General features: G+C 68.0%; 104 protein-coding genes, 2 tRNA genes and 1 other RNA gene (2 of these 107 running past the window's edge). 67 read left to right on the top strand and 40 right to left on the bottom strand.

The window, feature by feature from the left end; translation table 11 throughout:
* From WFH00_RS01285 to WFH00_RS01275, 3 genes are all read right to left on the bottom strand, one after another.
* Positions 1–149, bottom strand: partial view of a dihydrodipicolinate synthase family protein gene (locus WFH00_RS01285; protein ID WP_336658748.1) — the 5' end (the start) only. It extends 757 nt beyond the left edge of the window; only the first 149 of its 906 coding nucleotides appear in the window; it begins with the start codon at positions 147–149; the stop codon falls past the left edge of the window.
* Between the two features lie 177 nt (positions 150–326).
* Positions 327–1,382 carry a proline racemase family protein gene (locus tag WFH00_RS01280; protein WP_336658747.1) on the bottom strand — a complete coding sequence of 352 codons (1,056 nt, stop codon included), beginning with the start codon at positions 1,380–1,382 and terminating at the stop codon, positions 327–329.
* Complete coding sequence (locus WFH00_RS01275; RefSeq protein WP_336658746.1) at positions 1,382–4,990, bottom strand: proline dehydrogenase family protein; 3,609 nt, start codon at positions 4,988–4,990, stop codon at positions 1,382–1,384. The genes WFH00_RS01280 and WFH00_RS01275 overlap by 1 nt, the downstream gene beginning before the upstream one ends.
* 168 nt (positions 4,991–5,158) lie before the next feature.
* Here WFH00_RS01275 and WFH00_RS01270 point away from each other — a divergent pair, with 168 nt between their 5' ends.
* Both WFH00_RS01270 and WFH00_RS01265 read left to right on the top strand, forming a co-directional pair.
* Complete coding sequence (locus WFH00_RS01270; RefSeq protein WP_336658745.1) at positions 5,159–6,085, top strand: LysR family transcriptional regulator; 927 nt, start codon at positions 5,159–5,161, stop codon at positions 6,083–6,085.
* A 66-nt stretch (positions 6,086–6,151) separates the two neighbouring features.
* Positions 6,152–6,889 (top strand): haloacid dehalogenase type II, encoded by a 738-nt coding sequence (locus WFH00_RS01265; RefSeq protein WP_336658744.1) that lies wholly within the window; start codon positions 6,152–6,154, stop codon positions 6,887–6,889.
* A 46-nt stretch (positions 6,890–6,935) separates the two neighbouring features.
* On the opposite strand, the gene WFH00_RS01260 is transcribed toward WFH00_RS01265, so the two are convergent.
* Positions 6,936–7,961: an agmatine deiminase family protein gene (locus WFH00_RS01260; protein WP_336658743.1), complete on the bottom strand. Its 1,026-nt coding sequence runs from the start codon at positions 7,959–7,961 to the stop codon at positions 6,936–6,938.
* 77 nt (positions 7,962–8,038) lie between these two features.
* Complete coding sequence (locus tag WFH00_RS01255; RefSeq protein WP_336658742.1) at positions 8,039–8,737, bottom strand: GntR family transcriptional regulator; 699 nt, start codon at positions 8,735–8,737, stop codon at positions 8,039–8,041.
* A gap of 149 nt (positions 8,738–8,886) precedes the next feature.
* Between WFH00_RS01255 and WFH00_RS01250 the strand changes: the two genes are divergently transcribed.
* The 3 genes from WFH00_RS01250 (at position 8,887) to WFH00_RS01240 (ending at position 11,813) form a co-directional block, all read left to right on the top strand.
* Complete coding sequence (locus WFH00_RS01250; RefSeq protein ID WP_336658741.1) at positions 8,887–9,240, top strand: hypothetical protein; 354 nt, start codon at positions 8,887–8,889, stop codon at positions 9,238–9,240.
* Between the two features lie 221 nt (positions 9,241–9,461).
* Entirely contained in the window at positions 9,462–10,961 is a 1,500-nt protein-coding gene (locus WFH00_RS01245) for an APC family permease (protein ID WP_336658739.1), read from the top strand.
* A gap of 69 nt (positions 10,962–11,030) precedes the next feature.
* Positions 11,031–11,813, top strand: coding sequence for a gamma-glutamyl-gamma-aminobutyrate hydrolase family protein (locus WFH00_RS01240; protein WP_336658737.1), 783 nt, complete (start codon positions 11,031–11,033; stop codon positions 11,811–11,813).
* Positions 11,814–11,968: 155 nt separating this feature from the next.
* Here the strand turns inward: WFH00_RS01240 and WFH00_RS01235 are convergent, their stop codons facing one another.
* Both WFH00_RS01235 and WFH00_RS01230 read right to left on the bottom strand, forming a co-directional pair.
* Positions 11,969–12,430: a flavodoxin domain-containing protein gene (locus tag WFH00_RS01235; protein ID WP_336658736.1), complete on the bottom strand. Its 462-nt coding sequence runs from the start codon at positions 12,428–12,430 to the stop codon at positions 11,969–11,971.
* Positions 12,427–13,749 (bottom strand): FAD-dependent oxidoreductase, encoded by a 1,323-nt coding sequence (locus WFH00_RS01230; RefSeq protein WP_336658735.1) that lies wholly within the window; start codon positions 13,747–13,749, stop codon positions 12,427–12,429. The genes WFH00_RS01235 and WFH00_RS01230 overlap by 4 nt, the downstream gene beginning before the upstream one ends.
* Before the next feature lie 224 nt (positions 13,750–13,973).
* On the opposite strand from WFH00_RS01230, the gene WFH00_RS01225 reads away from it, so the two are divergent.
* Genes WFH00_RS01225 through WFH00_RS01205 form a run of 5 tightly spaced genes read left to right on the top strand, consistent with a single transcriptional unit; the run spans position 13,974 to position 18,819 of the window.
* Positions 13,974–15,194, top strand: a complete 1,221-nt coding sequence (locus WFH00_RS01225) for a cytochrome P450 (protein WP_336658734.1) — start codon at positions 13,974–13,976, stop codon at positions 15,192–15,194.
* A 41-nt stretch (positions 15,195–15,235) separates the two neighbouring features.
* The gene (locus WFH00_RS01220; protein WP_336658733.1) at positions 15,236–16,657 is read left to right on the top strand and encodes a glutamine synthetase family protein; all 1,422 of its coding nucleotides are present in this window, start codon (positions 15,236–15,238) and stop codon (positions 16,655–16,657) included.
* The gene (locus WFH00_RS01215; protein ID WP_336658732.1) at positions 16,654–17,379 is read left to right on the top strand and encodes a substrate-binding periplasmic protein; all 726 of its coding nucleotides are present in this window, start codon (positions 16,654–16,656) and stop codon (positions 17,377–17,379) included. The genes WFH00_RS01220 and WFH00_RS01215 overlap by 4 nt, the downstream gene beginning before the upstream one ends.
* A gap of 1 nt (position 17,380) precedes the next feature.
* Positions 17,381–18,094, top strand: coding sequence for a gamma-glutamyl-gamma-aminobutyrate hydrolase family protein (locus WFH00_RS01210; RefSeq protein WP_336658731.1), 714 nt, complete (start codon positions 17,381–17,383; stop codon positions 18,092–18,094).
* Entirely contained in the window at positions 18,091–18,819 is a 729-nt protein-coding gene (locus tag WFH00_RS01205; RefSeq protein ID WP_336658730.1) for a type 1 glutamine amidotransferase, read from the top strand. Before WFH00_RS01210 ends, WFH00_RS01205 begins: the two co-directional genes overlap by 4 nt.
* Positions 18,820–18,835: 16 nt before the next feature.
* Here the strand turns inward: WFH00_RS01205 and WFH00_RS01200 are convergent, their stop codons facing one another.
* Genes WFH00_RS01200 through WFH00_RS01190 form a run of 3 tightly spaced genes read right to left on the bottom strand, consistent with a single transcriptional unit; the run spans position 18,836 to position 24,030 of the window.
* Entirely contained in the window at positions 18,836–19,558 is a 723-nt protein-coding gene (locus WFH00_RS01200) for a cache domain-containing protein (protein WP_336658728.1), read from the bottom strand.
* Entirely contained in the window at positions 19,555–20,328 is a 774-nt protein-coding gene (locus tag WFH00_RS01195) for a FadR/GntR family transcriptional regulator (protein WP_336658726.1), read from the bottom strand. The genes WFH00_RS01200 and WFH00_RS01195 overlap by 4 nt, the downstream gene beginning before the upstream one ends.
* 9 nt (positions 20,329–20,337) lie before the next feature.
* Positions 20,338–24,030, bottom strand: a complete 3,693-nt coding sequence (locus tag WFH00_RS01190) for a multifunctional oxoglutarate decarboxylase/oxoglutarate dehydrogenase thiamine pyrophosphate-binding subunit/dihydrolipoyllysine-residue succinyltransferase subunit (protein ID WP_336658724.1) — start codon at positions 24,028–24,030, stop codon at positions 20,338–20,340.
* A gap of 339 nt (positions 24,031–24,369) precedes the next feature.
* On the opposite strand from WFH00_RS01190, the gene WFH00_RS01185 reads away from it, so the two are divergent.
* Positions 24,370–25,728: a hemolysin family protein gene (locus tag WFH00_RS01185; RefSeq protein WP_336658723.1), complete on the top strand. Its 1,359-nt coding sequence runs from the start codon at positions 24,370–24,372 to the stop codon at positions 25,726–25,728.
* The gene (locus WFH00_RS01180) at positions 25,725–26,771 is read left to right on the top strand and encodes a hemolysin family protein (RefSeq protein ID WP_336658722.1); all 1,047 of its coding nucleotides are present in this window, start codon (positions 25,725–25,727) and stop codon (positions 26,769–26,771) included. Before WFH00_RS01185 ends, WFH00_RS01180 begins: the two co-directional genes overlap by 4 nt.
* A 3-nt stretch (positions 26,772–26,774) precedes the next feature.
* Here WFH00_RS01180 and WFH00_RS01175 read toward each other — a convergent pair whose 3' ends face one another.
* The 3 genes from WFH00_RS01175 to WFH00_RS01165 form a co-directional block, all read right to left on the bottom strand.
* A complete protein-coding gene (locus tag WFH00_RS01175; protein WP_336658721.1) occupies positions 26,775–27,362 on the bottom strand; it encodes a hypothetical protein in 588 nt (195 codons plus the stop codon).
* Between the two features lie 150 nt (positions 27,363–27,512).
* A complete protein-coding gene (gene metX / locus WFH00_RS01170; RefSeq protein WP_336658720.1) occupies positions 27,513–28,718 on the bottom strand; it encodes a homoserine O-acetyltransferase MetX in 1,206 nt (401 codons plus the stop codon).
* 17 nt (positions 28,719–28,735) lie between these two features.
* The gene (locus WFH00_RS01165; protein ID WP_336658718.1) at positions 28,736–30,061 is read right to left on the bottom strand and encodes a bifunctional o-acetylhomoserine/o-acetylserine sulfhydrylase; all 1,326 of its coding nucleotides are present in this window, start codon (positions 30,059–30,061) and stop codon (positions 28,736–28,738) included.
* A 229-nt stretch (positions 30,062–30,290) separates the two neighbouring features.
* Here WFH00_RS01165 and WFH00_RS01160 point away from each other — a divergent pair, with 229 nt between their 5' ends.
* Complete coding sequence (locus tag WFH00_RS01160; RefSeq protein WP_336658716.1) at positions 30,291–31,064, top strand: SDR family oxidoreductase; 774 nt, start codon at positions 30,291–30,293, stop codon at positions 31,062–31,064.
* Between the two features lie 23 nt (positions 31,065–31,087).
* Positions 31,088–31,753, top strand: a complete 666-nt coding sequence (locus WFH00_RS01155) for a uracil-DNA glycosylase (protein ID WP_336659167.1) — start codon at positions 31,088–31,090, stop codon at positions 31,751–31,753.
* 79 nt (positions 31,754–31,832) lie between these two features.
* On the opposite strand, the gene WFH00_RS01150 is transcribed toward WFH00_RS01155, so the two are convergent.
* On the bottom strand, positions 31,833–32,774 hold the full coding sequence (locus tag WFH00_RS01150) for an arginase family protein (protein WP_336658715.1): 942 nt from the start codon (positions 32,772–32,774) through the stop codon (positions 31,833–31,835).
* A gap of 161 nt (positions 32,775–32,935) precedes the next feature.
* Here WFH00_RS01150 and hutH point away from each other — a divergent pair, with 161 nt between their 5' ends.
* From hutH to WFH00_RS01095, 11 genes are all read left to right on the top strand, one after another.
* Positions 32,936–34,534, top strand: coding sequence for a histidine ammonia-lyase (gene hutH / locus WFH00_RS01145; RefSeq protein ID WP_336658714.1), 1,599 nt, complete (start codon positions 32,936–32,938; stop codon positions 34,532–34,534).
* An 81-nt stretch (positions 34,535–34,615) separates the two neighbouring features.
* Complete coding sequence (locus WFH00_RS01140) at positions 34,616–35,410, top strand: IclR family transcriptional regulator (RefSeq protein WP_336658713.1); 795 nt, start codon at positions 34,616–34,618, stop codon at positions 35,408–35,410.
* Between the two features lie 261 nt (positions 35,411–35,671).
* Positions 35,672–36,253: a 50S ribosomal protein L25/general stress protein Ctc gene (locus WFH00_RS01135; protein WP_336658711.1), complete on the top strand. Its 582-nt coding sequence runs from the start codon at positions 35,672–35,674 to the stop codon at positions 36,251–36,253.
* 234 nt (positions 36,254–36,487) lie between these two features.
* A complete protein-coding gene (gene pth / locus WFH00_RS01130; protein WP_336658710.1) occupies positions 36,488–37,114 on the top strand; it encodes an aminoacyl-tRNA hydrolase in 627 nt (208 codons plus the stop codon).
* Positions 37,111–40,722, top strand: coding sequence for a transcription-repair coupling factor (mfd, locus tag WFH00_RS01125; RefSeq protein ID WP_336658709.1), 3,612 nt, complete (start codon positions 37,111–37,113; stop codon positions 40,720–40,722). The genes pth and mfd overlap by 4 nt, the downstream gene beginning before the upstream one ends.
* Positions 40,723–40,922: 200 nt before the next feature.
* Positions 40,923–41,633, top strand: a complete 711-nt coding sequence (locus WFH00_RS01120; protein ID WP_336658707.1) for a MazG nucleotide pyrophosphohydrolase domain-containing protein — start codon at positions 40,923–40,925, stop codon at positions 41,631–41,633.
* Positions 41,634–41,820: 187 nt separating this feature from the next.
* Complete coding sequence (gene hisS / locus WFH00_RS01115) at positions 41,821–43,131, top strand: histidine--tRNA ligase (RefSeq protein ID WP_336658706.1); 1,311 nt, start codon at positions 41,821–41,823, stop codon at positions 43,129–43,131.
* Positions 43,132–43,352: 221 nt separating this feature from the next.
* A complete protein-coding gene (gene eno, locus WFH00_RS01110; RefSeq protein ID WP_336658705.1) occupies positions 43,353–44,630 on the top strand; it encodes a phosphopyruvate hydratase in 1,278 nt (425 codons plus the stop codon).
* A gap of 34 nt (positions 44,631–44,664) precedes the next feature.
* The gene (locus WFH00_RS01105; RefSeq protein ID WP_336658703.1) at positions 44,665–45,186 is read left to right on the top strand and encodes an FtsB family cell division protein; all 522 of its coding nucleotides are present in this window, start codon (positions 44,665–44,667) and stop codon (positions 45,184–45,186) included.
* Positions 45,183–45,665, top strand: coding sequence for a DUF501 domain-containing protein (locus WFH00_RS01100; protein ID WP_336658701.1), 483 nt, complete (start codon positions 45,183–45,185; stop codon positions 45,663–45,665). Before WFH00_RS01105 ends, WFH00_RS01100 begins: the two co-directional genes overlap by 4 nt.
* A 141-nt stretch (positions 45,666–45,806) precedes the next feature.
* Positions 45,807–47,138, top strand: coding sequence for an NAD(P)/FAD-dependent oxidoreductase (locus WFH00_RS01095; protein ID WP_336658700.1), 1,332 nt, complete (start codon positions 45,807–45,809; stop codon positions 47,136–47,138).
* A 224-nt stretch (positions 47,139–47,362) separates the two neighbouring features.
* Here WFH00_RS01095 and WFH00_RS01090 read toward each other — a convergent pair whose 3' ends face one another.
* Positions 47,363–48,841 carry a helix-turn-helix domain-containing protein gene (locus WFH00_RS01090; RefSeq protein WP_442918762.1) on the bottom strand — a complete coding sequence of 493 codons (1,479 nt, stop codon included), beginning with the start codon at positions 48,839–48,841 and terminating at the stop codon, positions 47,363–47,365.
* Between the two features lie 125 nt (positions 48,842–48,966).
* Here WFH00_RS01090 and WFH00_RS01085 point away from each other — a divergent pair, with 125 nt between their 5' ends.
* From WFH00_RS01085 to WFH00_RS01060, 6 genes are all read left to right on the top strand, one after another.
* Entirely contained in the window at positions 48,967–50,817 is a 1,851-nt protein-coding gene (locus WFH00_RS01085; RefSeq protein ID WP_336658699.1) for a phosphoenolpyruvate carboxykinase (GTP), read from the top strand.
* Between the two features lie 159 nt (positions 50,818–50,976).
* Positions 50,977–51,053, top strand: a tRNA-Leu gene (locus WFH00_RS01080).
* 99 nt (positions 51,054–51,152) lie between these two features.
* Positions 51,153–51,326, top strand: coding sequence for a hypothetical protein (locus tag WFH00_RS01075; RefSeq protein WP_336658698.1), 174 nt, complete (start codon positions 51,153–51,155; stop codon positions 51,324–51,326).
* Between the two features lie 10 nt (positions 51,327–51,336).
* Complete coding sequence (locus WFH00_RS01070; protein ID WP_336658696.1) at positions 51,337–51,906, top strand: LemA family protein; 570 nt, start codon at positions 51,337–51,339, stop codon at positions 51,904–51,906.
* Positions 51,907–51,918: 12 nt separating this feature from the next.
* Positions 51,919–52,791, top strand: coding sequence for a M48 family metalloprotease (locus WFH00_RS01065; RefSeq protein ID WP_336658694.1), 873 nt, complete (start codon positions 51,919–51,921; stop codon positions 52,789–52,791).
* Positions 52,792–52,887: 96 nt separating this feature from the next.
* Positions 52,888–54,369 carry an MFS transporter gene (locus tag WFH00_RS01060; RefSeq protein ID WP_336659165.1) on the top strand — a complete coding sequence of 494 codons (1,482 nt, stop codon included), beginning with the start codon at positions 52,888–52,890 and terminating at the stop codon, positions 54,367–54,369.
* On the opposite strand, the gene WFH00_RS01055 is transcribed toward WFH00_RS01060, so the two are convergent.
* Positions 54,326–55,528: a glycerate kinase gene (locus tag WFH00_RS01055; RefSeq protein WP_336658693.1), complete on the bottom strand. Its 1,203-nt coding sequence runs from the start codon at positions 55,526–55,528 to the stop codon at positions 54,326–54,328. The genes WFH00_RS01060 and WFH00_RS01055 overlap by 44 nt on opposite strands.
* Positions 55,529–55,719: 191 nt before the next feature.
* Here WFH00_RS01055 and WFH00_RS01050 point away from each other — a divergent pair, with 191 nt between their 5' ends.
* On the top strand, positions 55,720–57,225 hold the full coding sequence (locus WFH00_RS01050; RefSeq protein WP_336658692.1) for an aspartate ammonia-lyase: 1,506 nt from the start codon (positions 55,720–55,722) through the stop codon (positions 57,223–57,225).
* 189 nt (positions 57,226–57,414) lie between these two features.
* Here the strand turns inward: WFH00_RS01050 and WFH00_RS01045 are convergent, their stop codons facing one another.
* A complete protein-coding gene (locus WFH00_RS01045; protein ID WP_336658691.1) occupies positions 57,415–58,281 on the bottom strand; it encodes a fumarylacetoacetate hydrolase family protein in 867 nt (288 codons plus the stop codon).
* 132 nt (positions 58,282–58,413) lie between these two features.
* On the opposite strand from WFH00_RS01045, the gene WFH00_RS01040 reads away from it, so the two are divergent.
* Positions 58,414–58,785, top strand: a complete 372-nt coding sequence (locus WFH00_RS01040) for an FKBP-type peptidyl-prolyl cis-trans isomerase (protein WP_336658690.1) — start codon at positions 58,414–58,416, stop codon at positions 58,783–58,785.
* 169 nt (positions 58,786–58,954) lie between these two features.
* Positions 58,955–60,406 carry an NCS2 family permease gene (locus tag WFH00_RS01035; RefSeq protein WP_336658689.1) on the top strand — a complete coding sequence of 484 codons (1,452 nt, stop codon included), beginning with the start codon at positions 58,955–58,957 and terminating at the stop codon, positions 60,404–60,406.
* 131 nt (positions 60,407–60,537) lie between these two features.
* Here WFH00_RS01035 and WFH00_RS01030 read toward each other — a convergent pair whose 3' ends face one another.
* From WFH00_RS01030 to WFH00_RS01015, 4 genes are read right to left on the bottom strand one after another with little or no spacing between them, the layout of a single operon-like run.
* Entirely contained in the window at positions 60,538–61,062 is a 525-nt protein-coding gene (locus tag WFH00_RS01030; protein ID WP_336658688.1) for a MogA/MoaB family molybdenum cofactor biosynthesis protein, read from the bottom strand.
* The gene (gene moaC / locus WFH00_RS01025; RefSeq protein WP_336658687.1) at positions 61,059–61,574 is read right to left on the bottom strand and encodes a cyclic pyranopterin monophosphate synthase MoaC; all 516 of its coding nucleotides are present in this window, start codon (positions 61,572–61,574) and stop codon (positions 61,059–61,061) included. The genes WFH00_RS01030 and moaC overlap by 4 nt, the downstream gene beginning before the upstream one ends.
* Entirely contained in the window at positions 61,567–62,826 is a 1,260-nt protein-coding gene (locus WFH00_RS01020; protein ID WP_336658686.1) for a molybdopterin molybdotransferase MoeA, read from the bottom strand. The genes moaC and WFH00_RS01020 overlap by 8 nt, the downstream gene beginning before the upstream one ends.
* Before the next feature lie 2 nt (positions 62,827–62,828).
* Positions 62,829–63,074, bottom strand: a complete 246-nt coding sequence (locus WFH00_RS01015; RefSeq protein WP_336658685.1) for a MoaD/ThiS family protein — start codon at positions 63,072–63,074, stop codon at positions 62,829–62,831.
* Positions 63,075–63,150: 76 nt separating this feature from the next.
* On the opposite strand from WFH00_RS01015, the gene WFH00_RS01010 reads away from it, so the two are divergent.
* Together WFH00_RS01010 and WFH00_RS01005 are read left to right on the top strand one after the other, a co-directional pair.
* Complete coding sequence (locus tag WFH00_RS01010) at positions 63,151–64,356, top strand: ThiF family adenylyltransferase (protein ID WP_336658684.1); 1,206 nt, start codon at positions 63,151–63,153, stop codon at positions 64,354–64,356.
* Complete coding sequence (locus WFH00_RS01005) at positions 64,353–64,766, top strand: molybdenum cofactor biosynthesis protein MoaE (RefSeq protein ID WP_336658682.1); 414 nt, start codon at positions 64,353–64,355, stop codon at positions 64,764–64,766. Before WFH00_RS01010 ends, WFH00_RS01005 begins: the two co-directional genes overlap by 4 nt.
* 4 nt (positions 64,767–64,770) lie before the next feature.
* Here WFH00_RS01005 and moaA read toward each other — a convergent pair whose 3' ends face one another.
* Genes moaA through modA form a run of 3 tightly spaced genes read right to left on the bottom strand, consistent with a single transcriptional unit; the run spans position 64,771 to position 67,620 of the window.
* Positions 64,771–65,883 (bottom strand): GTP 3',8-cyclase MoaA, encoded by a 1,113-nt coding sequence (gene moaA / locus WFH00_RS01000; RefSeq protein WP_336658680.1) that lies wholly within the window; start codon positions 65,881–65,883, stop codon positions 64,771–64,773.
* A 28-nt stretch (positions 65,884–65,911) separates the two neighbouring features.
* Entirely contained in the window at positions 65,912–66,727 is an 816-nt protein-coding gene (locus WFH00_RS00995; protein ID WP_336658679.1) for an ABC transporter permease, read from the bottom strand.
* Positions 66,724–67,620 carry a molybdate ABC transporter substrate-binding protein gene (modA, locus tag WFH00_RS00990; RefSeq protein WP_336658677.1) on the bottom strand — a complete coding sequence of 299 codons (897 nt, stop codon included), beginning with the start codon at positions 67,618–67,620 and terminating at the stop codon, positions 66,724–66,726. Before modA ends, WFH00_RS00995 begins: the two co-directional genes overlap by 4 nt.
* A gap of 178 nt (positions 67,621–67,798) precedes the next feature.
* Here modA and WFH00_RS00985 point away from each other — a divergent pair, with 178 nt between their 5' ends.
* The 3 genes from WFH00_RS00985 (at position 67,799) to fmdA (ending at position 70,063) form a co-directional block, all read left to right on the top strand.
* Entirely contained in the window at positions 67,799–68,467 is a 669-nt protein-coding gene (locus WFH00_RS00985; RefSeq protein ID WP_336658675.1) for an AmiS/UreI family transporter, read from the top strand.
* A 40-nt stretch (positions 68,468–68,507) separates the two neighbouring features.
* Positions 68,508–68,747, top strand: a complete 240-nt coding sequence (locus WFH00_RS00980; RefSeq protein ID WP_336658674.1) for a zinc ribbon domain-containing protein — start codon at positions 68,508–68,510, stop codon at positions 68,745–68,747.
* Positions 68,748–68,809: 62 nt separating this feature from the next.
* Complete coding sequence (fmdA, locus tag WFH00_RS00975; protein WP_336658673.1) at positions 68,810–70,063, top strand: formamidase; 1,254 nt, start codon at positions 68,810–68,812, stop codon at positions 70,061–70,063.
* A 152-nt stretch (positions 70,064–70,215) separates the two neighbouring features.
* Here the strand turns inward: fmdA and WFH00_RS00970 are convergent, their stop codons facing one another.
* Both WFH00_RS00970 and fdhD read right to left on the bottom strand, forming a co-directional pair.
* The gene (locus WFH00_RS00970) at positions 70,216–72,540 is read right to left on the bottom strand and encodes an FdhF/YdeP family oxidoreductase (protein WP_336658672.1); all 2,325 of its coding nucleotides are present in this window, start codon (positions 72,538–72,540) and stop codon (positions 70,216–70,218) included.
* A gap of 2 nt (positions 72,541–72,542) precedes the next feature.
* Positions 72,543–73,535 (bottom strand): formate dehydrogenase accessory sulfurtransferase FdhD, encoded by a 993-nt coding sequence (fdhD, locus tag WFH00_RS00965; protein WP_442918761.1) that lies wholly within the window; start codon positions 73,533–73,535, stop codon positions 72,543–72,545.
* A gap of 78 nt (positions 73,536–73,613) precedes the next feature.
* On the opposite strand from fdhD, the gene WFH00_RS00960 reads away from it, so the two are divergent.
* The 4 genes from WFH00_RS00960 (at position 73,614) to WFH00_RS00945 (ending at position 78,572) form a co-directional block, all read left to right on the top strand.
* Positions 73,614–74,897, top strand: a complete 1,284-nt coding sequence (locus WFH00_RS00960) for a molybdopterin molybdotransferase MoeA (protein WP_336658671.1) — start codon at positions 73,614–73,616, stop codon at positions 74,895–74,897.
* Between the two features lie 5 nt (positions 74,898–74,902).
* Positions 74,903–75,907 carry a DUF6457 domain-containing protein gene (locus tag WFH00_RS00955; protein ID WP_336659164.1) on the top strand — a complete coding sequence of 335 codons (1,005 nt, stop codon included), beginning with the start codon at positions 74,903–74,905 and terminating at the stop codon, positions 75,905–75,907.
* Between the two features lie 77 nt (positions 75,908–75,984).
* Positions 75,985–76,983, top strand: a complete 999-nt coding sequence (locus WFH00_RS00950) for an ABC transporter ATP-binding protein (RefSeq protein WP_336659163.1) — start codon at positions 75,985–75,987, stop codon at positions 76,981–76,983.
* On the top strand, positions 76,980–78,572 hold the full coding sequence (locus tag WFH00_RS00945) for an ABC transporter permease (protein ID WP_336658670.1): 1,593 nt from the start codon (positions 76,980–76,982) through the stop codon (positions 78,570–78,572). The genes WFH00_RS00950 and WFH00_RS00945 overlap by 4 nt, the downstream gene beginning before the upstream one ends.
* A gap of 93 nt (positions 78,573–78,665) precedes the next feature.
* Here the strand turns inward: WFH00_RS00945 and WFH00_RS00940 are convergent, their stop codons facing one another.
* From WFH00_RS00940 to WFH00_RS00930, 3 genes are all read right to left on the bottom strand, one after another.
* Positions 78,666–79,862, bottom strand: coding sequence for an ABC transporter substrate-binding protein (locus WFH00_RS00940; RefSeq protein ID WP_336658669.1), 1,197 nt, complete (start codon positions 79,860–79,862; stop codon positions 78,666–78,668).
* Between the two features lie 153 nt (positions 79,863–80,015).
* Complete coding sequence (locus tag WFH00_RS00935) at positions 80,016–80,852, bottom strand: inositol monophosphatase family protein (RefSeq protein WP_336658668.1); 837 nt, start codon at positions 80,850–80,852, stop codon at positions 80,016–80,018.
* 91 nt (positions 80,853–80,943) lie between these two features.
* A complete protein-coding gene (locus WFH00_RS00930) occupies positions 80,944–82,170 on the bottom strand; it encodes an ammonium transporter (RefSeq protein ID WP_336658667.1) in 1,227 nt (408 codons plus the stop codon).
* Between the two features lie 292 nt (positions 82,171–82,462).
* Between WFH00_RS00930 and rpsO the strand changes: the two genes are divergently transcribed.
* Together rpsO and WFH00_RS00920 are read left to right on the top strand one after the other, a co-directional pair.
* The gene (gene rpsO / locus WFH00_RS00925; protein ID WP_336658665.1) at positions 82,463–82,732 is read left to right on the top strand and encodes a 30S ribosomal protein S15; all 270 of its coding nucleotides are present in this window, start codon (positions 82,463–82,465) and stop codon (positions 82,730–82,732) included.
* Positions 82,733–82,975: 243 nt separating this feature from the next.
* Complete coding sequence (locus tag WFH00_RS00920) at positions 82,976–83,209, top strand: hypothetical protein (RefSeq protein WP_336658664.1); 234 nt, start codon at positions 82,976–82,978, stop codon at positions 83,207–83,209.
* 71 nt (positions 83,210–83,280) lie between these two features.
* On the opposite strand, the gene WFH00_RS00915 is transcribed toward WFH00_RS00920, so the two are convergent.
* Both WFH00_RS00915 and WFH00_RS00910 read right to left on the bottom strand, forming a co-directional pair.
* Positions 83,281–84,675: an aspartate aminotransferase family protein gene (locus WFH00_RS00915; protein WP_336658663.1), complete on the bottom strand. Its 1,395-nt coding sequence runs from the start codon at positions 84,673–84,675 to the stop codon at positions 83,281–83,283.
* A gap of 2 nt (positions 84,676–84,677) precedes the next feature.
* Positions 84,678–85,145, bottom strand: a complete 468-nt coding sequence (locus WFH00_RS00910) for an Lrp/AsnC family transcriptional regulator (protein WP_336658662.1) — start codon at positions 85,143–85,145, stop codon at positions 84,678–84,680.
* A 303-nt stretch (positions 85,146–85,448) separates the two neighbouring features.
* On the opposite strand from WFH00_RS00910, the gene WFH00_RS00905 reads away from it, so the two are divergent.
* From WFH00_RS00905 to WFH00_RS00840, 14 genes are all read left to right on the top strand, one after another.
* A complete protein-coding gene (locus tag WFH00_RS00905; RefSeq protein WP_336658661.1) occupies positions 85,449–86,648 on the top strand; it encodes an ABC transporter substrate-binding protein in 1,200 nt (399 codons plus the stop codon).
* A complete protein-coding gene (locus WFH00_RS00900; RefSeq protein ID WP_442918772.1) occupies positions 86,645–87,832 on the top strand; it encodes an ABC transporter ATP-binding protein in 1,188 nt (395 codons plus the stop codon). The genes WFH00_RS00905 and WFH00_RS00900 overlap by 4 nt, the downstream gene beginning before the upstream one ends.
* Positions 87,833–87,842: 10 nt before the next feature.
* Positions 87,843–88,703: an ABC transporter permease gene (locus WFH00_RS00895; RefSeq protein ID WP_336658658.1), complete on the top strand. Its 861-nt coding sequence runs from the start codon at positions 87,843–87,845 to the stop codon at positions 88,701–88,703.
* Entirely contained in the window at positions 88,700–89,500 is an 801-nt protein-coding gene (locus WFH00_RS00890) for an ABC transporter permease (protein WP_336658656.1), read from the top strand. The genes WFH00_RS00895 and WFH00_RS00890 overlap by 4 nt, the downstream gene beginning before the upstream one ends.
* A 169-nt stretch (positions 89,501–89,669) precedes the next feature.
* Positions 89,670–91,085, top strand: a complete 1,416-nt coding sequence (locus tag WFH00_RS00885) for an APC family permease (protein ID WP_442918760.1) — start codon at positions 89,670–89,672, stop codon at positions 91,083–91,085.
* Between the two features lie 48 nt (positions 91,086–91,133).
* Positions 91,134–92,243, top strand: a complete 1,110-nt coding sequence (gene prfB, locus WFH00_RS00880) for a peptide chain release factor 2 (RefSeq protein ID WP_336658655.1) — start codon at positions 91,134–91,136, stop codon at positions 92,241–92,243.
* Between the two features lie 112 nt (positions 92,244–92,355).
* Complete coding sequence (gene ftsE, locus WFH00_RS00875) at positions 92,356–93,693, top strand: cell division ATP-binding protein FtsE (RefSeq protein WP_336658654.1); 1,338 nt, start codon at positions 92,356–92,358, stop codon at positions 93,691–93,693.
* Positions 93,690–94,604 carry a permease-like cell division protein FtsX gene (gene ftsX, locus WFH00_RS00870; RefSeq protein ID WP_336658653.1) on the top strand — a complete coding sequence of 305 codons (915 nt, stop codon included), beginning with the start codon at positions 93,690–93,692 and terminating at the stop codon, positions 94,602–94,604. Before ftsE ends, ftsX begins: the two co-directional genes overlap by 4 nt.
* A 58-nt stretch (positions 94,605–94,662) precedes the next feature.
* The gene (gene smpB / locus WFH00_RS00865; RefSeq protein ID WP_336658652.1) at positions 94,663–95,139 is read left to right on the top strand and encodes an SsrA-binding protein SmpB; all 477 of its coding nucleotides are present in this window, start codon (positions 94,663–94,665) and stop codon (positions 95,137–95,139) included.
* Between the two features lie 148 nt (positions 95,140–95,287).
* Positions 95,288–95,962, top strand: coding sequence for a TetR family transcriptional regulator (locus tag WFH00_RS00860; protein ID WP_336658651.1), 675 nt, complete (start codon positions 95,288–95,290; stop codon positions 95,960–95,962).
* 126 nt (positions 95,963–96,088) lie between these two features.
* Positions 96,089–96,461, top strand: a transfer-messenger RNA (tmRNA) gene (gene ssrA / locus WFH00_RS00855).
* A 427-nt stretch (positions 96,462–96,888) separates the two neighbouring features.
* Positions 96,889–97,491 carry a hypothetical protein gene (locus WFH00_RS00850; protein ID WP_336658650.1) on the top strand — a complete coding sequence of 201 codons (603 nt, stop codon included), beginning with the start codon at positions 96,889–96,891 and terminating at the stop codon, positions 97,489–97,491.
* A 64-nt stretch (positions 97,492–97,555) separates the two neighbouring features.
* Entirely contained in the window at positions 97,556–98,308 is a 753-nt protein-coding gene (locus tag WFH00_RS00845) for a YcnI family copper-binding membrane protein (RefSeq protein WP_336658649.1), read from the top strand.
* Entirely contained in the window at positions 98,305–98,922 is a 618-nt protein-coding gene (locus WFH00_RS00840) for a copper resistance CopC family protein (RefSeq protein WP_336658648.1), read from the top strand. Before WFH00_RS00845 ends, WFH00_RS00840 begins: the two co-directional genes overlap by 4 nt.
* 18 nt (positions 98,923–98,940) lie before the next feature.
* Here the strand turns inward: WFH00_RS00840 and WFH00_RS00835 are convergent, their stop codons facing one another.
* The 4 genes from WFH00_RS00835 to WFH00_RS00820 are packed head-to-tail and all read right to left on the bottom strand — an operon-like array spanning position 98,941 to position 102,657.
* Positions 98,941–100,416 (bottom strand): hypothetical protein, encoded by a 1,476-nt coding sequence (locus WFH00_RS00835; protein ID WP_336658647.1) that lies wholly within the window; start codon positions 100,414–100,416, stop codon positions 98,941–98,943.
* Positions 100,406–101,179: a TIGR03943 family putative permease subunit gene (locus WFH00_RS00830; protein WP_336658646.1), complete on the bottom strand. Its 774-nt coding sequence runs from the start codon at positions 101,177–101,179 to the stop codon at positions 100,406–100,408. The genes WFH00_RS00835 and WFH00_RS00830 overlap by 11 nt, the downstream gene beginning before the upstream one ends.
* 31 nt (positions 101,180–101,210) lie before the next feature.
* Positions 101,211–102,209 (bottom strand): permease, encoded by a 999-nt coding sequence (locus WFH00_RS00825; protein ID WP_336658645.1) that lies wholly within the window; start codon positions 102,207–102,209, stop codon positions 101,211–101,213.
* A gap of 19 nt (positions 102,210–102,228) precedes the next feature.
* Entirely contained in the window at positions 102,229–102,657 is a 429-nt protein-coding gene (locus tag WFH00_RS00820; RefSeq protein WP_336658644.1) for a Fur family transcriptional regulator, read from the bottom strand.
* Between the two features lie 87 nt (positions 102,658–102,744).
* Here WFH00_RS00820 and WFH00_RS00815 point away from each other — a divergent pair, with 87 nt between their 5' ends.
* On the top strand, positions 102,745–103,686 hold the full coding sequence (locus WFH00_RS00815) for a GlxA family transcriptional regulator (RefSeq protein ID WP_336658643.1): 942 nt from the start codon (positions 102,745–102,747) through the stop codon (positions 103,684–103,686).
* Positions 103,687–103,873: 187 nt separating this feature from the next.
* Entirely contained in the window at positions 103,874–104,872 is a 999-nt protein-coding gene (gene gap / locus WFH00_RS00810; RefSeq protein ID WP_336658642.1) for a type I glyceraldehyde-3-phosphate dehydrogenase, read from the top strand.
* 135 nt (positions 104,873–105,007) lie between these two features.
* Here the strand turns inward: gap and WFH00_RS00805 are convergent, their stop codons facing one another.
* From WFH00_RS00805 to WFH00_RS00790, 4 genes are all read right to left on the bottom strand, one after another.
* Positions 105,008–105,469 (bottom strand): DUF3054 domain-containing protein, encoded by a 462-nt coding sequence (locus tag WFH00_RS00805; protein WP_336658641.1) that lies wholly within the window; start codon positions 105,467–105,469, stop codon positions 105,008–105,010.
* Positions 105,466–106,299, bottom strand: a complete 834-nt coding sequence (locus WFH00_RS00800) for an inositol monophosphatase family protein (RefSeq protein ID WP_336658640.1) — start codon at positions 106,297–106,299, stop codon at positions 105,466–105,468. Before WFH00_RS00800 ends, WFH00_RS00805 begins: the two co-directional genes overlap by 4 nt.
* 67 nt (positions 106,300–106,366) lie before the next feature.
* Positions 106,367–106,442: transfer RNA gene (locus WFH00_RS00795), tRNA-Lys, on the bottom strand.
* A gap of 104 nt (positions 106,443–106,546) precedes the next feature.
* Positions 106,547–106,786 (bottom strand): hypothetical protein, encoded by a 240-nt coding sequence (locus WFH00_RS00790; protein WP_336658639.1) that lies wholly within the window; start codon positions 106,784–106,786, stop codon positions 106,547–106,549.
* A gap of 160 nt (positions 106,787–106,946) precedes the next feature.
* On the opposite strand from WFH00_RS00790, the gene WFH00_RS00785 reads away from it, so the two are divergent.
* From WFH00_RS00785 to ilvC, 5 genes are all read left to right on the top strand, one after another.
* Complete coding sequence (locus WFH00_RS00785; protein WP_336658638.1) at positions 106,947–107,186, top strand: hypothetical protein; 240 nt, start codon at positions 106,947–106,949, stop codon at positions 107,184–107,186.
* Positions 107,187–107,313: 127 nt separating this feature from the next.
* Complete coding sequence (gene ilvD / locus WFH00_RS00780) at positions 107,314–109,008, top strand: dihydroxy-acid dehydratase (RefSeq protein ID WP_336658637.1); 1,695 nt, start codon at positions 107,314–107,316, stop codon at positions 109,006–109,008.
* A gap of 81 nt (positions 109,009–109,089) precedes the next feature.
* The gene (locus WFH00_RS00775; protein ID WP_336658635.1) at positions 109,090–110,886 is read left to right on the top strand and encodes an acetolactate synthase large subunit; all 1,797 of its coding nucleotides are present in this window, start codon (positions 109,090–109,092) and stop codon (positions 110,884–110,886) included.
* Positions 110,887–110,888: 2 nt separating this feature from the next.
* A complete protein-coding gene (gene ilvN, locus WFH00_RS00770) occupies positions 110,889–111,398 on the top strand; it encodes an acetolactate synthase small subunit (protein ID WP_336658633.1) in 510 nt (169 codons plus the stop codon).
* Positions 111,394–112,455, top strand: a complete 1,062-nt coding sequence (ilvC, locus tag WFH00_RS00765) for a ketol-acid reductoisomerase (protein WP_336659161.1) — start codon at positions 111,394–111,396, stop codon at positions 112,453–112,455. Before ilvN ends, ilvC begins: the two co-directional genes overlap by 5 nt.
* A gap of 82 nt (positions 112,456–112,537) precedes the next feature.
* Here the strand turns inward: ilvC and hrpB are convergent, their stop codons facing one another.
* The gene (gene hrpB / locus WFH00_RS00760; protein ID WP_336658631.1) at positions 112,538–115,204 is read right to left on the bottom strand and encodes an ATP-dependent helicase HrpB; all 2,667 of its coding nucleotides are present in this window, start codon (positions 115,202–115,204) and stop codon (positions 112,538–112,540) included.
* A gap of 103 nt (positions 115,205–115,307) precedes the next feature.
* Here hrpB and WFH00_RS00755 point away from each other — a divergent pair, with 103 nt between their 5' ends.
* A protein-coding gene (locus WFH00_RS00755) for a hypothetical protein (protein ID WP_336658630.1) crosses the window boundary here: on the top strand, positions 115,308–115,343 show its beginning. 216 nt of this gene lie beyond the right edge of the window; 36 of the gene's 252 nt are visible here — the first part of the coding sequence; its start codon is at positions 115,308–115,310; the stop codon falls past the right edge of the window.

Here is a 115,343-nt window from a genome sequence, read left to right as displayed (position 1 = left end):
AGTGATCCGTTCGGGGCGACGCCGTCGCACCCGTTCTCCGCGAGCCAGGCGACGTGCTCGGCGTACGCATCGAAGTCGACGCTCAGGTCTTCGTTGAAGGGGAGCGCGGTGGCGACAATCACACCGTGCCAGGGCTTCTTCTCGGTCATGCGGGTCCTTTCGCTCGGCGCGGCATCGCGAGCGCGCCTCTGAGTGTGCCACTGCAGTGTGACATTGCACAGATTAACACGAGGGTGCGTGTCGGACCAGGCTGGAACCTTTCGGCTCGCAGCGGGCCGCTGTAGTCACCGCAGGACGAAGCCGTCGCCGAGAGTCGACCGCTGCGCTCACCGCAGAACGAAGCCGCTACCGAGGGGGTCCGCGGGGTCGAGCACGAAACGATGCTCGCCGGTGCGGTACGCGGCTCCGATGACGGAGGGGATCACGGAGCGCCCGTCGGGGGCCGGGCGCCAGCTCGCGTGAAACACGGTGTCGACGATCGAGCGGTGTTCGAGCGTCTCGCCCTCCGCGAGCTCTCCAGCCTCCGCGAGCAGCGCGACCCGTGCGCCCGTGCCCGAACCGCAGGGGGAGCGGTCCACTTCTCCGTCCGCGAAGACCGTCACATTGCGCTGCATCGGGCCGTCGGTGCCGCGGCCGAGGTCGTCCCAGAGAATCGTTCCGTATACGCCCGACAGTCGGGGGTCCGCCGCGTGCTGCGCTTCCGGTGCATCGTTCAGCGCCCATTTCACCTCTCGGCCCAGCGCGATGAGCTCGGTGTAGTGCTCGGGGGAGACTGCGAGCCCGAGGTCGGAGGCGCGCACCGAGGCATAGACCGCGCCGCTGAAGCTCAGATCCGCACGCACCCCGCCGAGCGACGTCGAGACCTCCAAGCCGCGCGCGATGACGTGCGACGGCACGTTCTCGAAGGTGGCGCGCACGAATCGCCCTGCCGATCGCTCGACGTACGCGGTGACGCGGCCGGAGGGAACGTCGATGCGCACCTCGGTGACCCCGTCGGGGTCGCTCGCGACGAGACCCGTGTCCGTCGCCCAGACGCCGAGCGCGATCGTGCCGTGGCCGCACGCGGTCGAGAAGCCGTCCTTGTGCCAGAACAGCACGCCGAAGTGCGCGGGCGTCTCGCCCGGCCGCACGGGATCGGGCGGCATGATGAAGCCGCCGTACATGTCGGCGTGTCCGCGCGGCTCCTGGCAGAGCAGCGCACGCACGAGATCCGCACCCGCCTCGCCGGCGATGGCGGCGACGCGCCGCTCCGCGACCGTTATGCCGGGCGGCACCGGAGGACCCTGATGCACGATGCGGAACGGCTCTCCCGCCGTGTGGTAATCCGTGGTCGAGATCTCGAGCGCTTTCGCCCCGGACTCGCTCAGCGCCGCGCCGAGCATCAGATGACCTCGTCGCTGAAGTGGTTCGGCGTGCCGAAGCGATGCGCCGTGATCGACACGGCCTGCTCCCTCAGGTGCGGAAGCATCTCGACACGGCCGGCGCCGACCACGGGGCCGGAGTACACGGCGATGTCGGGCTTGCCCTGCGACGCTTCCGCGATCCGCCGCGCCTCGCTCGTTCGCGATGGTCCCGCGACGAGCCGGATGCGTGCTCCGGCGCGCGGGCCCTTCCGAGCCGCGAGCGCGGCCACCCGCTGCTCCCAGGCGGCGTCGTCTTCGTACGCGACGCGGACTCCCGCCGCCTCGAACGCCGCCACGAAGGGCGCGGGGAGCGCCACCGGTGTGCTGACCGCGGGCTTCGCGCCGGCCGCGAGCCCCGCCCCGACCGCGCGCAGCGTGTGCTCTAGGCGCGCGTCGGCCGCCGCTCGCACGACGACGGGCACCGGCAGGTAGCGGAGCACGTTGCGCTCGACGTCGACGCCCGACACATCGCGTCGCGCGCCGAACTCGGTCTCCCACGCCTCGGCGTCCGATCCGAGCGCCGCGCGCACCCAGTCGAGGGCCTCGCCCGCGATCCCCGCTCGCTGAGCGGCCGCGAGGAGCGGCGCGCAGCCGGGGCGCGGGGCGCGCTCGATCGCGACGGGCGCGTCGGCCCATTCGCCGAGCCCGAAGAGGTAACTGGGGCCGCCGGCCTTCGTGCCCGCCCCGATCGCCGACTTCTTCCAGCCGCCGAAGGGCTGGCGTCGCACGATCGCCCCCGTGATGCCTCGATTCACGTAGAGGTTGCCCGCCTCGATCCGCTCGAGCCAGCGCGCGAGCTCTGACGACGACAGCGAGTGCAGCCCGCTCGTCAGGCCGTACTCGATGTCGTTCACGATGTCGATCGCCTCGTCGAGCGTCTCGGCGGTCATGATGCCGAGAATCGGGCCGAAGTACTCCGTGAGGTGATACTCGCTGCCGCGCTGCACGCCGTCGCGCACCCCGGGCGTCCAGAGCTTCGACTGGCCGTCGCGGTCGCGCGCGAGCGGGTGGTCGGACTCGACGGCGCGCGGTTCGAGCAACCAGCGCTGACCGGGTTCGAGCTGCGTGAGCCCGCGCAGCAGCTTGCCCGAGGGCGCGGCGATGAGCGGGCCCATTTGGCTCGTGAGGGCGTCGGGAGTGCCGGCTTCGAGGGAGCGGATCGCGTCGAGCAACTGCCCGCGGAAGCGCTTCGAGCTGGCGACCGATCCGACGAGCACGACGAGGGACGCTGCCGAGCACTTCTGCCCCGCGTGCCCGAATGCGGACTGCGCCACGTCGCGCGCAGCGAGGTCGAGATCCGCGCTCGGCGTGACGATGATCGCGTTCTTGCCGCTGGTCTCCGCGAGGATCGGAAGGTCGCCGCGCAGGCCCCTGAACGTCTCCGCGGTTTCGTACGCGCCGGTGAGGATCAGCCGATCGATCCGGGGGTCGGCGACCATGCGCGAGCCGAGCTCTCGATCCGCGAACTGCACGAGCTGCAGCACGTCGCGGGGCACGCCGGCCTCCCACAGGGCCTCGACCATCACCGCGCCCGACCGGGCAGCCTGCGTGGCGGGCTTGATGATGACGCTCGAGCCCGAGGCGAGGGCTGCGAGCGTGCCTCCGACGGGAATGGCGACCGGGAAGTTCCACGGCGGCACGACCGCGATGAGCTGCTGCGGCTGATAACGGGCGCCGTCGGCGCGCTCGAGTTCCTGACCGAGCGCCGCGTAGAAGTGCGCGAAGTCGATGGCCTCTGACACCTCGGGGTCGCCCTGGTCGAGCGTCTTCCCGCACTCCGAGCCCATGACCTCGAGCAGATCCGCCCGGCGCGCCTCGAGCGCTTCACCGGCACGGTGCAGGATCCGCGCGCGCGCATCCGCCCCGAGCGCCTGCCACCCGGCCGCCGCCTCTCGCCCCCGCACGATCGCGGCGTCGAGCGCCGCAGCGTCGGCGATGCGTGCCCGGTCGACTGCCGCCGCCCCGAGCTCGGAGCGCGGCATGCGCTCCGCGATCCGCCGCCCCCACACGCGATTCCCGGGAAGATCGGGATCGGTGTCGGGGGTATTGCGGAAGCCGGTGATGCCCGCGGCGACGCGCGCCTCGACGCGAGCGGAAACGGCCGGGTCGCTCGCGAGCGCGTCGGCAGTCGGGGCTGCGGGGGACTGCGCACCGCGATCCTGCGTGCGCCTCGGAGCGGGGAGGTGGAAGTGTGCAGGGTCTCCGTCGGCCGTGATTGCTTCGAGCTCGGCCAGCGATGCGAGAAAGCGCTCGCGTTCGCGGTCGAAGAGCGCCTCGTGATCGTGCAGCTCGAAGACGGCCGACATGAAGTTCTCCTGGCTCGCGCCCTCCTCGAGGCGCCGGATCAAGTATGCGATCGCGACGTCGAACTCCTCGGGGTGCACGACGGGCACGTAGAGCAGGAGTCGCCCGACCTCGCGGCGCACGGCCTCGGCCTGGCCCGTCGCCATGCCGAGCAGCATCTCGAACTCGACGCCGGCCTCGGCGCCGCGGCGCTTCGCGAGCAGCCACGCGAGGGCGACGTCGAAGAGGTTGTGCCCGGCGACGCCGATGCGCACATTGCGCACGCGGTCGGGGTGCAGGGCGTAGTCGAGCACGGCCTTGTAGCCCGTGTCCGAAGCCTGCTTCGACGGCCACGTCGCGGAGGGCCAGCCGTGGATCGCCGCGTCGACGAGTTCCATCGGGAGGTTCGCACCCTTCACGACGCGCACCTTGATGGGGGCGCCGCCGCGAGCGACTCGGGCTGCCGACCACTTTTGCAGCTGCATCATCGCCCCCAGCGCGTCCGGAAGGTACGCCTGCAGCACGATGCCCGCCTCGAGGTTCAGGAACTCCGGGCGGTCGAGGAGGCGCATGAAGACGGCGAGGGTGAGATCGAGATCCTTGTACTCCTCCATGTCGAGGTTGATGAACTTCTGGGGCGACGCGTTCGCCGCGCGCTCGAAGAGCGGGAGAAGCTGCTGCTCGATGTGCTGCACCGCCTCGTCGAAGGCCCAGTGATTGTGGGGCGCGACGGTCGCCGAGACCTTGATCGACACGTAGTCGACGTCGTCCCGCGCAAGCAGGCGGTGCGTCCCGGCGAGGCGGCGCTCCGCCTCCCCGCGCCCCAGGATCGCCTCGCCGAGGAGGTTGATGTTCAGGCGCACCCCGTCGCGCGCGATCTTCGCGATCGCGGGGCCGAGCTTGTCGTCGCTCGCGTCGATGATGAGGTGGCTCACGAGCTCGCGCAGCACGCGGCGCGCAATGGGCACGACGACCCGGGGGAGCGGCCGCGCGAGGGCTCCACCCAGCTGGATCGCGCCGCGCATGGCAGCCGGCAGGAAGCGAGGGGTGAGGGGGACGAGGTCGTGAAGGCGCTGCGCCGCGACGGAGAGATCTTCCGGGCGGACCACGCCGTCGACGAAGCCGACGGTGAAGTCGAGCCCGTGCGGATCCTTCAGAACCCCGGCGAGCCGCTCGGCTGCGGCGTCGGCGGGAACCTGCGCGGCCTCGCCCAGCCAGCGCCGCACGAGCGCGATGGCCTCGTCCGCGAGGTCCTGCGGACGCGTCGCGAGGTCGTGCACCGGGTCTGCGGATGTCGTGCTCATTGGGGGACCTTTCACGAGGGCGAACTCGGGGCGTCGGCGCGCGCCTGCTCGGCGTCGCGGTCGGAATACCCCCAGTGTCCTGCGGCGGGAGCGTGAAGAACAGCAATGCTTTCTGTGGAATAGTGTGAAGGAAAAATGATGGATTAAGCTTCGGGAGGGAGGACGCCGGTGCTCGACATCAAGCGGTTGCGACTGCTGTGGGAACTCGACGCCAGAGGAACGGTGGCGGCGGTCGCGGAAGCCCTGCGCTACAGCCCCTCCGCGATCTCGCAGCAGCTCGCGCAGCTCGAGCGCGAGGCCGGCGTACCGCTGCTGCTGCGCGTGGGGCGCAAGCTGGAGCTCACGCCGGCGGGGCACGTGCTCGTCGCCGAGACGCATGAGCTGCTCGCCGGGCTCGAGCGCGCGGAGGCCGCCCTGCACGGAGCGCGCGCGGAGGTCGCCGGTACGGTGCGGCTCGCGGTGTTCCAGACCGCCATGCTCGCGCTCATGCCGCAGGTGCTCGGGCGGCTTCGAGACGCGCACCCGGCGCTCCGCGTCGAGATGGTGCAGCACGAACCGGCCGCCGGGCTCCAGGAGACCTGGGCGCGGGGCTTCGATCTCGTGGTTGCCGAGCAATACCCGGGGCACGCGGCGCCGCACTTCGCGGGGCTCGACCGCCAGCCGCTCATCGCGGACCGCATCAGCATCGGCCTGCCGCCGGTCGGCCTGCACGAGACCTTCGACGTCGTGCGCTCGCTCCGCGACGCGGAGCACCTGCCATGGGTGCTCGAGCCGGAGGGAGCCGCCTCGCGGCACTGGGCGCTCCAGGCGTGCCGCAGCGCGGGCTTCGAGCCCGACGTCCGCTACGAGACGGCCGATCTGCAGGCGCACCTCCGCCTCATCGAAACGGGGAACGCGGTCGCACTCCTCCCGGGCCTCGTGCACGTCGGGGCGGCGCGGCGCATCCGCCTAGTTGGCCTCCCGGGGAACCCCGAGCGCGCGGTCTTCACTGCGGCGCGGGCTTCGGCCTCCGGGCATCCGGCGCTCGGCGCGGTGCGCGAAGCGCTGCGGGTCGAGGCTGAGCTGATCGGCGAGCACCGCGATCCCTCGCTCTGAAATCGGCTGCTAAGGTGCCGGCGGAGGCCGATGGCGTTTCCGCTCTCAACACGATCGAGGGGGATCATGGACGATCTGACGAACTATCGCGCGCTGAGTTTCGATGTCTACGGCACGCTCATCGATTGGGAGGCGGGCATCGCGGCCGTGCTCTCGGAGTGGGCGGCCCGGAACGGTGCGGCGCTCGACGATGAAGCGCTGCTCCTCGCCTACGCCGACCATGAGGCGGCGGTCGAGCGCGAGTTCCCCGGCCTCGCGTATGCGGAGGTGCTGCAGTCCGCATTCCGGCGCACGGCCGACACCCTGGGGCTCGCCGCGACCGACGATGACGTGCAGCGGCTCGGGCGGTCGGTGCCCGATTGGCCGGCCTTCGCTGACACGCAGGAGGCGCTCGCGCGACTCGGACGCCGGTACCGCCTGATCATCCTGTCGAACGTGCATCGCGAGGGCGTGGCGGGGAGCATCGCGCGCATGGGAGTGGAGTTCGACCGCGTGCTGACGGCGCAGGACATCGGTTCGTACAAGCCCGCGCAGCGCAACTTCGCCGCGCTCCGAGACAGCCTGCCCGAGCTCGACATCGAACCGCAGCAGCTGCTCCACGTCGCGCAGTCGCTGTTCCACGATCATGTGCCGGGCAAGGCCGCGGGCCTCGACACCGTCTGGATCAATCGCCGCCACGATCGCCCGGGCTGGGGAGCCACACCCGACCCCGGGGTCGCGGTCACGCCGGACCTCGAGTTCCCCTCGCTCGCGGCGTTCGCGGACGCGGTCGACGAGGCGTTCGCGGCTTCAGCGTCGCGCTGAGGCGGCGGATCGCGGAGGGGCCGTGGCGGCCCCTCCGCCCCGGACGCTACTTGACCTTCGGCTGCTGCTGCGTGATGCAGTGAATGCCGCCGCCGCGCGCGAAGAGCGGGCGCGCGTCGAGGCCGATTACCTCGCGACCCGGGTACGCCTCGCGCAGAATGGCGAGCGCGCGGTCGTCGGCGGGGTCGTCGAACGCGCAGGCGAGCACGGCGCCGTTGATCACGACGTGGTTGATGTAGCTGTAATCGACGAAGCCCTCCTCGTCGCGCAGCGTCTCGGGGGCCGGAAGGTCGACGATCTCGAAGCCGGCCGCCGTGTCGTCGCGGTAGCGCTCCGCGACGACACGGTTGGTGCGGGCGATGATGTGGTCCGGGTGCGACTCGGCGTCCTGGCGGTGCATGAGCAGCATGTCGGGGCTCGTGAACGCGGCCAGAATGTCGGAGTGCCCGCGCGTGCCGAAGGTGTCGTGGTCACGCGTGAGGCCGCGCGGGAGCCACAGCGCGCTCGTCGCGCCGATGGTGCGCTCGAGCTCGGCCTCGACCTGCGCCTCGGTCCATCCAGGGTTCCGACCCGGATCGAGCTGCACGGTCTTGGTCAGCACGACTCGGCCGGTGCCGTCCACCTGGATGCCGCCGCCCTCGTTCGTCATCTCAGAGTTGATGAGCTCCGCGCCCGCGGCCTCCGCGACGATGCGGCCGATGTGCTGGTCGTGATCCCACAGGGCCCAGTCCTGGCCGCCCCAGCCGTTGAAGATGAAATTGACCGCGCCGAGTCGTCCATCGTCGCCGATGACGAAGCTCGGGCCGATGTCGCGCATCCACGCGTCGTTGAGCGGCGCGGTGATCCGGTCGATCTGAGCCGAGAGATACTTCGCCGCAACGTCCTCGTCGCCCGGGTTCACGACGACAGTGACCGCCTCGTGCTCGCTCGCCGCGTTCGCGACCGCCGCCCAAGTGGAGCGCGCCTCCTCGGCTTCGGCCTCGGTGTCGCCGAGCGTGTACCCGCTCGTCGGCCAGGCCAGCCACAGCCGCTCCTGCTCGTGTCCTTCGATCGGCATGCGCCACGTCGTCATCGGTGCTCCCTTGTATGCGAATTCGAACCGCGTCGACTCAGTCTACTGGGTGCGTGACCAATAGCGCGGATCGACGCTCACTCGCCGTCGGGGTCGCCGGTCGCCCAGAGCGATCGCGCATGCGAAATATGGTGTCGGAGCAGGGCCTCAGCCCGATCGCCGTCGCCGGCGACGAGCAGGTCGATGAGTTCGTGGTGCTCGCGAGCGGAGTCGGCAAGACGCCCCTCCCGGGAGAGCGTGCCGATGCCGTAGAGGCGCGTGCGGCGGCGCAACGACGTCGCGAGCTCGACCAGCTGTGCGTTGCGCGTGAAGGAGAGCACGAGCGCGTGGAACTCGCGGTCATTGCGCAGATACGCCTCGAGGTCGCCCTGCTCAGCGGCCTTGAGACACGCGTCGGCGAGCCGCTGCAGGCCGGGGAGCGCGTTTTCCGGAATGTTTCCGGCGACGAGACCCATCGCGGGCGGCTCGAGGAGCAGCCGGATCTGCGTCAGGTCGTCGAGGTCACCCTCGCTCATCGTTGTGACGCGGAAGCCCTTGTTCTTCAGCGTTTCGACGAGGCCCTCACGGGCGAGATCCATCATCGCCTCGCGCACGGGAGTGGCAGAGACGCCGAGCGAGGCCCCGAGCGCCGGTGCGGATACGATCTCGCCCTCGGAGATGCGCCCGGTGATGATCGCCGTGCGGAGCTGCTCGAGCACCGTTTCACGCAGGCTCAACGGCCGGGTGAGGGGAGCGAGCGCGGGATCGCCGTGCGGTTCTTGATCGAAAGCGGACATGCGGGCTCCTTGGAGTCCAGAGCGGCGCACGAACGTTCCGCACCGCACACGAGTAACGTTCCCCTATCTTCCCACGGGCCGAGCCCAGCGGCTGAGGAAACGTGGAGGACGGAACGGCCCGGGCGCGCGGGCGATGAGAGGATACGGGAATGGACATTCTTCTGGGCGTGCTCATTGTCGTGCACATCGTCGCTTTCGGAGCCGTGTTCGGCGCCACCCTCTCGCAGTTTCCTGCCGCTCGAGTTGGTGCCGCCCGCGTCACTCCGGGCATCCTCCATGGGACATCTCTCCTGTTTGCATCGGGTCTGTTCCTCGTGGCTGCGGCTTCGCTCGCCGGGCGGCACCTGAACGTTGGGATCCTCGCGGCGAAGACCCTGGTGCTGATCGTGATGGTGGTGCTGATTCTCGTCAACCGCCGCAAGCCGCGGGTTGCTCCGTCAGTACTCGGCGCGATCGCCGCGCTTTCGCTCGTGAACGTCGCACTCGCCATTTTTGGAGGGTGACGTCGAAGGGTTCGCCTTCGGACTCACCGGTACCGAGCGTCGAGCTGTGACGCGGGCGAATTCATGTGTGAGTGCATGAATTTTCGACGATCAGATACGCATCATCGCGTATAGTCCCCCGTATCTGTTGAAAAATAAATCATGCAGATATAGGTTATATGTCGTCTCTCCCGAGAGAGATCGACGCTTTTTCGTCGACGTACAAAGGAGTACCCACGACCATGGATATAGCGAACCCGCCTGTTGAACACGACGAGGATGCTGCGCACCTCGCGTCCCTCGGCTACACCTACGACACCACGTACAAACGCGAGATGAGTTTCTGGGGGAACGTCTCGCTGGGCTTTACCTACTTATCTCCGATTGCCGGCGTCTACTCGATGTTCGCGATCTCGCTTGGAACCGCTGGCCCACCGATGGCCTGGGCCGTCATTATCGCGCTCGTCGGTCAGTTCCTTGTGGCGCTCGTGTTCGGTGAAGTCGTTTCGAACTACCCGGTCTCCGGCGGCGTCTATCCGTGGTCGCGACGCCTCTGGGGTCGGAAGTGGGCATGGATGAACGGATGGATCTACGTGGTCGCGCTCGTCGGCACGATCGCGGCGGTCGCATTCGGCGCCGCGCCGTTCGTCGGCGCGGTCTTCGGCGCTTCGCTGAGCCCCGTCGCCACCGTCGTAATCGCTATCGCCGCGCTCGCCGTGGCAACCGTTCTGAACTTTTCGGGCACGAAGGTGCTCAGCTGGGCGGCGACCGTGGGCTTGGTCGCGGAGATGATCGGCGCCCTCGTGATCGGCGGTTACCTGCTGCTGTTCGGTCGGCAGTGGGACTTCTCGATCTTCTTCGACAACATGGGAATCGGCCTGGACGCGCCCGGCGGATACCTCGGCGCGTTCGCCGCGGCGGCCCTCATCGGTATGTACGCGTACTACGGCTTCGAGGCGAACGGCGATGTGGCCGAGGAGATCAAGGATCCGAGCCGAGTGGTACCTCGCGCAATGCGCATGACGCTGTACATCGGCGGGTTCGCAACGACACTCCTGACGTTCTCCCTCACACTTGCGGTCCCGAACTTCCTCGCGGTCGCCGACGGATCCGTTGCCGATCCCATCGCCGATGCGCTCCAGAACGCATTCGGACCGGTCTACCCCGTAGCGATGTTCGTCATCGTCGTCGCATTCGTGTCCTGCATCACCAGCCTGCAGGCTGCGGCGTCGCGCCTCGTCTACTCCATGAGCCGGGACCACTTCCTCCCGGCGTCGAACTTCCTCTCGAAGTTCAACGAGCGCCGCCACGTGCCGAGCAATGCTTTGCTCACGGCCGCGTTCTTCCCCGCACTCATCCTCGTGCTCTCGCTCATGCTCGAGGACGCGCTCACCGCTATGGTGAGTTTCGGTACGGTCGGTATCTACATGGGATTCGGCATGGTGGTGCTCGCAGCTCTCCGCGCTCGTATTCTCGGGTGGAAGCCGGCCGGTAAGTTCACGATGGGCCGCTGGGCTTACCCGGTGAATATCCTCGCGCTCATCTGGGGTGTGCTGGCGGTTGCGAACATCCTGTGGCCGCGGCCGACCGGCGGCGGCTGGGCTGAGGACTACCTGCTGATCATGACGACTGTCGGCGTGATCGCCGTCGGCTGGATCTACATGCTCGTATCGAAGGCGTACGCGCGCGGTGACGCTCCCGCGGCAGATGCGAGCGGCCCGCTCGCAACTGTAGTTCGCTAATACTCCTGCAGTGCGCGCGGTCTCGATTCCGGGACCGCGCGCACTGCTGTCACGAAAGGAAACTTGTTGGTGTCCGATTACTCCGTTGACCCCGCGCAGTTCATTGACATGGACGGAGGGCCATCTTCCGGTCCCACCATCCCTATGGTGGTGTCGCTCACGTTCCCGGGAATGGACGCGGGCGCGCATGCGCTGCAGGAGGGCTTCACGCGGATCGCGTTCGAGGCAGTGCGGAGTGCGGGCGGCCGTCCTCGGCTCGTGGATTCAGCCGCGCTCGAGCTGGAGGAGGGAGCGAAGGTCTTCGAGGACGCCAACGGCATCGTGTTTCTCGGTGGGGGAGACGTGGACGGGTCCTGCTACGGGTACACGGGCGCACCGCCCCACAATGAGTACGGCGTGGATCTTCGCGCAGACGAATACTGCATCGGGTTGATCCGCGAGGCCGTCGAGCGTGATCTCCCCATCCTGGCGATCTGCCGAGGCTCGCAGTTGCTGAACGTCGCCTTCGGTGGAACGCTGATCCCCGATATCAAGGACTTCGGGCTCCACCGGGGAGGGCCCGGCGAACCGCTGTTCAAAGATGAGGAAGTCTTGATCGAGCCCGACTCGGAGATCGCTCGACTGCTCGGGGAGACCCGCCTCACGGTGCGGAATGGGCACCATCAGGCAGTGGATCGTGTAGCCCCGGCTCTGCGCGCGACGGCTCGCGCGCACGACGGAGTCGTCGAGGGCACGCAGCACCGCACCGCCTCCTGGGTCGTCGGCGTGCAGTGGCACCCCGAGGAGCCGGTGGCGAGCACGGAGCACCGCGCGACGCTTTTCGGTGAGCTGGTGCGACGCGCGGCTGATTGATCTCTCGCGGCGCGAGCGCCAACTGGGCGCTGGCGAGAGGGTGAGGATCGGCGCGAGCGCCGACGTGCTCGTCGCCCAGGCGCAGAAACGCTGATGGCGACGAACCCCTCGGGGTCCGTCGCCATCAGCGTCTGTGCCTTCCGATGCGGTCGGGGTCACGCCACCTTTGCGGCGGCTTCCTCGAGCACGCCGGGTAGCCACTCGAGCGCAACGTCGCTGCCGAGGTCCCAGGACGAGGCGTCATGGCGACCGTACTCGCCCACCCGGGTCGCGCCCTGAGCGGCGAAGCGGCGGTCGATGTGCTCGCTGCCCTGGCTGTACGTCTCCTCGTAGAACGTGTCACCGAGGCCGAACATCGCGTAGCGGAGACCAGTCAGGTCCGGAGGAGCTGCGTCGAATGCCGCGGCGAAGGGAATAGCGGTGTTCGGCAGGTCTCCTTCGCCGTGCGTCGAGCACACGACGATCGTGAAGCGGTCGGCCGTGAGCTCTGCGGGGTCGAAATTCTGTAGGTCGTACACTTCGGCGTCGTGGCCCGCATCGCGGAGCGCAGCGCCCACATCTTCAGCGATGAGTTCGGAGTTTCCGGACTCTGTGCCGTAGAGAACGGTGACGTTCATGAATGGTGTCCTTTCTGAGAGGTGGTGGCGCCGGAGGCGCCTCCGTCCTGGGCTATGGAGCGCATGAGCGCGAGGTCGGCCACCTTGCGGCGAACGCGGCCCTCCGGGGCTGCCATCTGCTCGTGCAGATCGAGATGCAACCAGCTGTCGAAGGAGACGGCTCGATCGCGAACGGACGCATTGAGTGCGTCGAAGCCGCGGGCCGCGGAACCGCTGCGCTCGGGGGCTGCGGCGAGGTCCGCGGCGACCTCTTCGGCGACTGACTTCGCGCAGGCGCGGTTCTCGGGTATCGCGCCGCGCGAACCGCGTTTCGCCCATCCGGTTCGGTAGAGACCAGGAGAGAGGCGACCCGTCTCCCCCGGGGAGCTGAGCAAGTGCGCGAGCGGACCGGAGGCGGAGAAACCGACCGCAGTGACGACCGAGGTGGCGGGAACCGAGACGACTCCGTCCGGTGAATCGAACTCGACCGCCGTCACCCGTGCCGCGTCACCGTCGCCTTCTCCAACGATGCGACGAGGAACAAGCCCGAAGCCGAGCGTCACGTCCGGCCCCGGGAACGAACCCCGATCATCGGCGACGAGCAGCTGAAGGGCTGCGATCCGCGCCTCGGACGTGCGATCGGAGCTCTCACCGGCGTCGAGCGGAGCTCCGATCAACGAGTAGTTCGCGCGCGGAAGAAGCGCGAGCTCGCGAAGCATCTGCGGGTCGCCCTTCGCGGCAGCGGCAACGGATCGGCTGGCGACCGTGACGCGAGCGGCGGGGGAGCGAAGATACGCTTCGAGCGCGTCGTCGGCGACATCGCTCCCCAGATAGTCCGATTCCGCCTTCACGAGGAAGCGGAGGATGTCGAGTGCGACGTTGCCGGCTCCGATGACGACGACGTTATCGCCGAGCGGCGGCAAGGCCGACGCGGCGTCGGGGTGGGCATTGAGCGACTGGATGAGCGCGCCGGCACCGTACACGCCGGGGAGCTCTGAGCCCGGGATGCTCAGGGCCCGGTCCTCGGCGATGCCCGTCGCGAGCACAACCGCATCGAACGCGTCGAGGAGCTCCGGCAGTTCGATGTCGATGCCGACCTCAATGCCTCCCGCGAAACGCACGCCCGGGGAAGCGAATAACCGTTCGAACTGTCGAGTGATCGCTTTGGTGTGCTGGTGGTCCGCCGCGACACCGTATCGAATCAGGCCGAACGGTGACACGAGCCGGTCGAAGATGGTGATCTCGGCTTGGGGGAGGGAGCGCAGCAGCGCCTGTGCGGCGTAGCAGCCGGAAGGGCCACTGCCGACAATGGCGATCTGGGGTGAGGGCGAACTCGTCATCGAGGCTCCTGAGAGTGCGTGTTTCGGCCAATCGTGCCACGGTCTTGAGACCGCGTCCCCCAATTGTACCGAATAAATTCTGCATGTGAATGATTTGCGGGATTCAAGCACTCAAATCACGAATCGTCGTCAAGCCATGACTTGCGATATAAATCATTCACGGATAAATTCTTTCTCACTGCCTCGTGTGATCCACGAGGAGGAGGTTCGACAAAGGAGTACGAATGACCACGGAGACAATCGAGCACGACGTCCCGTATCTCGACATCGCGTCACCCGACTTCGCGATGAACTCGGAAGCCGTCCGTGACGCACGCGCCCGCAACTGGTACGCCCGCACGAACTACGGCATCGGGGTGCTGCGCTACGCGGAGGTCACCGAGCTGCTGAAGCATCCGAGCCTCAACCAGGGAAGCGCGAAGTGGCCGGAACATCACGGCGTGCACTCGGGGGTGTTCTACGAGTGGTGGTCGAAGAACCTCCTGGTGCTCGAGGGAGATGAGCACCACCGCATCCGTCGCTTGCTGAACCCGGCGTTCTCACCCACCGTCGCTCGGAAGCTCGAACCCGAGTTCGGCGCGATTGCCGATGAGCTCATTGCGGAGATGAAGGCGAAGCACGCCCGCGGTGAAGAGATCGAGTTCGTCGCGGACTTCTCAGAGCCGTTCGCGACCCGCGCGCTCTGCGCCATGATGGGTCTCGACCACTCGCACTGGCCGTTCATCGCGTCCCGGGCGAACACGGTGGGCTACGCGCTGAGCGTCTCGATCAAGGAAGACATCGAGCGCATCGACACCGCCGTTCAGGAGCTCTACGACTTCGTGGAGCAGATCATCGAGGAACGCAGAGCGAACCCGGGCGAAGACGTCGTATCGCGCCTCGTGCAGTTCTCCCAAGCCGGCGACAAGCTCAGCGACGCCGAACTGCGAAACGCACTCGTGCTCATGCTCTTCGGTGGCATGGACACGACCCGCAACCAGATCGGCCTCATCCTGCAGACGTTCATGCGCAACCCCGATCAGTGGGAGCTGCTCGCCGAGCGCCCGGCAGAGCTTGCCAAAGCAGCCCTCGAGGAGGGCCTCCGCGTGAACCCCACAACGCGCTGGGTGACCCGTGAGGCCAATGAGGACTTCGAGTTCCACGGACTCCACATTGCGAAGGGCACGACGGTGCACCTGTTCACGATGTCGAGCGGCACCGACCCCGAGGCGTTCCCCGATCCCGAGATCGATCTGCTCGCCGATGGAAGAAAGCAGCATCACACCTTCGGCGGCGGCGTGCACCACTGCCTCGGTCACTACATCGCCCGCGCTGACATGAGCGTGGCACTCCCACGCCTCGCCGAGAGCTTCACGGACATTCGTTGCCCGGGCGGCGACCAGTGGCTCCCGGACTCCGGCAACCACGGACCCATCAAGCTGCCCATTACGTTCTCCGTGCGCTGACGCCCGGCGATCCGCACCCTTCACCGATGAAAGGAAACTCGATGACCGAGCACTCAGCAGGAGGAAGCTTCGGCTTCGCGCTACGCGAGCTCCTGGCCGACGACACCGCCTTCGAGCGCCACCAGCACGCGAACCTCCGCCCCGAGGTGGTGGCTGAGCTGGGCGCGCGGATCCGCGACAGCGGAGTGAAGTACATCTACTACATGCTGCCGACTCTCGGAAGCCGCACCGTGGCGAAGGTGGTGCCGGCGGAACTCTACGAGCGCATGCTCAAGAAGGGCATCGCGTTCCACCGCACGGCGCTCACCGACCTCCAGACGAGTCGTGAGGGCGAACTGATCGGCGGCGGCGTCGCGGCGCACGAGTTCTGGGGTCTCCCCGAGCCTGAAACGTTCCAGGTACTGCCGTGGGATCGCGAGGTCGGGCGGATCTTCTGCACGGCGTACGATCCGCCGCACCTGGGCGCGGCCGGTGGGCGCCTGGTCCCGCTCGACACCCGCGCGCTGTTCACGCTCGCGCATCGCAGCTTCACCGAGCGCACAGGTCTCGAGCTGCGCAGTGGCCTCGAGCCGGAGATGACGTGGACGGGCCCCGGAATCGAGGTCGTGGCGAAGGACGACCAGAGTCCCGCGTACCAGGTCGAGAATCTCGAGAAGATGCGCCCCGTGTACAAGAAGGTCATCTCGTACGGGCAGGCACTCGACTTCACGATGATTCAGGGAGACTACGAGGACGACGGGCAGATCGAACTCAACTGGGATTACGATCGGGCCGAGCTCACGGCCTCCCGGATGACGACGTACCGTCAGATCTGCAAGCAGGTCGCCCGCGAACTGGGGCTCGAGGCCAGCTTCATGGCGAAGCCGTACAACGGGAAGATGGGGAACGGTTGCCACCACAACCTGAGCCTGTGGCGGGGTGAAGAAAACGTCGTCGAGGACGGCCGTGTTGAGCTCCACGCGACGGAAACCGCGCGCCACGCCATCGGCGGAATGCTGAAGCACACTCCCGGCTCCATGCTCATCATGGGTTCGACGGTCAACTCGTACAAGCGGTACTGGGACGCGGGGCAGTTCGCGCCCTCGGGAGCCGACTGGGGCCTCGATACACGCGGCGTCGCGATCCGCATCTCCGCGAACGGACGCATGGAGTACCGGTTGCCGGATGCGAGCGTCAACCCGTACCTCTCGCACCTGTACCTGCTTGCTGCGATCGAGCACGGCCTCGAAGCGAAGATCGACCCGGGCGAGCCCGGCCAGCCGAGTGCCGCTATCTCTGATGCGGTAGTGCCCAATACTCTGGGATCGGCGATTGAGGCATTCGAAGCTGACGACTACCTCATGGGTGCAATGCCCGAGGAGCTCACTCGAATCTTCTTGCAGCTGAAGAGAGACGAGTGGGCGCGCTACTGCGGCCAGATCACACAGTGGGAATTCGATCAGTACTGGGAGGCCATTCCATGACCAACACCGCGACCGCAGGCCAAACGCTCCGCCTGGCCTGCATTGATTCCGAGGCGCTCCCGCTCTTCGCGAAGAGCCCCGACGGCCGCGCCCGCGACGGCTACGAGCCGGAGGCCGCGCGCCTCGTGGCCGAGCGACTCGGCGCCGATATCGAGTGGGTGATGGTGCCGTGGGAGGACATGATTCCCGCGGTGCGCCGAGGTGACGCTGATGCGGTGTGGTGCGGCCAGGGCATGACCGAGGAGCGTGCAGCGCTCGTCGACTTCACGCGCCCGTACGCGGTGTTCAACGAGACACTCATCGTGCGCGCCGGCGACACGGCTCGCTCCGCGGACGAACTGAGCGGATACCGGATCGGCGCGATCGCGAACTCCACGAACATGAAGCTGGCCGAGTCGTTCCCGGGAGTCGATCTCGTGAGTTTCGGCGCGAGCGATGACGTTTTCGGGGACATGATCGAAGCGACGCGGTCCGGCAAGATCGATGGGTTCGTCGACGACGACGTCGTAATGATTCCGCTCGCGGCGGAGGACCCTGATTTTGTTGAGGCCTTCACTGTGGCGACCGGCAATCGATGGGGAATCGGCGTGGCGCCGGGTAACGACGCGTTGAGAGCCGAACTCGACGCCGCCCTCGAGGCGGTCGTCGCCGACGGGTCGCTCGAGCGAGTGTGGAAGAAGTGGATGCCGCTTCTCCCGTTCCCGCTGGTGAAGGGAGAGTAACGTGCCCACGCCGCGCATCGCTGTAACGGGGATGTGGTCCAATCAGATTCACGGACTGCGGTTCGACGGGAGCGCCGTCTCGACGGCGGTGCTCCGATCGATCATCCGAGCCGGTGGCGAGCCGCTCACACTGTTTGCTGAGGGTGCGCGGCCGGCAATCGAGCGCCTTGAGGGCTTCGACGCTCTCGTGGTACCCGGCGGGTCCGACGTGGATCCGCGACGCTACGGAGCTGAGCCGCACGACGCGACCTCACCCGCGGATTTCACGGCGCAGGACGACTTTGAGGCGGAGATGATGGCGGCGGCGTGTGCGCTCGGGATTCCGGCCCTCGCGATCTGCCGCGGCTTCCAACTCCTGAACGTCGAGCACGGCGGGTCGCTCGTGCAGGACCTCCCGCATGACAGCGTCCATCGCAACGGCGTCCATCGGGTATCGATCGAGCCGGATTCCGCGCTCGCTGCCGCCCTCGGCGCTGACGAGCTGCCCGTCTCGTCCTATCACCACCAATCGATTGATCGTGTAGGGAAGGGGTTGCGAGTCGTCGGTCGTGCTCCCGACGGAGTGGTGGAGGCGATCGAGCAACCGGGTGCCGAGCTACTCGCGATCCAGTGGCACCCCGAGGACACCGCAGCGAACGATCCTGCGCAGCACGCAATCTTTCAGTGGGTCGTCGATCGTGCACTCGCGCGTCAAGAGCAGGAGGTGGCGGCGTGAGCGCTCCTCGAGTACTCGTTGTCGAGCACCAGCGCGACGCCAGCCTCGGTCATTTCGCGGCTGAGCTCGCGGAAGCGGGAGTCGAACCGGTTGTAGTGGGCCCGGACACCGGTTCACCAGTCCCGGAGTCCCTCGACGGTTTTGACGCGCTCCTCGTGCTGGGGGGCTCCATGGGGCCTCTCGATGACGAGGAAGCAGCCTGGCTTCCTGCCACGCGGTCGCTGCTTCAGGCCTCGGTAGCGCGGGAGCTCCCGACGCTCGGCATCTGCCTGGGTGCTCAGTTGCTCGCGACGGCCACCGGCGGTCATGTGCGTACGATGCCGGACGGACCGGAAGTCGGATTGCTGCGACTCCAGTTCTCAGCTTCCGCCGCTGACGACCCCGTCTTCGCGGACCTCGCCGATAGGTGCGTGCGGGCCGTGCAGTGGCACTGGCTCGAGGTCGAGAAGCTTCCCGAGGGTGCTCAAGTGATCGCCTCGAGCGAGGCCTGCGCGCATCAGGTATTTCGAATCGGGAATGCGGCTTGGGGCGTGCAGTTCCACCCCGAGGCACTCGGGCGGACGGCGCAGGACTGGGCTGACGAGGATCCAAAGAGCCTCGAGGTCCTCGGCATCGAGCCTCGAGCGCTTGTGGAAGAGATCCGTGCGACGGAGCCCGTGCTGCGGGAAACTTGGTCGCAGATCGCGCGGCGCTTCGGAGCCCTCGCCATGGAGCGCAGCTCGTAATGGGCTGAGCGCCGAATCAGCCCCGCTGACGGCGGAACACGAGGAGTTCCATTTCGCCCGCGGTCGGTTCGAGCGCGAGTCGGTCAAAGTCGGTAGCGTCATTCGACACTCGCTCGCCGGGCAGGAACCGTGCGCTGTTGCCCAGCAGCACCGTCCCATGTCTATTCACCAGGACGGCTTCGGTGGGACAACGGAGCAGCATCGGCAGCAGTTCTCGCTCCATGTCCTCAACTTGAATGTCGTTTCCCACCGCTCCTACACGCTTTCCCGCAACCACCGCCGGAAGGGTCAACGTCATAACATAGACCTCGATGCCGAGATAATCGATGTAGGGTCCGACGAGCGCCGCGGTGCCATCGTGGAACGCGCGAATGAACCATTCATGCTGCTCGTAATCGTAGTAGCGATCCGCTCCAGGCACCACCCCGAAGGAGTACCTGGCGAAGCGAGATTCCTCTTCGCGAACCCACCACTCCAGGTGGCCGTTCGCGGTGCCCAGCGCAGAGTGGGCGAAGATCAGGCCGCAGCCGTCCACGACCGCATTGTCTGCGAGAAACTTGATTGCGCTCGCTTTCAGGCGGCGCTTCGTTGACTCTGTGAGATCGATCGCGCCGTTCGCGTCGAAACTCAGCTGCGCGATGAGTTCGTCGCTCAGTTTGCGAAGGTGATCAAACCGGGCAGTGAACCACGTTCTGAGATCCGAAAGTACCTCTTCAATTGTTGCGCTATCGGTATTCATGCGGAAAGTCCGATGTCGTGGTGCCCACCCGCGATCAGACGCAGCTTGCCCTCGATGATGAGGCTGATGTTCGAACGAACGTGGGCGACGGCAAGTCGTTGAGCGTCGTCAGCCCGCTGCTGTTCGATCGCCATGATCAGCGCGAGGTGCTCCGTGAACGCGAGCTGCGCAGAAGCCCGCGCAATGTCTTCGCACCACAAAAATGGCCCTAGCTCGGCTTGCAGGCGCTGTTCGGCCGTGAGGAGTCGCTGTGAATGGCTGAGAACGGCGATCTCAACGTGGAAGCGGCCGTCCGACATCGAGAGCTCATGCGCTGTCCGCGCTTCCCTCGCTCGGAAAGCGAGCTCCGCGAGGCGAGTCCGCGAATTCGGCTCTGTCCGCTCCGCGGCGAGTCGCGCGCTCATTCCTGAGATCGCCGAATGTTCATCCGCGATGTCACGAAGGGTCACGATGCTGATCCGCTCGAGCGACGACAGCAGCAGGCTCGATGAGGGAAAAGGGGCCCGAACGACGAACGTGCCGCCATTTCGCCCGCGACGCGTCTCGACGACGCCTTGAGCGCGCAGCGTCGCGAGCGCCTTTCTGAGCGTCGCAACGGCAATACCGAACTGACTCGCGAGTTCCGCCTCAGGGGGGAGACGTTCCCCGACGGTGAGCATCCCTCCCGAGATCGCCCCAGCGATTCGTTGAGCGATCCCCCCTGCCTGCTGTCCGGCGACGACGTCGCTGTCACCGGACGGAACAGGGGCAGCGAGGAGCGGCTGATGCATGTATCGATGTTACGCGGCGTCGAAGCTGAGCGCCCGGGAGACCAGAGCCTCCTGCTCGGTCGCGTGCACCTTCGCCGAGCCGGTCGACGGTGCCGCCGACGCGGCGCGCGAGACGACGCGGATGCGATCGTTCGCCAGGACCTTCGACAGCTCGAGCGAGATGAACGGCCACGCGCCCTGGTTCTCGGGCTCGTCCTGCACCCACACCAGGTCGACACCCTGGTACTGCGCGAGCACGCGTCCGAGCTGCATCCCGGGGATCGGGTAGTACTGCTCGACGCGCACGATCGCGACGCGCGGATCCGGATTCTTCTCGAGCGCGTTCCGCAGGTCGTAGTAGATCTTGCCCGAGACGAGCAGCACCCGCTCGACCTTGGAGCGATCAGCGACCGCGGGGTCGTCGATGATCGGCTGGAACGAACCCTCGGTGAAGTCCTCGACCGGCGACGTCGCGCCGCGCAGTCGCAGCATCGACTTCGGCGTGAAGACGATGAGCGGCTTCCGCGGCCGGGCATATGCCTGGCGCCGCAGCAGGTGGAAGTAGTTCGCCGGGGTCGACGGCCGCGCCACGATCATGTTGTCCTCGGCGCAGAGCTGCAGGTAGCGCTCGATGCGCGCGGACGAGTGGTCGGGGCCCTGGCCCTCGTAGCCGTGGGGGAGGAGCATGACGACCGAGGACTGCTGGCCCCACTTCTGCTCCGCGGCGGCGATGTACTCGTCGATCACGGCCTGCGCCGTGTTCGCGAAGTCGCCGAACTGCGCCTCCCATAGCACGAGCGCGTCTTCGCGCTGCAGCGAGTACCCGTACTCGTAGGCGAGGGCAGCGTACTCGGAGAGTAGCGAGTCGTAGATCCAGAAACGCGCCTGCTCCTCGGAGAGGTTGAGCAGCGGGATCCACTCCTGACCGTTCGCGCGGTCATGGAACACCGCGTGGCGCTGCGCGAAGGTGCCGCGGCGCGCGTCCTGGCCGGCCATGCGCACGGCGGTGCCCTCCATGAGGAGAGAACCGAGTGCGAGCAGCTCGCCGAAGCCCCAGTCGATCCCGCCCTCGCGGCTCATCTCGACCCGCTTGTTGAGGAGCTGCTGCAGCTTCTGATGCACGGTGAAGCCGTCGGGCTTATTCGCGTGTGCGTCACCGATCCGCTCGACCACGGTGCGATCGACCGCGGTCTCGAGCACCTGATCGGCGCCGCCGCTGCTGGAGGCGACCTCGCCGATGCCGCTGTTATCGATCACGGGGATCGAGCCGGTCTGGGCGGCATGCGTCTCCTGGAAGGCTCGCTCGAGCCGATCCTGGAAGTCCTGCTTCGCCTTGTCGTACTCCTCTTCCGTGATATCACCGCGACCGACCAGCGCACCGGTGTACAGGCGACGCGTGGAGCGCTTCGCCTCGATGAGGTCGGTCATGAGCGGCTGCGTCATCGACGGATCATCGCCCTCGTTGTGCCCGCGGCGACGGTAGCAGACGAGATCGATGACGACGTCGATGTGGAAGCGCTGACGGAACTCGTAAGCGAGACGCGCGACGCGAACGACCGACTCGGGGTCGTCGCCGTTCACGTGGAAGATCGGCGCTTGCACCACCTTGCCGATGTCGGACGAGTACGGCGTCGAGCGCGAATCGAGCGGCAGCGTCGTGAAGCCCACCTGGTTATTGATGATGATGTGGATCGTGCCGCCCGTGCGGTACCCGCGCAGCTGCGACATCTGCATCGTCTCATAGACCACGCCCTGCCCGGCCATCGCGGCATCGCCGTGGATCAGGATCGGGAGCGTCGTGAAGGAGCCGATCGGCTTGAGGTCTTGCTTCGCGCGCACGATGCCCTCAAGCACCCCGTCGACGGTCTCGAGGTGCGACGGGTTGGCGGCGAGGTGGATCGGCACCTGCGTTCCGTTGGGGGCCGTGAAGACACCTGACGTGCCGAGGTGGTACTTCACGTCGCCCGAGCCGGCCTTCTGCGCCTGCGCTCCCTCGAACTCCCGGAAGATCTGGCCGTAGGTCTTGCCGGCGATATTTGACAGCACGTTCAGACGGCCGCGGTGAGCCATGCCGATGTCGACGCTGTCGACGCCGTCTTCAGCGGCATCGATGAGCATCGCGTCGAGCAACGGGATGACGGTCTCGCCGCCCTCCAGGCTGAAGCGCTTCTGGCCGACGTACTTGGTCTGCAGGAACGTCTCGAAGGCCTCGGCCTCATTGAGCTTCTCGAGGATCCGCATCTGCTCGTCGTGGCTCGGCTTGGCGTAGGGCACCTCGAGCTGCTCGCGCAGCCAGAGGCGCTGCGCGGGATCCTGAATGTGCATGTACTCGATGCCGATCTTCCGGCAGTACGAGTCGCGGAGCACGCCGAGAATATCACGGAGGGGCATCGAGCGCTTCCCCCCGATACCGCCCGTCGCGAACTCGCGGTCGAGGTCCCAGAACGTCAGCCCGTGCGACTCGATCTCGAGGTCGGGGTGCGTGCGCTGCTGGTACTCGAGCGGATCGACGTCTGCCATGAGGTGGCCGCGCACGCGGAACGAATTGATGAGCTCCTGCACGCGCGCAGACTTGTCGACGGCGCCGAACGCGTCCACGTGGATGTCGGAGGCCCACTGCACCGGCTTGTAGGGAATGCGGAGGGCGGCGAAGATCTCCTCGTAGAAATCGTGCTTGCCGATGAGGCGCTCGTGCACGAGCTTGAGGAACTCACCGGAGCCCGCGCCCTGAATCACGCGGTGGTCGTAGGTGCTCGTGAGTGTGATCGTCTTCGAGATGCCGAGGCGATCGAGCGTCTCCTGCGCCGCACCCTGGAACTCGGCCGGATACTCGAGCGCGCCCGCGCCGATGATGCTGCCCTGACCCTGCATGAGCCGTGGCACGGAGTGCACGGTGCCGATGCCACCCGGGTTTGTGAGCGAGATCGTGGTGCCCTGGAAGTCCGAGGGGCCCAGCTTATTGTCGCGCGCCCGCTTCACGAGGTCCTCGTACGAGGAGAGGAACTCGTTGAAGTTCAGCGTCTCCGCGCGCTTCACCGCGGGAACGAGCAGTGAGCGCGTGCCGTCGGCCTTCGGAACGTCGATCGCGATTCCCAGCCCGATGTGCGCGGGCGCGACGATCGAGGGCTTGCCGTCGACCTCGGCGTACGAGACGTTCTGGCTCGGGAACTCCTTCAGCGTCTGGATCAGGGCCCAGCCGATGAGGTGCGTGAACGACACCTTGCCGCCCCGGCTGCGACGCAGGTGATTGTTGATGACGATGCGGTTGTCGATGAGGAGCTTCGCGGGAATCGTGCGGACGCTCGTGGCAGTCGGCACGGCGATGCTCTGATCCATATTCTTGGAGAGCGTGCGCGCCATGCCCTTGAGGGGCTTGACCACGTCTTCCTCGGGCGCCTCGGTTTCAGCGCTCGTGCGCGGCGTGCTCGGGGCGTCCGCCGGAATCGGCGCGACGCGCGGCGCCGCCTTTGTCGTGCGTGCCGGCTGCGCCGGAGTGGAGATGGGCGTCGTGTTCGGCCCGGTCGAGGGCTGCGCCGTCGGGGTGCCCTGCGCTGACGAACCGGTCAGCGTTGACCCGTACTTTTCGAGGACCGGCCACCACGATCGATCGACTGAATTCTTGTCGACTTGGAACTGCTTCCAGAGCTCGTCCACAAGCCATGCATTTGCACCGAAATCTTCTGCGGGACCAGCCTGGTCGGTGGTCTCCGTGCGCTCCGCCAAAGCGACTTCCTCTCGTTCATGCAGTGCTGCAAGATTGATGTCGTCGGTGGTTGCGGCGCCTCAGCCGCACCGAGTCAAGCCTACGCCTATCTTCTTGGCGCCGAGTAAAATCTCACAGTGCGTCTGACTGTGAGGGTGGTAGTGTCGGAGGACTATGGACGCAGACTCTCGAAGACCGTCGGACCCTCCGAGTACCAGCCGCGCTGAGGCGCGGGCCCCTGTGAATGCTGGCCGCGCGAGCTCGTGGCGCGCCATTCACCATCGCCACGTCGAATCGTGGCCGACTTTCGTGCGCAGCCACGTGCCGTCACGGCCGAGCGCTTCCGGGTGGGGCCACGAGTGAACGACTGGCTCCTCTTAACTATCGGAATCGTGCTGACCGTCGGAACGGGCATCTTCGTTGCGTCCGAATTCTCTCTCGTGGCGCTCGACCGCCAGGAGCTCGAACGGCGTCGAGCGGCCGGGCAGGGCGGTCTTGACCGCGTCATTCGGGGTCTCTCCCGAACGTCGACGCACCTCTCGAGCGCTCAGCTCGGCATCACCCTCACGACGCTGCTCGCCGGTTACACGCTCGAGCCCGCACTGAGCGGCTTCATGGACCCGGCCCTCGGTGCGCTGGGCGTTCCCGAAGACGTGCGCCCGGCGATCACCGCGCCGATCGCGGTGGCGATCGCGACGGTCTTCTCGATGATCGTCGGCGAACTCGTGCCGAAGAATTTCGCCATTTCCAAGCCGCTCGCGACTGCTCGGGTCGTGATGCCCGCGCAGGCAGCATTTACTACGACGCTGAAGCCTGCCGTCATGGTGTTGAACGGCAGCGCGAACGGGATCCTCCGCTCCATCGGTATCGAACCGCAGGAGGAGCTCTCAGGAGCGCGCTCAGCCGAAGAACTCTCCTCGCTGGTGCGCCACTCCGCCGAAGCCGGACTGCTTGAGGCCGACACGGCGACCCTGCTCGATCGCACGCTTCGCTTCTCGGAACTCAGCGCGGGCGACGTGATGACCCCGCGCCTGCGCGTGGAAAGCCTACAGCGACTGGAGCCGGCATCCGCCGTGCTCGAGCTCTCCGGGCGCACGGGCTTTTCGCGGTTCCCGGTGATCGATGAGGATCGCGACGACATCGTCGGTGTCGTGCACGTGAAGCAGGCCGTTTCCGTCCCGCGGAGCAAGCGCGACGAGGTGCCGGTTGCGGCGCTGATGGAAGACGCGGTGCGCGTGCCCGACACGATGCACCTCGATCAATTGCTCGAGGAGCTCCGGGGGAGCGGGTTCCAGCTCGCCATCGTCGTCGACGAGTACGGCGGCACCGCCGGCATTGTCACGCTCGAGGACCTCGTCGAAGAGATCGTAGGCGAGGTCGCAGACGAACACGACCGTGCGGCGGCCGGCGTCGTCGGCACGGCCGACCAGCTGAGCTTCCCGGCAGACTTGCGGCCTGACGAAGTCCGTGAGCAGACCGGGATCGAGCTGCCGGAAGACGACGCATATGACACCGCGGCGGGCTACTTCTTGCACGAGTTCGGTCGCATTCCCGAGGCGGGAGACGAGGTCGAACTGCCTGATGGCGGCGTCTTGCGCGTCATGCGCATGGACGGGCGCAGGATCGCGCGGTTGCGCTACACGAGCGCGCCGACCGCAGAGGCGGGTGACGCACCGGAGAAGGACGCTTCGGGCACTGACATGGAGGGCTCCGCATGAGCGACTGGGCTGGAATCGTATGGCTTGTCGTGCTGCTGATCGCCAACGCCTTCTTCGTCGGCGCTGAGTTCGCCGTGATCTCTGCGCGCCGCTCGCAGATCGAGCCGCGGGCTGAGGCGGGATCGAAGTCGGCGCAGACCGCGCTCTATGCCATGGAACACGCGACGCTCATGCTCGCGACTTGCCAGCTTGGCATCACGGTGTGCTCGCTGCTGATCCTGAACGTGTCAGAACCGGCGATCCATCACCTTCTCGAAGGACCGCTGCACTGGACCGGCATCCCCGAGCAGGCGGTATCGATCGTCGCGTTCGTACTGACGCTCGTGCTCGTCTCCTACCTGCACGTCGTCTTCGGCGAGATGGTGCCGAAGAATGCGGCGTTCTCCATGCCGGATCGCGCCGTGCTGCTGCTCGCGCCGCCGCTCGTCGGCATCTCGCGGTTGCTGCGCCACGTGATCGCGGCGCTCAACGCGATCGCGAACGGTACGCTGCGCTTGTTCCGAGTGGAGCCGAAGTCGGAGACGAATAGCACGTTCACGCTCGAGGAGGTCGCGAGCATCGTGAGTCACTCGACGCGCGAGGGCGTGCTCGAGGACCGGAGCGGGGCGCTGACCGCCGCGTTCGAGTTCACGACGAAGCGTGCGCAAGACCTGCTCGTCCCCGCGGAGCGTCTCGTCGTGCTGCCCGCCGGCGCCACGCCCGAGGACGTCGAGGCGGCGGTGGCGCGGCACGGGTTCTCCAGGTACCCGATGGCCGGTGAGTACGGCGAACTCATCGGCTACGTGCACATCAAGGACCTCGTGCGACTCGGCGACGATCGTATCTCGCAGCCGATTCCGGCGAAGCGGATCCGTGAGATGGAGTCGGTGCACGTGACGACGGAGCTTGAGGACGTGATGGCCCGACTGCAGGGGCGAGGGATCCACCTCGCACGGATTCACGACGACGCGGGTACGGTGCTCGGCGTAGTCTTCCTGGAGGACGTCATCGAGGAGCTGGTGGGCGAGATCCACGACGCGACGCGGCGCCGCCGCTTCGCCTGATCGCTACTGGGCGACGAGCAGGAGGTGCGCGGAGATCTCGTCGAACGGCATGAGCGTTGACGGGGCCATCACGTTATCGGGCACCGCGAAGGTCACGTCGAACTGCGCCTCATCCTCACCCCATTCGGTCGGCGTGAGCTCAACCACCGCGTTCGGTTGGGCCACGCCGCCGACGGTCAGCGTGCCGACGGACTGCAGGGTCTCGCCCTCGCTCTGGTGCTTGATGAGCGTCGGCCGCGTCTGCACGAAGGACGCCTCGGGGAGGTCCGAGAAGTTCACGGTCAGTTCGGCCGCAGTGATCATGCCGTCGTTCACGATGAGGTGCCCGCTGGAGCTGATCTGGTCGTCGAGTGCGGCTCCGAGAACTGACGCAGCGAGGGGTGCGTTGAGGTTGATCTCCGCGACGTCGTATGTGCGGTTGACGGGCATCGCGAGGAGCCCCGAGTCGGGCGCGGCGCGGAGTTCCGAGGCGCTGGCGCTCGGTTCGGGTGCGCTGGAGCAGCCCGCGAGGCAGAGCGGCAAGGCAGCGGCCGCGGTCATTACCACGATGCCGAGAGCCCGCATCGGGGTGCGCGCGTGCACGATCGTCAAGCTTCGCTCCTCCGTCGTCGATGCTTCAGGGGTTTCGGTGCAACTGAGCCGGGCCGCGTATTGCGGCCTCGATAGGCGTGACACTACGCGGGCTAATTGGGAGGCGCCCGTGTGCCGCCTGCGAGTGGAATCTGACGTTCGCAGGCCGTCTCATATGTCGAGCAACCGCCGCAGCTGAGCACCCACGAGTTCGAACTCGATCAGGAACGCATCGTGGCCGAACGGCGAATCGATCCGCGTCGCGAGGGTGCCGTCGAGGCTTCCGGGCGTATGGCGAGCGATCTCGTCCTGCCCCGCGAGCGTGAAGAGGCGGTCACTCGGGATCCCGAGCACGAGTGTGGGGAGCTCGAGCGTGGAGAGCGCGGCTCGCACCCCGCCGCGTCCGCGTCCCACATCGTGGGAGTTCATGGCTTGCACGAGGGTCACATAGCTGCCCGCATCGAAGCGGCGCGTGAACTTGTTGCCGTGGAAGTCGAGATACGACTCGACCGCGAAACGCCCGCCGCCGCCGAGCGGACTCACGGCCGACTGCCATGCGCGCCCGAAGCGCTCGTCGAGTTCCGTGTTGCTGCGGTAGTTGAGCAGCGCGAGGCGCCGCGCGGTCGCGAGGCCGTGGTGGGGGCCGATGCCGTCCGGTGAGTCGTAGTAGTTGCCGTCGCGGTACGAGGGATCGGAGCGGATAGCCTCGAGCTGCACCAGGTTGAGCCCGATCTGGTCGGCAGTGGTGACGGGCGGCGCGGCGATCACCGCGAGACGCTCCACGCGATCCTGATGCGCGATGCCCCACTCGAGCGCGTGCATGCCGCCCATCGAGCCGCCGATGACCGCGGCGAAGCGGTCGATCTCCAGCGCGTCCGCGAAGCGAGCGGCCGCCTCGACCTGGTCTCGGATCGTGAGGTATGGGAAACGCCCGCCCCACTCGCGACCCGTCGGGTCGAGCGATCCCGGCCCGGTCGTGCCCTGGCATCCACCGAGCACGTTGGGCGCGATGATGCAGTAGCGGTCGGTGTCGAGGGGCCGGCCCGGGCCGACGATCTCCGCCCACCACCCGTCGGTCGCGTGCCCCGGCGTCGACTGGCCGACGAGGTGGCTGTCTCCCGTCAGCGCATGGAAGACCAGAATCGCGTTGTCGCGGCGCTCATTGAGCTCACCGTAGGTCTCGTAGGCGACGCGCACGTGGGGAAGATGACCGCCGGTCTCGGTAGTGAACTCACCGATCGACACGAACTGACGTTCGCCGATGGGGTCCCCGTCGCGCCAACCGCCCGTGATCGGGGGCCGCCCCATCAGCGCGCGCAACTGCGCGTCAGTGATGAAATCTGTCGGGAACGAGTCCTCGGGGGTCTGCCAGTCCATGACTCCCTATTCTGGCGCTAGGCCTGCGCCTGCGCTTCTGCCACGACCTTTCGAGCGGCGGCGAAGCCCCGCTCGAGATCCGCCTTGATGTCATCGATGTGCTCGAGCCCGACCGAGAGTCGCACGAGACCGGGCGTCACACCCGCGGTGAGCTGCTGCTCGGGCGTGAGCTGCGAGTGCGTGGTCGATGCGGGGTGGATGATGAGGCTGCGGACGTCGCCGATGTTCGCGACGTGGCTGAAGAGGTCGACGTTCTCGACCACCGCGCGACCCGCATCCACGCCGCCCTTGAGCTCGAACGAGAGCACCGCGCCCACACCCTTCGGTGCGTAGAGGTTCGCGGTCGCGTACCACGGGCTCGTGGGGAGGCCGGAGTAGTAGACGGTCGCGACGTCCTCGTGCGCGTCGAGCCACTCGGCGACCTCCTGCGCGTTCTGCACGTGACGCTCAACGCGGAGGGAGAGCGTCTCGATGCCCTGCAGCAGCAGCCACGCGCTGAGCGGGGCGATTGAGGAGCCGAGGTCGCGCAGCAGCTGCACGCGCGCCTTGATGATGTAGGCGAGTTCGTCGCCGACGGCGCCCGTGTAGCTCACGCCGTTGTAGGAGGGATCCGGTTCGGTCAGCCCCGGGAACTTCTCAACGTTCTTCGACCACTCGAACTTGCCGCCGTCGACGATGACGCCGCCGATCGTCGTGCCGTGGCCGCCGAGGAACTTCGTCGCCGAGTGCAGCACAATGTCGGCGCCGTGCTCGAACGGGCGCACGAGGTAGGGGCTCGCGATCGTGTTGTCGACGATGAAGGGCAGCCCGTTCTCGTGGGCGACATCGGCGACGGCGCGGATGTCGAGCACGCTCGAACGGGGGTTCGCGATCGACTCGGCGAAAAACAGCTTCGTGTTCGGGCGCACCGCGCGCTGCCAGGCCGCGGGGTCGTCCTGATCCTCGACGAATGTCACCTCGATGCCGAGCTTCGCGAGCGAGTACTTGAAGAGGTTGTACGTGCCGCCGTAGATGGAGCTCGACGACACGATGTGGTCGCCCGAGTTCGCGATGTTCAGCACGGCGAAGGTCGAGGCCGCCTGACCGCTCGCGAGCAGCAGCGCACCGGTGCCGCCCTCGAGCGCGGCGATGCGCTCTTCCGCGACGGCGGTTGTCGGGTTGGTGATACGCGTGTAGATCGGGCCGAGCTCAGCGAGCGCGAAGCGGTTCGCGGCCTGCTCGGTGTCCTCGAACACGAACGAGGTGGTCTGGTGGATCGGCACGGCGCGCGATCCCGTCTCGTCGGGCTGCTGCCCTGCGTGGATCTGCTGGGTTTCAAATCCCCAGGCGCTCTGGTCTGTCATAACGGCTCCTCAGTGAGTGTGATTCAAGTGGCGGGACTGGTGCGATGTTCCGAGCGTAGGAGAAGCGCGCGCCCGCGGCAATCAGCGGCGTCTCGCAGCGTAACGTGAAGCGCTCCGCAACACCGGTATCGCTCACCCTATGCTCGAAGGCGAGGTGGGAGCGGCACCCGCACTGACGCGGGCAGCGGTGCACCGGGAACACAGGATGAATCAATGCGAGGAGAAACGCATGCAGCGACGGGTCGTGGTCACGGGAGCGAGCTCGGGAATCGGTGCGGCGTCGGTACGCCGCTTCGCGGAACTCGGGTGGGAGACAGTGGCCGTCGCGCGGCGGGCAGAGCGGCTGGAGGCGCTCGCCGCAGAGACCGGAGCGCACACGATCGTCTGCGACGTGACTGACGAAGGGCAGGTCGCGCAGATGGCGGCGGAGGTCGCTGAGACGGGCGGTGCGACGGGCCTCGTGAACAACGCTGGAGGCGCGCTCGGCACGGACTCGGTGGAGAGATCGTCGAACGACGATTGGCGCCGCATGTTCGAGGTGAACGTGCTCGGGTTGCGTTCGGTGACGGCCGCGATGCTCCCCGTGCTGCGCGAGGGCGCGCGCACCTCGGGCTGGGCCTCGATCCTGAATCTCACGTCCACCGCGGGCCTCGACGCCTACCCGGGCGGAGGCGGCTACAACGCCGCGAAGTTCGCGGCCCACGCGGTCACGAGCGTGCTGCGCCTGGAGCTCGGCGGCGAGCCGATCCGGGTCATGGAGCTCGCGCCGGGGCTCGTGCACACCGAGGAATTCACGTTGAAGCGGCTGCGAGGCGACGCGGAGGCGACGAACAGGGTGTACGCCGATGTCATCCCGCTCGCCGCGGAAGATGTCGCGCGCGTGCTCGTCGGCGCCTTCGAGCAGCCGCCGCACGTGAACCAGGATCTGATCGTACTGCGTCCCGTCGCGCAGTCGAGCGTCTTCCACACGCACCGCGGCGAGCTCGCACCGAAGGCGCAGTGAGCATCGCGTTGCGCGCCGAGGGCATGGCCCCCGATTGGGTGCAGGCGCTGGCTCCGGTCGCGTCGCAGCTCTCCGCTGTCGAGGAGTTCGTGGCGGCCGAGCGCTCCGCCGGAGCAGAAGTGCTGCCGGCGCCGGATCGCGTGCTCGCCGCCTTCCGCCGGCCGTTCGCGTCGGTGCGGGTGCTCGTCGTGGGCCAGGATCCGTATCCGACGCCCGGTCACTCCATCGGCCTCTCGTTCGCGACCGCGCCCGATGTGCGCCCGCTGCCTCGCAGCCTGCGGAACATCTACCGCGAGCTGCAAGACGACCTCGGAGTGCCGCCCGCGGAGCACGGGGATCTGCGGCCGTGGGCGGATCAGGGCGTGCTGCTGCTCAACCGCGTGCTGACCGTGCGCGCGGGAGAGACCGGTTCTCATCAGCGGAAGGGGTGGGAGGCCGTGACGGCACGCGCGATCACCGCTCTCGCGGAGCGGGGCGGCCCCCTCGTCGCGATCCTCTGGGGAAAACCCGCGCAGTCCGTGGCGCCGCTCCTCGGCGACGTGCCGCGCATCGAAAGCGCCCATCCGTCGCCGCTCTCCGCGTCGCGGGGATTCTTCGGCTCCCGCCCGTTCAGCCGGGCGAACGCGGCGCTCGAGGCGCAGGGTGCTCCGCCGATTGACTGGGAGCTGCCCACGCCCGGGCTGTTCTGACAGCTGAGCTTTCCGTGCTCAGGGCCGGGTGCGGATCGCTGCAGCTCGTCGCCGCTGCATCCTCAAGCTCCGTTCGAGCTCAGCGCCCCAGCCGCGCCGCGAGACCCGCGGCGGCCTCGAGCACGAGCAGCGCGGCGAGTCGCACCGTGCGGCCGTCGGGCGCGTCCGCCGTCGCGTCGACCTCGGCGATGTCGATGCCGCGCACCCGTGGATCGCGTGCGAGGAGGCGCGCGGCCCGGCGCAGTTCGTGCGCCTGAAGCCCGCCGGGCACCGAGGCCGGGCAGCCCGGGGCGACCGCTCGATCGCAGACGTCGACGTCGAGGTCGACGTGGATTGACCCGCCGGCCGCGCCCGCGATCTCGAGCGCCTCGGCGACGACCTCGCGCATCGGCCGCTCGTGCAACTCGTCGCGGTGAATCACGCTGATGCCGAGCTCGCGGGCGCGGTCCCGGTAGGCACGCGAGTTGGCGAAGTCGGCGATGCCCACCTGCACGATGCGGCGCGGATCGAGTCCGGCCTCCACGAGCCGCCGCACCGGCGACCCGTTGCTGCGCCCGTCCCGCAGGTCGTGGTGCGCGTCGAAGGTGATGAGGCCCGCGGTACCGAGCGCATCGCCGAAAACCCCGAGTGCTGCCGGAACGGTGAGCGCGTTGTCGCCGCCCAGCGCGACGACGAGTTCACTGCGAGCGGCGAGCTCGCGCACCGCCGTCGTGGCGTCCCGCTCACCCGACTCGGTATCGGGATCGGCGCAGTCTCCGGCGTCGACGATGCGGAGGGCCTCGTCGATCACGATTTGCGCTTCGTCACCGCGGGCCCCTGGTGCGCCCGGTGAGACGACGTGACTCGAGTATCTCCGGAGGGCGGAGCGGATGGCGGCGGGGGTGCGATCCGCCCGCGTCTCGGAAAGTGAGGTGCGCGCCGTCGGGATGCCGATGATGCCGAGATCGATCGCGTCCGCGCCGGGAACGGCCCAGCCGCCTGTGCGCGGCCAGGCGGGATCGTGTGGCAGCGGTGCGTCCATCGATTCTCCTCGAGAAGGTAGAGCGGGGTCGGTGATTTCCCCAGTGTGCGGGGAAGGAGCGGCGAGGGGCACCGGGGAAACGTCCGGCGCTGTCCGGGATCCCGGACGCCCGCCGCGGAAAACGCGACCAGTCGCGGTGCCGCATGCGCTGAGATCGGACCATGACCGATCACGACACCGCGCGCCAGAACTCTGACCTCCTCGAGACCGTGCTCCTGGGAGCTGCGCCCCTCACGATCTCCGACGTGGTGGCGGTGGCGCGGCACGACGCGAGGGTCGAGGTCGCTACTGAGGCGCTGGAGCGCGTCGCGGAGAGCCGCCGCGTCATCGAGGAGCTCGCCGGTGACACCCAGCCGCACTACGGCGTCTCCACGGGCTTTGGGGCGCTCGCGAAGGTGCAGATTCCGGTCGAGAAGCGGCAGCAGCTGCAGCGGAGCCTCATCCGTTCGCACGCCGCCGGCGCCGGGGCGGAGGTCGAACGCGAGGTGGTGCGCGCGCTCATGCTGTTGCGTCTGAACACGCTCGCGAGCGGCCGCACGGGCGTGCGGGTCGAGGTCGTCGAGACGTACGCCGCGATCCTGAACGCCGGAATCACCCCGGTGGTGCACGAATACGGGTCACTCGGCTGCTCGGGCGACCTCAGCCCCCTCGCTCACTGCGCGCTCACGCTCATGGGCGAGGGCGACGTGCGCACGGCGGCGGGTCCGGAGGGCCCTGCCGTTCCGGCCGCCGAGGCGCTCTCCGCCGCGGGCATCGAACCGCTCGTGCTCGCCGAGAAAGAGGGCCTCGCGCTCATCAACGGCACGGACGGCATGCTCGGCATGCTCTGCCTCGCGCTGCACGACCTCGCGGGACTCCTCGCCGTCGCCGACGTCGCGGCGGCCGCATCGGTGGAGGCGCTGACGGGCACCGACGCCGTGTTCGCCGCCGATCTGCACGCGCTCCGGCCCCACCCGGGCCAGGCGCTCGCCGCATCCAACATGCTGCGGGTGCTCGAGGGCTCGTCGCTCGTGCAGCGGCCGCGCGAGGGGGAGTTCACCCGTGTGCAGGATGCCTACTCGCTGCGCTGCGCGCCGCAGGTGCACGGCGCCGCGCGCGACACCGCGGAGCACGCGGCCCGCGTCGCGAGCATCGAACTCGTCTCCGCGATCGACAATCCGGTGGTGCTGCCCGACGGGCGCGTCGAGTCGAACGGCAACTTCCACGGCGCTCCCGTGGCGTACGTGCTCGACTTCCTAGCGATCGCGGCGGCCGACGTCGCGAGCATCTCGGAGCGTCGCACGGATCGCTTCCTCGATGTGGCCCGCAACCACGGCCTCCCGCCGTTCCTCGCGGCCGACGCCGGCCTCGACTCCGGGCTCATGATCGCCCAGTACACCGCCGCCGGGATCGTGTCCGAGCTGAAGCGCCTGGCGGCACCCGCCTCGGTCGACTCCATCCCGTCGTCGGCGATGCAGGAGGATCACGTGTCGATGGGCTGGGCAGCGGCGCGAAAGCTCCGACGCTCCATCGACGGACTCGCGCGCGTGCTCGGCATCGAGCTGCTCGCCTCGACACGAGCCCTCGACTTCCGGGCGGCAGCGGGCTCGGGCGATCCTGCCCCCGCGACAGCGGCCGTGCACCGCCTCTTCCGCTCGCGAGTGAGCGCGCCCGACACCGACGCCTTTCTCTCGCCGGACATCGCGGCGGCGCACGACTTCGTGAGCGGCGGCGACGTGCTCGAGGCGGTGGCGGGCGCGCTCGGCGCTCCGCTCGCGTAATGCGTGTGATGCACGTTGTGCGCGTGATGCACGTTGCGCGTGTTGCGCGCGTCGTGCGCCGGCGGGTCTAGGCTTCGAGGCATGGGGGCACCGAAGGTTCCGGCGGCGGATCAGACGCTCAGGATCCTCCGGCTCCTCGCGCGCTCCCGGGGGCCGCTCGCCGCGAGCATGATCGCCACGCAGCTCGAACTGCCGCGCTCGACGGTGTATCAACTGCTCGACGCGCTGCAGGAGCACGGCTTCGTGATGCACCTGCCGGAGGAGCGACGCTACGGGCTCGGGATCGCGGCCGTCGAACTGAGCTCGGCCTACGAGCGCCAGGAACCGCTTGCCCGGCTCGGCCGCCCGCTGCTCGCGGCCCTCGTCGATCGGGTGCGCTTGAGCGGTCACCTCGCGGTGCCGCACGGGCGCGACGTGCTGTACGTCGTGGAGGAGCGAGCGCCCGGTTCGCCGCCCCTCGTCACCGACGTCGACGTGCGTCTGCCCATGCAGCTGACCGCGAGCGGTCGTGCGATCCTCGCGGCGCTGCCCAAGGCGCAGGTGCGCGCCCTGTTTCCCGACCGCGAGTCCTTCGTGCATCGCCACTCGTCCACCGACGACATCGATCGCTACTCGCGCCTCCGGAGTGTGCTCGACGCGACGCTGACGCGTGGATACGCGCTCGAGGAGGGGGCGGTCACCGAAGGGCTCTCGTCGGTCGGCGTACCGGTGCTCGACCACCGCGGGTGGCCGGTCGCGGCGATCGCGGTGACATACCCGGAGGGAGCGGTCGATACGGCGGTCGCGGCGGGTCTCGCGGAGGAGGTTCGCGCGACGGCGAAGACCCTGTCGGCGCGGATCCACGGGCGGGGAGTGCGGTCGCCGGGGCGCGGGTGATCCGCCCCGCTTCTGTCGCGCCTGCACGCGCCTGCACCGGCCTGCCTCGCCTTCTCGAGGCTCCCCGCGGGACGAAAATCTCCCGTGTCGCATGGTGTAGACTCGGTGGCTGTACTTCGGCGAGGGGCCTCTGAGCCCGTGATCGACGCGGGACGGACTGCCTCAGCGGGCCATCTTGCTGCGTAACTACGCGAGTGCGAGACACCAATCCGGCGGCCAGACCGCCCGACGTTGGGCGAGAGCCCGCAAGGAGAAATCATCATGAGCGCAAGCAACCAGCTCGTCGGCAACCGCCGCGAATCGTTCGGCAAGGGCGCTGCCCGCAAGCTGCGTGCAGCCGGCCAGACCCCCGCGGTCGTGTACGGTCACGGCACCGACCCGATCCACGTCTCGGTCGAGACCCACCCGCTCAGCCTGATCGTGCGCCACGCGAACGCGCTCATCGAGCTCGACCTCTCGGGCGAGAAGCAGCTCGTGCTCGTCAAGGACGTGCAGCGCGATCCGGTACGCCAGATCATCGAGCACATCGACCTCATCGTCATCAACCAGGGCGAGACTGTCGACGTCGAGGTGCCGCTGCACGTCACCGGTGAGTCCTTCTCCGGTACCAACGCACTGCAGGAGCTCAACACCATCCACCTCAGCGTTCCCGCGACCTCCATCCCGGAGAACGTCGAGGTCAGCGTCGAGGGCCTCGAAGAGGGCGCGCAGATTCTCGCCGGCGCGATCGCGCTGCCCGAGGGCGCTTCGCTCATCGGTGATCCCGAGCAGCTGGTCGTGAACATCGTCGTGCCGCGCGGTGCTGCCGAGGACGAGGCTGCTGACGAGGCGGCTGCGGAGTAACCTCCCCACGAACTCGGGCCCGTCGGCTCGGCGATGCGTCGCCGGCCGGCGGGCCGTTCGTGTTTTTGCGCGCGGTCGCGGGGCATTGCGGGGAATTCGCGGCCTGCAAATTCGGGGTGGCGGATCGCGGCGCGTGATGCGCGCGGCGCCGCAGGCAGCGGGCGTCGTGCGGCCTGGTAGGCGAACGGCCATGAATGTCGGTGGCTCCTGCGAAGATGGAATGCGAGGCAATCAATGTTCTGGCGCAAGCGGAAAGAAGCGGAGGATCGCGTGAGCGACGACACCTGGCTCGTCATGGGCCTGGGAAACCCCGGCGCGAAGTACGAGGCGACGCGCCACAATGTGGGTCAGATGGCGCTCGATGTGCTCGCTGATCGCATCGGCGGCAAGTTCTCTGCTCACCGCACCGGCGCTCGGGTTGCCGAGGGCCGCGTTCGCCCCGGCGGGCCGAAGCTGATCCTCGCGAAGTCGAACGGCTACATGAACACGTCGGGAGGCCCCGCCTCTGCGCTCGCGCAATACTTCGGCATTCCCGCTGAGCGGGTGATCGTGCTGCACGACGATCTTGACCTGCCGTTCGACACCGTGAAGCTGAAGCAGGGCGGTGGCCACGGCGGGCACAACGGTCTCCGTGACATCGCGAAGGCGCTCGCGACCCCGGAGTTTCTGCGGGTGCGCATCGGCATCGGGCGACCGCCTGGCCAGCAGGATCCGGCAGACTTCGTGCTCAAGCCGTTCGCGACCGCGGAGCGCAGCAACCTTGCGGTGCTCATCGAAGACGCGGCAGACGCGACCGAGGCTCTCGTCGATGACGGCCTGCTCGCGGCGCAGCAGCGCTTCCACGCTCGGAGCGCGCAGTGACGCTCAGGGGCCTCGACCGACTGCTCGAGGCGTCGCCGTCGTTCGCGGCCGCGCTCGACTCAAGCGCGACGGACGTCGAACTCTCGGTGACGGAGGGGCTCCGCGCCCCGCTCATCGCGGGGATGTATCGGCGTCGCCTGGCGGCCGACGATCGGGGCGCGCTGCTGATCATCGCGGCGACGAGCCGCGAGGCTGACGCGCTGCGGAGTGCGCTCGCCTCGCTGATGCCCGAGGCTCAGGCGGTGGAGTTCCCGGCGTGGGAGACGCTGCCGCACGAGCGCCTGAGCCCGAGCGCGGAGACCGTGGGACGCCGCGCGGCGGCGCTCCGGCTCCTGCGCGAGCACTCGGGGGAGCGGCCCCTGATTGTCGTCGCTTCGGTGCGCGCGGCGCTGCAGCCGGTGTCGCCCCACGCCGCGGCCGCGGAGCCGATCGTGCTCGCGGCCGGGCAGAACTCCGAGGGTCTCGAGACGGTCGCGCGGGGGCTGGTGGAGTACGCCTATACCCGGGTCGACATGGTGACGCGACGCGGCGAGTTCGCGGTGCGCGGCGGCATCCTCGACGTCTTTCCTCCCACTGCGGAGCAGGCCGTGCGAGTCGACTTCTTCGGCGACGAGGTTGATCAGATCAAGCGCTTCGCTGTGGCGGATCAGCGCAGCGCCGGCGACCCGCTCGCGGAGATCGAGCTCTGGCCTGCCCGCGAACTCCTGCTCACGGAAGAGGTCCGCGAGCGCGCGGCCGAGCTCCTCCCGCGCTTCCCAGCGCTCAGCTCTCTGCTCGAGAAGATGAGCCAGGGCATCCCGGTCGAGGGCATGGAGAGCCTGCTCCCGCAGCTCGTAGCGGGAGTCGCACCGATCACGTCGCTGCTGCCCGAGGGCGGCGCCGTGCTCGTCGCGTCGCCCGAGCGCGTGGCGAGCCGCGCGGTCAGCCTCGCTGATACGAATCGCGAGTTCCTCGAGGCAGCGTGGCAAGCGGCTACTGCGGGAGGCGACGCGCCCGTTCCCACCGAAGACAGCGGCATGCTCTCGATCGGGGAGCTGCGGAAGGCGTCCCAGGGGCGGCCGTGGTGGACGATCTCGAATTTCGTGCGCGACGAGTCTGCCGAGGGTGCGTCGTTGGCGGACCCCTCCGTGCTTGCCGTCGGCGGCAATATCTTCCCGAGGCCCGCACAGGCAGGGGACGCGACCGGTGCCGCGATCCGCCTCATCGGCGAGCGTTTGCGGGAGGGGTGGCATGCCGTCGTGACGGCGCAGGGCGTCGGGCTCGTAGAGCGCGCCCGCGACGTGCTGGCGGAAGCCGGAGCTGCGGCGCGGATCGTCGACGAGCTTCCCGAGTCGCTCGAAGACGGTGTGGTGTACCTCGTCGCGGGCACCGCCTGGGCAGGTTTCGAGAGCGGCGAGGCGAGGCTGCTGCTCGCGACCGAGTCGGAGTTCTTCGGCCGGTCCGCGGGGTCGCAGGCCGCCGCTGGGCAGAAGCTCGCGAAGCGGCGGGGCAAGAACGTTGTCGATCCGCTCAAGCTGAATCCGGGCGATTACGTGGTGCACGAGACGCACGGCATCGGCCAGTTCGTCGAGCTGACGCAGCGCATGGTGCCCAACGGCATCGGGCGAGACGCGACGAAGGCGCTGCGCGAGTATCTCGTGCTCGAGTACGCCTCGACCAAGCGCGGCATGCCGAAAGACAAGCTGTACGTGCCGACCGATCAGCTCGATCAGTTGTCCCGCTACGTCGGCGGAGAGGCGCCCGCGCTCTCGAAGATGGGCGGCAGCGACTGGGCCACCGCGAAGAAGAAGGCGCGCAAGGCCGTCCGCGACATCGCGGTCGAGCTCGTGAAGCTGTACTCCGCGCGCGTGGCGTCGAAGGGCTTCGCGTTCTCCACCGACACCCCGTGGCAGCACGAGCTCGAAGAAGCCTTCCCTTTCGCCGAGACGCTCGATCAGCTCACCACTATCGACGAAGTGAAGCGCGACATGGAGCGGTCGATCCCGATGGATCGACTCATCGCGGGCGACGTGGGCTTCGGTAAGACCGAGGTGGCCGTGCGCGCTGCGTTCAAGGCGGTGCAAGACGGCAAGCAGGTCGCCATGCTGGTGCCGACGACGCTGCTCGTGAATCAGCACCTCGAGACATTCCAGAATCGCTTCGCGGGCTTCCCGGTGCGGCTGCGCCCCCTGAGCAGGTTCCAGTCCGACAAGGAGGCGAAGGACACGCTTGACGGCCTCGCAGCGGGCACCGTGGACGTCGTCATCGGCACCCATCGCCTGCTCTCCGACAACGTGCACTACAAAGATCTGGGCCTCGTCATCATCGACGAGGAGCAGCGCTTCGGCGTGGAGCACAAGGACGCGCTCAAGAAGCTCAAGACGAACGTCGACATCCTGGCGATGAGCGCCACGCCGATTCCTCGCACGCTTGAGATGGCGGTGACGGGCATCCGCGAGATGTCGACGCTCGCGACCGCTCCCGAAGATCGCCACCCGATTCTGACCTTCGTGGGCCCCCGCAGCGACAAGCAGATAACCGCGGCCATCCGTCGCGAGCTGCTGCGGGAGGGGCAGGTGTTCTTCGTGCACAACCGCGTGCAGTCGATCACGCGCATTGCGAACCAGATCGCCGAGCTCGTGCCCGAGGCCCGGGTCGCGGTTGCCCACGGCAAGCTCAGCGAGCACCAGCTGGAGCAGGTCGTGCAAGATTTCTGGGAGCGCAAGTTCGATGTGCTGGTCTCCACCACGATCATCGAGACCGGGCTCGACATCGCGAACGCGAACACCATCATCATCGACTCCGCCGACAAGTACGGTCTGAGCCAGTTGCACCAGCTGCGCGGCCGCGTCGGCCGAAGCCGTGAGCGGGCGTACGCGTACTTCCTCTACGACCCCGACAAGCCGCTCAGCGAGCAGGCGCACGAGCGACTCGACACGCTCGCGACGAACAACGAGCTGGGCTCGGGCATGCAGGTGGCTCTCAAGGACCTCGAGCTGCGCGGAGCGGGCAACCTGCTCGGCGGCGAGCAATCGGGGCACATCGCGGGCGTCGGTTTCGACCTGTACCTGCGGATGATCGGCGAGGCCGTGAGCACGTTCAAGGGCGAGGACGTCGCAGGCACCACGGAGCTCGTGCTCGAGCTGCCGGTCGACGCGCACATCCCCGAGGAGTACGTCGAGAGCGAGCGACTGCGACTCGAGGCGTACCAGAAGTTCTCGGCCGCCTCGCATCCGCAAGCTCCCGAGGATCACGTGTCGCTCGTGCTCGAGGAGCTCACGGATCGGTACGGCGCCCCGCCCGCCGAGGTCGAGCGACTCGCGGCCGTGTCGGCGCTGCGCCGCCGGGCGTCTCGCCTCGGGCTCTCGAAGGTCGTCGCCGCGGGCCCGACACTGCGCATCGAGCCGGTGAAGCTCGCGGACTCGCGCCGCATGCGCATGAACCGCATGTACCCGGGGTCGCGCTACATGGAGGCGACCGGCAGCCTGCAGATCCCGCTCCCCGGCGGCACCGCCTCGGCGCGAAGCCCGCTCGCTGGCGTCGGGCAGAAATCTGTCGGCGATGAAGGAGACATCGTTGCCTGGACGGGCCGCGTATTCGCGACCCTGCTGGAGGAGGAACCGACGTAGGCGCGCTGCGCCGCGCGGCGCCTCGCTCCTGGCTGCGACACTCGTGTGCCGCGCCCGTCAGACAGTGGAAAGCTCCTCAGGAGGACCGACACGCCGAGTTTCGATCCGCACGACGGGTGATCCACTGCACGGAAGGCGCGGACTGCGTGTGAGTCGGAGCGCGGGGTGCTCCCATGCGGCCTTCGATACAGTGGAGGACCATGAGCGACGGAACAAGCGACACACGCCCGAATCCGATCGAAGCGCTGCGCGAGACCGTGCGCCGGATGGTGTGGCCCGGCGGATGCGCCTGGCACGAGGCGCAGACGCACGAGTCGCTTACGCGCTACCTCGTGGAGGAGTCGGCGGAGTTCATCGACGCGGTCGAGCGCGATCTTCCCGCCGATGAGGTGAGTTCCGAGCTCGGCGACGTGCTGTATCAGGTGCTCTTCCACGCGGCGATCGCGGAGCGTGATGGCGAGGGCTACGACCTCGACTCCGTCGCGCGATCGCTGAACGACAAGCTGATCGCGCGTCACCCTCACGTGTTCGGCGACAGAGGCTACATGACCGTCGACGAGCTGCACGCGGAGTGGGAGCGCCTCAAGGAGGAGGCGGCGGGGGAGGAGCGCGGATCGCGCGGTCCACTCGACGGGATCCCCGCCGGCATGCCAGCGCTCGCGCGTGCGGCGAAGGTCGTGGATCGCCTGCACCGAGCGGGTCTCATCAATACCTCGGCCGCGGACCGCTACCCCGAGAATCCGATGGCCGACATCATCGGGCCGGATGAGCAGCGACTCGCGGAGTTCGGCATCGGAGACGCGATGCTCGCCCTGGTGACCCGGGCGAATGCCGCAGGCGTCGATCCTGACCGCGCTCTGCGCCTCGCGGTCGATCGACTCGCGGCCCGCGCCCTCCACACCGGGGAGTAAACCGCACCTCGGACAGTGGAGCACCGGTTGTGCGGGTCGACACGCCGGGAATCGACCCGCGCGACGAGCTATCCACTGTCTGACGGGCGTGCTCAGGGCCGAGGCGCAACAGCAGCGGCAGCACACAGCAGCAGAAGCGCACCGCAGCGGCAGGGCTCAGCCCGCCAGCGTGGAAGAATGGGGGACTATGGCAGCACCCGTGAACCCGCCGCGCGGCATGCGCGATTTTCTCCCCGCAGACAAGGCACGCCGCGAGCACGCACTCGGGATCATCAGGAACGTGTACCGCTCCCACGGCTTCGACGAGATCGAGACCCCGGTGGTTGAGGACTACGCGCGGCTCCACGCGGGGCTCGGCGGCGACAACGAGAAGCTGAGCTTTTCGATCCTGAAGCGAGGCATCCCGCCCGAGGCGCTCGCCGCCGCTGCGGAGGCCGGCGACGCGGAGGAGCTCGCGGACCTCGGCCTGCGCTTCGACCTCACGGTGCCGCTCACGCGCTTCTTCGCGTCGCACCGCGCAGAGCTTCCGCCGGTGTTCCGCTCGATCCAGATCGCCCCGGTCTGGCGCGCCGAGCGACCGCAGAAGGGGCGTTACCGCCAGTTCGTACAGGCGGACATCGACATCATCGGGGAGTCGGGCCTGCTCGCCGAGATCGAGCTCATCACGGCGACCTCGCAGGCGCTGGCCGCGCTCGGGCTCGCCGGTTGCGTGATTCGGGTGAACGACCGGCGGATCCTCTTCGGTCTGCTCGAGCACTGCGGCTTCGCGTCCAAAATGCACGACCGCGCCCTCATCACGATCGACAAGCTCGACAAGATCGGCGTGACCGGCGTCGTCGACGAGCTGCGTGAGGCCGATGCTGAGGCAGCGGAGCGCATGGGCGAGATCCTCACGAATGTCGCGCCGCTCGTGGGTTCGGGCGAGGGCGGCGGATCGGGCATCGCGCTCGCCCACGACGCGATTGCCGAGGTGCTCCCCGCTGGTGCTGCCGAAGAGGGTGTCGCCAACCTCGTCGCTCTGGGCGAGGCGCTCGAGGGATCGCTCCCCGAGGGCGTCGATGTCAGGTTCGATCCGACGCTCGTGCGGGGGATGGGCTACTACACGGGGACGATCTTCGAGATCGCGCACCCGGGCTCGGGAAGCTCGGTGGGCGGCGGCGGACGCTACGACGGGATGGTCGGGCGCTTCCTCGGGCAGGACGTTCCGGCGGTCGGCTTTTCCATCGGCTTCGAGCGCGTCGTCGACCTCATCGAGCTGCCCGAGGCCACGGGCCCGGAGGCGGTCGCGCTCATCGCCGATGCCGATGTCGAGTTGGCGGATCTCCTGGCGCTCAAGCGCGCGCTCGTCGATCGTGGACACCGCGTGCGTCTCGAGAAGCGGCAGAAGAACATGAAGGCGCTGCTGGCACGGGTCGCGTCCGAGGGCTTCACCCGCGTCGCGAACGTGCGTGCCGGAGCCTCGGCGGCCGACGAACTGGAGTTCCGCGAGCTGTCCTGAGCGCAACGGGACGCGGGGCGGCCCGAGGAGCGTTCGGCCGCGGTTGCGGGTGGCGGATCCGCACTGCGTGCCGCACTCTGCGCAGCGGCGCGTCAGCCTGACGCTGGGCTTCCTCAACGCGGCGTCGGTGGGGGTGGCGTGCCCTACACTTAAACACGGCGGGAAGACCCGTTTCATCTCTGCTGCACCCGGCACCGGACACCCCCTTCAAGGAGCGCATAGTGGCTTTTATCGACGCAGTGATCGCCCGAGAAATTCTCGATTCGCGTGGCAACCCGACCGTTGAGGTCGAGATCGGTCTGACCGATGATTCGGTGGGCCGCGCCGCGGTTCCGTCGGGAGCCTCCACCGGTGCGTTCGAGGCGTACGAGCTGCGTGACGGCGAAGAGCGCTACCTCGGCAAGGGTGTGACGCGCGCGGTCGACGCGGTGTTCGACGAGCTCGCCCCCGCGATCGAGGGCCTGTCGGCCGACGACCAGCGCATCATCGACGAGACCCTGAAAGAGGTCGACGGCACCGACAACAAGCAGCGCGTCGGCGCGAACGCGATCCTCGGTGTGAGCCTCGCGGTCGCGCACGCCGCAGCAGCCGCGGCTGAACTGCCGCTCTACCGCTACCTCGGCGGCCCGAGCGCACGTACGCTGCCCGTGCCGCTCATGAACATTATCAATGGTGGTGCGCACGCAGACACCGGCGTCGATATCCAGGAGTTCATGGCGGTGCCGCTCGGCGCGGAGACGTTCTCGGAGGGCCTGCGCTGGGGCGTCGAGGTGTACCACTCGCTCAAGGCGCTGCTGAAGGAGCAGGGCCTCGCGACCGCGCTGGGCGATGAGGGCGGCTTCGCTCCCGACCTGCCGCACAACGCTGCCGCGCTCGACCTGATTGTCGAGGCGATTAAGCGCGCCGGTCTCGAGCCGGGCCGCGACGTGGCTGTGGCGCTCGACGTCGCATCGACCGAGTTCTTCGAGAACGGCATCTACAACTTCGAGGGGCAGCAGCGCACCGCGGCTGAGATGACGGCGTACTACGCCGATCTGCTCGACCGTTACCCGCTCGTTTCCATCGAGGATCCGCTCGCGGAGGACGACTGGGAGGGCTGGCAGCAGCTCACCGAGCAGCTCGGCGACCGCGTGCAGCTCGTCGGCGACGACCTCTTCGTGACGAACCCCGAGCGCCTCGCCGACGGCATCGCGAAGGGCGCCGCGAACTCGCTGCTCGTGAAGGTCAACCAGATCGGCACGCTCACCGAGACCCTCGACGCGGTGCAGCTCGCGCAGCGGTCGGGCTACACGGCGATCCTGTCGCACCGCTCCGGCGAAACCGAAGACGTCACGATTGCGGACCTCGCCGTCGCGACGGATTGCGGCCAGATCAAGACGGGCGCGCCCGCGCGCTCGGAGCGCGTCGCGAAGTACAACCAGCTGCTTCGTATCGAGGAGGAGCTCGGTTCCGCAGCGCAGTACGCCGGCCGCGGCGCCTTCCCGCGCTTCACGGCCTGAGTAAGCTCCGAGCCCGGAGGAGAAGGCGGCGACGGTGAAGCGCTGGATCGAGGATTTGGGAACGTGGGCTTCGAGCCTGCGCTTCAGCGCTTTCACCGTAACCGTCGTGGTGCTCGTGCTTGCGGGCGCCGTGATCGTGAGCCCGAGCCTGTCGACGTTCGTGCAGCAGCGGCGCGAGATTGCGGAGCTCCGTGAAAGCGTGCGGCAGAGCCAGGAAGCCGTCGACGAGATCGATGCCGAGCGCGCGAAGTGGAAGGACCCGGTCTACGTTCGCGCCAAAGCGCGCGATCGACTGTTCTACGTGATGCCCGGCGAGACCCAGGTCAACGTGATCGACGACATCGTGATGCCGGTGGAATCCGACGAGGAGACCGAGGCCGAGCTGTCGCGAATCTCGAGCAACTGGGCGCGAGGTCTCTCGGCCTCCTTCTTGAGCGCGGGCACCACTGATGCGCCGCCGGACGCGGCGGAAGATCCTGCGTCGAAGCCGACCGAGCCTGGCGCAGAAACACCCGAAACGACCGACGAGACCGCTCCCGAGGAGACCGCACCATGACGCGACCGCCGTACACCGAACCCACCGCTGCTGATATCGCCGCGGTGAGCGAGCAGCTGGGTCGCGAGGCGCGCGGGGTCGTCGGCATTGCTGCACGCACGACCGACGGCAGCCCCGCCGTCGTCGCCACGGCGCCCCGACTCCCTGACGGTTCGCCCTTCCCGACCTTCTATTACCTGTGCCACCCGGAGGCCGTGGCTGCGGCGTCACGACTCGAGGCCGCGGGAGTGATGAACGAGTTCAACGCTCTACTCGCGGAAGACGAGGACGTGCGGGCTCAGTACGAGCGGGCGCATGATCAGTACATTGCGGATCGCGACAGCGTCGGCGAGGTGCCAGAACTCGCAGGCGTGAGCGCGGGTGGAATGCCAACCCGTGTGAAGTGCCTGCACGCACTCATCGGCCACGCGCTCGCTGCTGGCCCGGGCGTGAATCCGATCGGCGACCTGGCGCTCGCACGCAGCGGCTGGGTTCGCTGAGGGTGCTCGTGGCGCGCGCTGAGTATCAGCCGTACTCAGCACCCCTCAAAACGCGTTAAACTGAAATCACGGGTTGAAATACCCGTTTTTTCTGTGCCCGGGACGCGGGTCCGACATTGATTGCTACAAGGAGATCGCTTCGTGGCGAAGAAGATTCTGATCGTTGGCGGCGGCTACGCCGGCTTCTACACCGCATGGAAGCTCGAGAAGCTGCTGCGTGCCGGTGAGGCCGAGGTCACGATCGTCGATCCACTGCCGTACATGGCTTACCTTCCCTTCCTTCCCGAGGTCGCGTCGGGCTCGATCGAGCCGCGTCACGCGGTTGTCGCGCGCCGCCGGCACCTCGAGCACACCGCGAACATCGCGGGTAAGGTGACCGGCATTTCGCACGCGACGCGCACTGCGACGATCACGCCGAACGTGGGTGAGGCGTTCGATTTCGCGTACGACCACATCGTGATCACGACCGGTTCGGTGTCGCGCACGTTCCCGATTCCGGGGATCGCGGACAATGCGATCGGCATGAAGACGATCGAGGAGGCTGTCGCGGTGCGCGATCGCCTCGTCGGCAACTTCGAGCGCGCGGCCTCGCTGCCGAAGGGTTCGCCCGAGCGCGCACGTCTGCTCACCGTGACGGTGGTCGGCGGCGGGTTCGCCGGTATCGAGAGCATCTCGGAGCTGCGTTCGTTCGCGACCTCGCTGCTGCGCCGCTACCCCGAGATCTCGTTCGATGAGACCGTGTTCCACCTGGTCGAGGCGATGGGGCGGATCATGCCCGAGGTGTCGCAGGAGACCGCGAACTGGGTCGTGAAGGATCAGACCCGCCGCGGTGTGCAGATCCACCTGGACACGCAGCTTTCTTCCGCGGTCGACGGCAACATCGAGCTCTCGACGGGTGAGAAGTACGAGTCGGATCTGATCGTGTGGACCGCTGGTGTGATGCCGCGGCCGTTCCTGCGTGGCACGGATCTGCCGATCGGCCCGCGCGGTCACGTGATCGGCAGTCCGACGCTGCGCGTCACGACCGAAGAGGGCGAGCCGCTCGTCGGCGCGTGGACCGCGGGTGACACCTCGCAGGTTCCCGACATCTCCCCGACGCCGGGCCCGGGCGGGTTCTGCGTGCCGAACGCGCAGCACGCGGTGCGGCAGGGCAAGCTCCTCGCGAAGAACATCGTCGCGGATCTGCGCGGCGAGGGCGTCGCGGAGTACAACCACAAGAACGCGGGCGCGGTCGCGGGTCTCGGTGTGAACACGGGCGTGTTCCAGTCGGGCAAGTTCGCGATGAAGGGCTACTTCGCGTGGCTCGCGCACCGCTTTTACCACGGTCTCGCGATTCCGTCGTGGGAGCGCAAGTGGCGCGTGTTCGGCGGCTGGGTGGGGCACTTCTTCCTGGGCCGCGACATGGTGAACATCGAGGCGCTGCAGGAGCCGCGCGCGATCTTCGAGGAGTTCGCGTCGCGCCCCAGGGCGTGATGGGCTGAAGCTCTGATGCAGGAAACCCCCGCGGCGGTTGCCGAGGGGGTTTCCTGTTTTGATCGGGGCCGTGCGCGGCAAGAAGTGAGGGTTTTGCGTGAGGCGTTCTCCGGGCTCGGTAGAGCCCGCGCCGGAACTGGAGGAGAGCTCTGCTCTCCTCCTTATAGTTCCGGGCTCGGTAGAGCCCGCGCCTCCGAAGGAGAAATGCTGCTTCGCATTTCTCCCTAATCCGAAGGCGCATGCTTCGCCAGGAACTTGTACATCTCCGTGTCGTCCACCCCGGGGAAGGTGCCGGTCGGCAGCGGCGAGAGCACGTGGGCGTGCATGCGGGCGCTCGGCCAGGCCTTCCCCTGCCAGCGGGTGAGCAGCTCAGAAGCCGGCGTGCGGCAGCACGCCAGATCCGGACACGTCGAAACTTGGCGCTCGGTCGTGTCGCGCCCGCGGAACCATTTCGCATCATCGAACACGACCCCACAGGCGATCGCGAACGGCCCCTGTTCGGCATCTCCGGTCTGCACACTGGACCAGAATGTGCCGTCAGGGGTGTCGGTGTACTGATAGAACTCACTGGTCCGGTTCGTGCGGTTGAACGCGGTGCGCCCACCCCACTTCTGGCAGAGCACCTCTCCCTCGATCGATCCCGAATCGTCCGCGGGATATGGGAGACCGTCATTCTGGTAGCCGCGAACGACCGCCCCCGAGCCGTCGGCGCGGTAGTGATGCGTGCGAAGCCCGAGGTGCTGGGTCGCAAGGTTCGTGAAGCGGTGGGACGCCGCCTCGTGCGTCACGCCGAACGCGTCCCGAAAGTCCTCGATCGCAAGGTTGCGGTTCAGCTTCGCCTGCTGCAGGAACTCGACGGCACGAGCCTCAGGAATGAGACACGCAGCGGCGAAGTAGTTGATCTGCAGCCGCTGCTCGAGAAACTCCGCGTAGCTCGACGGCTCCGCGTGCCCCAGTACGCGATGCCCCATCGCCTGGAGCGCGAGCGAGCGGAGCCCGTGGCCGCCCGGGATGGAGGCGGGCGGCAGATAAATGCGGCCATTCTCGAGATCCGTGATACTCCGCGTGTTCGAGGGAAGGTCGTCGACGAAGAGCAGCGTGAACCCGAGCAGTTCCGCGAGCATTGCGACCTGTCGGTGCGTCACTGCGCCCCGGGTGTGCCCGAGCCGCCGCATCAGGTCGGAAGCGACGAGCTCGATGTCGCCCAGGTAGTTGTCGCGCGCCTGCATCTGCATGCGAATTGCGGTGTTCGCCCGGCGGGCCTCCTCGGAGGTCGCGGCCGCGGCGCGGGATCGGCGCGCGAGCTCGCGATGCAGGCCGACCAGCGCCTCCAGCGTGTCGTCGGGGAGAGTTCGGGGCGTGCGTACGTGGGGGAGCCCCAGCCGGGAATAGCCCAGAGTGGACTGCGCCCGTTCGAGTTCGACCTCGAGTGCGCTGCGGTGATCCGGAGCCTCACGCTTGAGCAACTCGGCCGGATCGATACCCAGCTCGCGCGCGAGATTCTGCAGCAGCCCGAGTCGCGGCTCGCGGCGGCCGTTTTCGATCAGCGAGAGTTGGCTGGCGACGACTCCGACCCGCTCGCCGAGCTGCTCCAGTGTCAAGCCTGCGCGCGTACGGAAGTGGCGCACGCGTTTACCGAGAATGAGGCGATCGAATTCTGACGCGTCGATTTCAGGGGTCATAACCGAGAACTCAGGAGCCATTCTTTGACTATATGTCAAAAACGGCGAATGTTTCCTTCAGGTTCGGTGAAGGCGAGGTGAACGGGCCGTGAGAATGGATATGTCGCCGGTTCTTCATCCGCGGCGCGAAATCCGAGGAGAACGTCATGGCCCTGACCCAACCCATCGAAACCGAGATCGCCGTCGCCGACATCGTGCGCGCGGGCGCCACGACGAGCAACGAAGAGGTGCTGGAATGGGTGACCGAGGTTGCGGAACTGACGCAGCCCGACGCCGTGCTCTGGTGCGACGGGTCGCAGGACGAGTGGAACCGCATCACCACGGAGATGGTGGAAGCCGGCTCCCTGATCCCGCTCAATAAGAACCTCCGCCCGGGAAGCTTCCTTGCCCGTTCGCACCCCGCTGATGTGGCGCGAGTCGAGGACCGCACATTCATCTGTTCCGTTGATGAGGCCGACGCCGGCCCCACGAACAACTGGATGGCTCCCGACGCGATGAAGGCGGAGCTCATGCCGCTCTTCGAGGGCTCGATGCGCGGGCGCACGATGTACGTCGTTCCGTTCTCGATGGGCCCGGTTGGCGGTGCGATCACCCAGCTCGGCATCGAAATCACTGATTCGCCGTACGCGGTGCTCAACATGCGGATCATGACTCGAATGGGTCAGGCCGCCCTCGACGGCATCGAGCCGGGCAGCGAATGGGTGCGCACCGTGCACTCGGTGGGTGCGCCGCTGGAGCTGGGCCAGACCGATGACGCGTGGCCGTGCAACTCGACGAAGTACATCACGCACTTCCCTGAGACGCTGGAGGTCTGGTCGTACGGTTCGGGATACGGCGGAAACGCGCTGCTCTCGAAGAAGTGCTTCGCGCTCCGCATCGCGAGTGTGATGGGCCGCAACGAGGGGTGGCTCGCTGAGCACATGCTCCTGCTGAAGCTGACGAACACCGACACCGGCAAGGCGTACCACCTGTCGGCGGCGTTCCCGTCGGCCTGCGGCAAGACGAACCTCGCGATGCTTCAGCCCACGATTCCGGGCTGGAAGGTCGAGACGATCGGCGACGACATCGCGTGGCTGCGTCCGGGAACCGACGGACGCCTCTACGCGATCAACCCGGAAGCGGGCTTCTTCGGTGTCGCGCCCGGAACCGGTGAGTCGACGAACCCCGTCGCGGTCGAGACCATGTGGGGCAACACGATCTTCACCAACGTCGCGCTGACCGACGACGGCGACGTGTGGTGGGAGGGCAAGACTGACGAGGTTCCCGCGCACCTCATCGATTGGCGCGGCGACGACTGGACGCCCGACTCGGGGCGCGTTGCCGCGCACCCGAATTCGCGCTTCACGGTGCCGATCCAGCAGACGCCCACCCTTGCGCAGGAGTGGTACGAGCAGAACGGCGTGCCGCTCGACGCGATCCTCTTCGGTGGACGACGCGCGACGAATATTCCGCTCGTGGCCCGCTCGCTGTCGTGGGAGCACGGTGTGTTCGTCGGCGCGACCATCTCCTCGGAGAAGACCGCCGCTCAGGAGGGCACCGTCGGTGAGCTTCGCCGCGATCCGTTCGCGATGCTTCCGTTCTGCGGCTACAACATGGCCGACTACTGGGGCCACTGGCTCGAGATGGGGGAGGCGCTCGGCGAGCAGGCCCCGAAGGTGTTCCAAGTGAACTGGTTCCGCAAGGGCGCCGACGGCCGCTTCCTGTGGCCGGGCTTCGGCGAGAACTCGCGCGTAATCGACTGGATCATTCGCAGCGTCGAAGGCTCCGTCGAGGGTCGCGAGACCGCGATCGGTGTCGTGCCCGCAGCCGGCGAGCTCAACCTGGACGGCATCGAGGTGCCGGAGGCTGACCTCGAGGAGCTGTTCTCGATCGACGCGGCGTCGTGGCTCGCAGAGGCGGACCTCACTGAGGAGTTCTTCGCTCAATTCGGAGATCGGCTCCCGGCCGCCCTCTCGGATCAGCTCGCGCAGTTGCGTGCGCGCCTGTCGGCCGCGTGATCTGAGCGCGAGTCTCGCGTCGATCTGATCGGCGCGCTCAAGACCGTAAGCCCCGCTGTTCTGCCCGACGGCGGGGCTTACTCTTTCTCGGTTGAGTGGGTGCGGCTTCGTGCGTCGGGTCCGCGCCCCTCACTCGCGATCTGCAAGAATCGGATCGACCCCCCCATAGCCCAACTGGCAGAGGCAGTCGACTTAAAATCGACACAGTCAGGGTTCGAATCCCTGTGGGGGGACCACATTAGGTCTCTATCTTGCGGAACGCCCCGAGCCCCAGCGCCAGCGAAGTTGGGGACGCAGCGCCTGCCGCGCAGGGCGGCGGCGACTAGGCTGAGCGCGTGCTCTTCGCCAAGTTCGTGCTCGTCGCTGTCATCGTCGTCGTGATCATTCTCGCGGTGCTCATGCGCGTTCGAGCCGCTCGGATGCGGCGGGAGCGGGCGCAGCTCGCGCGCCGTGCAGCGGCCGCCGCCGCATGCGTAGCGTCACAGCGAAATCAAGAGCGCCAGCGATAGGATGCAGAGCATGTCTGGTGGATTGATTGCCGCGCTCATCGTGGTCGGTGTCCTGGTGCTTCTCATCGGGTACGTCTGGATCACCTACAACTCCCTCGTCACACTTCGCGTGCGGGTTGATGAGGCTTGGAGTGACATCACGGTGCAGCTGAAGCGGCGCGCAGACCTGATCCCGACCATTGTCGAGACGGTGAAGGGGTATGCCGCGCACGAGAAGAGCGTCTTCGAAGATGTGACGCGCGCTCGAGCCGAGACCATCTCCGCTGAGGGCCCCGCAGAGGCCTCGGTCGCTGAGGGGCACATGCAGCAGGCGCTGAAGAGCATCTTCGCCGTAGCTGAGGCCTACCCGCAGCTCCAGGCGAGCCAGAACTTCCTGCAGCTCCAGAGCGAGCTGGTCGACACCGAGAACAAGATCCAAGCGTCTCGGCGCTTTTACAACGGCGGCGTGCGGGAGTACAACACGAAGATCCAGGTCTTCCCCAACACGCTCTTCGCCCGAGGCATGGGGTTCGCGGAGCGCGATTTCTTCGAGGTCGACGACATCGCTTCGATCTCCGAGCCGCCGCGCATCCAGTTCTAATCGGAGGAGGCCGTGTACCGCGCAATCCGCCGCAACAAGGTCAACAGCGTCCTCATCATTCTGCTGTTCATCGGCATCGTCGGGGGCCTCGGCCTCCTCGCCGCCTACATCTACCGCTCGCCGGGTATCGTCATCCTGGTCGTCGCGGTGTCGATCGGGTACGCGGCGATTCAGTACTTCATGGCGGGGCGCCAGGCGATCTCGATGAGCGGCGCGCGTCGCATCACGTCGGCCGAGAACCCGCGGCTCTACCGCATCGTGGAGAACCTCTCGATTACGACCGGTACCCCGATGCCCGAGGTGTACATCGTCGACGACCCAGCGCCGAATGCCTTCGCGACCGGCCGGGATCCCGAGCACGCCATGGTGGCGGCGACCACGGGCCTGCTCGAGCTGCTCACCGACCCAGAGCTCGAGGGCGTGATGGCGCACGAGCTCGGCCACGTGCGCAACTACGACATCCGCGTCTCGATGATCGTCTACGGCCTCGTGGTCGCGGTCGGCATGATCGCGGACGTGCTCGTGCGCATGGCCTTCTTCGGGCGGAACAACAACAACGGCAACCCGATCGTGCTGATCTTCGGGCTCGTCGCGATGCTCGTGGCGCCGCTGGTCGCGACCGTCGTGCAGCTCGCTGTCTCGCGTCAACGCGAGTACCTGGCCGACGCGACGGGCGCGCTCACGACCCGGCACCCCGAGGCGCTCGCGAGCGCCCTTCACAAGCTCGAAACGTTCGGCCGCCCGCTGCAGCGGCAGCAGTCGAGCATGGCGCATCTGTGGATCGCGGATCCGCTGAAGCCGGGCATGGTGCAGCGTTTGTTCGCGACGCATCCGCCCATTCCCGACCGCATCCGCCGTCTCCTCGACATGGGCGGCAAGTTCTAGCACGGCCTACTGCGGCGCGCTACGCCCGCACCGACCCGAGAGCCCGGGGCGTACAGTAGGAGGCGAGCTGAGGAGGTCGCCCCAACCGTGTCGAATATGTTCCGCTCGCTCTCCGTACGTGATTACCGCATTTGGTTTTTCGGAGCGCTGGTGTCGAACATCGGGGCATGGATGCAAACGACCACGCAGAGCTGGGTGGTGCTTACCGAGCTGACCGACAACAACGCGTCCGCAGTCGGCACCACGATGGCGCTGCAATTCGGGCCCCAGCTGCTGCTCGTGCCGTTCAGCGGCGCGGTGGCGGATCGCTTCGACCGTCGTCGGGTGCTGATGGTGACGCAGTCCCTGCTCATGCTGCTCGCGGCGGGGCTCGGGCTCCTGCTCATCACCGGCCTTGCGGAGCTCTGGCACCTCTACGGGTTCGCACTCGCCCTGGGCATCGTGAACGCGTTCGACACGACGTCGCGTCAGGCGTTCGTCTCCGACCTCGTGGGAGTCAACCAGACGTCGAACGCGGTCGCGCTCAACTCCGCGTCCTTCAACTCGGCTCGCCTGATTGGCCCGGCCGTGGCAGGCGTGCTGATCGCGATCATCGGTTCGGGCTGGGTCTTCATGATCAACGCCGTGTCGTTCCTCGCAGTGCTGGGCGCGCTCGCGGCGATCCGCACGCGGCACAAAAAACCACCAGCGGCGGATCGCCGAGAGCCTCAAATGCAGCAGCTTCTGGCGGGCTTCACGTACGTGCGCCGACGCCACGACCTCCTCGTGATCTTCGTCATGGTGTTCCTCGTCGGCGCGTTCAGCATGAACTTCCCCGTGATCTCGTCGACGATGGCGTTGGAATTCGGCCGCGGGGCGAGCGATTACGGGCTCTTGTCTTCGGTGCTCGCGGTCGGCTCGCTCGCCGGAGCCCTGCTCGCTGCTCGTCGCCCGGCGGCACGCATGCGCGTCGTGATCCTCGCGGTCGGCGGCATCGGCACGGTCAGCCTCGTGGCGTCGATCATGCCGACGTTCTGGACGTTCGCGGCGACGCTCGTGTTCTTCGGATTTGCGACCTCGACCATGCTCACGACCGCAAACGGCTTCGTCCAGACGACCGCGACGCCGGCCGTTCGGGGGCGCGTGCTGGCGCTCTACATGGCGATCCTGATGGGCGGCACTCCCATCGGTGCTCCGCTGGTGGGCATCGCCGCCGACGTGCTCGGGCCGCGCTCGACGTTGATCATCAGTGCTCTCGCCGGGCTCTTGGCCTTTGGCATCGGTCTCGCCTGGTTGTTCACCGAGCGTCAGCTCCGGTTCCACCGCGTCGACGGCCGGTGGCACGTCACCCACGTCGGTCGCCCGGATCTCCAGGCAGATCGAAGGAGGCAGGCGGAGACGCTCACGGCGCCCGTTTCCGTGCTCGGTCGTGAAGGCGCGCCCGTCATCGGGGCGGGTGAGTCCGCACCGCAGGAGGGCTCGACCGAAGCGATCTCGATCGACGGGCTTGTCGCAGCCGCTGGGGAAGCGAACGAGGAGGGCGGCCGCGACGGTACTACCGATGATGCGGGGGAGAGGCAAGACCGCCCGAAGCGTTAACGACGGTGCGGTCCTCCCGCTGCTCCCAGTCTCGGGCGACCTCGGCGCCGATCTCCGAGAGGTAGTGCGCAGCATCCCGAATGCTGCTGGCACGGTCGGGAGCGCGATCCTGAACCACATAACAGCCGCTTACGCCCGCCTCCCGCCACTCGCGTTCGGAGAGCTCGTTGCGTCCACACACCACCACCGTCGGAATATCGAGTGTGTTCGCTGCCCGGGCAACGCCGATGGGCGTCTTCCCCGCGAGGCTTTGCTCGTCGAACGAGCCTTCGCCGGTGACCACGAGGTCCGCTCCAGCCAAGTGCGCGCGGAGCCGGGTGAGTTCGCAGAGCACGTCAACGCCCGGCCGCTGCTCTGCGCCCAGCACCGCGATGGCGGCGAAGCCGACGCCGCCCGCGGCACCCGCCCCCGGTTTCTCTGCCGGGTCCGTGGGGAGGGTCGGGCAGCCGCGATCCTGCACCGCCGAAACCAGGCGATGCACATATCGCGTGAGCCCCAATTCGAGCTGCGCGACCTCGGCGGCGCTGGCTCCCTTTTGCGGGCCGAAGGTCGCGGCGGCGCCGTGCGGCCCGAGCAGTGGGGAGTTCACGTCTGAGGCGAGGGTGAAGCGGGCGCCGGAGAGGCGTTCGTCAAGAGCGGAGAGATCCACTCGCTCGAGCCGTCCGAGCGAGCCGCCTCCCGCGGGCAGCTCCTCGCCATCCGCACCGAGCAAGCGCGCGCCGAGCGCCGTGAGCATGCCCGAGCCCCCGTCGGTGCTCGCGCTCCCGCCGATCGCGAGCGTGAAAAAGCGCGCGCCGAGGTCGAGCGCCGCGAGGATGAGTTCGCCTGTGCCGCGGGAGGTCGCTCGGAGCGCGTCGCGCTGCGCCCTCGGCACGAGGGCGAGGCCCGAGGCGGAGGCGAGCTCGATCACCGCCTCGCTACCCTGCAACGCGAAAACGGCCTCGATCGGTTCGCCCAGCGGCCCGGTGACTGTGGCGCTGTGACGCGCGAAACCGCTCGAGATCGCGGCATCTATGGTGCCCTCGCCGCCATCCGCCATCGGCACCACGGTGAGATCGACGTCAGGGTCAACGGTGCGGATGCCGGCCTCGAGCGCGGCTCCGACCGCGGGCGCGTCGAGCGAGTCCCTGAACTTATCCGGAGCGATCACGATGCGCATGCTTTCACGCTACTCCTTTGCCGCGAGAGCTGAAGCGAAATGCGGCGAAAGCGCGCTCCAGTGCAGCGCAACGACAGAAGTTACGGTGCCCGACTGCTTCCGCTGCGGGTACATAGCTATGAACGGTAGGCTGAATGCGTCCCGGCGGTAGTTGATGCCGCTCTTCCACGAGTATGGAGCCATGATTCACGGTGAGTGATTTCTTGTCCGCGCAGACCCGCACTGAAACGGACTCTCTCGGCAGCGTCGAGATTCCTTCCTCCGCGTATTGGGGGGTGCATACGGCGCGAGCGCACGAGAACTTCCCGATTGCGCGTCGACCGATTTCGGTCTATCCCAACTTCATCCGTGCGTTCGCGTGCGTGAAGCAGGCTGCGGCGCGAGCGAACCTCGAGATCGGGGCGCTCGACGAGCAGCGCGCCACGCTCATCGATCGCGCCTGCGAAGAGATCAAGACGGGCATGCTCCACGATCAGTTCGTGGTCGGCGTCATTCAGGGCGGTGCCGGCACCTCGACGAACATGAACGCCAACGAGGTCATCACCAACCGCGCGCTCGAGCTGGCAGGGCACACGAAGGGTGATTACGGGTACATTCACCCGAACGATCACACGAATCACAGCCAGTCGACGAACGATACCTACCCGACGGCCATCAAGATCGCTCTCGCGTTCTCGCTCGGCAGCCTGCTCGAGGAGCTCGACCTCCTCGCCGAGTCGTTCGCGGCGAAGGGTCGCGAGTTCGCGGACATCATCAAGGTCGGCCGCACGCAGATGCAGGACGCCGTTCCGATGACCCTCGGTCAGGAGTTCAACGCGTTCGCGGTCACGCTTCGCGAGGACATCGAACGCCTTCAAGAGGCTGTGTCGCTGCTGCGCGAGGTCAATATGGGCGCGACCGCGATCGGCACGGGCATCAATGCGCCGAAGGGGTACAAGGAGGCGGTGATCAAGCACCTCCGCGAGATCACGGAGCTGGAGCTCGTCACCGCGGGCGACCTCGTGGAGTCCACGAGTGACACCGGCGTCTTCGTGACCTTCTCCGGTGCACTGAAGCGCAGCGCGCTGAAGCTCTCGAAGATCTCGAACGATCTGCGTCTGCTCTCCTCGGGCCCCCAGGCGGGGCTCGGCGAGATCAACCTTCCGGCGCGCCAGGCTGGCTCCTCGATCATGCCTGGCAAGGTGAACCCGGTGATCCCCGAGGCGGTGACGCAGGTCGCATACTCCGTCGCGGGCGCCGATGTCACGGTGTCGATGGCGGTCGAGGCCGGTCAGCTGCAGCTCAACGCTTTCGAGCCGGTCATCGCGCACTCGCTCTTCCAATCCATCACCTGGCTCGAGCGGGCCTGCCAGACCCTCCGCGTGAACTGCGTCGACGGCATCACCGCGAACGAAGAACGCCTCGAGGACATGGTGTCGCGGTCGGTCACGGTCATCACGGCGCTCGCGCCCGTGATTGGCTACTCGGCGGCGGCGAAGCTCGCAAAGGAAGCCCTCGCGACGAACGCGAAGGTCTCCGAGCTCGTCACGTCGCGCGGTCTGCTCGATCAGGCGCAGCTCGACGACATCCTGCAGCCTTCGAAGCTCGCGGGCCTGGCTCCAGAAACCGGTGTGATCGATGTCATCGAGCCGTCTTCTGACTCCGCTCCCGAGAAGATCGAGGGCGACATGGACCCGGAGACGACCGCGACGAAGTAACTCGCGAGGCGGCTTCCGCACAGAGAAAACGGCCGGCAGGATCATCCGATCCCGCCGGCCGTTCTCGTATCTGCGGCATGACGTCCGTTGCGGCTCAGCGGGGCGCGGCTCAGCACGGGGCGCGGCTTGCGCCCGGGGGCGTGGCTTGCGCCCGGGGGCGTGGCTTGCGCCCGGGGGCGCCCGCCCCGGTCAGCCCTCGACGCAGGTCGACGTGAGTGCGCCGATCCCTTCGATCGTCACGGTCACCTCGGTGCCCGGCTTCAAGTACAGCGGGGGCTTCCGCGAGCGGCCAGCGCCGCCCGGCGATCCCGTCGAGATGACGGTGCCGGGGAGCAGGGTCAGCTCCTGTGAGATCGAGGCGATGAGCTGGGCGACCGAGCGAATCATGTAGGTCGTCGAAGAATCCTGCACGCGCAGACCGTCGACATCCGTGGTGAGGCGCAGTGCCTGAGGATCGGGGATCTCATCGGCGGTAACGACGACGGGCCCGACGGGCGTGAAGCCGTCGAACGACTTGCATCGCGACCACTGCGGTTCGCGGAACTGAATGTCGCGAGCGGTGATGTCGTTGATCGCCGTGTAGCCGAAGACGTAGTCGAGTGCCTCGTCCACCGAGACGTTCTTCGCGGGCTTTCCGATGACGACCCCGAGCTCGCCCTCGTAGTCGATCTCCACGCTGACCTCGCTGGAGAGCGGAACTGCGCCGCCGTGCGCGCCGAGGGAGTTCGGGAACAGTGAGAAAAGCACAGGCCCGGAGTCGTTGTCGAGGCTGAGCTCGCTCGCGTGCTCGTCGTAGTTCAGGCCGACGGCGAGCACGATGGGGGCGCCGACGACGGGCGGTGCGTGCTGCGCGTCTCCGACGGCGCTCCAATCGTCCGCGCTGAGCTTCGCGGCGGCCTCGCGAATTCGCTGGAGCGGCTCACCGCCGGCCTCGATGAGCGACTGGAGCGTTGCGAACGTTTCCCCGAGGTGCTGCACGGCGACGTAGCGGTCGTCATCGAGGAGGACGAGTTCGGGGGCGGACTCCGGCTGGGTCTTCAGATGCGCAAATCTCACGGTTCCAGGGTATCGGAACGAGGCCACGCGCGTCGGCCGCGAGAGGTGCTACAGTTCGGCGCCGCGCGCGCGAAGTTTCCCTCTGGGCGAACGCAGAGGCGGGTTTGCCGCAAATTCGGAGAGAATGAAGCCATGACTGATGCACCGCAGACGAAGCCCGAGATCGAGTTCCCCGAGGGGCCGGCTCCGACCGAGCTCCAGATCGTTGACGTTGTCGAGGGCTCCGGCGAGGAGGCGCTCGCCAGCTCGACGGTCGACGTGCACTACCTGGGCGTCGAGTACGACACGGGCGAGGAATTCGACTCATCGTGGAACCGCGGTGAGTCCATCAACTTCCCGCTGCGCGCCCTCATCCAGGGGTGGCAGGTGGGCATTCCCGGCATGAAGGTCGGCGGGCGCCGCAAGCTCATCGTGCCGCCGGCTCAGGCGTACGGCACGTCGGGCGGTCACCCGCTCTCGGGCAAGACCCTCATCTTCGTGATCGATCTGCTTGGCGTGAGCTAACTCGAATTTTCGGGCGCCGCTTCGGCGTAACACTGAGGGCCGTTCGCACTGCGAGTGGCCCTCAGCCGTTTCTGCGCACGACGATGCGCAGCCCCGTTCCGAGCCGCACCGTGCCGGTGGTACCGTTTCTCTGTTCAATGAACATGAGACCATCGGATTGGAGCGGCCCGTGGCGGAGGCGCAGCAGGTGACGGACGAGCAGCAGCAGGCTTCCCCCAGGGGAGGTGTCGACCGCTTCTTCAAGATCACCGAGCGCGGCTCGACCTTCGGCACTGAGGTGCGAGGTGGCCTCGTCACGTTCGTGACGATGGCGTACATCGTGATCCTCAACCCGATCATCCTCACGAGCGGGGTCGACGTCGAGGGCAACACCCTCTCCTTCCCGGCCGTGAGCGCGGTCACGGCGTTGACCGCCGGCGTCATGACGATCCTCTTCGGTCTGGTCTCCCGCTTGCCATTCGGCTTTGCCGCCGGCCTCGGCATCAACGCGTTCTTGGCATTCTCGGTCGTCGGGCAGGTCACCTGGCCCGAGGCGATGGCGCTCGTCGTTATCAATGGCGTCCTCATCGTGATCCTCGCGGCGACGGGCCTCCGACGCATGATCTTCGACGCGGTGCCGGTCGAGTTGAAGCTCGCGATCACTGTGGGTATCGGCCTCTTCATCGCCTTCATCGGTTTCGTGAACTCCGGCTTCGTCACGTCAACCGGCAGCTCCTCGCCGCCCGTCGGGCTCGGCATCGGCGGCTCCGTCGTCACTATCCCGACGCTGATCTTCGTCGTAACGCTCGTGCTGACAGGCGTGCTCGTGGCCGCGAAGGTCAAGGGCGGCCTGCTCATCGGCCTCGTCGCGGGCACGGTGATCGCGGTCGTCGTCGAGGCGGTCTGGCACCTCGGTGCTGCGACCGACAACCCCGGCGGCTGGGGCCTTACGGTCCCGACGCTCGACGGCGCACCGTTCGGCATTCCGGACCTGAGCCTCGTCGGCGCGATCAGCTTCGATCTCGGCCGCGTCGGAGCCGTCACCATTGTGATGCTCGTCTTCACGCTGCTGTTCACGAACTTCTTCGACGCGATGGGCACGATGACCGGGCTCTCCCGCGAGGCCGGGCTTGCTGACGCCCAGGGCGACTTCCCGCGCTTGAAGTCGGCGCTCGTGGTGGAGGGCGTTGGCGCGATCGCGGGCGGCCTCACCTCCTCCTCCTCGAACACGGTGTTCATCGAGTCGGGAGCGGGCATCGGCGAGGGCGCGCGCACCGGGTTCGCGAACGTCGTGACCGGACTCATGTTCCTGCTCGCGATGTTCTTCACGCCGCTCACGCAGATCGTGCCGACCGAGGTCGCCGCGGCCGCGCTCGTCATCGTGGGCGCGCTCATGATGGCCCAGATCAAGCACATCGACCTCACCGACTTCCGCGTGCTCCTGCCGGTGTTCTTGACGGTCGCGGTCATGCCGATGACTTACTCGATCGCGAACGGCATCGGCGCGGGCTTCGTCGCCTGGGTGCTGGTGCACGCGTTCTCGGGCCACGCGAAGCGCATCCACTGGTTGCTCTGGGTGGTCGCGGCGGGCTTTGTGTTGTTCTTCGCCCGCGGTCCGATCGAGGCTGCTCTGGGAGCCTGACACTCGCGGCGCGGGTGGGTCGCTCGGGGCGATGCGGATCGCAGCGAGCGGGACGCCCGCTGCAGGGCCGCGCGCGGGGGATCGGCGCGCGTCGCGAAACCACGGTGCGGCCGGAGTGGCGAATCCCGGGCTCAGTCGTGCTGGCCGCGCGGCGCCCCGGATCGCTGCGCGAGCAGGTGCTCGAGCAGCGGTTCGAGCACCGCAAGACCATCGCGTACGCCGCCGGGGGAGCCGGGGAGCGTCATGATGAACGTGCGCCCGGCGAAGCCCGCGACGCCGCGGGTCAGCACCGCGCTCGGCAACGCCTGGGCGCCGCGCCGCCGGAGCTCCTCTACGAGGCCCGGGATCGTCACGTCCAGGAGGGGCTCGACCATCTCGGGCGTGCGATCGCTCGGTGAGACTCCAGTGCCGCCCGTCGTTAGGATGAGGTCCACGGAGCGTTCCAGGGCTTCGGCGAGGGCCGCGCCAACGGGCGCGCCGTCGGCGACGACGCGGGGAGGCGGGGTCTCGAAGCCTCGCTCGGCGAGCCACGAGCGGATCGCCGGCCCCGTCGTGTCGAGGGTCTCGCCCGCGGCGCCGCGCGTCGACGCCACGATCACTCGCGCGGTGCGGGACGGGGCGTCCGCGGGCGCCACGCCGTGAGCCGCAGGGCTCACTCGATGCTCCAGTCGCCGCTCTTGCCGCCGGCCTTCGCGAGCACGCGCGTGCCCGTGATCACGGCGCGGTTGTCGACGGCCTTGATCATGTCGTAGAGCGTGAGCGCGGCAACACTCACGGCCGTGAGCGCCTCCATCTCGACCCCTGTCACGCCTCGCGTCGTGACGCTCGCGACCACGCGCACGCGATCGCCGTGCTGCTCGAAGTCGACGGCGAGCTTCGTGAGGGGCAGTGGGTGGCAGAGCGGGATGAGCTCGGCGGTGCGCTTCGCGGCCATGATGCCCGCGATCCGCGCCGTGCCGAGCGCCTCGCCCTTCGGAAGGTCCCCGGTCATGAGCCGATCCACGACGTCGGCGCGCGTCTCGACGTACGCCTCCGCTCGTGCCGTGCGCTTCGTGACCGCCTTCTCGGTCACGTCGACCATGTGGGCGCTCCCGTCCGAGCGCAGGTGCGTGAGGTCGGAGCTCGTGTGCTCCGAGGTCGTGTGCTCCGCGGGGGATGATTTAGTCATCGATTCTCCAGACTTCGACGTGGTCTCCGGCGCGAAGTCCGGAGACCCCGCGTGGAATGTGGGCGAGCACCTCGGCGTCCGCGAGGTCGGCGAGCAGGTGGGAACTGGGTCCGCTAACGACGACGCGGCCATCGGCGTCGATGCGGCCGCGGCGCACCTGGTGCTTCTGCGCGGGGGACTCGACGTCATGAGCGAGCGCGCGCTCCTCGACCGGCCGAGTGGCCCGGGCACCGGCGTACTCGCGCAGCAGTGGCCTCAGGAAGAGCTCGAACGACAGTGCGGAGCTCACAGGATTCCCCGGGAAGCAGAGCACGGGGATCGGGCCAGCCCCCGCGTCGACCACCCCGCAGCCCTGCGGCCCACCCGGCTGCAGGGCGAGGCCCGCGAATGACGCTCCGATGCGCTCAAGGGCGTCGCGCACCACCTCGAACGCTCCCGCGCTGATGCCGCCGGAGGTGACGATAAGGTCGCAGTTCGGGCTCTCGCGCGCGATGAGCGCGCGGAGCGACTCGGGGGAGTCGGCGACCCGACGGCACTCGACCGCGGCGCCGACCTCACGGAGCGCTGCGGCGAGCAGCGGGGAGTTCGCGTCGTACACGCGCCCGGCGGCAAGCTCGGAACCCGGCTCGGCAACTTCGTCGCCCGTTGATACGAGCAGGATCCGCAGCCGCGGCCGCACGGCGACCTCGACCACCCCGGCGTGAGCGAGCAGACCGATCCTCGCGGGGGTCAGCCGCCGTCCTACCGCAACCAGCTGCGCTCCGCGCTCACGGTCCGAACCCGCCCGGCGCACGAACGTCCCCGCAGCAGGGACGCTCGAGAAGCTCACGGTGCCCTGCGGCGCGGGCCCCCCGGCGCGGCGCAGCTCGGTGAACCTCGGAGGATCCGCATGTTCGATCGGAATGACGGCGTCTGCGCCGATCGGGATGGCAGCCCCCGTCATCACCGGCGCGGCCGTGCCCGGCTCGTGTCGGATCGGTGCGTCCCCGGCAGCGGTCGTGCGACCGATCGGAAGCGTCACCGGCCCGGCGGCGTCGGTCGAGAGATCCGCAGCGCGCACGGCGTAGCCGTCCATCTGCGAGTTGTCGAAGGGTGGGAGAGTGACCGCGGCAAGCACGTCGCACGCCGCTACGCGGCCCACCAGTTCGGGGTCCGCGATCCGCAGCTTCTCGGGCCGCGACGCCGCTGTGCGCTCCAGCACCGGTCGCAGCAGCTCGCGCACGATCTCGGCGTGCTCGGTGTGGGAGCGCACGCTCACCCTCCGGCGAATGCGGGCAGCACGTCGACCGTGGCACCCGCGATGTCGCCGCCGTCACGGCGCACCGTGCCATCGACCAGGAACGAACCCGAGCGGAGCACGCGCTCCATCTCCGCTCCGTAGCGATCCGAGAGCTGGGCGCTCAGCTCATCGAGCGTCGCCGCCCCGAGTTCGAGCGATTCCTGCTCCGTGCCGGCCGCGTCGGCGGCCGCCGCGAAGTATCTGACGGTGATGCTGGCCATGCCCTCATGCTAGCCGCTCGCGACCCCCGGCCAGAGGGCCTGGTCGGGTGTGACCGCGCGCTCGTACACTGGACGCATGACCGAACCCACGCGACCGGGGCCACTCGTGGAGCCGTTGGCCGAGTTGAGTGCCGAAGCCGCTGGTCGCGCGCGGAGGCAGATCTCGCTGCCCGGCTTCGGAGATCTCGCCCAGCGCCGTCTCGCGGCGGCGCGCGTGCTGGTGATCGGAGCGGGCGGTCTCGGCTGCGCGGCAGTTCCGTACCTTGCGGGCGCCGGCGTCGGTCGCATCGGCATCATCGACGACGACGTCGTCGAACTCTCGAATCTGCACCGTCAGGTCGCACACGGTGCTGCCGACGTGGGGCGCGCGAAGGTCGACTCGCTCGCGGAGACCGTGCACGCCATGGACCCCGCGATCGTCATCGACCGACACCGCCTCCGCCTGACCTCGGAGAACGCGCTCGAGCTCTTCGGCGGCTACGACCTCGTGATCGATGGCAGCGACAACTTTCCGACGCGCTATCTCGCGAACGATGCAGCGCAGCTCACGCGGACGCCGCTCGTGTGGGGCGCGATCCTGCAGTACTCCGGGCAGGTGGGGGTCGCGTGGCACGCCGAGGGCCCTGGCTACCGCGACCTGTTCCCGACGCCGCCCGAACCGGGTTCCGTGATGAACTGCGCCGAGGGCGGGGTGCTTCCCGGTCTCTGCGGCACCGTCGGCTCGTTGCTCGCGACCGAAGCGTTGAAGCTCATCACGGGCATCGGCGAGCCGCTGATCGGCCGCGTGCTGCTGTACGACGCGCTCACCGCACGCACTCGCGAGCTGCGCGTGAATCGTGACCCGAGTGCCGAAGCCGTCACGGCGCTCGTGGACTACGAGCTGCTGTGCGGGATCGCGCCGAGCTCGAACACCGCTCGCACCGACGGCGAGGCAGCGCGGCTCACTGCTATTGACGGGCCGACGCTCGCCGCTGGCATCCGTGACGGTGTCGAGCGCGTCCTCATCGACGTGAGGAGCGCCCCAGAACGCGAGGAGCGGCGAATCCGCGGCTCCGAGTGGGTGCCGGTCGAGAACATCGAGGCGGGGGAGGTATCGCTGCCCGGCCCGGTGACGCTCTACTGCGAAAAGGATCCGCGCTCGGTGCGCGCCGCCCTCGCTCTGCAGCGGCAGGGATCGGTCGAGGTCGAGTACCTGAGGGGCGGGATCGACGGTTTCGCCCGGCTCGCCCCCGAGCTGATTGAGCGCGGCCCGGATGGTGCCGCGCCGGGGAGGAAACGATGAGCGAGCTGCTCGCCCGTGTGATCGACATGTCCATCGACGACGCGGAGGTTCGCGCGGCGGTCGAGGCCGACGAGTGCGGAGCGGTGTTGATGTTTCACGGCATCGTGCGCGATCACGACGGGGGCCGCGGCGTGCGCGCGCTCGACTACCGCTCGCACCCGGAGGCGGAGCGGCTGCTCGCTGAGTGCGTCGCCTCCGAGGGCGAACGGAGCGGGCTGCGGCTCGCCGCGATCCACCGAGTGGGTTCGCTGCGGATCGGCGACGCCGCCCTGGTGGCTGCCGCCTCCGCGCCGCACCGCGCCGAGGCCTTCGCCGCGCTCGAGCGGCTCGTGGAGCGGATCAAGCACGAGGTGCCGATCTGGAAGCGTCAGCACTTCGACGACGGTGCTTCCGAGTGGGTCGGGCTCTGAGGCTTCAGCCGCCGATGTAAGACATCTCGACGCGTTCGCGCTGCTGCGGTGTCTCGGCCGCGCGAATCTCGGAGTAGCGGTCGTCGCGCACGCGCCACACCCCGCTGAGGGCGTCGCGCAGCTGGTCGTCGCTGACGCCGTCCCGAAGAAGCGCTCGGAGGTCGAAGCCGCTCGTCGCGAAGAGGCACGTGAAGAGCTTGCCCTCAGCGGAGACTCGCGCGCGGGTACAGCTGCCGCAGAAGGCGCCCGTGACGCTCGAGATCACGCCGATCTCGCCGGACCCGTCGCGGTATCGCCACCGCTTCGCGGTCTCGCCGGGTCGGCTCGCGGCGATGGGTTCAAGCGGGTGCACGGCGTCGATCCGCCCCACGATCTCGGCAGAGGGAACCACGTCTTCGAGCACCCAGCCGTTCGAGGAGCCGACGTCCATGTACTCGATGAACCGCAGCGTGTAGCCGAGGTCTCGGAAGTGCTCGGCGAGTGGCACGATGTCGTCGTCGTTCACGCCGCGCTTCACGACGGCGTTGATCTTGATGGGGCCGAGACCCGCGTCGGCCGCCGCCGCGATACCGTCGAGCACGCGCGATACCGGGAAGCGCACGTCATTGATCGCCTGGAACTTCGCGTCGTCGAGAGAATCGACGGAGACGGTGATGCGGTCGAGTCCCGCCGCGCGCAACGCCTCGGCCTTCACCCGCAGCGCCGATCCGTTCGTGGTCATCGCGAGATCCGGCTTACGCCCGTCCGGTGTGCGCAGCGCCGCGAGTCGCTTGATGAGTTCCTCGATGCCGCGCCGCAGCAGCGGCTCGCCACCCGTGATACGCAGCTTGTCGACGCCGAGGGAGACCGCGGTTCGGGCGATTCGCTCGATCTCATCGAAGCTGAGTAGCTCGTCGCGGTCCATGAACTGGTAGTCGTGGCCGAAGATCTCCTTCGGCATGCAGTAGACGCAGCGGAAGTTGCATCGATCTGTCACCGAGATGCGAAGGTCGCGAAGCGCTCGCCCGCGCGCATCCGCGAGCCCCTGCGAGGGGAGGATCCGCGCGCCGCTCGTCGTCCGATCGGACGACGCGCCTGCGAGCCGCTCGTCCGGAAACGGGGATGCGTCGAGCGACATGTTCCCACCTCCTGAACGGCCCAGGCTATCACCGCGCGCGATCGATCGCAGGAGCTCCCCGCAGCACGATGAGCGCGACGACCGAGACGGCGATGAGGATCAGCGAGAGCACGAGCGCCGTGTCCTGTGCCACGCCCGCCCCGTTGAACGCCGTGTAGATCGCGAGCGGCACCGTGCGCGTGGTTCCCTCCGCGTTGCCGGCGAATAGCGCAGTCGCGCCGAACTCGCCGAGCGCGCGGGTGAAGCACAGGAGCGTGCCCGCGCCCAGGCTCGGCGCGACGAGCGGCAGCGTGATCCGCGTGAGCACCGTGAATGAGCCCGCGCCGAGCGTCATCGCGGCCTCTCCGTACACCGGTGTGATGCTGCGCAGCGCCGCCTCGACCGAGATGACGAGGAAGGGGAGCGCGACGAAAGTTTGCGCGAGGATCACGGCGACCGTCGTGAAGGGGATGCGGATCCCGATGCTCAGCAGAGCATCGCCGAGGAGCCCGCCCCTGCCGAGGAGTGACAGCAGGGCCAGGCCACCGACGAGCGGGGGAAGCACGAGCGGGAGCGTGACGGCCGCGCGGAGCAGGGTGGCGAGAAAGCCGTGCGTGCGTGCGATGAGCACCGCGAGCGGCACGCCGAGCACGAGGCACGTGGCGGTGGCCGCGAGCGCGGTGAGCACGGAGAGGCTGAGCGCGCTCGTGGTTTCGGGCGCGGCGAGGGTGCTCGGGATCGCTGCCCAGTCGATGCGGCTGACGAGCGCGATCAGGGGGAGCAGCAGCAGGCCGCCGCCGAGCGCCGCCGGGATGACGATCGCGCTTGCGACGCCGGGCCCCGATCCGGCATTCCGCGAGCTCACGGCGCCGGGCCGAATCCGAGCTCGTCGAAGAGCTCCTGGGCGTCGTCCGAACGGAGCGACTCCGCGAAGGCACGGGCGGCATCCGGCGACGCCGAGCCGGCGAGCGGAGCGACGACGTAGGCGCCTGCGGCCTCACTCGCGCCCAGGATCGCGATGCCGTCGACGGCTCCCTCCGCGCTCAGCACGTCGGAGCGATACACGAGGCCCGCGTCCGCCTCGCCCTCGCGCACCTTCGTGAGCACGGCTGTGACGTTCTGTTCCTCGCTCGCCGGAGTGAGCTTCACTGCGTCGCGATCGAGCAGCTGGTGCGCGGCCGCGCCGCACGGCACCTCGGGCTGGCAGATGACGACCAGGGGCGTGTGACCCGAGGCGTCGGGTGTCGCGAGGTCGGCGAGCGTCTCGATGCCGAGCGGGTTGCCGGGGGCGACGGCGATCTCGAGTCGACTCGTCGCGAACACCAGCGGATCGGAGGCCGTGAGCCCGGCCTCCACCACGCGATCCATGTTCCGCTCGTCGGCCGAGGCGAACACGTCGGCCGGCGCCCCTCCGAGAATCTGAGTGGCGAGTACCGAGGACCCGTCGAAGGACGTGCTCGCGAACGCGACGCCCGGGTGTTCCTCGGTGAACGCGGGGATGAGCTGCTCGAGCGCGGTCTGCAGCGACGCGGCGGCCGAGACGGTGAGCGTTCCGGTCAGCTCGTCGGATCCCGCGGCGGTGTCGTCGAGCGGCGCCGCGTCGGGTGCACTCCCGCTACAGCCCGCGAGCGCGAGGAGCGCCCCTCCGAGAGCGAGCGAGGCGAGCAGGCGGTGACGGCGATGTCGGCGGTCTCGCTGCGGCCCGCCGTCTTCCGACCGCACCGGTCCCGTCGTCGCGCTGATCCGAACATGCGTCACACACGAGAGCTTAACGCTGCACCTGGCTGCCTCTGTACCGAATCATTGACTTCCGCGTCGGAGCGGCGTACGGTCCGAGGCAGGAGCACCGCGCAGAGTGGCGCGACGCTCCTGGAACACGCGGGCGGCCCGCTCGGACCCCCGGCTTCTTCACGCAATGGAGCGAAGGTGGAAGTTCATGAGTAACGTGGGTTTGCTGTACGTCGGGGCCGTGCTGTTCATTAACGGACTGATGCTGCTCGATCTCATCCCCGGTAAGACTGCCGCGGCGATGAACCTCTTCGTCGGGGGTATGCAGGTGATCTTCCCGACGCTCATCATTTTGCAGGCCGACGGGGATCCGTCGACGATCCTCGGGGCTTCCGGCCTCTATCTCTTCGGGTTCACGTACCTCTACGTCGCCTGGAACCAACTCACGGGGGCAGACGGATCCGGCCTCGGCTGGTTCTCGCTGTTCGTGGCGGGTTGCGCGGTCGTGTACGGGATCCTGCAGTTCACGAACTACGACGACCCGGTCTTCGGAATGATCTGGTTCTCATGGGCCGTGCTGTGGTTCATGTTCTTCCTGGTGCTCGCGCTGGGGAAGGAGAGCCTCACGCGGTGGACGGGGTGGTTCACACTACTGCTGGGCATCTTCACCGGGGCAGTCCCCGCGATGATGCTCCTCTCGGATACCTACGTGACCGGCCCGATGGAGGGGATCATCGCCGCGGTGCTCTTCCTCGTGCTCCTCATACTCTCCGCGATGCTCGGTCGCATGCGGACTCCGGCCGCACCGGGCCCGAGTCCCACACTCGCCACGGCTGCAGAAAGAGCCTCACACGAACGCAGGAGTGCCAATGCCTAGCTACTCATTTCGGTGCGCTTCCGGGTGCAGCTTCGACGCGATGTTCCCGATGAGCGAGGTGCCGCGGCTCGTCGAGTGCCGGGTGTGCGGCGGCCCCGCGAAGCGCGCGATCACCGCGCCGCACCTGTCGATCGCCGGCGGCTCGGCGTTTCAGCTCATCGACCGCACGGCGCGGAGCGCCCATGAACCGGAAGTCGTCGACCGTCTGCCCGCGCGACCGAAGGGCGCAGCGCAGAAGGTCACGACGAACCCGCTGCACGCGAAACTGCCGAGGTCGTAACAACGCGTATCCACCTGGATCGGCGAAGGTGCCGATTCACGAACGAATGAAGAGAGAGAACGATGCCCGAACACGTATTCAAGCTCGATTCGTCCAAGAAGTTCACGGAGCAGGAGAAACTGGGCCATAACCGCTGGCACCCCGAGATTCCGCCGGTCGCAACGGTGAAGCCGGGTGACAGCTTCCGGGTGGACTGCCGCGAGTGGTTCGACGGCGCGATCGTCAACGACGACTCGGCGCAGGACATCCTCGACGCGCCGCTGCTCACGGTCCACACCCTGAGCGGTCCGTTCCGCGTCGAGGGCGCACAGCCCGGCGACCTCCTGGTCGTCGACATTCTCGACGTGGGGCCGATCCCGCAGGAGGAGGGACCGCTCGCAGGTCAGGGCTGGGGCTACACCGGCATCTTCTCCCGCAATAATGGCGGCGGATTCCTTACCGAGCAATTTCCCGACGCGTACAAGGCGGTGTGGGACTTCGCGGGTCAGACGGCGACCTCCCGCCACGTCCCGGGGGTGTCGTTCACCGGCATCATCCACCCGGGCCTCATGGGCACCGCGCCCTCGGCCGACCTCCTCGCCACCTGGAACAACCGAGAGGGCGCGCTGATCGCAACCGACCCGGACCGCGTGCCGCCCCTCGCGCTCCCGCCCGAGGCGGAACACGCGATCCTCGGCGGGGTGCCGAAGGACGAATGGGGTCGCGTCGGCTCGGAGGCCGCTCGCACCGCGCCGCCCCGCGAAAACGGCGGCAACCAGGACATCAAGAACTTCACCAAGGGTTCCCGCGTGTTCTATCCGGTGTTCGTGGACGGCGCGAACCTCTCGATGGGCGACCTGCACTTCTCGCAGGGCGACGGCGAGATCACGTTCTGCGGCGCGATCGAGATGGGCGGTTTCATCGACCTGCGCGTCGACATCATCAAGGGCGGCATGGAGACCTACGGTGTCTCGGAGAACGCGATCTTCATGCCCGGCAACGTCGAGCCGAACTACAGCCACTGGCTGGCCTTCTCGGGCACCTCCGTGACCCTCGACGGCGAGCAGCGCTACCTCGACTCGCACCTGTCGTACCAGCGCGCCTGCCTCCACGCGATCGACTACCTCACGAAGTTCGGGTACAGCCCCGAGCAGGCCTACCTGCTGCTCGGTGCCGCACCCATCGAGGGCCGCCTGTCGGGTGTCGTCGACATCCCGAACTCCTGCTCCACGGTGTACCTGCCGGTCGAGATCTTCGATTTCGATCCGCGGCCGTCGTCAGCGGGGCCGTTCCAGATCGATCCCGGCATCGGGGCGCCGGTAGCGGCGAATAAGTAGCGCGCTCCGCGCACGAGAGGCGGTGCGGATCGGCGGTGGCCCAGCGTGGCTCCGCCGATCCTCGCCGCCTTCTCGCGTCGGCACCCTGCGTCGACGGCGTGCGAAGGCCCCCGCGCCGCCTCGAGTACCGGGGACCGGCGCGGAGGCCGCTGTCACACGGTGACGGGGCGCCCGACGCCCGCGGGCGTCGACGACGGCTCCAGGCGGATCACGACCGCCTTCGACACCGGGGTGTTGCTGCCGATCGCGGTGCTGTCGAGCGGCACGAGCACGTTCGCCTCCGGGAAGTAGGCTGCGGCGCAGCCGCGAGCTGTGGGGTAAGCCACGACGCGGAAGCCGCGCAGCACCCGATCCGGCTCGTCCTTCCACTCGCTGAAGATGTCGACCGTCTGCCCGTCGGTGAGCCCGAGTTCCGCGAGGTCGTCGGGGTGCACGAAGATGACGTAGCGGCCCTTCTTCACCCCGCGGTAGCGGTCGTTCAGGCTGTAGATCGTCGTGTTGAACTGATCGTGCGAGCGCACGGTCTGCAAGATGAGTCGCCCGGGCGGGCACTCGACGTGCTCGAGCTCGTTGACCGTGATCCGCGCCTTACCGGTCTCGGTGTCGAAGCGGCGCTCGTCACGCGGCCCGTTCGGCAGGAGGAAGCCGTCGCGGCGGCGGGTCTTCTCGTTGTAGTTCTCGCAGCCCGGCACGACGCGCGAGATGTGATCGCGGATCACGTCGTAGTTGTCGATCATGCTGAGCCAGTCGATCCCGTGCCGGTTCCCGAGCGTCGCGTGCGCGATGCCCGCGACGATCGCGACCTCCGAGCGCATCTGGTCTGAGATGGGCTTGACCTGCCCGTGCGACGCGTGCACCGCGCACACCGTGTCTTCGACGGTGATGTACTGCGGGCCCGAGAGCTGCATGTCGACCTCGGTGCGGCCGAGCACCGGGAGGATCAGCGCCTCGTCGCCCGTGATGATGTGCGACCGATTCAGCTTCGTCGAGAGCTGGATGCTGAGCTGCGTCTTGCGCATCGCGGACTCGGCGAGGTTGGTATCCGAGATCGCGCCGAGCAGATTGCCGCCGAGGCCCATCCAGACCTTGATCTTCCCCTGGTCGAGCGCGCGGATGCCCTGCACCGAGTCGACACCGTGCTCGCGCGGGGGATCGAAGCCGAACTCCTTGCCCAGCGCGTCGAGGAACGAGTCGGGCATCTGCTCCCACACGCCCATCGTGCGATCGCCCTGCACGTTCGAGTGGCCGCGGATCGGTGACGCACCCGCGCCGGGCTTGCCCATGTTGCCGCGGAGCAGCAGCAGGTTGATGATCTCCCGGATCGTCGCGACGCCCTGGCGGTGCTGCGTGATGCCCATGGCCCACGCGATGATCACGCGCTCGGAGTTGATGTAGCGGTTCGCGAGCTCGTCGATCTCGACACTCGAGAGGCCCGTGGCCCGCTCCACCTCGCGCTCGTCCACCATCGCCATGTGCGCGGCGAACGCCTCGAAGCCGTCGCAGTGCCGCTCGATGAAGTCCCGATCGAGCACGGTGCCGGGGGCCGCTGCCTCCGCCTCGAGCACGCGCTTCGAGATCGCCTGGAGGAGCGCCATGTCTCCGCCCGAGCGGATCTGCAGATACTGATCCGCGATCTGGATCGGCTTGCCGAGGTAGCCCCGGATGCTCTGAGGATCCTTGTAGCCCATCAGCCCGGCCTCGGGCAGCGGATTCACGGCGACGACCTTCGCCCCGTTCTCCTTCGCCTCCTGCAGCGCCGTGAGCATGCGCGGGTGGTTCGTGCCCGGATTCTGTCCCATGATGATGATGAGGTCCGACTCCAGGAAGTCGTTGTAGGCGATCGTCGACTTGCCGATCCCGACCGTGTGCAGCATCGCAGTGCCCGTCGACTCGTGACACATATTCGAGCAATCTGGCAGGTTGTTCGTTCCGAGCGCGCGCGCGAAGAGCTGGTAGATGAAGGCCGCCTCGTTCGAGGCGCGGCCGCTCGTGTAGAACGCGGCCTCGTTCGGGTCGTCGAGCGCGTTCAGGTGATCGGAGACGATGCCGAAGGCGCGGTCCCAGCTGACCGGCTCGTAATGATCCGCCCCCTTCGCCTTATAGACCGGCTCCGTGATGCGCCCCTGCAGGCCGAGCCAGTACTCCGTCTTGTCCTCGAGCGAGGTGAGGGAGTGCTCCTTCCAGAAGGAGCGGGGCACGGTCACGGGCGTCGCCTCCCACGTGACCGCCTTGCCACCGTTCTCGCAGAACTCGGCGAGCTTGCGGTGCGAGGGATCCGGCCACGCGCAGCTCATGCAGTCGAAGCCGTCTTTGTGGTTGATCTTCGTCATGAGCTTCGCGGTGCGCGCGAGGCCCATGTTCTTGATCGCGGGCTCCATCGAGTGGAGCACGCCGCCGATGCCCGCGGCGTAGTCCTGGGGCTCGGTGACCTCGATGTCGGCGTCGGAGAAATCCTCGCGCGGGGCTTTCGGGCTCATGATCAGACTCGGCTTTCTGAGGCGGGGTTCGGCTGCGGTGCTGCTTCCGAGGGTACGCCTGTCTCGGCGGAAGTGAAGGGGGCGGGCTGCGGGGCGTCCGTCAGGGCCGCCGTATCGGGGCTTGCGGCAGTGGAGGCTGCGCTCGCTGCATCCGCATCCGCATTCTGATCCGAGTTCGTGATCCGGTCCGGCCGTGCGTAGACGACCATCGAATCGCCCCGCAAGAACCCGACGAGCGTCATCCCCGATTCCTCCGCGAGATCGGCCGCGAGCGACGACGGCGCCGACACCGCGGCGAGCATCGGGATCCCGGCCATGAGCGCCTTCTGCGTGAGCTCGAAGCTCGCGCGGCCCGACACCATGAGGACGCAGGAGCGGGCGGGAATGTGGCCGTGCTGCAGCGCCCAGCCCACGACCTTGTCGACTGCATTGTGCCGGCCGACGTCCTCGCGCAGCACGAGCATCTCGCCCGTCGCTCCGTCGAAGAGCGCGGCCGCGTGCAGTCCGCCGGTGCGGTCGAAGACGCGCTGCTGTTCACGGAGCTTGTCGGGGAACGTGATGAGCATGGAGGCGTCGATCTCGAGCGGATCATCGCCGACCGTGAACCGGCTCTGCGTGCGCACGGCGTCGATCGATGCCTTGCCGCACAGCCCGCACGAGCTCGTCGTGTAGAAGTTGCGCTCGAGGCTCGGGTCGGGGAGGGGGACGCCCGGAGCGAGCCCGATGTCGAGCACGTTGTAGGTGTTCTCCTCGCCGTCAGCGGCGCAATGAATACTTCGTGCGAAGTGCTCCGATTGGTGGATCACGCCCTCCGAGACGAGGAAGCCCGCGGCCAGCTCGACGTCGTGCCCCGGCGTGCGCATGGTCACCGCCAGCGGGGTGCCGTGCACGCGGATCTCGAGCGGCTCTTCGACCGAGAGAAAATCGGCGCGTCGCTGCGTTACGCCCCCCGCGGTGATGCGAGTGACACGACGACGAGCAGCGATGCGGGACACGCTTCTTGGATAGCATCGAACAACACGGAGAGCAAGGCGTCAGCGGCGTGGTGGCGGGTGCGGAATCGGGGGCGCGAGATGAGCGGCGAAGCAGGTTCGGCTGCCGGGCGCGCAGGGACCACGGCGATTTCGGCAGAGGAGCATCTCGCCTGGATTCTCGAGCGGATCGGCTCGCTCGCCGAACGGGAGCTGCCGCTCTCGGAGGCGTCCGGGCTCGTGCTCGCGCGCGATGCTGCAGCGCTGTGCGATCTTCCGTTGTGGGCCAACTCGGCCATGGACGGCTACGCGCTGCGGGCGGGAGACGTACGGGGCGCGGACGCGAGTCGCCCCGTGCCGCTCCGCGTGGTCGGGGAGGTCGCGGCGGGAAGCGCGGAAAACCCGGCGATCGGCGCGGGGGAGGCGGTGCGGATCATGACCGGAGCGCCCCTGCCCTCGGACGCCGACGCGGTGATCCCCGTCGAGCGCACTCGCGGCGATGCCGATGGCGACCCGTGGGCGCGTGCGGAGGTCGTGGTGCTCGCCGAAATCGCTGCGGGCGCCAACGTGCGTCGGCGCGGCGAGGACACGCGAGCCGGTGACGTGCTCGCCCGCGCAGGCGAGACGCTGAGTGCTGCGCGCGCTGCTGCGCTCGCCGCGGCCGGGGTGTCACGCGTCGCGATCCGCCCCCGCCCTCGCATGGCCGTGCTCGTGACGGGCTCTGAGCTCCGTGGGCCGGGCGAGCCGCTGCAGCGCGGGCAGATCCCGGAGTCGAACTCGACGCTCATCGCGGGGCTGCTGCGCGAGAACGGCGTCTCGGCAGACGTCTTGCCGGTGAGCCGCGACGACGCGGCGGCGCTTCACGTGCAGCTCGGGGAACTGAGCGAGACGTACGACGTCATCGTCACGACGGGCGGCGTCGGGCCGGGGCGCCACGACATCGTGCGGATCGCCGTCGCCGACGAGCCGGACGTGCGGGCGGTGCGCGTCGCCGTGCGACCCGGCCAGCCCCAGTGCACCGGGCGGCTCAGGGGTGGGGCGTGGATATTCGCGCTGCCCGGCAACCCCGTGAGTGCGGCCGTGAGCTTCGAGCTGTTCGTGCGGCCCGCGCTGCGGCAGCTGCAGGGCTGTCGGGAGGTGGAGCGGCTCCGGCTGCCGGCCGTGGCCGCCGAAGGGTGGCGCGGCGCGGCCGGGCGCCTGCAGGTGCTGCCGGTTCGAGTGGTGCGCGGTGCCGCCGGCCTCGAGTGCCGGCCTGCCGTCGATCCGCGCGGCGTCTCGCACGCGGTGGGGAGCCACGGCTCGTCCGACGGGTACGCGCTCGTGGGTGCTGATCGCGGGGATGTCGCTGCTGGGGACATCGTCGACGTCGTGCTGGTGGCGTCGTGAGCGGGATGGGGCGCGAGAGCGGGCGCGAGAAAGCGGGCGCGCTGCACGCGATCGTGCTCGCGGGCGGGCGCGGGTCGCGGCTCGGCGGGGTCGACAAGGCGGAGATCCGGCTGGGGGATGGATTCGGGGCCGGAGCCGGGGAGCGGCTGGTGGATCGGGTGGTCGCGGGCGCGCGATCGGGCGGTGCGCAGCAGGTCGTCGTGGTGGGGGCTGATCGCGCCCTGCCCGAGGGGTGCATCGCGGTGCGTGAGGATCCGCCGTACTCCGGGCCGCTCGCTGCGCTCGCCGCAGCCCTGCCGCTCCTGCCCGCGCCGGCGAGCGCTTCCGAGATCCGGGCCGCTTCTGGCGGGAGTGACGAGGTGCTGCTGCTCTCGTGCGACCTCGTGGAGCCCGCGGCGGTCGTCGCGGCGCTCAGTGCGGCCCCGTCCGCAGCCTCGACCGCAGCCTCGCTCACCACCGAGCCCGCCGACGCGGTCGTGCTCGTCGACCCCGGCGGGCGGGAGCAGTGGCTCGCGGGGCGCTACCGGCTCGCCGCACTGCGCGAGGGTATCGCCGCGCTTCAGGGGGAGACGGCGAACGGCTCACTGCGATCGGCCTTCCGAGGCATGGCGATCCGCCGCGTGTCCGTGGAGCGGGGTATCGTCGCGGATATCGACACACCTGAGGACCTGGAGCGGGCGAGGCGCCGCGTCGGCGCTGATTCCCGCTCCCCGATAAGTAAAGGAGCGCGCATGTCGAACAACAGCAAGCATCTGCCGCCGGAGGCACTCGATGAGTGGCTTGCGGCGGCGGCGGAGCGACTCGGGCTGGGCGTCTCGGACGTCAGCATCGGCACGGTGCTCGACGTGGCGCGGGACGTAGCGCACGACGTCGCTCGCCCGGCCGCACCGCTCTCCACCTTCCTGCTCGGGCTCGCGGTCGGCCGCGCCGGCGACCCGGAAGCGCTGCGCCGCCTCGCCGCGGAGCTCACCGAACGCGCCGCGGAGTGGAAGGCCGCGCACCCGGAGTAGCCTCCCGACGTCCACTCACGGGATTTACACTGACATTGTCGACGTCGAAGACGCCGCTCGACGAAAGGGTGCAGCCGATGGGTGCCAACCGCGTGATTGAGGTGCAGGGACTGCGCAAGTCCTTCGGGAAGTTCAAGGCACTGAACGGGCTCGACCTGAGCGTCGAGCAGGGGCAGGTGCACGGGTTCCTCGGGCCGAACGGCGCGGGGAAGTCCACGACGATTCGGGTGCTGCTCGGCCTCCTCAAAGCGGATGGGGGAACGGCGCGGGTGCTGGGCGGCGACCCCTGGAAGGACGTCGTCGAACTCCACCGCCGCCTCGCGTACGTGCCGGGCGATGTGTCGCTCTGGCCGGGTATGAGCGGCGGGGAGGCGATCGACCTGCTCGGTTCACTGCGCGGCGGTCTGAACGAGGCCCGTCGCGCGGAGCTCATCGAGCGATTCGAGCTGGACCCCACGAAGCGCGGGCGCCAGTATTCGAAGGGCAACCGGCAGAAGGTCGCGATCGTCGCGGCCCTCGCGTCGGATGCGGAGTTGTTGATCCTCGATGAGCCGACGAGCGGCCTCGACCCGCTCATGGAGAACGTGTTTCAGGAGGTGATCGGCGAGGCGAAGGCGCGCGGCACCTCGGTGCTGCTGTCGAGCCACATTCTCGCCGAGGTCGAGACGCTGGCCGACCGCCTGTCGATCATCCGCGACGGAAGCGTCGTGGAAACCGGGACACTTGCGGACTTGCGGGGCCACGCACGCACCGCAATCCACGCCGTGCTCGACCGTGCGCCCGAGCGCGCGGCGCTGGCGACTCTGCACGAGGTGCGACTGGAAGCCGCGCACTCGTCCGGAGTCCGCCTCGAGGCGACAGCCGACGCCGACCGAATCGGCGACGCGATGCTCCTCCTCGCGCCCTATGGAATCGCGTCCCTGACGGTCGAGCCGCCCTCGCTTGAATCGCTGTTCCTGCGGCTGTACGAAACTGATCGCGACGATGATGCGGGCGGGGGCGACGGCGCCAGCGGCGGTGGGGGCGAGCGCCAGAAGCGCGGCGAGCTCGGCGGTGATGCGGCGGCGTCGCGATGAGTGCAGCACTGGTCGGGGCAGCGCCCCTGCTGCGCGCCTCCGTGAAGCACGACGGGCGCAGCTTCGCCCCTTGGATCGCCATCGCGACCCTGCTCTCGGCTTCGTCCGTGCTGGTGTATCCGTGGGTGTTCCCGGATCAGGCGGATCGCGCCGGCCTTGCGGCCGCCGTCAGCGCGAACCCCGCACTCGGTCTCATCTTCGGGCCGGCGTTCGACCTGTCCACGAGCGAGGGCTTCAACTCTTGGCGCGCACTGGCGCTTGCGGGATTTCTCACCGCGCTCGGCTCGATCCTCACTGTCACGAAGGCGACGCGCGGGCAGGAGGACTCCGGCCACGCCGAGCTGCTCGCGTCGGGCGTGCTCGGTCGCGCCAGTCGACTCCTCGCGGGGGTGGGGCTTGCGGCAATCGGGTCGCTGCTCGTCGGGGTGCTCGCCTTCGTCGCGACAGTTGTGTGCGGCGGAGCTTGGGAGGATTCGTTGCTGCTCGCCGCAACGTTCACTGCCTCGGGATGGATGTTCGCGGGAGTCGCTGCGATCACCGCCCAACTCGGGTCCGACGCTCGCACCGCGAGTTCCCTCGCGGTCGGTGCTTTGGGTGCGCTGTTTCTGCTGCGCGGCTTCGCGTACTCGGTGGAGGCGCCGAGCTGGACCATCTGGGCGAACCCGCTCGGGTGGATGACCGAAACGCGCCCGGCGAGCGGGAATCACTGGTGGCCGCTGCTGTACGCGATTGCCTTTTCGGCCGTGGCGCTCGCCATCGCTTTCGCCTTCCAGGCGCGCCGCGATTTCGACCAGGGAGCGATCGCGTCCCGACCGGGCCCGGCGCGAGGCCGTGTCCGCTCCACGTGGCGACTCGCGCTGCGTCTGAACGCCGGCCCGATCGTGACCTGGACCATCGCCTTCGCGGTCTTGGGCGTCGTGTTCGGCTATTTCACGACCTCGATCCACGACATCCTCGGTGATGACAGTGCGGTCGCGGCGATCCTGGCCTCGGGCGCAACAACGCCGGAGCAGCTCACGTCGGCCTTCCTCGTCACCATCATGAGTCTTGCGGGGATCATCGCGGCCATCCCCGGGGTACAGCTCATGCGGAAGGTGCGCACTGAGGAGACGGAGGATCGCGTCGAGCCGATCCTCGCGGGCGCCGTGTCGCGCCCGCGTTACTACGCGAGCAACGCGGCGCTCGCGCTGGTGATGCCGTTGGTCTACGTGCTCATCGCTGGGCTGCTGATCGCAGCGCTCGCCTCGACCGCCGACATCGGGGTGCGGTTCGACGACACGATTCTGCAGGCGGCAGCCACCATCCCCGCCGTGTGGACCATCACCGCGGTGTCGGTCGCCGTGATCGGAGCGCGCCCTCGCGTATCGATCGCGGCCTGGGCAGGCGTGCTCGCTGCGTTCGGGCTGACGCTGCTCGGGCCGACGTTCAAGCTGTGGGACTGGGTACTCGCGATCAGTCCGTTCTGGCACGTCCCGAACGTGACGGACTCGAACCCCGACTGGTGGGGGCTCGTGTGGATCTCGCTGGTGACCGCCTTCTTTCTGCTCGTCGGTTTCGCGGGGTTCCGGCGGCGGGATCTCACCCGCTGAGCCGGTCGTGAGAGCGGGCACCGGATCCTGCGAGTGCGGGTGCGTGCTCCCGGGGCCGGCCGGTCACGGGCCCCGGGAGCAGCGAGCGAACCGCTAGTTGCCGAGCACGCGCTGATACGCCTGCGAATAGCGGTTGTCCTCCTCCGCGGTGAGCGCCCGCATGTCGAACACCCGAGATGCCATGTCGTCGTCCGGGAAGACCAGCGGGTTCTCGGCAAGCGCCGGATCGATCTTCTCCATCGCCTCCTTCGCGCCACGCACGGGAGTGACGTACTGCACGTAGGCGGCGACCTCGGCAGCGACCTCCGGCTCGTAGTAGTAGTCGATGAGCTGGTGCACCTGATCGAACGAGTCGGTGACCTGCGGCATGCAGAACGAGTCGATGAAGAGCGTCGCCCCGGCGTCGGGCACCACGAACTTCCAGATCTCCTCGCCCGCCTCCTCATTGAGGATCGCGATGTCGCCCGACCAGCACATGCCCGCGAGCACGTCGCCCGACTGCAGATCCTGGGTATACGAGTTGCCCTTCACGTTGAAGACCTGCCCGCTCTTCAGCTCCTTGTCGACGACCTCGAGTGCCGCTTCGAACTCATCGTCGCCCCAGTCGCCCGTGATGTCGACCCCCTGCTCGAGCATGACGAGACTGAGCGTGTCGTCCTGCTCGCTGAGCAGACTCACCTTGCCCTTGAGGTCCGACGCCCACAGGTCGGAGACGCTCTGCACACCCTTCGGGTACAGCTGCGCGTTGTAACACAGGCCCGTCATGCCGGCCTGGTAGGGAATCGACGTCTCGCGATCCGGATCGAAGCTCGCGTGCTGCACCATGTCGATCATCTGATCGTTCACGTTCGGCATCTTCGCGCGGTCGAACTCGCGCAGCTGATCCTGCTCGAGGAGACGTACCAGCGAGGAGTCGGTGAGGCAGAAAACGTCGTACCCGGTGTCCTGTTCGAGCTTCAGCTGATCCCGAATCTTCGCGATGAAGGTCTTGTTGTCGTCGATGTCCTCGAAATACTCGACCTGGATGTTCGTCTGCTCCATGAACGCGTCGAGCGTCGGCCAGGTTCCGGCGTCCTCGTCGTAGTCCAGGTAATACGTCCAGTTGCCCCAGCGGATCTTGCCACCCGAGCCATCGCCCGGGCCGCTCGGGCCGGCGCACGCGGCGAGGGATCCGGCGCCGAGCAGCGCTGCGCTCGCCGCGGCGCCGCGCAAGAGCTGCCGGCGGTTGAACTGCAGTGCCCGCGCTCGCCGCACGAGTTCCTCGACGATCGGGTCGGACGGTTGCCGCATGTCTCCTCCTTTGGAAACCCGGCCGCGGTCGCGGCCGCTCACCCTTGTCATCCTGGCACAGCGGCCCCGTGGGGCGGGGGAGCGAGGAGGGTGATTCTGCGGGCGAGCGGTGCGCAGCTGCCATCGGCCGCGTGCAGCTGCCTCGGGACGGCGTCAGTCTCCGAGCACGATCTCCCGCAGCTCGGGCGCCAGGCCCGGAGCGGCGGCGCAGAGGAAGGGCTCGCCCGGTGCGGTGCCGTCAGTGTGGCCGAGAATCTCGGCTCCGGCCTCACGCGCGATGAGCGCCCCGGCCGCATAGTCCCAGGGCTGCAGGCCGCGCTCGTAGTACGCGTCGAGGCGACCGGCCGCGAGCATGCACAGGTCGTAGGCCGCGGAGCCCATGCGGCGGATATCGCGGGCGCGCGGCAGCAGGCGAGACACCTGGGCGGCCTGCTCGATCCGCCGCTCAACCGTGTACCCGAAGCCGGTGCCGACGAGCGCCGTGGCCAGCTCGGTCTTTCCCGAGATGCGGATCGGCTCGCCGTTCCGCGTCGTGCCGCCGCCCTGGTGCGCGACGAAGAGCTCGCCCGTGCGCGGGTTGCACACGGCGCCAGCGATGGCGCGGCGGCCATCGGCGAACGCGCCGGGGTCGGCGACCGTCGCCGCGATGCTCACGCAGTAAGCGGGCAGGTTGTAGAGATAGTTGACCGTGCCGTCGATCGGGTCGATCACCCAGGTGATTCCGCTCGTGCCCTCGATGCCCGTGCCCTCCTCGCCGAGCACGCCATCGTCGGGTCGGGCGATGCGGATCGCCTCGACGATCACGCGCTCCGACTCGCGGTCGGCGTGCGTCACGATGTCGACCGCGCTCGACTTGCTCGCGGCGACCTCGACCCCTTGCGAACGGAGGTCGAGGATCAGCCGCGCAGCCCGCTCCGCGAGCTCCCCGGCGAAGTCTGCGAGGGCGGCGGCGTCGGCGGGAGCGGCTTCGGGAGTGCGCGGTGCGGTCATGCGTCGAGCCTAGCTGCGGCCGCGCTCCCGCGGGATCCGGCTGGGCCGGGCGATGACGTGAGCCGCGGGCGCGCTGCTCGCCGTCGAACGGTCACAGCTTCGCGTGCGCCGACTCCGCATCGTTGTAGGCGTAGGCCTCCTCGCCGTGGGCGGCGAAATCGATGCCCGCCTGCTCCACGACCTCGGGCACCCGCAGGCCCGTGGTGAGTTTCACGCCGAGCGCGATACCGAGCGAGACCGCAAAGGAGTAGACCATGACCGCCACCACGGAGATCGTCTGTACGAGGAGCAGCCCGCCGTTTCCGCCCGTGAAGAGGCCGTCGCCGAAGGCAAAGAAGCCGAGGTACAGCGAGCCGATGACCCCGGCGACGAGGTGCAGGCCGACGACGTCGAGCGAGTCGTCGTAGCCGAGGCGGTACTTCCACTCGATGGCGAACGCGCAGGCAACGCCCGCGATGAGACCGAGCAGCAGCGCCCAGACAGGGGAGAGACTCGCCGCAGACGGCGTGATGGCGACGAGACCCGCGATCGCGCCCGACGCCGCGCCGATCACGCCGGGCTTCTTCCCGCGCAGCACATCGACGATGATCCATCCGACGATACCCGCGGCCGGTGCGCCCAGTGTGTTCACGAGGATCAGGCCGGCCTCGCCCACCTCGGTCGCGAGGCCGGCGTTGAACCCGATCCAGCCGAACCACAGCAGCGCGGCACCGATGGTGACGAGCGGGATGCTGTGCGGCTGGTGCGATCCGCGACCAAAGCCGATGCGCTTGCCGACGACGATCGCGAGGGCGAGTGCTGCCGCGCCCGCGTTGATGTGGATGACGGTGCCGCCCGCGAGATCGATGACGTCGGGGAGGCCGAGGGACGCGCCGAGGTTCTGGATCCAGCCACCGCCCCACACCCACGCCGCGACCGGGAAGTAGACGAACGTCGCCCAGACTCCCGAGAACAGCACCCACGAGCCGAGGCCGACGCGGTCGGCGATCGCGCCCGAGATGAGCGCCGCGGTGATCATAGCGAAGACGGCGCCGAAACCGACGCCGATGAAGCTCGCCGGATCCGTGTTGATGAGGCCGAAATCCTTCAGCGGGCTGCCGGCGAAGCCGCTCTCGCCCTCGGCGAAGTAGTTCATGCTGTAGCCGAACAGCACCCACAGGAGGCCGACGACGCCCATGGAGCTGACGCTGAACAGCATCATGTTGACGACCGAGCGGACTCGGACGAGGCCACCGTAGAAGAGTGCGAGGCCAGGGGTCATGATGAGGACGAGCGCGGTGCTCGCGAGCGTCCAGACGTCGGAGGGCGTGAGTTCCATTGCGATGCTGCCTTTCTCGAGGCGGCCTGGCTGGCGCCGGCCGCGAGGGTGGCTTCAGTGTGCGCTGCGGGTGTTTCGATGTCGTCACCCGCACGTTGCACCGCGGTCACCGTTGCGTTTCTGGGGCGTGACGGGGATGGTTGGTGCGTCGGGCAGTGGTCCGCGGAGGCGTGGGCGGCTCTGCGCGTGCGAAAGGTGCTAAGCTATACAGGTTGCCGTTCGAACGGCCGCGGATAAAGAGAGCCCCAGCACCCCGCTGACGGCGCCGCGCAGCAAGAGGAAGGGGATCCCTATGGCACTGAGTGCAGATGTCAAGAAGGCGATCATCGATGAGTACGCGACGAAGCCGGGCGACACCGGTTCCCCTGAGGTTCAGGTCGCGATGCTCAGCCGTCGTATCAAGGACCTGACCGAGCACCTCAAGGAGCACAAGCACGACCACCACTCGCGTCGTGGCCTCCTGCTGCTCGTCGGCCAGCGCCGTCGTCTCCTGGGCTACCTCCAGGACGTCGATATCGCGCGCTACCGCTCGCTCATCGAGCGTCTGGGTCTCCGCCGCTAAGCGGATCGCACCAGCGACTCAGGTCTGTCGGCGAAGATCGCCTGACACCATCTGCGAAGCGCCCGTCACCTTGCGGTGGCGGGCGCTTCTGCGTTCCCGCTCCTCGTGCTGCGCCCTGCCCCCTCTCCCTCCGCGCAGCCTCTCCGCCCCGACCCTCCGAGTTCCTCTCCACCCGAGCAGCATGAGATTTAGGTGCGGATCGCTAGCCCGGGAGGGCGATCGCACTGGGTTGTCTTCGTATTCGTGGGACAGCAGGCGTTCGGCGAAATGGATGGGCGTGCCAAGTATCTTGACGAGGGCTTCCGCGGGGAGCGCTCGCTCGAGCAGGTGCTCCTCGAAGAAAAGAACCGAGAAGACGAGATACGCGGAATCACCGGACACCGCGAGATTCGGTGGGGATACGGCGACCTTGCGTCGCTTCGTGCTTTCGGTGAGAAGCTCGTCCGCTTCGGGATAGAAGGTCGTGCCCTCAGGTAGCGAAGGGAAAGGCAAACGGGTGTGGCCCCCTCGCAATGAGCGAGGGGGCCACACCCGTGATCCTGCGGTCCTTAGATCTTCGAGGACGCGTCCTTCAGCACGCTGCGCAGAATTCCACCGATCTCGGCGAACTCCGACTGACCGATGGTCAGCGGCGGAGCGAGCTGGATGACGGGGTCTCCACGGTCGTCGGCGCGGCAGTAGAGGCCGGCCTCCCACAGTGCGGGGGAGAGGTAGTCGCGGAGCAGTCGATCCGACTCCTCCTCGTTGAAGGTCTCCTTGGTGGCCTTGTCCTTGACGAGCTCGATGCCGAAGAAGTAGCCCTCACCGCGCACGTCGCCGACGATGTCGATGTCGAGCAGCTTCTCGAGCTCGGCGCGGAACAGCGGGCTGTTCTCGCGCACGCGGCCGTTGAGGTCCTCTTCCTCGAAGATGTCGAGGTTCTCGAGCGCGGCTGCAGCAGCGGCCGGGTGACCCGCGAACGTGAAGCCGTGGTAGAAGGTGTTGTCGGTCGAGTTGAACGGCTCCGACACCTTGTCCGAGACGATCATCGCGCCGAGCGGCACGTAACCCGAGGTGATGCCCTTCGCCGACGTGATGATGTCGGGCTCGTAGCCGAGCGCCTTCGAGGCGAAGAAGTCACCGATGCGACCGTAGGCGCAGATGACCTCGTCCGAGACGAGCAGCACGTCGTACTGGTCGCAGATCTCGCGGACGCGCTTGAAGTATCCGGGGGGCGGGGGGAAGCAGCCGCCCGAGTTCTGCACCGGTTCGAGGAAGACCGCAGCAACGGTCTCGGGGCCCTCGAACAGGATGGCCTCTTCGATGCGGTTCGCAGCCCACTGGCCGAACGCCTCGAGGTCGTTCGAGGGAGCGCCCATCTCGTCAGCGCGGTAGAAGTTCGTGTTCGGCACACGGTGACCACCCGGGGTCAGCGGCTCGTAGAACTTCTTCATGTCGGGGATGCCGGTGATGGCCAGCGCGCCCTGCGGGGTGCCGTGGTAAGCGACCGAGCGCGAGATGACCTTGTGCTTCATCGGCTGGCCCTTGATCTTCCAGAAGTGCTTTGCCAGCTTGAACGCCGACTCCACAGCCTCGCCACCACCGGTGGTGAAGAAGACCTTGTTCATCTCGCCGGGCGCGTACGAGGAAAGACGCTCGGAGAGTTCAATCGCGGCCGGGTGGCCGTACGACCAGATCGGCATGAAGTCGAGCTGCTGCATCTGCTTGGCCGCAGCCTGCACGATGCGCTCGCGCCCGTGACCGGCGTTGACGACGAACAGGCCCGAGAGCCCGTCGAAGTACTCCTTGCCAGCGGCATCGTAGATGTGGTGGCCCTCGGCGCGCGTGATGACGGGGATGCCGTCATTGAGCACCTTGCGGTTGGTGAAGTGCGGCCACATGTGCTTCTTGGCAGAAGCCTGGAGCGCGGCGGTGTCCACCGCTGCAGTGGGATCAAAAGACATGGTTATCGTGTTCCCCAGTCGTATTTCTGTTTAGTGAGTTGGAGGTAGACGAACGATTCGGTCGACGCAACGCCCTCGATCCCGCGGATCTGGTCGTTGAGCAGCTCGATCAATCCGTCGTCGTCCTCGCAGACAACCTCGGCGAGGATGTCGTAGGAGCCAGCACTGAGTACGACGTAGCTGATCTCAGACATTTCAGCGAGGCGGTCAGCGACGACTCTGGTGTCGCCGGAAACGCGGATACCGAGCATGGCCTGGCGGCTAAATCCCAGGCGCATGGGGTCGGTCACGGCAACGATCTGCATGACCCCGGCATCCGTGAGCTTCTGCACCCGCTGGCGCACGGCGGCCTCGCTGAGGCCGACCGCCTTTCCGATCTCCGCGTACGAACGACGGCCATCGCGCTGGAGTTGCTCGATGATCGCCTTCGACGTGGAGTCGAGCGCCGGAGTAGTGCGTGTGCTGCTCACGCTTCTGATTCTTGCAGTCCAAACTCAAAATTGCAAAGGAATCCGAAGAAAACTGAGCTTCCGGCAGCGAATCTCGGCGTTCCGTGAGAAGTCGCTGTGCTCGTTCGGCCCGGTTCGAGAGCGACGGATCGCGGCAGCGCCGCCGGGCTCCCGTAGTCGGCCGCCCTCGATGTGTGACGATTTGGTCCCGTCTCGCTGAGTCAGTTGGCACTACTCCGATCTCTGTGCCATATTCGTCTCATCCCAGGCAGCGACGCCATCTGGCGCTAGTGCCTTCGTTATGAGTATCAAGGGAGATACGTAATGGCCTTCCGCCAACCAGAAGACCCGATCGTCCGCAATATCGTCCAGATGATCCGCGGCGCTCAACTCGACCGTCGGCAGCTGCTCCGCGGTGCCGCGGTCGGTGCCGCCGGCCTCGGCGCGCTCGGTCTGAGCGCGTGCTCCGGAGGCGGGGGAGAGAGCGGCAGCGGCGTCGTCTGGGGCAACTGGACCTACTACCTCGACTTCGACGAGGAGACCGGCTCGTACCCGTCACTCGACGCGTTCATGGACAAGTCGGGCTACGAGGTCCAGTACATCGAGGACATCGATGACAACAACACCTTCTACGGCAAGATCAAGGATCAGCTGAAGCTGGGCGACTACACGGGCTACGACACCGTGACGTTCACCGACTGGATGAACGGCCGTCTCATCGACGCGAACCAGGTGCAGGAGTTCGATTACGGCAATATGCCGAACGTGAAGGCGAACCTCGTCGACGCTCAGTGGGACGCGCTCGACGTGGATCCCGGCCGTAAGTTCTCGGTGCCGTGGCAGCTGCCGGCGTCGGGCTGGGTGTGGAACACGAAGGCGGTGCCGGACGGCATCAAGACGCTCGACGACTTCCTGCGCCCCGAGCTCAAGGGCAAGGTCGTCGTGCTCAGCGAGATGCGCGACACCGTCGGCATGATCCTCGCGGGGCTCGGTCACGACCCGGGCAGCAAGTGGGGTGACAAGGAGTTCGACGAGGCGATGGCGTGGCTCGACGACGCGCTGCAGAGCGGCCAGATCGGCAACGTCAAGGGCAACAGCTACACCCAGGATCTCATCGCGGGCGATGCGCTCGCGGCGATGGCGTGGACGGGTGACGTCATCATGCTGAACGCTGAGAACGACAACCAGTGGACCCTCGAGATCCCCGAGTCCGGCGGCATGATCGCGGCCGACTCGTTCACGGTGCCCAACGGCACGTCGGCGGAGGCGAAGGCGCGCGTCGAAGAGATGATCGACTACTACTACGACCCCAAGGTCATGGCAGAGGTCGCCGATTACGTCACGTTCGTGCCGCCCGTGAAGGGCACGCAGGAGGCGATGCGCGACGTGAACCCCGAGAACGCGGACAACCCGCTCATCTTCCCGACCGACAAGGACTGGGAGCACCTCCACCCGTTCCGCACGCTCACGGCCGAGGAAGACAAGAAGTACTCGACCGCGTTCCAGAACGTGCTGGGGCTCTGACGGTGGCAGCGCACAGCGATTTCGCAGAGTCAGGCGCCGACCTCGAGCTGGTCGGCATCAGTAAGCGGTTCCCCGGGTTCACGGCGATCGAGCGGCTCGATCTCACCATCCCGGCGGGTTCCTTCTTCGCACTCCTCGGCCCCTCGGGCTGCGGCAAGACGACCACGCTGCGTCTCGTCGCGGGTCTCGAGGATCCGACGGAGGGCAAGATCCTCCTCGGCGGGAAGGACGTCACGGGGCTCACGCCGCACCGCCGTCCGGTGAACACCGTATTCCAGTCATACGCCCTGTTCCCGCACATGTCCGTGCTCGAGAACGTGGCCTTCGGGCTCCGCCGCCGCCGCATCGGCGACGCGGTGGGGAAGGCTCACGAGGCGCTCAAGCTCGTGGAGCTCGATCATGTGGCGGATCGTAAGCCCGCGCAACTCTCCGGCGGACAGCAGCAGCGCGTAGCGCTCGCCCGAGCGGTCGTCAACCGTCCGGCGCTGCTGCTCCTCGATGAGCCCCTGGGTGCGCTCGACCTGAAGCTGCGTCGCCAGATGCAGCAGGAGCTCAAGCAGATCCAGCAGGAGGTCGGGCTCACCTTCCTCCACGTCACGCACGACCAGGAGGAGGCCATGACCATGGCCGATACCGTCGCGGTGATGAACCAGGGCCGCATCGAGCAGATGGGCGCGCCCGAGGAGCTCTATGAGCTGCCCCGCACCGTGTTCGTCGCGAACTTCCTCGGGCAGTCGAACCTGTTCCCGGTCGAGGTCGCGGGCGGCACTGACCAGGTGATCCACACGGACTTCCTGGGCACCCGCATCTCCGTGCCAAGGAGCCGCAGCGAGCGCGACTCGGGAGCGATCACGGTCGGCGTGCGCCCCGAGAAGCTCACGCTCAGCAAGCACGAGCCGGAAGCGGACGCGACGCGCAACGTGGTGGGCCCCGGTCGGGTTACCGATGTCTCCTTCATCGGCGTCAGCACGCAGTACACGGTCGACCTCCCGGGCACCGGCGCGGTGCAGGTCTTCGCGCAGAACCTGCAGGCCGGCCCGACGGCGGCGCTCGGCGATGAGGTCTGGCTGAGCTGGCACGTCGAGCACACCTTCGGCCTCGCCGATGACCGTCTCGACACCGGCGCACTGTCCTCGGACCTGTCGACCCGGGCGATCGCGTCCCGGGCCGCGCTCGCGGAGTAGGAGAGACACCGTGGCCTTCACCGCATTCTCAGCGAACGCGAAACAGGTCGAGCAGGCACCGAAGAAGCGCGGCTGGGTCGCGCTCCTCCTGCTCGCGCCCGGCATTGCGTACATGCTGCTCTTCTTCGTGGCACCGTTCATCCAGCTCATCCTGACGTCGCTTCAGGCGCCGGCCGACACGGGCGGCATCGGTCAGTACGTCGCGGCCGCGCAGTTTTCGAACTACTGGGTAGCGATTCAGGAGTACTGGCCGCACATCGTGCGGTCCTTCATCTATGCGCTCGTCGCGACGATCATCGGGCTGCTCATCAGCTACCCGCTGGCGTACGTCATCGGCGTGAAGGTGCGCTCGAAGCCGATGCTGCAGGGGATCATGCTGATCCTCGTCGTGGCACCGTTCTTCATCAGCTTCCTGCTGCGCACCCTCGCGTGGAAGTCGATTCTGCCGAGCGAGTGGATCGGCACGCACTTCTCGGTCATCTTCGGTCTGATCTACAACTTCATTCCGTTCATGGTGCTGCCGATGTTCTCCTCGCTGCAGGCGCTCGACCTGCGCTTGCTCGAGGCGGGATCGGATCTCTATGCGTCGCCGATCACGACGTTCCGGCGTGTGACGCTGCCGCTGTCGATGCCGGGCATCGTTTCGGGCACGCTCCTGAGCTTCATCCCGATGTCGGGTGACTATGTGAATGCATCGCGCGAGTTCTTGGGCGGCACGTCGACGACCATGATCGGCAATGTGATCGAATCGAACTTCTTGCAGACGCAGAACTATCCGATGGCGGCAGCGCTCTCGATCGTCTTGATGCTCGTGATCCTGGTGGTCGTGGCGACATACGTGCGCAAAAGCGGGGCGGAGGATCTGCTGTGAACAAATTCAGTCTCGGTAAGGCGTTCGTGCCCGTCGTTGCGACGGTCGTGCTCATCTACTTGCTGCTCCCGATCCTGCACGTCATTGTGTTCTCCTTCAACGACGCGGGGCGCAACAACATCATCTGGCGCGGGTTCACGATGCGCAACTGGGAGAACCCCTGCGGCGCTCCTCAGGTCTGCACGGCGTTCGGCAACAGCATCCTCGTCGCCGTCATCGCGACCATCGCGGCGACGACCCTGGGCACGCTCATTGCGATCGCGCTCGTGCGGTACCGCTTCCGCGCGCGGTCGACCGTGAGCCTGCTGCTCTTCACGCCGATGGCGACCCCGGAGGTCGTGCTCGGCGCCGGTCTCGCGGCGCAGTTCCTGCTCGCGGGCGTGGAGAAAGGGATCGGCACGATCATTCTCGCCCACACGATGTTCTGCATCTCATATGTGGTCGTCGCCGTGAAGGCGCGCGTCGCAAGCCTCAACCCGGCGATCGAAGAGGCGGGGCGGGATCTCTACGCGTCGCCCGGTCAGGTGTTCTGGCGGATCACCCTCCCCATGCTGATGCCCGGCATCATCGGGGCGGCCCTCCTCAGCTTCGCGCTGTCGTTCGATGACTTCATCATCACGAACTTTAACTCGGGCACCGCGACGACGTTCCCGAAGTTCATCTACGTGTCGGCGCTCAAGGGCGTTCCCGCGCAGGCGAACGTGCTCGCGTCGATTGTGTTCGTCGGCGCGCTGCTGCTCGTGATCATCGTGCAGTTGGTGAACATCAACAAACAGAAGCGCCTCGCGCGGGCGTAACGCTGTTTTCGGGGGTGCGCGAGCGGACTTTACGCGCACCCCCGAACCAACCGGTTTGCGTGCGGCCGCGCACGGGTGCAGGATGTGTGCTTGGCGATAACGGATTCGCCACTGTGTGTCCGTGCCCCGCGCGACGTCGTGGGGTACGGCTGTTCTTGAAGGGGAGAACGTGACTGCTGTATCTGCACCTGCTTCGGCGAACGGTGCTCGACTGAAGCGCAGCCTGGGACTGTGGGCCATCGTCGGTCTCGGCCTGGGCTATATGACCCCGACTGTCGTGTTCGACACGTTCGGCCTGGTGGCCCGCGACACGAACAACGTGGTGCCGCTCGCATACCTGGTGGCGCTCGTCGTCATGGTGTTCACTGCGATCAGCTACGGCAAGATCGCCGGAGCCATCCCGAGCGCCGGCTCCGCCTACACGTACGCCCGCGAGTCCATGCACCCGAACGTCGGCTTCCTGGTGGGATGGACAGCCCTTATCGACTACATGCTGCTACCGATGGTGAACTGCCTCATTGTCCGCAGCTATCTCGAGGCGTTCTTCCCGGCTGTTCCCGGAGCGGTCTGGGTGCTCATCTACGTCGTGTGCGTCACCGGCATCATCTATCTGACGATGCGGGGCACCTCGAACCTCAACATGCTGCTCCTCATCTTCTCGATCGTCGTCATGGCGGTGTTCGTCGTCATGGTGATCGTGCAGCTCTCGGGTGGTGCGGGCGAGAACGGTGTGGTCTCGATGCAGCCGCTCTTCCACAGCGGAGTCGAGTTCGGGGCGGTGCTCGCGGGCGCGACCATCGTGTGCTTTTCGTTCATCGGCTTCGACGCGGTGACCATGTACGCGGAGGAGGCGAAGACGCCGAAGATCATGCCGAAGGCGATCCTGCTCACCGTCGTGCTCGGCGGCGCGATCTTCTTCATCGCGGGCTACTTCACTCAGCAGCGCTTCCCGGATTGGAACGAGTTCGCACCCAGCGGCGATATGCAGTACATCGAGGACAGCACGCTTCCGCTGATCGGCGATTTCGTCGGTGGAAAGGTGCTCTCGGCTGTGCTGACGGCGGCGGGCTTCGCTGCGACAGTTGCCTCGGGTCTCGCATCTCACGCTTCGGTGTCGCGCATGCTGCTCGTGATGGGCCGCAACAGCGTGCTCCCGAAGCGTTTCTTCGGTTACATCAACCCGAAGACCCACACCCCGACGTTCAACATCGTGCTGACCGGTGCCTTCTCGTTGCTCGCCATGGCGTTCACACTGGAGATGATCGCGGCCTACATCAACTACGGCGCGCTGATCGCCTTCACGTTCGTGAACCTCTCGGTGATCGCGTGGTTCGCGATTCGCAAGGGCCGCAGGCGCACGCCGAAGGACATTTTCAACTACATCGTGATGCCCGTCATCGGAACGCTGCTCACGGGTCTGCTGTGGGTGAACCTCGACGGACACGCGCTGCTCGGCGGTCTCATCTGGACGGCGCTCGGCTTCGTCTACCTCCTGTTCCTCACGAAGGGCTTCCGTCGGAAGGTCGCTTCGTTCGACGAGGGCGAGCCCGTCACCGGCTTCAACAAGGTTCCGGTCGACGACTAAGCGCGACCCCGGGCGCGGCTGCGGGCGCGACGAGTAAGCTTGAGCCTCATGCTCGACCTTGACTTCAGCGCCCGCATCCGTGCACTTCGTTCGACCTACGCCGACATTGCGGCGGTGCTGGATCTGCCGAAGCTCGATCGCGAGATCGCGGAGCTCGAGGAACAGGCCGCAGCGCCCGACCTCTGGGACGATCCCGCGGCGGCGCAGAAGGTGACGAGCGGCCTGTCGCACCGGCAGGCCCGCGTGAAGCGGGTGCGCGCGGTGGAGAGCCGCCTGGACGACCTCGAGGTGCTGGTGGAGCTCGCGACCGAGGCGGATGACGAGGATTCCGCCACGGAGGCCGCCGAGGAGCTCGCGGCACTCGAGAAGGTCATCCAGGATCTCGAGGTGCAGACGATGCTCTCGGGCGAGTATGACGAGCGCGCAGCGGTCGTCACGATCCGCTCGGGCGCCGGTGGCGACGACGCGACCGACTTCGCCGAGATGCTCCTGCGCATGTACCTGCGCTGGGCTGAGCAGCACGATTATCCGACGAAGGTGCTCGACACCTCGTACGCCGAGGGCGCGGGCATCAAGTCGGCGACATTCGAGATCGACGCTCCCTACGCGTTCGGCACGATCTCGGTCGAGGCGGGCACGCACCGCCTCGCGCGCATCAGCCCCTTCGGCTCGGCCGACAAGCGGCAGACGAGCTTTGCTGGCGTCGAGGTGATCCCGCTGCTCGAGGAGGCGACCGAGGTCGAGATCCCCGAGACCGACATCCGCGTAGACGTCTACCGCTCGTCGGGCCCCGGTGGTCAGTCGGTGAACACCACCGACTCTGCCGTGCGCATCACGCACATCCCCTCTGGCATCGTCGTCTCGATGCAGAACGAGAAGTCGCAGATCCAGAACCGCGCTGCCGCTATGCGGGTGCTCCAGACCCGCCTGCTGCTGCTGCAGCGGGAGGAGGAGGCCGCGAAGAAGAAGGAACTCGCTGGCAGCATCACGGCGAGCTGGGGCGACCAGATCCGCTCCTACTTCCTCTACGGCCAGCAGCTCGTGAAGGATCTGCGCACCGGCCACGAATCCTCCCAGCCCGACGCGGTGTTCAACGGCGATCTCGACGGCTTCATCGCCGCGGGTATCCGCTGGCGCTCGCTCGCGAAGAACGACTAAGCGCGCTCACTACGACTCAGCGCGCTCTCCACGGCTGGGAGTTCGCCCGAAGTTCGCGCCCCCAGCGCGCCTGACCGAAGCCTCAGGCGGCAGGGCGTACAGTCATTCCGTCATGATCCTCTTCGAGAACGTCACTAAGAAATACCGGGGCACCGCGAAACCCGCGCTCGACGGTATCGACCTTCAGGTCGATCGCGGCGAGTTCGTGTTCATCGTCGGCGCGTCCGGGTCGGGCAAATCGAGCTGCTTGCGATTGATTCTTCGAGAGGACCAGCCGAGCGTGGGCCAGATCCACGTGCTCGGGCAGGATCTCAGCAAGATCTCCTCCCGCAAGGTGCCCTACTTCCGCCGGAACCTCGGCACCGTGTTCCAGGACTTCCGTCTGCTCACGAACAAGACCGTGTACGACAACGTGGCGTTCACGCTGCAAGTCATCGGTAAGTCGCGCGGCTTCATCCAGGAAGCGGTGCCCGACACGCTCGAGATGGTCGGGCTCGCCGGCAAGGCGAAGCGCTTCCCGCACGAGCTGTCGGGCGGTGAGCAGCAGCGCGTCGCCATTGCGCGGGCCATCGTGAACAAGCCCGCGATCCTGCTGGCCGATGAGCCCACCGGCAACCTGGACCCGGCGACGAGCCTCGGGATCATGCAGCTGCTCCGCTCGATCAATGCGGCGGGTACCACGGTTGTCATGGCGACCCACGAAGCGACGTTCGTCGACATCATGCAGCAGCGCGTGGTGGAGCTGTCGCAGGGCGTCGTCGTGCGCGACGAGGTCGGCGGCGGCTACGGGCACACCGCGTCGATCCCGATCGCTGACCTCTCGGAGGAGGGCGTGCAGGTGCTGCGCACCTCGGAGGCGGTCGTGCGTGCGGCTCTCGCGCCCGAGATGATCGGCGAGCTGCCGCTTGCTGGGGTGGCGCAGGATCAGGCCGAGCCCGATCCAGCCCTGCTCGATGCCGCCGCGAACGTCGTTGCTGCCGCGGCCGAGTCGCCGGAGGAGAGCGCGGCGAGGAGCGACGTGGCGCCCGCCGCTGACGCCGATGTGCCGGCTGAGCAGGACGGGGCCGTGCGGGACGTTGCAGACCGGGAGATTTCCGCGGCGAACGCTGCCGATGTCGATGCCTCCGAGGCCGCCGTGGAGGGCGCCGGAAGCGACGGCGCCACCGAGGCCGATAATGCCACCGAGGTCGCAGAGCCAGCCGAGCCCGCCGAGCCCGTTCGGGAGGCCTCGGTCTTCGAGGAGCCGCACCCCTTCGGCCCCGACGCCGAGGACGACGACCTCGACGAGACCGTGCTCGCGAATGGCCGGAAGACCCGCGGCATCCCCGCGTTCCTCGAGCCGGGCGAGCCGCTCGATCCGTTGCGCATGGCCGAGACGGGCAACCTCGCGGAGCACCTCGGGCTCACACGAAAAGACGACGATGAGACAGATGTGGGGCCGGTTCGATGAGGGTAGGGCTCGTTCTCGGTGAGGTGTGGAATGGCTTCCGCCGCAACCTCTCCGTCGTCATCTCCGTGGTGCTCGTCACGTTCGTCTCGCTGACGTTCGTGGGCGCCGCGATTCTGATGCAGCTGCAGGTGCAGCAGATGAAGACGTTCTGGTACGACCGTGCACAGGTCGCCGTGTACCTCTGCACCGATTACGACCAGAGCGCGACGTGCTCCGGCGCGGATGCGGGCGAGGAGGAGATCGCGGCGGTGAAGGAAGCACTCGGATCCGACACGCTCGCGCCGTACATCGACGACTTCTTCTTTGTCGATCATGCGCAGGCGTTCGAGGAGTTCACGAAGCAGTTCAAAGGCAACCCGATCGTGGAGATCACGAAGCCCGAACAGCTGAATCAGACGTTCTGGATCAAGCTCAAGGACCCGTCGCGGTCCGACATCATCCAGGAAACCTTCGCTGGCATCCCGGGAGTGCAGAGCGTCTCCGATCAGCGCAGTCTGCTCGACCGCATCTTCCTCTTCCTCGGCGTCGCGAGCTACACCGCGATCGCGATCGCGGGTCTCATGCTCATCGCGGCGATGCTGCTCATCTCGACGACGATCCGTCTGTCCGCGTTCTCGCGTCGACGGGAGATCGGGATCATGCGTCTCGTGGGTGCTTCGAACCGCTTCATCCAAACGCCGTTCATACTCGAGGGCATCATTGCGGCGTTGATCGGGGCGGTGCTCGCCGGCGCGGCGTCGGTTGCGATCGTGAAGTTCTTCGTGCAGGGCTTCCTCGTGAGCGAGGTGCCGTTCACGAGTTACATCACGGTGGAGCAATCGCTGGTCGTGCCGCCCGTGCTGATTCTCATAGGTGTGGTGCTCTCGGCCATCGCGGCGAAGGTTGCGATCACGAGATACCTCCGCGTGTAGCTCGCGGGGGCCCGCGCGCTATGCTGGGAGGTCTGGCCGCGCAGAGAAAGGAAGTGCCATGCCTAAGGAGACCGGCGAGAAGCTGATCGCCTCGAACAAGAAGGCACGGCACGAGTACCTGATTCTCGACACGTTCGAGGCCGGGATGGTGCTCACTGGTAGCGAGGTGAAGTCGCTGCGCATGGGCCGTGCGTCGCTCGTCGACGGGTACGTCTTCATCGAGGGCGGCGAGGCCTGGCTCGATGCGGCGTACATCCCGGAGTACCTGAACGGGTCGTGGACGAATCACGCGCCGCGCCGCAAGCGCAAGCTGCTGCTGCACCGCCACGAGATCGACAAGCTCTACCAGAAGACTCGGGAGGGCGGCATGACGATCGTGCCGCTGCGCTTGTACTTCTTGGACGGACGCGCAAAGGTCGAGATCGCCCTGGCACGCGGCAAGCGCGAGTACGACAAGCGCCAGACCCTGCGGGAGCAGCAGGATAAGCGCGAGGCCGAGCGCGCCATGCGCCAGCGCAACCGCATGGGCGACTGACCCCGTGACGGCGGTCTCGTGCGCGCCGGGTGCGGAATCTGCGGAGTCTACGGAGTCTGCTGCGGGCTCTCGTGCGGGGTCTGCCCGCGACTCTGCTGCCGAGTCTCCTGTGAGCTCCGCAGTGTCGGCGGGGGAGTCGCGCTCCAGGGTGCGCAAATCGGCCGAAGAGCGCCGTGCCGAGATTCTGTCGGAGGCGGCGCGGATCGCGCTCGGCGAGGGTCTCGAGCGCGTCACACTACGCGCGGTCGCCGAGCCTCTCGGGGTGCGGCCGAGCCTCATCGGTCACTACTTTCCGGCGGTGGAAGACCTGGTGGTCGACGCGTTCGTGCTTGCGGTGACGGGCGAGCGCGATTGGCTCTTCGGCGTTGAGGCCGGCGCTGGTGCGAGTACTGGGGTGGGTGCTGGTGTTGGTGCGGGGCTTCGAGCGCGTGACGGTGCAGAGGCGGGGGCGGATCAGGCGCCGCCGTTCGAGCAGATGGCGGGTTTTGTGCGGCGAGCAGAGAGCCCCGAGGCGCTCGAGTTGTGCCGGCTGTGGCTCAATGCGCGGCATCTCGCCAGGTTCATGCCGCGCCTCGCGCACGCGATCGACGAGCAGGAGACGCTCGACCGCGAGCGCATGGTCGCGTTGATCGAGCGCGGCGTCGCTGCGGGGTCGTTCGTGACCGACGACCCGGTGGGCGCGAGCACCCGTATCTATATGGCGGTGGACGCGATCGGCGTGTACGCGAACAACGCGCAGCCGTTCGAGCACGAGGCCTCGCGGCACTTCGTCGCGGACGTGGCGGCGTGGTCGCTCGGAGTCGACGTGCAGCGCCTCCGGTGATACACTGATTCTTCCGGCGAACCGCCGGTCGTGCCGGGTTTCGACCCGGAACTGACAACTCCACAGTGCATGATGTGAACGCCCCGAGCAGGTTTTCTCTGCTCACCGCACCTCCGGTGCACACACGGGGCCGATCGGTTTCGACACGTCGATTTTGAGACCGTGAGAAGCGAGCCGAGGACGCGGAGTTATCTCGTTAACGCCCTTCGCAAACCATAGGTGCCAACGTTAAGCGCACCGACTTCGCTCTCGCTGCCTAAGCACGAGACCGAGTCCGTCAGGTCGGGTGGGCCTCCGCCCCGGTTTCCTGGCGTCATTTAGGGGGCTTGCTGGTACGTCGCGCCTCAGGGCGTATCGGGACTTTTTCTGAGGCTGGGCCTGTCGTGCTAGATGTTCGTGGCAAAGCACGGGGCCGAGTAGAACGTTTTCACGAACTACGCTCGTAGAAGGCACGGAATCGTCGAAGTGGACCGGGGTTCAATTCCCCGCGGCTCCACCGCTTCGCATCATGCATTGTGGATCAGCCCAGGCCTCGCGGCCTGGGCTTTGTCATGCCCCGCTTGCGCCGACCTAGCACCGAACCGACTCCAGCTCCGGACGCGAGACGCTCAAGTCGGCGGGAACCGCGACTCAAATCCTGCGAAGGGTGTTGGGCGGGCTCACCTGCTCCGTGAACGGAGTGCGGGCTTCATCGCTCTCATGAGGGCACTACCCGGCGTGAGGAGCGTCTCGACGTGTGGAGTAATTCACAGACTTGAGCCATGGCGGTGGCCAAGCGTGTGTGGTCTGCGCACCCCGTCGCAAGCCGCAGCCCCGCCTCAACCGAGTGTGTACGCGCATACTGACCACGGATTCGGTGAACGATTGCTGAAGGCAGTGAAGCGTTCGGCAGGGGAACGCCCCAGACCTCACGATAGGATCGGGGTGTGCTGTCGTCGCGGTCGGATCGCGCGGGGCGGGGGGTCCTCGCTGCCGTGATCGCTACGTGCGCCGCGGCAGCCTCCCACTCGCTCGCCGACGGCCGACCGGCGCCCCTTCTCGGCGTGCTGCTCGCCCTCGTGTTCGCGCTTCCCTTGTGCGTGGGCCTCGCCGGCCGTCGCCCCTCCTGGCTCCGACTCTCTGTCGCGGTCGGGCTGAGCCAATTCGCCTTTCATGGATTGCTCTTGCTGGGACTCGGGGGCGGTGCATTCTCGTTCGCGGGATCACCGAGCCAGCATGCAGCGCACGCATCGGGGCTCGTTGCGCCGAGCACCTCGGGTGCCATCGCCCCGCACGTCGCGCACGAGCCCGTGATGTGGCTCGCTCACGCCTGCGCCGCGGCCGTCACCGTGCTCGCCTTGGGAGCGGGGGAGCGCGCGCTCGTCGCGTTGTTGGGCCTCGCGAGGCTGTCTCGCGTGGATGCGCTGTTCTCGTGGCGTTCCGCCGAAGCGCCTCCGAGCCGCGCCGTCTCCCACACCCGCGAAACGCCCATGCTGCTGCTCGCGTTGCTCACATCGGTTCTCCGGAGGGGGCCGCCGCGCACGGCGTAGCCCACCACACCAGAATTCCGCGGTACGCCGTGCGCTGCCGCATACCTGCATTTGGAGAACCACCATGTTTATCACCCGTACCCACCGCGCGGCCGTAGGCGTCGCGATCGGCGCAGTGCTCGCGATCGGTGCCCCCGTCGCAGCCTCCGCGCACGTCACTGTTTCGCCGGATCAGGCCGAGGCCGGTGGCTGGGCCTACCTGACCTTCCGCGCACCCACGGAGTCCGATACGGCGAGCACGACGAAGCTCGAGTTCCACCTGCCCGAAGACACCCCCTTCACGCACGTGTCGTATCAGCCCGTGCCGGGCTGGAGCGCAGACGTGACCGAGGAGAAGCTCGCCGAACCGGTCGACGTGCTCGGCAACACCATCTCCGAGGCGCCCACCGAGGTGACGTACACCGCGGACGACGGCGGCATCGCGCCCGGACAGGTGCAGATGTTCACGCTCTCGGTCGGCCCGGTCGCGGAGACCGGCCACATCGTGATCCCGGTCACGCAGACCTACAGCGACGGCACGGTCGTGGAGTGGAAGGCGACCCCCGAGCAAATAGCGGAGGACGACACCCTGGAGCCGGCGCCGGTGCTCTGGGTGAACGACGCGCCCCCTGCCGATGACCACCACGGCTCGAGCGATGCTGATCACGCCAGCGGCGGGGATGTCGGCGCGGAGGCCGCCGGCGCGGAGGCCGCCTCCTCCAGCTCCCCGACGAGCGGAGTCACGCTCGGCTTGAGCATCGCGGCCCTCGTCATCGCGGCGGGCAGCGCCGTGCTCGGCGCACTCGCATTCGCGCGCAGCCGGAAGCCCACGGCATGAAGCTCGGGAAGAAGTTCCGTCTGAGCGCGGCCGGTGCCCTCCTCGCGCTCGTCGCAGTGCCCTTCGCGGCACCGGCCGCTTTCGCTCACGACTCGCTCGTGAGCGCCGATCCGCTCGCCGACACCACGGTCGAATCGCTCAACAGCGTGACGCTGCAGTTCAACAACGCGCCGCTAGGTATCGAGGGCAGCAATCTCGTGCAGGTGAAGGGCCCCGACGGCAAGTTCTATGAGACGGCGTGCCCGGCGCTTGACGGGCCGGTCGTCAAGGCGCCCGTGGCGCTCGGGCCCGCGGGGGAGTACCACGTCGACTGGCGCGTGGTCTCCTCTGACGGGCACCCGATCGCGGAGGAGTACACCTTCACGTACGCGCCCTCCGCTGACGCCGAAGCGGCCGAGGGATCAGCGACGCCCCGTTGCGGGGTCGCCGCCTCAGGGCCCGTGGAAGAGTCACCGGAGAGCGGTGAGGCGGGAGCCGATGCTGCAAGCGGCGACGCTTCGCAGAGCGACTCGTCGACCGGACTCTGGGTCGGGATCGGTGTTGGTGGAATCGTCGTGATCGCGGTGGCGGCAGCCGCGTGGCTGATCCTGCGGAAGCCCCGCTCGACGAAGTAAAGCGAGCGCGCGAAGCGCTCAGCGGCACCAGTCGCTCAGCCCGCCGACCGCTGAGCGCATCGTCGCCCCGTCCGCGATACGCACGTATCGAGTCGTCGTGTGGGACGACCCAGGAGCGACCGGCACGTCGTCGGGCTGTCCCTCGCTCGAGATCGTCTCGACGGCAGCGAACTCCCCGTTCGGTGACAGGCAGACCCGCCCGATCGCGGTGCCGTCCGCGGCGGGTCTGAACACCTCTCGGGCGCCGCTCGAGTCCTTCACCAAGAGGGCGCTGCCACGCGATCGGCTCCCATCGCCAAGGGCAGAGCCGGCGGATCGCGCGTCGCCCCCATCACGAGACGCTCCCTGCGACCCCACCGGCCCCACCGACGCACCGCTGCGCCACAGCACCGAGGTCTCGCTGAGCGCGAGGACCGAGCGCGGATCGGGATCGCTGCCGCTCGCTGCGGCGACCGGCAGCGGCGTCGACGCAGGGAGCTCGCCGTCGCCGGACCCGAGCGCCCCGGTCGCCATCCCCGAGAGGTCGATGATTGCGCTCTGCGTACCGGCCGCAACCGCGAGCCCCGTGCTGCCGGGCGCGAAGCCGAGCAGATCGCCGGAGACACCCAACTCGAAGCTGCGGGGCGTCGGTGCCGCCTCCCAGCCGTGCAGCTTCCCATCCGGCGTCTGGAACACCACGGACGTGGTTCCCGGCACGAATCGCCAGTCGCGCACGGGGAGCGCGGCGCCGGAGCTGTCGCTCACGGTCTCAACGATCCGGGTGCGGGGATCGATGATCAGGAGCGTGCGATCGTACTGCGTGCCGTCGTCGCCCCTCCCGGATGCGACCACACCGAGCACCCCGCCCAGCGCTTCGCTCCGCAACTGCCCCAGCTCGGGGGCACCCATGATGCGAAACGGCGGAGCATCTCCGTCGTGCACGGTGAGCTCCGCTGCGCCGTCGTCGCCGCGCGTGATGACGGTGAGCCCCGTGCTCGCCTCCGCGTACTCCTGGATCCGCGGCGCCTCGAAGACAGTGCGCGTCGAGCTTGGATCACCGAGCCGATGAGCGAGCACGCGATCGCCGGCGTCACCGCGCGCGAGCGTGTGCGTCCACGGATCTGGCGTGCGGAAGGTCGCGGTGACCGCCCCCGTGCTCCCGGTCGCGGCCCCCGTCACCCGCGCCGTGACGCGGTACTGCGTGTCCGTGCGCAATGCGTCAAGAAAGCGAACGGTGAGGGTGCCCGCCTCCGAGGTCACATCGATCGGGGTCTCGGGAGTCACGCGCACCGCACCGGCGGCGACCTCGGCGACCGGCTGGCTGAGATGCAGCTGCGCGCGCTGCGACGCCCGCGAGATGAGCAGCTCGGGATTGACGTCGATCGACTGCAGGCGGGGCGGCGCAACAAGGTTGGCGATCGCGAGCCCAGCTGCGAGCAGGCAGAGGATCGCGATCACCGCGACACCGGTGAGTCCCTTGCGTCGCCCACCGGCCACAACCGGCTCAGTAGACATAAGGGTCCTTCGGTGCATCGATCGCCGTCACCTCGAAGGGCCGCAGCACGACGGGCTGATCGCTCGCCACGTCGGGATTCGCGATGAACACCCCCTCGACCTCGACCCAGGATCCGGCAGCGTGATCGTCTTCCCACGCCGGAGAGAGCACAGGGACGCCGAGCGGCTGCGCGTCGACGGCGCAGCAGGAGACGACGAAGCGAGCGGCGGTGAAAAGATCCGCGCTCGAGCCCGGCAGCACGAAGCCGATGAACGATGCCGTGCGACCCTCGACCCCTGCACCCGCGTTCTGACGCAACAGCATGGCCCAGTCGCGGGCATCGAGCTCGGCGTCATCGGGGTGCGCCGCAGCGGAGTCGCTGCCCCCAGAACCTGGCCCCGCGCCGGAAACGCCGCCACCCGCGCTACCCGCCGCGTCCCGCTGCAGGGCTGCGGTCGCGGAGAGCGTCGCCGGCGGCGCGATAAGGAGCGCCCCCGCCGATCCGCCCACCAGTAGGACCGCCGCCGTCGCCCGCGCGACGCGCGCGCCCCGACGGTCTGACTCGCGTTCGACGCCCTGCGGGGACGCGTGCTCGGCGCCGTGCTGATCCGCCGCCTGCTCATCCCGCTGCGCGCGGAGCACCGCCGGAACCGCCGCGATCAGAGCGACCGCGGCGAGCGCGCACAGCGCGACCGTGAACCAGAGGTAGCGCGGGTGCACGTACCAGCTCAGGCGCCCGGTCACCGCGAACCACAGCACCGCGGCGATTCCGAAGCCGCTCACGATCAGCCCGCGCCAGGAGCGTGCGAAGTCATCACGCCACAAGGTTCAGCCCCCATCCGATGACCAGGCAACTGAGGGCCACGAGTGAGGCGAGCAGCGCGAGTGCGCGGCCGGTGAAGGTGGTGCGCAGGAGCGCGAGCATCTTGACGTCCATCATCGCGCCGAACAGCAGGAATGCGACGATGCTACCCGGAAGGAAGGTGGAGCTGAGCGACAGGATGAAGAACGCGTCGACGCTCGAGCAGATCGCGATGACGAACGCGAGCGCCAGGAGCGCGAGGACCGACCAGAGGGGGTGCGCGCCGAGGGCCACGAGCAGCTCGCGCGGCGCTCCGACCTGGATCGCCCCCGCGATCGCCGAGCCGACGACGAGCGCCGGCATGAGCGCGCTCGTCTCTTCGGCAATGCTCACGAGGCTCCGCTGCCAGCGGCCGGGCTGCTCGTCGTGATGGGTATGGTCGCAGTGCGCGCGAAAGCCCGGAGTGAGGAGCGCGGACTCGTCACGCGAACGGCTGAGCACCCACCCCGCCAGGTTCGCGATCGCGAAGCCGCCGGCGATGCGCGCGACGAGGATGCCGTCGCTCCAGCCGAACGCCTGATACGTCGTCACGATCGTGACGGGGTTCAGCACGGGCGCCGCGAGCAGGAATGTCGCCGCTTCCGCAACGCTGAAGCCGCGCACCATGAGGCCGCGCGCGAGTGGCACGTTGCCGCACTCGCATACGGGGAGCAGGATCCCGGTGACTGAGAGCACCGCGCGGCGCAGGGCCGGCCGCCGCGGCATTACCCGGTCGATCACGTGCTGCGGCATCCACACCTGCACCGCCGTCGAGATGAGGATACCGAGGAAGACGAACGGGAGCGACTCGATGAACACGCTCATCGCGAGCGTCACGAAGTCGGAGAGGGCGTCGGGCAGGGGAGGGGCCGCGGCGTCCGTGAGGGCGCGCACCCCGAGTGCCGCTGCGAGCAGTGCGGCGGCGACTGCTGCCGGGCCGATCACGCGCGACCGCGCGGTGGGCGCCTGCATACCGAGAGTGCTCGCTGAGCTACTCGGCGGAATCGCGAGCGGCCCGCGAGTCCCGCTCGGCGCGGCAGTCGGCGCAGATGCCGAACACGTCGAGCGTGTGCGAGTGCACCTCGAAGCGGTGGGCGCCGGCGATCGCCGCGAACCACGCCTCATCCGGCGGCTCGATCTCGATCGTGGTACCGCAGCTCGTGCACACCATGTGATGATGGTGCGCCTCCGGGTCGGTGCACGCCCGATAGAGCTGCCCCTCCGGTGTCGAGATCGCGTCGGCATCCCGAGACTCCACGAGCGAGTTCAGCTGGCGGTACACGGTGGCGATCCCGATCTTCAGCCCCTCGTCGGAGAGGCGGCGGTGCAGCTCCTGCGCCGAGATGAAACCCGCCATCGAATCGAGCGCCGCGCGCACCGCCGTGCCCTGAGCAGTGCGTCGGGTGCGGGTCGTGGTCACGTGCAATCTCCTGGGGTCGGTATCGACTTCGATGGTAGCAGTGACACCCTCATGACCGGCCGGGCTCGCCCCGATAGGCTGGCGTCCATGAAGCGGGTCGCGGTCGTCGTGCTCGAGGGGGCCAAGCCCCTCGACGTCGGGATCCCGGCGCAGGTGTTCACGAACCGCGCGAGTATGCCCTATACCGTCGACGTGTGCGGCGTGCGACCGGGCCTCATCACCGGTGGGGACGGCCTCTCGTATCACGTGGAGCGGGGGCTCGAGGCGCTCGACACCGCCGACCTCATCTTCGTTCCCGGCTACCGTTCACCTGACCAGGACACCCCTGCAGCGGCGCTGCTCAGCGCCCTCGCGGCGGCGCACGAGCGCGGGGCGATCCTCGCCGCCATCTCGACCGGGGCGTTCGCGCTCGCTGCAACCGGCCTCCTCAACGGCCGCCGTGCGACCACGCACTGGCACTACTCGCGGCGACTGGCGGAGCGGTACCCGGAAGTGCAGGTCGACGAGCGGGTGCTCTTCGTCGATGAGGGTTCGATCCTCACGTCTGCCGGCGCCGCCTCGGGCATCGATCTCTGCCTGCACCTGCTGCGCCGAGAGTCGGGGATGGCCGTCGCGAACCATGCGGCACGTCGGCTCGTGGCCGCTCCGTATCGGAGCGGCGGGCAGGCGCAGTACGTGCCGCACAGCGTGCCGGAGTCGCTCGGCGAGCGCTTCGCGCTGACGCGGGAGTGGGCGCTACGGCATATTGGCGAGCCCCTCACGATCGCGATGCTTGCGGATCACGCGCGAGTCTCCGAGCGTACGTTCTCGCGGAGATTCCTCGACGAGACCGGCTACACGCCGATGCAGTGGGTGATGCGGGCCCGCGTCGATCGCGCGCGGGAGCTGCTCGAGGAGACGGACCTCGGCGTCGACGAGATCTCGGCGACCGTGGGCCTCGGCTCTGCGACCAATCTGCGCCGCCACTTCCGACAGGTGCTGGGCACCGCGCCGACCGCGTATCGCCGGATGTTCTCGCAGGGCGAATAGGTTTCGGTCACCCCGCCGCGCGACAGCACCCGATTTTCCTGCGGAATTCCGCCGATGTTCATGCAGCGAGGCGCGCTGGCAGTTTTCGTTCGAATGATGGCAATGCGGCCACTGGCGCGGGTCTGAGGAACGCGAGAGCCTGGAGGCGATTCAAGACGCAGACACTGTGAAGGAGAACGTGAAGCACATGGCCCGTCGGGTAGCAATCAACGGTTTCGGACGCATCGGTCGCGGCGTACTCCGCGCGATCGTGGAGCGGGGGAGCGACCTCGAGGTCGTCGCGATCAACGATCTCACCGACGCCGGAACACTCGCTCACCTGCTGGCGCGCGACTCGATCTACGGAGCGCTCGGGCAGCCGGTGTCCGTCGATGGAACCACGCTGGTCGTGGGTGATCGCCGCATCCATACATTCGACGAGAGCGACCCGACGAAGCTCCCGTGGGGGGAGCTCGGCGTGGAGGTCGTGCTCGAGGCCACGGGGCGTTTCACTCGCGCCGAGGATGCGAAGCAGCACATCACGGCGGGCGCGCAGCGGGTGCTCGTGAGCGCACCAGCGAAGGGCGCGGATCTCACGGTCGTGCTCGGGGTGAACGACGATCTGTACGATCCCGAACAGCACCGCATCGTCTCGAACGCCTCGTGCACCACGAACGCGCTTGCTCCGCTCGCGAAGGTGCTCGACGATCTCGCGGGTATCGAGTGGGGCTCGATGATGACGGTGCACGCCTATACGCAGGATCAGCGCCTGCAGGACGCGCCGCACCAGGATCTCCGCCGCGCCCGCGCTGCCGCCCTCAACGTCATCCCCACATCGACGGGCGCCGCGACCGCGATCGGTCTGGTGCTCCCGCAGCTAGACGGCAAGCTCGTCGGCGGCTCGCTCCGAGTGCCGGTGCCGGTCGGCTCGATCGTCGAACTGACCGCCATGGTGTCGCGAGAGGTGACGCGTGACGAGGTGCTCGCGGCCTACCGTGATGCGGCTGAGGGCCCGCTCGCCGGGGTCCTCGAGTATTCGGAAGAACCGCTCGTGTCATCCGACATCGTCGCGAACCCGCACTCGTCGATCTTCGACTCGGAGCTCACGTACGCCGAGGGCAAGCACGTCAAGGTGACGGCCTGGTACGACAACGAGTGGGGTTTCTCGCAGCGCGCGGCCGAGGCGCTCGAGCTCATGGCGGGCTGAGTCCGAAGGCACCGAGATCGACCCCCATTCGAGAGATCGACCGCCGCGCGAGCGCATTGGAGGTCGATCTCGGCGGTGGGGTCGATTTCGGTGCAGGCGCAGGCGCGCAGGGGCGAGGGCGGGGGCGCCGCGCGGCTAGCCGCGAGGGCGGCGGAGGCGCATGACGAGCAGCGCGATCCCTCGCCACCCGATGAAGCACACCCCGAGCAGGCCGGTCGCGACGAGGATGAAGGAGAACGCCGTGCCGGAGCCGGTGAGCGCGCGCAGGATCATGCCGATCGCGATGGTGCCGAGCCACACCGGGATGCCCGACTTCACGATCGCGAACGGGCGCCTCGGCACAAGGGCGACGATCCAGGCCACGGCGAGGCCGACGAGGAACGGCCAGGCGACCTCGAGCAGGCCCATTATGGTCGCGGAGCCGCTGTGCGTGATCCGCCCGCGCGTTGCAAAAATGAGCACAAACGCGATATCGAGCGCGGCCGCGATCACCACGGGAAGCGGCTGAATGCCTCGCTGCGCGGGCGGTGTTTCGGAGGAGCGGCTCGATCCGCCAGCTGCGTTCGTTCCGGAGTCGCCCGGGGCAACGGTGCTCATCGCGCATCTTCCTTTCGTGCAGTCTCGATGGTGCGGATCACCGCATCGTGCAGTGCCCCGTTCGTAGCGAGCGAGCTCCCGTTCCACGCGCTCTCCGCACCCGCGATGTCGGTGAAACGGCCGCCCGCCTCGCGCACGATGGGCACGAGCGCCGCGAGGTCGTACGGCTTCACATCGAACTCAGCGACGATGTCGACGAGGCCCTCGGCGAGCAGCATGTACGACCACATGTCGCCGTACGCCCGATCGCGCCACACCTCGCGGCTCAGCGCGATGAGCGGCTGGAGGTAGCCCGCGAGGTCCCACTGTTCGATGCTCTGGAAGCTCAGGGATGCGTGGGCAAGGTTATCGATCCCCGAGACGCGCAGGCGCCGTGGGCTCTCACCCTGCTGCTGGCCCCACGCGCCCGATCCGAGCTCGGCCCACCACCGGGCGCCGAACGCTGGCGCGGACACGACGCCCACCGCCGGCTCGCCCGCCACCTCGAGCGCGATCAGGGTGGCCCAGTTCGGCACGCCGCGCAGAAAATTCGAGGTGCCGTCGATCGGGTCGATGATCCAGCGGCGGTCGCCGCGCTCATCGCGCCCGGACTCCTCGCCGAAGAAACCGTCGTCCGGCCGCTCTTGCGCGATGTGCTGGCGGATCGCGCGCTCCACTGCCGTGTCAGCGTCGGTGACGAAGGTGCGGTCGGGCTTCGTGTCGATCGCAAGATCGGCCGCGCGGAAGCGGGGGAGCGAGATGCTGTCGGCGAGATCCGCGAGCTCCCAGGCCAGTTCGAGGTCTGCGGAAGCGGGGGGCTGCGCGACTGCGGGGGAATCGGTGTGGGGCATGATCGGCCCTCCGGAAACGAGGTGTGGATATACGAAAAGCCCGGTAAAAAATACCAGGCTTTTCGATTGGTGCGCCCTCACGGGCTCGAACCGTGGACCCGCTGATTAAGAGTCAGCTGCTCTACCAACTGAGCTAAAGGCGCGCATTCGCTGCTCATTCCGGGCTTTCGCCTCGCTGAGCAACGGATGAAACTCTAGCACGGGGAACGGGGCCGCTCAAATCGACCGCGTCGTCCCGCGCGCGTCGCTACCGGCTCTTGCGCCGACGCTTGCGCTTGCGGTCGGTGCCGTGCTCCAGTTCGTACTCGCGATCCTGCTCCTGCATCGCAACGGTGGCGACCGAGAGCGCGAGGCTGACGAGCCAGCTCCCCCAAACGAGATAGCGGCGCCAGTCCTTCCGCATGGACTGGGTGCGCTTCGCCGTGCTCATAGCGCCGAACGCGGATCCGATGACCCCCGGGTTCGTGACGTACTTACCGATCGACACAGTTCCTCCCTCGGTTCGTTGCGGTGACGCTGTCAGCCTAGCCGGGCGGTCACCCGCGGGGAGGGGGTTGCGGTAGCCTGGGCCTATGACCCTGCGCGTGCGGGGCAGTCAGACCGAGCGGCCTCAGCGGAGGTCGACGAGCCGAGAAGGAGAAGCCAGCATGGCGAAGCAGGAGAACGCCGCACTGTTCGAGGAAAGCTCGCAGGGTGCGGTCAGCGCAGTCACCGCGATCGTGTTCATCCTCTCGGTGGTACTGGCCTTCGGTGGGCTCGTCGTGATGAGCTACGGCCTGCAGCCTTCGCTGGGCGCCGGCGAGGCGTGGGTCTTCGCGGGTGGCCTCGCGGCGACCATTCTCGGGTTCGCGGTGCCGTTCACGGTGCTGCCGGCGATCGGGAAGTAACCCCCGCAATAAGCGCAGCGGGGTCGGGGGAGCATGCTTCTTCGGCCCCGCTTCTGCATTTCCGGCGGTTCGTCCGGAGAATCCTCGGCCGCGCATCCGTGTCGGAGGCTGCCCCTAGAATGGGCCCATGGCAGAGAAGGACATGAAGCCGCGCAGTCGCGACGTCACGGATGGAATCGAGAAGGCCGCGGCCCGAGGCATGCTTCGCGCCGTGGGGATGGGTGATGAGGACTGGGATAAGCCCCAGATCGGTATCGCGAGCTCGTGGAACGAGATCACTCCCTGCAACCTGAGCCTCGACCGGCTCGCCCAGGGCGCCAAAGAGGGCGTGCACTCGGGCGGCGGTTACCCGCTGCAGTTCGGCACGATCTCCGTCTCCGACGGCATCTCGATGGGCCACGAAGGCATGCACTTCTCGCTCGTCTCACGCGAGGTCATCGCCGACTCCGTAGAGACCGTGATGATGGCGGAGCGCCTCGACGGCTCCGTGCTGCTCGCGGGCTGCGATAAGTCGCTCCCCGGCATGCTGATGGCCGCCGCTCGCCTCGACCTCGCCTCCGTCTTCCTCTACGCGGGGTCGATCGCCCCGGGCTGGGTGAAGCTCACCGACGGCACCGAGAAGGAAGTCACGATCATCGACGCCTTCGAGGCGGTCGGCGCCTGCAAGGCCGGCACGATGAGCGAGGAAGACCTGAAGCGCATCGAGTGCGCGATCGCCCCGGGCGAGGGTGCATGCGGTGGCATGTACACCGCGAACACGATGGCGTCGATCGCCGAGGCGCTCGGCATGAGCCTCCCGGGCTCCGCCGCCCCGCCCAGCGCCGACCGCCGCCGCGACTACTTCGCGCACCGCTCGGGCGAGGCCGTGGTGAACATGCTCCGCCTCGGCATCACCGCGCGCGACATCCTCACGAAGCCGGCCTTCGAGAACGCGATCACGCTGCTCATGGCGTACGGCGGATCGACGAACGCCGTGCTGCACCTTCTCGCCATCGCGCGCGAGGCCGAGGTCGACCTGACCCTGGAAGACTTCAACCGCATCGGCGCGCGCGTGCCGCACCTCGCCGACATGAAGCCGTTCGGCAAGTACGTTATGGCCGACATCGACCGTCATGGTGGCGTGCCGGTCGTGCTCAAGGCGCTGCTCGACGCGGGCCTGCTCAACGGCGATGTGATGACGGTGACCGGCAAGACGATGGCCGAGAACCTCGCCGAGCTGAACCCGGACCCCATCGACGGCGAGGTGATCCACCAGCTCGACGACCCGATCCACGCGACGGGCGGCCTGACGATCCTGAACGGCTCGCTCGCGCCCGAGGGTGCGGTCGTCAAGACCGCCGGCTTCGATGCCGAGCTCTTCGAGGGCCCGGCGCGAGTTTTCGACCGGGAGCGCGCGGCCATGGACGCCCTCACGGAGGGGCGCATCGGCAAGGGCGACATCGTGGTGATCCGCTACGAGGGCCCGAAGGGCGGGCCGGGCATGCGCGAGATGCTCGCGATCACCGCAGCCATCAAGGGCGCGGGGCTCGGCAAAGATGTACTACTATTGACGGACGGGCGATTCTCAGGCGGCACAACCGGCCTGTGCATCGGCCATATTGCGCCAGAGGCGACGGACGGTGGTCCGATCTCCCTGGTTCGCGACGGTGACCTGATTCGGGTCGATATCGCCGCACGAACGCTCGATCTGCTGGTAGACCCCGCCGAGCTTGAGGCCCGCCGAGCAAACTGGGCCCCGCTTCCTCCGCGGTACACGCGCGGCGTTCTCGCCAAGTACGCGAAACTCGTCAAGTCGGCCTCACACGGCGCCGTCACCGGCTGATCCCGGCCGCTCGCGGCCATCGGGCGTCGGGCTCGAGTGTGCTGCGCACCGCGATATCACCTCCGATCACGAAAGCTGGACATGAACTCGGAATCGAGTGCACTCCCATCTCCCACCGCTGCGTTGCGCGGCGAACGGATGAGCGGCGCGCAGGCCGTCGTCCGCAGTCTTGAGGCCCTCGGGGTCAGAGACGTATTCGGGCTTCCCGGCGGAGCCGTGCTCCCGCTCTACGACGCCCTCATGGATGCCGAAAAGCTCCGCCACGTGCTCGTGCGGCACGAGCAGGGCGGTGGTCACGCAGCTGAGGGCTTCGCGAGCGCGAGCAATCAGGTCGGCGTGTGCATCGCGACGTCGGGGCCGGGCGCGACGAACCTCGTCACCGCGATCGCCGACGCCTACATGGATTCCGTGCCGCTTCTCGCGATCACGGGCCAGGTGTTCTCGCACCTGATGGGCACCGACGCGTTCCAGGAGGCCGACATCGTCGGCATCACCATGCCGATCACGAAGCACTCGATTCTCGTGAAGCGGCCGGAGGACGTGCCGGGCGCGATTGCGGCGGCCTATCACCTCGCCTCCACCGGTCGGCCCGGCCCGGTGCTCGTGGACATCACGAAGGACGCGCAGGAGGGCAAGCTGGACTTCGTCTGGGACCCGCGCGTCGAGCTGGCGGGCTACCGCCCGATCACGAAGGCGAACAGCAAGCAGATCCAGGCTGCGGCAGACCTCATCGCCGACGCGAAGCGCCCCGTGTTCTACGTGGGCGGCGGCGTGGTGCGCGCGGGCGCGGCCGAGGAGCTGAAGCAGCTCGTCGAGCTCGTCGGCGCGCCGGTCGTGACGACGCTCATGGCGCGCGGCGTGTTCCCCGACTCGCACCCGCAGCACCTCGGCATGCCCGGCATGCACGGCACGGTGCCCGCGGTGCTCGCGCTGCAGGAGGCCGACCTGCTCATCACGCTGGGTGCGCGCTTCGACGATCGCGTCACGGGCAAGGCGGCGCTCTTCGCCCCTGATGCGAAGGTGATCCACGCGGACATCGATCCCGCCGAAATCGGCAAGATCCGTGCGGCCGACGTGCCGATCGTGGGCGACGCGGCCGAGGTGATCTCCGATCTCTTCGCCGCGATGTCGACGGCGCAGGTGAGCCGCGAGTGCGCCAATATCAGCGCGTGGTGGGAGCGCCTCCGCGGGCTGCAGGAGAAGTTCCCCCTCGGCTACCAGGAGACGAGCGACGGCCTGCTCTCGCCGCAGCACGTCATCCAGCGCATCGGCGAACTGACCGGCCCCGAGGGCGTCTACGCCGCGGGCGTGGGCCAGCACCAGATGTGGGCGGCGCAGTTCATCTCGTACGAGCGACCGGGGGCGTGGCTGAACTCCGGCGGCGCCGGCACGATGGGCTACTCCGTCCCCGCGGCGATGGGTGCGAAGGTCGCCGAACCCGACCGCGTCGTGTGGGCGATCGACGGCGACGGGTGCTTCCAGATGACGAATCAGGAGCTCGCGACCTGCGTCGTGAACAACATCCCGATCAAGGTCGCCGTCATCAATAACTCGTCGCTCGGCATGGTGCGACAGTGGCAGACCCTGATCTACGACGGCCGTTACTCGAACACCGAACTCAACACGGGTCATGGCTCGCAGCGCGTGCCCGACTTCGTGAAGCTCGGCGAAGCGTACGGATGCCTCGCGATCCGCGTGGAGCGCGAGGACCAGGTCGACGACGCGATCAAGCTCGCGCTCGAAACCAACGACCGCCCGGTGGTCATCGACTTCGTTGTGAGCGCCGATGCGATGGTCTGGCCGATGGTGCGCCAGGGCACGTCCAACAGCGATATCCAGTACGCACTGGAGCACGCCCCCGAATGGGAGGGAGAGTAACCATGAGCCGTCACGTTCTCAGCCTCCTCGTCGAGGACAAGCCGGGCCTGCTGACTCGCGTCGCCGGTCTGTTCGCCCGCCGCGGGTTCAACATCGAATCGCTCGCGGTCGGCCCGACCGAGATGCGCGGTCTCTCGCGCATCACCGTCGTCGTCGACCAGGACGACATTCTGCTCGAGCAGGTGACGAAGCAGCTCAACAAGCTCGTCAACGTCATCAAGATCGTCGAGCTCGAGACGAGCGGCTCGGTGCAGCGCGAGCACATGCTCATCAAGGTGCGCGCCGATAACCAGACGCGATCCCACGTGCTCGAGGCAGTGACCCTGTTCCGTGCGCGGGTCGTCGACGTCGTACCCGAGGCACTCACGATCGAGGTCACGGGCGACACGGGCAAAATCGAGGCCTTCCTCAAGGTGCTCGAGCCCTACGGCATCAAGGAGATCGCGCAGTCCGGCCTCATCGCGATGGGCCGCGGCTCGAAGTCGATCACCGAGCGCGTCTTCAAGAATTAACCAGCACCACCACAACGAAGGAGAATCCCAAGTGGCAGAGATGTACTACGACGCCGACGCCGATCTGTCGATCATTCAGGGGAAGAAGGTAGCCGTCGTCGGCTACGGTTCGCAGGGCCACGCCCACGCGAAGAACCTGCGCGATTCCGGCGTCGAGGTCGTCATTGCCCTCAAGGAGGGCTCGAAGTCCCGGGCGAAGGCCGAGGAGGCCGGCTTCGAGGTGAAGAACGTCGCGGACGCGACCGCTTGGGCCGACCTGATCATGATCCTCGCGCCGGATCAGCACCAGCGCACGATCTACACTGAGTCGATCAAGGATCAGCTCACCGAGGGCAAGACGCTCGCCTTCGCCCACGGCTTCAACATCCGCTTCGGCTACATCGAGGCGCCCGCCGGCGTCGACGTGATCCTCGTCGCTCCGAAGGCTCCGGGCCACACCGTGCGCCGCGAGTTCGAGGCCGGGCGAGGCATCCCCGACATCATCGCAGTCGAGGTCGACGCGTCGGGCTCCGCGTGGGACACGGCGAAGTCTTACGCGAAGGCGATCGGCGGGACCCGTGCGGGCGTCATCAAGACGACCTTCACCGAGGAGACCGAGACCGACCTCTTCGGCGAGCAGTCGGTGCTCTGCGGTGGCACCAGCCACCTCGTGCAGTACGGCTTCGAGGTGCTGACCGAGGCCGGCTACCAGCCGGAGATCGCCTACTTCGAGGTGCTCCACGAGCTGAAGCTCATCGTCGACCTGATGTGGGAGGGCGGCATCGCCAAGCAGCGCTGGTCGATCTCTGACACCGCCGAGTTCGGTGACTACGTCTCCGGCCCCCGCGTGATCGGGCCCGAGGTCAAGGAGCGCATGCAGGAGGTGCTCGCAGACATCCAGTCGGGAGCCTTCGCGAAGCGCTTCATCGACGACCAGGACAACGGCGCCAAGGAGTTCCAGGAGCTCCGCAAGAAGGAGGAGTCGCACCCGATCGAAACGACCGGTCGCGAACTCCGCAAGCTCTTCGCATGGCAGGCCCAGGACGAGGATTACGTCGAGGGCAGCGCCGCTCGCTAATTCACGTGGTAACAGAACGCCCGTCGGGAATTTCCCCGGCGGGCGTTCTGCGTTGCGGGCGTCGTGCGCCGCTGTCGGTCGTTCACGCACCCGCACGCTTCGTGTGCGGCGTCGCGGGGGCTGTCCACGGGTCCTCCGGCCACGGATGCTTCGGGTAGCGCCCGCGCATCTCCTTCCGCACCTGCTGGTAGGGGCCATTCCAGAACGACTCGAGGTCGGCGGTGACCGCGAGCGGCTTCCGCGCGGGGGACAGGAGGTGGAAGAGCACGCTCACGCGCCCGTCGACGAGCCGAGGCGACTGGGCGAGCCCGAACACCTCCTGCAGCTTGACGGCGACGAGGGGCGGATCGGCGGCGCCGACCTCGGGGTAGACGATCTGGGCGGTCCCGCCTGACGGCACCGCGAGCCGCTCGGGCGCGAGCTCGTCGAGGCGCGCGGCCTCGGGCCAGGGGAGGAGGCGCCGGAGCGCGGACGCGATGTCGAGGCCACCGAAGTGGGCTTTCGGCCCGAGGCGCTCGAGGTCCGCCCCGAGCCAGTCGTCGAGCGTGGCGAGGAGCGTGACGTCGTCGACCGCGGGCCAGGGCGTGCCGAGCACACCGTGCAGCAGGCCGAGCCTGCGACGGAGCGCGATCGCGCGGTCATTCCACTGCAGGGCATCGAGGCCGCGTTCCCGCACCGAGCTCGCTATCGCCTTGCGGGTGTCGTCGCTTCGCGCAGCGACCGGGGTCGAGGCGAGCAGGATCGCGCCCAGGCGCCGCTCTTCTCGGACTCGGACGCGGCCATCCACGAGTTGTGCCTCGCGCGTTTCGGTGATCAGCGTCTCGCCGATCCGCAGTGCGTCGCCCTCTGCGAGCGGCGCTGCGAGCCGAATGACCGCGCCCGTGCCGTCGGCGACTCGCCCCTCGGCTCGCTGCACCTCGCGGATGGCGATCCATTCGGAGCCGAGGAGCTGGCTGCCCTCGGGGAGCGCCGCGCGCGTGCCGCTCGCGAGGAGGTAGGCGCGACCGCTGGTGCGGCGGGCGATCCACTCCGGCCGCGCGAGCGCGAGGATGACCCCGGCCGAAGCTGATCCGCGCGCGCGGCCGATTCCGGGTGTCCCGCTTCCCTTGGCCGCTGCGCTTCCACCCGTCGCGGCTTCGACGCCCTCCTCGCGCGCGACCCGGCGGAGGCGCTCGACCTCTCGCCGCCAGCGATCCGAGCCCGGCGCCCGTCCGTTCCGCAACTCTCGGAGCAGCACGGTGAGGTCCCCACCTGCCTCGCGGTGCTCGCCCGACGCGGCCGCGACGATCTCGGCGCCGGCGCGAGCGTCGCCGAACTCCGCGGCGCCGGCGAGCAGCGCGCGGGCCTCACGCGGGCCCACGGGAAGCTGCGCGATCCGAGCCCCCGCCCGTGTGATTCTGCCCGTGCTGTCGACGAGTTCGAGCGCCCGCAGCACGCTCTCGGCCTCCTCGATCGCTGCCCGCGGCGGCGGCGTGGGAAGCGCGAGCCCCGCGCCGCGCGGCGTGCCCCATGCGGCAAGCAGCAGCGCCGCGTCGGTGAGATCGGCGGCGCCGATCTCGGGCGGCGCGTGCGCCGGCATTCGCGCGAAGTCGGCCTCGGAATAGAGGCGGATCGCGCGCCCCGCGCCCAGGCGCGCGGCGCGGCCGGCGCGCTGCTCGGCGCTCGCGCGCGACGTGCTCACCGTGACGAGGCCGCTCATGCTGCGTGCTTGATCGCGCCGCACCTCACGGGAGAGCCCCGCGTCGATCACGAGGTGCACGCCGGGCACCGTAAGGGAGCTCTCGGCGAGCGCGGTGCTGACCACGATCCGCGGCGCATCGCCCGGAGCGCGGCCCCGTACGGCCCGATCCTGCTCGCGCGCAGGGAGGCGCCCATGCAGTGGCAGCACCTCGACCGAGCCCTGCGCGGGTGAACCGCGGTCGATACTCGCGCGCAGCAGACGCACGGTCTCGTCGACCTCCCGGGCGCCGGGAACGAACACGAGCGCGTCGCAGCCTGCCCGCCGCTGCGAGGCGAGGGCCGTGTCGGCGACGTGAGCGAGATACGCACGGCTCACTCCGCGGTCGTCGAGGCGCGGGCCGGCCGCGGGCGTGTACTCGATCGTCAGCGGGTGCAACGCCGAGGGGACCGCGACGACCGGTGCCGCGACACCGGAAGCGCCGACCACGGCAGTGCCGCCAGCGCCCCCACCCAGCAGCTCCGCGAAACGCTCCGCCTGCACCGTCGCCGACATCGCGATAACGATGAGGTCCTCCCGGAGCGCGCGCACCTCCGCGAGGATGCCGAGGAGAAGGTCGCCCTCCACCGAGCGCTCGTGCACCTCGTCGAGGATCACTGCGCCTACGCCGCTCAGCTCGGGGTCGCGGAGGAGCCGCCGTATCAGCACGCCCGGCGTCAGCACCTCGATGCGCGTGGCGCCGCTGACGTGTCGTTCGCCGCGCACGGTGAACCCGACCGGGCCACCGACACTGCTGCGGTCGAGCTCCGCGATCCGCCCCGCTGCCGCTCGGACTGCGACGCGTCGCGGCTGGGTCACGAGGACCCGGGGTGCGGCGGATCCGCCACCCGCTTCTGTGCCAGCACCCTCCAGCAGGAGGTTCGCGACGAGCGGCGGAACGAGCGTCGTCTTACCGGTGCCGGGCGGTGCGGTGATCACGGCGGCACCCGTGAGCGCGGCGCGCTCGATCTGCTCGCGGGCGGCCGCGACGGGCAAACTCTCGCCGATGCGATCAAGGTCGAAGCGGTGCACCACTCAAGACTAGGGCGCGGCTGTCAAGGCCGCGCGGCGGGCGCGGCGGCGGTGATAGCGTCGGCCGCGCTGGATCAATCCGAACCTGACGAGGGGGAGACGCATGGAGCACGAATCGGGGAACGCCGCGGGCGAGCAC

It is taken from the genome of Leucobacter sp. USHLN153, from assembly GCF_037145615.1.
Classification (GTDB): Bacteria; Actinomycetota; Actinomycetes; order Actinomycetales; family Microbacteriaceae; genus Leucobacter.
This window is presented reverse-complemented; position numbering and strand designations above follow the sequence as displayed.

Coding starts and splice junctions, on each gene's coding strand:
- WFH00_RS01280 (WP_336658747.1), bottom strand. CDS start 1,382: ATGCTCGGCGCGGCGCTGAGCGAGTCCGGGGCGAAAGCGCTCGAGATC.
- WFH00_RS01275 (WP_336658746.1), bottom strand. CDS start 4,990: ATGAGCACGACATCCGCAGACCCGGTGCACGACCTCGCGACGCGTCCG.
- WFH00_RS01265 (WP_336658744.1), top strand. CDS start 6,152: ATGGACGATCTGACGAACTATCGCGCGCTGAGTTTCGATGTCTACGGC.
- WFH00_RS01260 (WP_336658743.1), bottom strand. CDS start 7,961: ATGACGACGTGGCGCATGCCGATCGAAGGACACGAGCAGGAGCGGCTG.
- WFH00_RS01255 (WP_336658742.1), bottom strand. CDS start 8,737: ATGTCCGCTTTCGATCAAGAACCGCACGGCGATCCCGCGCTCGCTCCC.
- WFH00_RS01250 (WP_336658741.1), top strand. CDS start 8,887: ATGGACATTCTTCTGGGCGTGCTCATTGTCGTGCACATCGTCGCTTTC.
- WFH00_RS01245 (WP_336658739.1), top strand. CDS start 9,462: ATGGATATAGCGAACCCGCCTGTTGAACACGACGAGGATGCTGCGCAC.
- WFH00_RS01235 (WP_336658736.1), bottom strand. CDS start 12,430: ATGAACGTCACCGTTCTCTACGGCACAGAGTCCGGAAACTCCGAACTC.
- WFH00_RS01230 (WP_336658735.1), bottom strand. CDS start 13,749: ATGACGAGTTCGCCCTCACCCCAGATCGCCATTGTCGGCAGTGGCCCT.
- WFH00_RS01225 (WP_336658734.1), top strand. CDS start 13,974: ATGACCACGGAGACAATCGAGCACGACGTCCCGTATCTCGACATCGCG.
- WFH00_RS01220 (WP_336658733.1), top strand. CDS start 15,236: ATGACCGAGCACTCAGCAGGAGGAAGCTTCGGCTTCGCGCTACGCGAG.
- WFH00_RS01215 (WP_336658732.1), top strand. CDS start 16,654: ATGACCAACACCGCGACCGCAGGCCAAACGCTCCGCCTGGCCTGCATT.
- WFH00_RS01200 (WP_336658728.1), bottom strand. CDS start 19,558: ATGAATACCGATAGCGCAACAATTGAAGAGGTACTTTCGGATCTCAGA.
- WFH00_RS01195 (WP_336658726.1), bottom strand. CDS start 20,328: ATGCATCAGCCGCTCCTCGCTGCCCCTGTTCCGTCCGGTGACAGCGAC.
- WFH00_RS01180 (WP_336658722.1), top strand. CDS start 25,725: ATGAGCGACTGGGCTGGAATCGTATGGCTTGTCGTGCTGCTGATCGCC.
- metX (WP_336658720.1), bottom strand. CDS start 28,718: ATGGACTGGCAGACCCCCGAGGACTCGTTCCCGACAGATTTCATCACT.
- WFH00_RS01165 (WP_336658718.1), bottom strand. CDS start 30,061: ATGACAGACCAGAGCGCCTGGGGATTTGAAACCCAGCAGATCCACGCA.
- WFH00_RS01160 (WP_336658716.1), top strand. CDS start 30,291: ATGCAGCGACGGGTCGTGGTCACGGGAGCGAGCTCGGGAATCGGTGCG.
- WFH00_RS01155 (WP_336659167.1), top strand. CDS start 31,088: ATGGCCCCCGATTGGGTGCAGGCGCTGGCTCCGGTCGCGTCGCAGCTC.
- WFH00_RS01150 (WP_336658715.1), bottom strand. CDS start 32,774: ATGGACGCACCGCTGCCACACGATCCCGCCTGGCCGCGCACAGGCGGC.
- hutH (WP_336658714.1), top strand. CDS start 32,936: ATGACCGATCACGACACCGCGCGCCAGAACTCTGACCTCCTCGAGACC.
- WFH00_RS01140 (WP_336658713.1), top strand. CDS start 34,616: ATGGGGGCACCGAAGGTTCCGGCGGCGGATCAGACGCTCAGGATCCTC.
- WFH00_RS01135 (WP_336658711.1), top strand. CDS start 35,672: ATGAGCGCAAGCAACCAGCTCGTCGGCAACCGCCGCGAATCGTTCGGC.
- pth (WP_336658710.1), top strand. CDS start 36,488: ATGTTCTGGCGCAAGCGGAAAGAAGCGGAGGATCGCGTGAGCGACGAC.
- WFH00_RS01120 (WP_336658707.1), top strand. CDS start 40,923: ATGAGCGACGGAACAAGCGACACACGCCCGAATCCGATCGAAGCGCTG.
- hisS (WP_336658706.1), top strand. CDS start 41,821: ATGGCAGCACCCGTGAACCCGCCGCGCGGCATGCGCGATTTTCTCCCC.
- WFH00_RS01100 (WP_336658701.1), top strand. CDS start 45,183: ATGACGCGACCGCCGTACACCGAACCCACCGCTGCTGATATCGCCGCG.
- WFH00_RS01090 (WP_442918762.1), bottom strand. CDS start 48,841: ATGGCTCCTGAGTTCTCGGTTATGACCCCTGAAATCGACGCGTCAGAA.
- WFH00_RS01085 (WP_336658699.1), top strand. CDS start 48,967: ATGGCCCTGACCCAACCCATCGAAACCGAGATCGCCGTCGCCGACATC.
- WFH00_RS01070 (WP_336658696.1), top strand. CDS start 51,337: ATGTCTGGTGGATTGATTGCCGCGCTCATCGTGGTCGGTGTCCTGGTG.
- WFH00_RS01060 (WP_336659165.1), top strand. CDS start 52,888: ATGTTCCGCTCGCTCTCCGTACGTGATTACCGCATTTGGTTTTTCGGA.
- WFH00_RS01055 (WP_336658693.1), bottom strand. CDS start 55,528: ATGCGCATCGTGATCGCTCCGGATAAGTTCAGGGACTCGCTCGACGCG.
- WFH00_RS01040 (WP_336658690.1), top strand. CDS start 58,414: ATGACTGATGCACCGCAGACGAAGCCCGAGATCGAGTTCCCCGAGGGG.
- moaC (WP_336658687.1), bottom strand. CDS start 61,574: ATGACTAAATCATCCCCCGCGGAGCACACGACCTCGGAGCACACGAGC.
- WFH00_RS01015 (WP_336658685.1), bottom strand. CDS start 63,074: ATGGCCAGCATCACCGTCAGATACTTCGCGGCGGCCGCCGACGCGGCC.
- WFH00_RS01010 (WP_336658684.1), top strand. CDS start 63,151: ATGACCGAACCCACGCGACCGGGGCCACTCGTGGAGCCGTTGGCCGAG.
- WFH00_RS01005 (WP_336658682.1), top strand. CDS start 64,353: ATGAGCGAGCTGCTCGCCCGTGTGATCGACATGTCCATCGACGACGCG.
- moaA (WP_336658680.1), bottom strand. CDS start 65,883: ATGTCGCTCGACGCATCCCCGTTTCCGGACGAGCGGCTCGCAGGCGCG.
- WFH00_RS00985 (WP_336658675.1), top strand. CDS start 67,799: ATGAGTAACGTGGGTTTGCTGTACGTCGGGGCCGTGCTGTTCATTAAC.
- WFH00_RS00980 (WP_336658674.1), top strand. CDS start 68,508: ATGTTCCCGATGAGCGAGGTGCCGCGGCTCGTCGAGTGCCGGGTGTGC.
- fmdA (WP_336658673.1), top strand. CDS start 68,810: ATGCCCGAACACGTATTCAAGCTCGATTCGTCCAAGAAGTTCACGGAG.
- WFH00_RS00970 (WP_336658672.1), bottom strand. CDS start 72,540: ATGAGCCCGAAAGCCCCGCGCGAGGATTTCTCCGACGCCGACATCGAG.
- WFH00_RS00960 (WP_336658671.1), top strand. CDS start 73,614: ATGAGCGGCGAAGCAGGTTCGGCTGCCGGGCGCGCAGGGACCACGGCG.
- WFH00_RS00955 (WP_336659164.1), top strand. CDS start 74,903: ATGGGGCGCGAGAGCGGGCGCGAGAAAGCGGGCGCGCTGCACGCGATC.
- WFH00_RS00950 (WP_336659163.1), top strand. CDS start 75,985: ATGGGTGCCAACCGCGTGATTGAGGTGCAGGGACTGCGCAAGTCCTTC.
- WFH00_RS00945 (WP_336658670.1), top strand. CDS start 76,980: ATGAGTGCAGCACTGGTCGGGGCAGCGCCCCTGCTGCGCGCCTCCGTG.
- WFH00_RS00940 (WP_336658669.1), bottom strand. CDS start 79,862: ATGCGGCAACCGTCCGACCCGATCGTCGAGGAACTCGTGCGGCGAGCG.
- WFH00_RS00935 (WP_336658668.1), bottom strand. CDS start 80,852: ATGACCGCACCGCGCACTCCCGAAGCCGCTCCCGCCGACGCCGCCGCC.
- WFH00_RS00930 (WP_336658667.1), bottom strand. CDS start 82,170: ATGGAACTCACGCCCTCCGACGTCTGGACGCTCGCGAGCACCGCGCTC.
- rpsO (WP_336658665.1), top strand. CDS start 82,463: ATGGCACTGAGTGCAGATGTCAAGAAGGCGATCATCGATGAGTACGCG.
- WFH00_RS00915 (WP_336658663.1), bottom strand. CDS start 84,675: ATGTCTTTTGATCCCACTGCAGCGGTGGACACCGCCGCGCTCCAGGCT.
- WFH00_RS00905 (WP_336658661.1), top strand. CDS start 85,449: ATGGCCTTCCGCCAACCAGAAGACCCGATCGTCCGCAATATCGTCCAG.
- prfB (WP_336658655.1), top strand. CDS start 91,134: ATGCTCGACCTTGACTTCAGCGCCCGCATCCGTGCACTTCGTTCGACC.
- ftsE (WP_336658654.1), top strand. CDS start 92,356: ATGATCCTCTTCGAGAACGTCACTAAGAAATACCGGGGCACCGCGAAA.
- ftsX (WP_336658653.1), top strand. CDS start 93,690: ATGAGGGTAGGGCTCGTTCTCGGTGAGGTGTGGAATGGCTTCCGCCGC.
- smpB (WP_336658652.1), top strand. CDS start 94,663: ATGCCTAAGGAGACCGGCGAGAAGCTGATCGCCTCGAACAAGAAGGCA.
- WFH00_RS00845 (WP_336658649.1), top strand. CDS start 97,556: ATGTTTATCACCCGTACCCACCGCGCGGCCGTAGGCGTCGCGATCGGC.
- WFH00_RS00840 (WP_336658648.1), top strand. CDS start 98,305: ATGAAGCTCGGGAAGAAGTTCCGTCTGAGCGCGGCCGGTGCCCTCCTC.
- WFH00_RS00835 (WP_336658647.1), bottom strand. CDS start 100,416: ATGTCTACTGAGCCGGTTGTGGCCGGTGGGCGACGCAAGGGACTCACC.
- WFH00_RS00825 (WP_336658645.1), bottom strand. CDS start 102,209: ATGCAGGCGCCCACCGCGCGGTCGCGCGTGATCGGCCCGGCAGCAGTC.
- WFH00_RS00815 (WP_336658643.1), top strand. CDS start 102,745: ATGAAGCGGGTCGCGGTCGTCGTGCTCGAGGGGGCCAAGCCCCTCGAC.
- gap (WP_336658642.1), top strand. CDS start 103,874: ATGGCCCGTCGGGTAGCAATCAACGGTTTCGGACGCATCGGTCGCGGC.
- WFH00_RS00805 (WP_336658641.1), bottom strand. CDS start 105,469: ATGAGCACCGTTGCCCCGGGCGACTCCGGAACGAACGCAGCTGGCGGA.
- WFH00_RS00800 (WP_336658640.1), bottom strand. CDS start 106,299: ATGCCCCACACCGATTCCCCCGCAGTCGCGCAGCCCCCCGCTTCCGCA.
- WFH00_RS00785 (WP_336658638.1), top strand. CDS start 106,947: ATGGCGAAGCAGGAGAACGCCGCACTGTTCGAGGAAAGCTCGCAGGGT.
- ilvD (WP_336658637.1), top strand. CDS start 107,314: ATGGCAGAGAAGGACATGAAGCCGCGCAGTCGCGACGTCACGGATGGA.
- WFH00_RS00775 (WP_336658635.1), top strand. CDS start 109,090: ATGAACTCGGAATCGAGTGCACTCCCATCTCCCACCGCTGCGTTGCGC.
- ilvN (WP_336658633.1), top strand. CDS start 110,889: ATGAGCCGTCACGTTCTCAGCCTCCTCGTCGAGGACAAGCCGGGCCTG.